General features: G+C 70.2%; 110 protein-coding genes (2 of these 110 running past the window's edge). 70 read left to right on the top strand and 40 right to left on the bottom strand.

Translation table 11 applies throughout. The annotated features are described in order from the left end of the window. The 6 genes from ychF to ACXVUM_RS01345 all read left to right on the top strand — a co-directional run. Positions 1–524 carry the 3' portion of a redox-regulated ATPase YchF gene (gene ychF / locus ACXVUM_RS01370; protein WP_458520095.1) on the top strand. It extends 556 nt beyond the left edge of the window, so 524 of the gene's 1,080 nt are visible here — the last part of the coding sequence; its start codon lies beyond the left edge, outside the window; its stop codon occupies positions 522–524. A 116-nt stretch (positions 525–640) separates the two neighbouring features. After that, positions 641–1,096: a GNAT family N-acetyltransferase gene (locus tag ACXVUM_RS01365; protein ID WP_458520094.1), complete on the top strand. Its 456-nt coding sequence runs from the start codon at positions 641–643 to the stop codon at positions 1,094–1,096. A 13-nt stretch (positions 1,097–1,109) separates the two neighbouring features. After that, positions 1,110–1,808, top strand: coding sequence for a GNAT family N-acetyltransferase (locus ACXVUM_RS01360; protein WP_458520093.1), 699 nt, complete (start codon positions 1,110–1,112; stop codon positions 1,806–1,808). Positions 1,809–1,945: 137 nt separating this feature from the next. Further along, positions 1,946–2,251: an MGMT family protein gene (locus ACXVUM_RS01355; protein WP_458520092.1), complete on the top strand. Its 306-nt coding sequence runs from the start codon at positions 1,946–1,948 to the stop codon at positions 2,249–2,251. Positions 2,252–2,261: 10 nt separating this feature from the next. Continuing rightward, positions 2,262–3,248 carry an LLM class F420-dependent oxidoreductase gene (locus ACXVUM_RS01350; protein WP_458520091.1) on the top strand — a complete coding sequence of 329 codons (987 nt, stop codon included), beginning with the start codon at positions 2,262–2,264 and terminating at the stop codon, positions 3,246–3,248. Then, on the top strand, positions 3,245–3,661 hold the full coding sequence (locus ACXVUM_RS01345) for a DUF6992 family protein (protein ID WP_458520090.1): 417 nt from the start codon (positions 3,245–3,247) through the stop codon (positions 3,659–3,661). Before ACXVUM_RS01350 ends, ACXVUM_RS01345 begins: the two co-directional genes overlap by 4 nt. Here the strand turns inward: ACXVUM_RS01345 and ACXVUM_RS01340 are convergent. Next, positions 3,630–4,631 carry an SDR family NAD(P)-dependent oxidoreductase gene (locus ACXVUM_RS01340; RefSeq protein ID WP_458520089.1) on the bottom strand — a complete coding sequence of 334 codons (1,002 nt, stop codon included), beginning with the start codon at positions 4,629–4,631 and terminating at the stop codon, positions 3,630–3,632. The genes ACXVUM_RS01345 and ACXVUM_RS01340 overlap by 32 nt on opposite strands. 161 nt (positions 4,632–4,792) lie before the next feature. Here ACXVUM_RS01340 and ACXVUM_RS01335 point away from each other — a divergent pair, with 161 nt between their 5' ends. Then, positions 4,793–5,521 carry a hypothetical protein gene (locus ACXVUM_RS01335; RefSeq protein WP_458520088.1) on the top strand — a complete coding sequence of 243 codons (729 nt, stop codon included), beginning with the start codon at positions 4,793–4,795 and terminating at the stop codon, positions 5,519–5,521. Here ACXVUM_RS01335 and ACXVUM_RS01330 read toward each other — a convergent pair. Next, positions 5,518–6,027, bottom strand: coding sequence for a metallophosphoesterase family protein (locus ACXVUM_RS01330; protein ID WP_458522749.1), 510 nt, complete (start codon positions 6,025–6,027; stop codon positions 5,518–5,520). The two genes, ACXVUM_RS01335 and ACXVUM_RS01330, sit on opposite strands and share 4 nt — an antisense overlap. A gap of 5 nt (positions 6,028–6,032) precedes the next feature. After that, entirely contained in the window at positions 6,033–6,932 is a 900-nt protein-coding gene (locus ACXVUM_RS01325; RefSeq protein WP_458520087.1) for a hydroxymethylglutaryl-CoA lyase, read from the bottom strand. A gap of 137 nt (positions 6,933–7,069) precedes the next feature. On the opposite strand from ACXVUM_RS01325, the gene ACXVUM_RS01320 reads away from it, so the two are divergent. From ACXVUM_RS01320 to ACXVUM_RS01300, 5 genes are read left to right on the top strand one after another with little or no spacing between them, the layout of a single operon-like run. Next, positions 7,070–7,756 (top strand): GntR family transcriptional regulator, encoded by a 687-nt coding sequence (locus ACXVUM_RS01320; protein ID WP_458520086.1) that lies wholly within the window; start codon positions 7,070–7,072, stop codon positions 7,754–7,756. Beyond that, positions 7,753–8,961, top strand: a complete 1,209-nt coding sequence (locus tag ACXVUM_RS01315) for a CaiB/BaiF CoA transferase family protein (RefSeq protein WP_458520085.1) — start codon at positions 7,753–7,755, stop codon at positions 8,959–8,961. Before ACXVUM_RS01320 ends, ACXVUM_RS01315 begins: the two co-directional genes overlap by 4 nt. 40 nt (positions 8,962–9,001) lie before the next feature. Then, on the top strand, positions 9,002–11,059 hold the full coding sequence (locus ACXVUM_RS01310) for a hydantoinase/oxoprolinase family protein (RefSeq protein WP_458520084.1): 2,058 nt from the start codon (positions 9,002–9,004) through the stop codon (positions 11,057–11,059). A gap of 24 nt (positions 11,060–11,083) precedes the next feature. Beyond that, a complete protein-coding gene (locus ACXVUM_RS01305) occupies positions 11,084–12,967 on the top strand; it encodes a hydantoinase B/oxoprolinase family protein (RefSeq protein WP_458520083.1) in 1,884 nt (627 codons plus the stop codon). Beyond that, the gene (locus ACXVUM_RS01300) at positions 12,964–13,617 is read left to right on the top strand and encodes an isochorismatase family protein (RefSeq protein WP_458520082.1); all 654 of its coding nucleotides are present in this window, start codon (positions 12,964–12,966) and stop codon (positions 13,615–13,617) included. Before ACXVUM_RS01305 ends, ACXVUM_RS01300 begins: the two co-directional genes overlap by 4 nt. A 4-nt stretch (positions 13,618–13,621) precedes the next feature. Here the strand turns inward: ACXVUM_RS01300 and ACXVUM_RS01295 are convergent, their stop codons facing one another. Together ACXVUM_RS01295 and ACXVUM_RS01290 are read right to left on the bottom strand one after the other, a co-directional pair. Continuing rightward, entirely contained in the window at positions 13,622–14,107 is a 486-nt protein-coding gene (locus ACXVUM_RS01295) for an NUDIX hydrolase (RefSeq protein ID WP_458520081.1), read from the bottom strand. Between the two features lie 25 nt (positions 14,108–14,132). Further along, positions 14,133–14,699, bottom strand: coding sequence for a TetR/AcrR family transcriptional regulator (locus tag ACXVUM_RS01290; protein ID WP_458520080.1), 567 nt, complete (start codon positions 14,697–14,699; stop codon positions 14,133–14,135). 59 nt (positions 14,700–14,758) lie between these two features. Here ACXVUM_RS01290 and ACXVUM_RS01285 point away from each other — a divergent pair, with 59 nt between their 5' ends. Both ACXVUM_RS01285 and ACXVUM_RS01280 read left to right on the top strand, forming a co-directional pair. Beyond that, positions 14,759–15,886 (top strand): FAD-dependent oxidoreductase, encoded by a 1,128-nt coding sequence (locus ACXVUM_RS01285; RefSeq protein ID WP_458520079.1) that lies wholly within the window; start codon positions 14,759–14,761, stop codon positions 15,884–15,886. A 43-nt stretch (positions 15,887–15,929) separates the two neighbouring features. Then, on the top strand, positions 15,930–17,018 hold the full coding sequence (locus ACXVUM_RS01280) for an NADH:flavin oxidoreductase/NADH oxidase (RefSeq protein WP_458520078.1): 1,089 nt from the start codon (positions 15,930–15,932) through the stop codon (positions 17,016–17,018). A 37-nt stretch (positions 17,019–17,055) separates the two neighbouring features. Here ACXVUM_RS01280 and ACXVUM_RS01275 read toward each other — a convergent pair whose 3' ends face one another. Continuing rightward, entirely contained in the window at positions 17,056–19,167 is a 2,112-nt protein-coding gene (locus tag ACXVUM_RS01275; protein WP_458520077.1) for a DEAD/DEAH box helicase, read from the bottom strand. A 96-nt stretch (positions 19,168–19,263) separates the two neighbouring features. Here ACXVUM_RS01275 and ACXVUM_RS01270 point away from each other — a divergent pair, with 96 nt between their 5' ends. Both ACXVUM_RS01270 and ACXVUM_RS01265 read left to right on the top strand, forming a co-directional pair. After that, positions 19,264–20,130, top strand: coding sequence for a C1 family peptidase (locus ACXVUM_RS01270; RefSeq protein WP_458520076.1), 867 nt, complete (start codon positions 19,264–19,266; stop codon positions 20,128–20,130). 62 nt (positions 20,131–20,192) lie between these two features. Continuing rightward, positions 20,193–21,161 carry an ROK family protein gene (locus ACXVUM_RS01265; protein ID WP_458520075.1) on the top strand — a complete coding sequence of 323 codons (969 nt, stop codon included), beginning with the start codon at positions 20,193–20,195 and terminating at the stop codon, positions 21,159–21,161. Positions 21,162–21,252: 91 nt separating this feature from the next. On the opposite strand, the gene ACXVUM_RS01260 is transcribed toward ACXVUM_RS01265, so the two are convergent. After that, positions 21,253–21,456, bottom strand: a complete 204-nt coding sequence (locus ACXVUM_RS01260; RefSeq protein ID WP_299571080.1) for a cold-shock protein — start codon at positions 21,454–21,456, stop codon at positions 21,253–21,255. 308 nt (positions 21,457–21,764) lie between these two features. On the opposite strand from ACXVUM_RS01260, the gene ACXVUM_RS01255 reads away from it, so the two are divergent. Together ACXVUM_RS01255 and ACXVUM_RS01250 are read left to right on the top strand one after the other, a co-directional pair. Continuing rightward, entirely contained in the window at positions 21,765–22,985 is a 1,221-nt protein-coding gene (locus ACXVUM_RS01255; protein ID WP_458522748.1) for an acyl-CoA dehydrogenase family protein, read from the top strand. 31 nt (positions 22,986–23,016) lie between these two features. After that, complete coding sequence (locus ACXVUM_RS01250; RefSeq protein ID WP_458520074.1) at positions 23,017–24,336, top strand: WS/DGAT domain-containing protein; 1,320 nt, start codon at positions 23,017–23,019, stop codon at positions 24,334–24,336. Here the strand turns inward: ACXVUM_RS01250 and ACXVUM_RS01245 are convergent. Genes ACXVUM_RS01245 through ACXVUM_RS01225 form a run of 5 tightly spaced genes read right to left on the bottom strand, consistent with a single transcriptional unit; the run spans position 24,303 to position 28,056 of the window. Then, positions 24,303–25,250, bottom strand: a complete 948-nt coding sequence (locus ACXVUM_RS01245; RefSeq protein ID WP_458520073.1) for a transketolase — start codon at positions 25,248–25,250, stop codon at positions 24,303–24,305. The two genes, ACXVUM_RS01250 and ACXVUM_RS01245, sit on opposite strands and share 34 nt — an antisense overlap. Continuing rightward, positions 25,247–25,951 carry a transketolase gene (locus ACXVUM_RS01240; protein WP_458520072.1) on the bottom strand — a complete coding sequence of 235 codons (705 nt, stop codon included), beginning with the start codon at positions 25,949–25,951 and terminating at the stop codon, positions 25,247–25,249. Before ACXVUM_RS01240 ends, ACXVUM_RS01245 begins: the two co-directional genes overlap by 4 nt. A gap of 50 nt (positions 25,952–26,001) precedes the next feature. Continuing rightward, positions 26,002–26,859 (bottom strand): hypothetical protein, encoded by an 858-nt coding sequence (locus ACXVUM_RS01235; RefSeq protein WP_458520071.1) that lies wholly within the window; start codon positions 26,857–26,859, stop codon positions 26,002–26,004. Positions 26,860–26,914: 55 nt separating this feature from the next. Further along, a complete protein-coding gene (locus ACXVUM_RS01230) occupies positions 26,915–27,478 on the bottom strand; it encodes a hypothetical protein (protein WP_458520070.1) in 564 nt (187 codons plus the stop codon). Next, positions 27,475–28,056 (bottom strand): HhH-GPD-type base excision DNA repair protein, encoded by a 582-nt coding sequence (locus ACXVUM_RS01225; protein WP_458520069.1) that lies wholly within the window; start codon positions 28,054–28,056, stop codon positions 27,475–27,477. The genes ACXVUM_RS01230 and ACXVUM_RS01225 overlap by 4 nt, the downstream gene beginning before the upstream one ends. Positions 28,057–28,139: 83 nt before the next feature. Here ACXVUM_RS01225 and ACXVUM_RS01220 point away from each other — a divergent pair, with 83 nt between their 5' ends. Beyond that, on the top strand, positions 28,140–29,579 hold the full coding sequence (locus ACXVUM_RS01220; RefSeq protein WP_458520068.1) for a sugar porter family MFS transporter: 1,440 nt from the start codon (positions 28,140–28,142) through the stop codon (positions 29,577–29,579). 85 nt (positions 29,580–29,664) lie between these two features. Here the strand turns inward: ACXVUM_RS01220 and ACXVUM_RS01215 are convergent, their stop codons facing one another. Continuing rightward, positions 29,665–30,957: a DUF222 domain-containing protein gene (locus tag ACXVUM_RS01215; RefSeq protein WP_458520067.1), complete on the bottom strand. Its 1,293-nt coding sequence runs from the start codon at positions 30,955–30,957 to the stop codon at positions 29,665–29,667. 151 nt (positions 30,958–31,108) lie between these two features. Here ACXVUM_RS01215 and ACXVUM_RS01210 point away from each other — a divergent pair, with 151 nt between their 5' ends. Genes ACXVUM_RS01210 through ACXVUM_RS01200 form a run of 3 tightly spaced genes read left to right on the top strand, consistent with a single transcriptional unit; the run spans position 31,109 to position 36,188 of the window. Next, positions 31,109–32,533 (top strand): 3' terminal RNA ribose 2'-O-methyltransferase Hen1, encoded by a 1,425-nt coding sequence (locus tag ACXVUM_RS01210; protein ID WP_458520066.1) that lies wholly within the window; start codon positions 31,109–31,111, stop codon positions 32,531–32,533. After that, positions 32,530–35,028 carry a polynucleotide kinase-phosphatase gene (locus ACXVUM_RS01205; protein ID WP_458520065.1) on the top strand — a complete coding sequence of 833 codons (2,499 nt, stop codon included), beginning with the start codon at positions 32,530–32,532 and terminating at the stop codon, positions 35,026–35,028. Before ACXVUM_RS01210 ends, ACXVUM_RS01205 begins: the two co-directional genes overlap by 4 nt. Then, entirely contained in the window at positions 35,025–36,188 is a 1,164-nt protein-coding gene (locus tag ACXVUM_RS01200) for a hypothetical protein (protein WP_458520064.1), read from the top strand. The genes ACXVUM_RS01205 and ACXVUM_RS01200 overlap by 4 nt, the downstream gene beginning before the upstream one ends. Here the strand turns inward: ACXVUM_RS01200 and ACXVUM_RS01195 are convergent. The 3 genes from ACXVUM_RS01195 to ACXVUM_RS01185 all read right to left on the bottom strand — a co-directional run bounded on the left by ACXVUM_RS01195 (position 36,175) and on the right by ACXVUM_RS01185 (position 38,321). Next, positions 36,175–36,933, bottom strand: coding sequence for a hypothetical protein (locus ACXVUM_RS01195; protein ID WP_458520063.1), 759 nt, complete (start codon positions 36,931–36,933; stop codon positions 36,175–36,177). The genes ACXVUM_RS01200 and ACXVUM_RS01195 overlap by 14 nt on opposite strands. Positions 36,934–36,997: 64 nt before the next feature. Beyond that, positions 36,998–37,837 (bottom strand): Rv1157c family protein, encoded by an 840-nt coding sequence (locus tag ACXVUM_RS01190; protein ID WP_458520062.1) that lies wholly within the window; start codon positions 37,835–37,837, stop codon positions 36,998–37,000. A gap of 163 nt (positions 37,838–38,000) precedes the next feature. Next, positions 38,001–38,321 (bottom strand): 4a-hydroxytetrahydrobiopterin dehydratase, encoded by a 321-nt coding sequence (locus ACXVUM_RS01185; RefSeq protein WP_458520061.1) that lies wholly within the window; start codon positions 38,319–38,321, stop codon positions 38,001–38,003. Between the two features lie 37 nt (positions 38,322–38,358). On the opposite strand from ACXVUM_RS01185, the gene ACXVUM_RS01180 reads away from it, so the two are divergent. The 4 genes from ACXVUM_RS01180 to ACXVUM_RS01165 are packed head-to-tail and all read left to right on the top strand — an operon-like array spanning position 38,359 to position 42,533. Next, positions 38,359–39,408: a thiamine ABC transporter substrate-binding protein gene (locus tag ACXVUM_RS01180; RefSeq protein ID WP_458520060.1), complete on the top strand. Its 1,050-nt coding sequence runs from the start codon at positions 38,359–38,361 to the stop codon at positions 39,406–39,408. Positions 39,409–39,415: 7 nt separating this feature from the next. Beyond that, the gene (locus ACXVUM_RS01175) at positions 39,416–39,853 is read left to right on the top strand and encodes a hypothetical protein (protein WP_458520059.1); all 438 of its coding nucleotides are present in this window, start codon (positions 39,416–39,418) and stop codon (positions 39,851–39,853) included. Positions 39,854–39,891: 38 nt separating this feature from the next. Then, positions 39,892–41,511 (top strand): ABC transporter permease, encoded by a 1,620-nt coding sequence (locus ACXVUM_RS01170; RefSeq protein WP_458520058.1) that lies wholly within the window; start codon positions 39,892–39,894, stop codon positions 41,509–41,511. Further along, positions 41,511–42,533 carry an ABC transporter ATP-binding protein gene (locus ACXVUM_RS01165; protein WP_458520057.1) on the top strand — a complete coding sequence of 341 codons (1,023 nt, stop codon included), beginning with the start codon at positions 41,511–41,513 and terminating at the stop codon, positions 42,531–42,533. Before ACXVUM_RS01170 ends, ACXVUM_RS01165 begins: the two co-directional genes overlap by 1 nt. On the opposite strand, the gene ACXVUM_RS01160 is transcribed toward ACXVUM_RS01165, so the two are convergent. After that, the gene (locus ACXVUM_RS01160) at positions 42,530–43,804 is read right to left on the bottom strand and encodes a DUF4185 domain-containing protein (RefSeq protein ID WP_458520056.1); all 1,275 of its coding nucleotides are present in this window, start codon (positions 43,802–43,804) and stop codon (positions 42,530–42,532) included. The two genes, ACXVUM_RS01165 and ACXVUM_RS01160, sit on opposite strands and share 4 nt — an antisense overlap. 294 nt (positions 43,805–44,098) lie before the next feature. Here ACXVUM_RS01160 and typA point away from each other — a divergent pair, with 294 nt between their 5' ends. From typA to ACXVUM_RS01130, 6 genes are read left to right on the top strand one after another with little or no spacing between them, the layout of a single operon-like run. After that, a complete protein-coding gene (gene typA, locus ACXVUM_RS01155) occupies positions 44,099–46,009 on the top strand; it encodes a translational GTPase TypA (RefSeq protein ID WP_458520055.1) in 1,911 nt (636 codons plus the stop codon). 40 nt (positions 46,010–46,049) lie between these two features. Beyond that, positions 46,050–47,978 carry an ABC transporter family substrate-binding protein gene (locus ACXVUM_RS01150; RefSeq protein WP_458520054.1) on the top strand — a complete coding sequence of 643 codons (1,929 nt, stop codon included), beginning with the start codon at positions 46,050–46,052 and terminating at the stop codon, positions 47,976–47,978. Beyond that, positions 47,975–48,916 carry an N-acetyl-1-D-myo-inositol-2-amino-2-deoxy-alpha-D-glucopyranoside deacetylase gene (gene mshB, locus ACXVUM_RS01145; RefSeq protein ID WP_458520053.1) on the top strand — a complete coding sequence of 314 codons (942 nt, stop codon included), beginning with the start codon at positions 47,975–47,977 and terminating at the stop codon, positions 48,914–48,916. Before ACXVUM_RS01150 ends, mshB begins: the two co-directional genes overlap by 4 nt. Beyond that, positions 48,903–49,277: a facilitated glucose transporter gene (locus ACXVUM_RS01140; protein WP_458520052.1), complete on the top strand. Its 375-nt coding sequence runs from the start codon at positions 48,903–48,905 to the stop codon at positions 49,275–49,277. Before mshB ends, ACXVUM_RS01140 begins: the two co-directional genes overlap by 14 nt. Next, positions 49,267–51,879, top strand: a complete 2,613-nt coding sequence (locus ACXVUM_RS01135; RefSeq protein ID WP_458520051.1) for a bifunctional FO biosynthesis protein CofGH — start codon at positions 49,267–49,269, stop codon at positions 51,877–51,879. Before ACXVUM_RS01140 ends, ACXVUM_RS01135 begins: the two co-directional genes overlap by 11 nt. Before the next feature lie 19 nt (positions 51,880–51,898). Then, positions 51,899–52,666 carry a hypothetical protein gene (locus ACXVUM_RS01130; protein ID WP_458520050.1) on the top strand — a complete coding sequence of 256 codons (768 nt, stop codon included), beginning with the start codon at positions 51,899–51,901 and terminating at the stop codon, positions 52,664–52,666. Positions 52,667–52,740: 74 nt separating this feature from the next. Here ACXVUM_RS01130 and ACXVUM_RS01125 read toward each other — a convergent pair whose 3' ends face one another. The 4 genes from ACXVUM_RS01125 to ACXVUM_RS01110 form a co-directional block, all read right to left on the bottom strand. Beyond that, on the bottom strand, positions 52,741–53,190 hold the full coding sequence (locus ACXVUM_RS01125) for a hypothetical protein (protein WP_458520049.1): 450 nt from the start codon (positions 53,188–53,190) through the stop codon (positions 52,741–52,743). A 47-nt stretch (positions 53,191–53,237) separates the two neighbouring features. Further along, the gene (locus tag ACXVUM_RS01120; protein ID WP_458520048.1) at positions 53,238–54,257 is read right to left on the bottom strand and encodes a DUF6745 domain-containing protein; all 1,020 of its coding nucleotides are present in this window, start codon (positions 54,255–54,257) and stop codon (positions 53,238–53,240) included. A gap of 289 nt (positions 54,258–54,546) precedes the next feature. Beyond that, the gene (locus tag ACXVUM_RS01115; RefSeq protein ID WP_458520047.1) at positions 54,547–54,933 is read right to left on the bottom strand and encodes a rhodanese-like domain-containing protein; all 387 of its coding nucleotides are present in this window, start codon (positions 54,931–54,933) and stop codon (positions 54,547–54,549) included. 22 nt (positions 54,934–54,955) lie between these two features. After that, positions 54,956–55,579, bottom strand: coding sequence for a cysteine dioxygenase (locus tag ACXVUM_RS01110; RefSeq protein WP_458520046.1), 624 nt, complete (start codon positions 55,577–55,579; stop codon positions 54,956–54,958). 169 nt (positions 55,580–55,748) lie between these two features. Here ACXVUM_RS01110 and fdxA point away from each other — a divergent pair, with 169 nt between their 5' ends. Together fdxA and dapC are read left to right on the top strand one after the other, a co-directional pair. Next, on the top strand, positions 55,749–56,075 hold the full coding sequence (gene fdxA, locus ACXVUM_RS01105; RefSeq protein WP_253654720.1) for a ferredoxin: 327 nt from the start codon (positions 55,749–55,751) through the stop codon (positions 56,073–56,075). Next, positions 56,072–57,205: a succinyldiaminopimelate transaminase gene (gene dapC / locus ACXVUM_RS01100; RefSeq protein WP_458520045.1), complete on the top strand. Its 1,134-nt coding sequence runs from the start codon at positions 56,072–56,074 to the stop codon at positions 57,203–57,205. The genes fdxA and dapC overlap by 4 nt, the downstream gene beginning before the upstream one ends. Positions 57,206–57,275: 70 nt before the next feature. On the opposite strand, the gene dapD is transcribed toward dapC, so the two are convergent. Then, positions 57,276–58,232, bottom strand: coding sequence for a 2,3,4,5-tetrahydropyridine-2,6-dicarboxylate N-succinyltransferase (dapD, locus tag ACXVUM_RS01095; protein ID WP_458520044.1), 957 nt, complete (start codon positions 58,230–58,232; stop codon positions 57,276–57,278). 101 nt (positions 58,233–58,333) lie between these two features. Between dapD and dapE the strand changes: the two genes are divergently transcribed. From dapE to ACXVUM_RS01045, 10 genes are all read left to right on the top strand, one after another. After that, positions 58,334–59,443 carry a succinyl-diaminopimelate desuccinylase gene (gene dapE / locus ACXVUM_RS01090; protein WP_458520043.1) on the top strand — a complete coding sequence of 370 codons (1,110 nt, stop codon included), beginning with the start codon at positions 58,334–58,336 and terminating at the stop codon, positions 59,441–59,443. Between the two features lie 84 nt (positions 59,444–59,527). After that, positions 59,528–60,343: an LOG family protein gene (locus tag ACXVUM_RS01085; RefSeq protein WP_458522747.1), complete on the top strand. Its 816-nt coding sequence runs from the start codon at positions 59,528–59,530 to the stop codon at positions 60,341–60,343. Continuing rightward, a complete protein-coding gene (locus ACXVUM_RS01080; RefSeq protein WP_458520042.1) occupies positions 60,340–60,876 on the top strand; it encodes an LOG family protein in 537 nt (178 codons plus the stop codon). The genes ACXVUM_RS01085 and ACXVUM_RS01080 overlap by 4 nt, the downstream gene beginning before the upstream one ends. A gap of 93 nt (positions 60,877–60,969) precedes the next feature. After that, on the top strand, positions 60,970–62,712 hold the full coding sequence (locus ACXVUM_RS01075; RefSeq protein WP_458520041.1) for a long-chain-acyl-CoA synthetase: 1,743 nt from the start codon (positions 60,970–60,972) through the stop codon (positions 62,710–62,712). A 91-nt stretch (positions 62,713–62,803) separates the two neighbouring features. Next, entirely contained in the window at positions 62,804–63,616 is an 813-nt protein-coding gene (gene folP, locus ACXVUM_RS01070; RefSeq protein WP_458522746.1) for a dihydropteroate synthase, read from the top strand. After that, a complete protein-coding gene (locus tag ACXVUM_RS01065; RefSeq protein WP_458520040.1) occupies positions 63,613–64,602 on the top strand; it encodes a glucosyl-3-phosphoglycerate synthase in 990 nt (329 codons plus the stop codon). Before folP ends, ACXVUM_RS01065 begins: the two co-directional genes overlap by 4 nt. A 75-nt stretch (positions 64,603–64,677) precedes the next feature. Next, positions 64,678–65,511, top strand: a complete 834-nt coding sequence (locus tag ACXVUM_RS01060; protein ID WP_458520039.1) for an SDR family oxidoreductase — start codon at positions 64,678–64,680, stop codon at positions 65,509–65,511. A 20-nt stretch (positions 65,512–65,531) separates the two neighbouring features. Further along, positions 65,532–65,882 carry a DivIVA domain-containing protein gene (locus ACXVUM_RS01055; RefSeq protein ID WP_458520038.1) on the top strand — a complete coding sequence of 117 codons (351 nt, stop codon included), beginning with the start codon at positions 65,532–65,534 and terminating at the stop codon, positions 65,880–65,882. 51 nt (positions 65,883–65,933) lie between these two features. Continuing rightward, entirely contained in the window at positions 65,934–66,101 is a 168-nt protein-coding gene (locus tag ACXVUM_RS01050; protein ID WP_005171222.1) for a DUF3117 domain-containing protein, read from the top strand. Between the two features lie 32 nt (positions 66,102–66,133). Then, positions 66,134–66,958, top strand: a complete 825-nt coding sequence (locus ACXVUM_RS01045) for a putative RNA methyltransferase (protein WP_458520037.1) — start codon at positions 66,134–66,136, stop codon at positions 66,956–66,958. On the opposite strand, the gene glgA is transcribed toward ACXVUM_RS01045, so the two are convergent. Further along, entirely contained in the window at positions 66,940–68,148 is a 1,209-nt protein-coding gene (gene glgA / locus ACXVUM_RS01040; RefSeq protein ID WP_458520036.1) for a glycogen synthase, read from the bottom strand. The genes ACXVUM_RS01045 and glgA overlap by 19 nt on opposite strands. Positions 68,149–68,197: 49 nt before the next feature. Here glgA and glgC point away from each other — a divergent pair, with 49 nt between their 5' ends. Further along, the gene (gene glgC / locus ACXVUM_RS01035; RefSeq protein WP_458520035.1) at positions 68,198–69,418 is read left to right on the top strand and encodes a glucose-1-phosphate adenylyltransferase; all 1,221 of its coding nucleotides are present in this window, start codon (positions 68,198–68,200) and stop codon (positions 69,416–69,418) included. Positions 69,419–69,539: 121 nt separating this feature from the next. On the opposite strand, the gene ACXVUM_RS01030 is transcribed toward glgC, so the two are convergent. Genes ACXVUM_RS01030 through cofD form a run of 3 tightly spaced genes read right to left on the bottom strand, consistent with a single transcriptional unit; the run spans position 69,540 to position 72,474 of the window. After that, positions 69,540–70,121 carry an NUDIX hydrolase gene (locus ACXVUM_RS01030; RefSeq protein WP_458520034.1) on the bottom strand — a complete coding sequence of 194 codons (582 nt, stop codon included), beginning with the start codon at positions 70,119–70,121 and terminating at the stop codon, positions 69,540–69,542. After that, positions 70,118–71,497, bottom strand: coding sequence for a coenzyme F420-0:L-glutamate ligase (locus ACXVUM_RS01025; RefSeq protein ID WP_458520033.1), 1,380 nt, complete (start codon positions 71,495–71,497; stop codon positions 70,118–70,120). Before ACXVUM_RS01025 ends, ACXVUM_RS01030 begins: the two co-directional genes overlap by 4 nt. Beyond that, positions 71,467–72,474 (bottom strand): 2-phospho-L-lactate transferase, encoded by a 1,008-nt coding sequence (cofD, locus tag ACXVUM_RS01020; protein ID WP_458520032.1) that lies wholly within the window; start codon positions 72,472–72,474, stop codon positions 71,467–71,469. The genes ACXVUM_RS01025 and cofD overlap by 31 nt, the downstream gene beginning before the upstream one ends. A gap of 345 nt (positions 72,475–72,819) precedes the next feature. On the opposite strand from cofD, the gene ACXVUM_RS01015 reads away from it, so the two are divergent. Further along, positions 72,820–73,149, top strand: a complete 330-nt coding sequence (locus tag ACXVUM_RS01015; protein WP_458520031.1) for a WhiB family transcriptional regulator — start codon at positions 72,820–72,822, stop codon at positions 73,147–73,149. A 10-nt stretch (positions 73,150–73,159) separates the two neighbouring features. Here the strand turns inward: ACXVUM_RS01015 and ACXVUM_RS01010 are convergent, their stop codons facing one another. Next, complete coding sequence (locus ACXVUM_RS01010) at positions 73,160–73,687, bottom strand: metallopeptidase family protein (protein WP_458520030.1); 528 nt, start codon at positions 73,685–73,687, stop codon at positions 73,160–73,162. Between the two features lie 77 nt (positions 73,688–73,764). Here ACXVUM_RS01010 and ACXVUM_RS01005 point away from each other — a divergent pair, with 77 nt between their 5' ends. Then, complete coding sequence (locus tag ACXVUM_RS01005; RefSeq protein ID WP_458520029.1) at positions 73,765–74,169, top strand: DUF3499 domain-containing protein; 405 nt, start codon at positions 73,765–73,767, stop codon at positions 74,167–74,169. Here the strand turns inward: ACXVUM_RS01005 and ACXVUM_RS01000 are convergent. Continuing rightward, positions 74,140–75,246, bottom strand: a complete 1,107-nt coding sequence (locus ACXVUM_RS01000; protein WP_458520028.1) for a phosphatase PAP2 family protein — start codon at positions 75,244–75,246, stop codon at positions 74,140–74,142. The two genes, ACXVUM_RS01005 and ACXVUM_RS01000, sit on opposite strands and share 30 nt — an antisense overlap. Positions 75,247–75,344: 98 nt before the next feature. On the opposite strand from ACXVUM_RS01000, the gene ACXVUM_RS00995 reads away from it, so the two are divergent. Genes ACXVUM_RS00995 through manA form a run of 3 tightly spaced genes read left to right on the top strand, consistent with a single transcriptional unit; the run spans position 75,345 to position 79,085 of the window. Further along, positions 75,345–76,742: a phosphomannomutase/phosphoglucomutase gene (locus tag ACXVUM_RS00995; protein ID WP_458520027.1), complete on the top strand. Its 1,398-nt coding sequence runs from the start codon at positions 75,345–75,347 to the stop codon at positions 76,740–76,742. A 19-nt stretch (positions 76,743–76,761) separates the two neighbouring features. Continuing rightward, positions 76,762–77,847 (top strand): hypothetical protein, encoded by a 1,086-nt coding sequence (locus tag ACXVUM_RS00990; protein WP_458520026.1) that lies wholly within the window; start codon positions 76,762–76,764, stop codon positions 77,845–77,847. After that, positions 77,847–79,085 (top strand): mannose-6-phosphate isomerase, class I, encoded by a 1,239-nt coding sequence (gene manA, locus ACXVUM_RS00985; RefSeq protein ID WP_458520025.1) that lies wholly within the window; start codon positions 77,847–77,849, stop codon positions 79,083–79,085. Before ACXVUM_RS00990 ends, manA begins: the two co-directional genes overlap by 1 nt. A 17-nt stretch (positions 79,086–79,102) precedes the next feature. On the opposite strand, the gene ACXVUM_RS00980 is transcribed toward manA, so the two are convergent. Next, positions 79,103–79,747, bottom strand: coding sequence for a TetR/AcrR family transcriptional regulator (locus ACXVUM_RS00980; RefSeq protein ID WP_458520024.1), 645 nt, complete (start codon positions 79,745–79,747; stop codon positions 79,103–79,105). Positions 79,748–79,879: 132 nt separating this feature from the next. Here ACXVUM_RS00980 and ACXVUM_RS00975 point away from each other — a divergent pair, with 132 nt between their 5' ends. The 5 genes from ACXVUM_RS00975 (at position 79,880) to nrdF (ending at position 84,811) form a co-directional block, all read left to right on the top strand. Further along, the gene (locus ACXVUM_RS00975; protein WP_458520023.1) at positions 79,880–80,440 is read left to right on the top strand and encodes an NADPH-dependent FMN reductase; all 561 of its coding nucleotides are present in this window, start codon (positions 79,880–79,882) and stop codon (positions 80,438–80,440) included. Positions 80,441–80,753: 313 nt separating this feature from the next. Then, entirely contained in the window at positions 80,754–80,987 is a 234-nt protein-coding gene (locus tag ACXVUM_RS00970; RefSeq protein WP_458520022.1) for a redoxin NrdH, read from the top strand. A gap of 46 nt (positions 80,988–81,033) precedes the next feature. Further along, positions 81,034–81,510 carry a class Ib ribonucleoside-diphosphate reductase assembly flavoprotein NrdI gene (nrdI, locus tag ACXVUM_RS00965; protein WP_458520021.1) on the top strand — a complete coding sequence of 159 codons (477 nt, stop codon included), beginning with the start codon at positions 81,034–81,036 and terminating at the stop codon, positions 81,508–81,510. A gap of 60 nt (positions 81,511–81,570) precedes the next feature. Beyond that, positions 81,571–83,763: a class 1b ribonucleoside-diphosphate reductase subunit alpha gene (gene nrdE, locus ACXVUM_RS00960; protein WP_458520020.1), complete on the top strand. Its 2,193-nt coding sequence runs from the start codon at positions 81,571–81,573 to the stop codon at positions 83,761–83,763. A gap of 43 nt (positions 83,764–83,806) precedes the next feature. After that, on the top strand, positions 83,807–84,811 hold the full coding sequence (nrdF, locus tag ACXVUM_RS00955; RefSeq protein ID WP_458520019.1) for a class 1b ribonucleoside-diphosphate reductase subunit beta: 1,005 nt from the start codon (positions 83,807–83,809) through the stop codon (positions 84,809–84,811). Positions 84,812–84,883: 72 nt separating this feature from the next. Here the strand turns inward: nrdF and ACXVUM_RS00950 are convergent, their stop codons facing one another. The 3 genes from ACXVUM_RS00950 to ACXVUM_RS00940 form a co-directional block, all read right to left on the bottom strand. After that, positions 84,884–85,270, bottom strand: a complete 387-nt coding sequence (locus tag ACXVUM_RS00950; RefSeq protein ID WP_458520018.1) for a hypothetical protein — start codon at positions 85,268–85,270, stop codon at positions 84,884–84,886. Positions 85,271–85,329: 59 nt separating this feature from the next. Further along, positions 85,330–85,821 carry a beta-class carbonic anhydrase gene (locus tag ACXVUM_RS00945; protein ID WP_458520017.1) on the bottom strand — a complete coding sequence of 164 codons (492 nt, stop codon included), beginning with the start codon at positions 85,819–85,821 and terminating at the stop codon, positions 85,330–85,332. A 1,012-nt stretch (positions 85,822–86,833) separates the two neighbouring features. Next, a complete protein-coding gene (locus ACXVUM_RS00940) occupies positions 86,834–87,811 on the bottom strand; it encodes an ABC transporter substrate-binding protein (RefSeq protein WP_458520016.1) in 978 nt (325 codons plus the stop codon). A gap of 314 nt (positions 87,812–88,125) precedes the next feature. On the opposite strand from ACXVUM_RS00940, the gene ctaD reads away from it, so the two are divergent. The 6 genes from ctaD to ACXVUM_RS00910 are packed head-to-tail and all read left to right on the top strand — an operon-like array spanning position 88,126 to position 94,055. After that, positions 88,126–89,892 carry an aa3-type cytochrome oxidase subunit I gene (ctaD, locus tag ACXVUM_RS00935; RefSeq protein WP_458520015.1) on the top strand — a complete coding sequence of 589 codons (1,767 nt, stop codon included), beginning with the start codon at positions 88,126–88,128 and terminating at the stop codon, positions 89,890–89,892. Position 89,893: 1 nt separating this feature from the next. After that, positions 89,894–91,123: a phosphoserine phosphatase SerB gene (gene serB / locus ACXVUM_RS00930; RefSeq protein ID WP_458520014.1), complete on the top strand. Its 1,230-nt coding sequence runs from the start codon at positions 89,894–89,896 to the stop codon at positions 91,121–91,123. 9 nt (positions 91,124–91,132) lie between these two features. After that, positions 91,133–91,864, top strand: a complete 732-nt coding sequence (locus ACXVUM_RS00925; RefSeq protein WP_458520013.1) for an aminoacyl-tRNA hydrolase — start codon at positions 91,133–91,135, stop codon at positions 91,862–91,864. Next, positions 91,861–92,343, top strand: a complete 483-nt coding sequence (locus ACXVUM_RS00920; protein WP_458520012.1) for a cupin domain-containing protein — start codon at positions 91,861–91,863, stop codon at positions 92,341–92,343. Before ACXVUM_RS00925 ends, ACXVUM_RS00920 begins: the two co-directional genes overlap by 4 nt. A gap of 24 nt (positions 92,344–92,367) precedes the next feature. Beyond that, positions 92,368–93,198 (top strand): ABC transporter ATP-binding protein, encoded by an 831-nt coding sequence (locus tag ACXVUM_RS00915; protein ID WP_458520011.1) that lies wholly within the window; start codon positions 92,368–92,370, stop codon positions 93,196–93,198. Then, positions 93,195–94,055 (top strand): NUDIX hydrolase, encoded by an 861-nt coding sequence (locus ACXVUM_RS00910; RefSeq protein ID WP_458520010.1) that lies wholly within the window; start codon positions 93,195–93,197, stop codon positions 94,053–94,055. Before ACXVUM_RS00915 ends, ACXVUM_RS00910 begins: the two co-directional genes overlap by 4 nt. A gap of 4 nt (positions 94,056–94,059) precedes the next feature. Here the strand turns inward: ACXVUM_RS00910 and ACXVUM_RS00905 are convergent, their stop codons facing one another. From ACXVUM_RS00905 to ACXVUM_RS00895, 3 genes are read right to left on the bottom strand one after another with little or no spacing between them, the layout of a single operon-like run. Further along, positions 94,060–96,111: a M13 family metallopeptidase gene (locus tag ACXVUM_RS00905; protein WP_458520009.1), complete on the bottom strand. Its 2,052-nt coding sequence runs from the start codon at positions 96,109–96,111 to the stop codon at positions 94,060–94,062. Between the two features lie 41 nt (positions 96,112–96,152). Further along, entirely contained in the window at positions 96,153–97,103 is a 951-nt protein-coding gene (gene ligD / locus ACXVUM_RS00900) for a non-homologous end-joining DNA ligase (RefSeq protein WP_458520008.1), read from the bottom strand. A gap of 19 nt (positions 97,104–97,122) precedes the next feature. Beyond that, complete coding sequence (locus tag ACXVUM_RS00895; RefSeq protein ID WP_458520007.1) at positions 97,123–98,010, bottom strand: alpha/beta hydrolase; 888 nt, start codon at positions 98,008–98,010, stop codon at positions 97,123–97,125. Between the two features lie 53 nt (positions 98,011–98,063). Between ACXVUM_RS00895 and ACXVUM_RS00890 the strand changes: the two genes are divergently transcribed. The 4 genes from ACXVUM_RS00890 (at position 98,064) to ACXVUM_RS00875 (ending at position 102,779) form a co-directional block, all read left to right on the top strand. Next, positions 98,064–98,852, top strand: coding sequence for an enoyl-CoA hydratase/isomerase family protein (locus ACXVUM_RS00890; RefSeq protein WP_458520006.1), 789 nt, complete (start codon positions 98,064–98,066; stop codon positions 98,850–98,852). Positions 98,853–98,891: 39 nt separating this feature from the next. Continuing rightward, positions 98,892–99,854, top strand: a complete 963-nt coding sequence (locus tag ACXVUM_RS00885) for a class I SAM-dependent methyltransferase (RefSeq protein ID WP_458520005.1) — start codon at positions 98,892–98,894, stop codon at positions 99,852–99,854. A gap of 9 nt (positions 99,855–99,863) precedes the next feature. Further along, the gene (locus ACXVUM_RS00880; protein WP_458520004.1) at positions 99,864–101,042 is read left to right on the top strand and encodes a THUMP-like domain-containing protein; all 1,179 of its coding nucleotides are present in this window, start codon (positions 99,864–99,866) and stop codon (positions 101,040–101,042) included. A 447-nt stretch (positions 101,043–101,489) separates the two neighbouring features. Then, on the top strand, positions 101,490–102,779 hold the full coding sequence (locus tag ACXVUM_RS00875) for a DUF222 domain-containing protein (protein ID WP_458520003.1): 1,290 nt from the start codon (positions 101,490–101,492) through the stop codon (positions 102,777–102,779). Positions 102,780–102,890: 111 nt separating this feature from the next. On the opposite strand, the gene ACXVUM_RS00870 is transcribed toward ACXVUM_RS00875, so the two are convergent. Further along, complete coding sequence (locus ACXVUM_RS00870; RefSeq protein ID WP_458520002.1) at positions 102,891–104,216, bottom strand: outer membrane protein assembly factor BamB family protein; 1,326 nt, start codon at positions 104,214–104,216, stop codon at positions 102,891–102,893. 129 nt (positions 104,217–104,345) lie between these two features. On the opposite strand from ACXVUM_RS00870, the gene ACXVUM_RS00865 reads away from it, so the two are divergent. Further along, complete coding sequence (locus ACXVUM_RS00865) at positions 104,346–105,095, top strand: acyltransferase (protein WP_458520001.1); 750 nt, start codon at positions 104,346–104,348, stop codon at positions 105,093–105,095. 5 nt (positions 105,096–105,100) lie between these two features. Here the strand turns inward: ACXVUM_RS00865 and ACXVUM_RS00860 are convergent, their stop codons facing one another. Genes ACXVUM_RS00860 through ACXVUM_RS00845 form a run of 4 tightly spaced genes read right to left on the bottom strand, consistent with a single transcriptional unit; the run spans position 105,101 to position 109,799 of the window. After that, entirely contained in the window at positions 105,101–106,186 is a 1,086-nt protein-coding gene (locus ACXVUM_RS00860) for an NAD-dependent epimerase/dehydratase family protein (RefSeq protein WP_458520000.1), read from the bottom strand. Positions 106,187–106,203: 17 nt separating this feature from the next. Further along, the gene (locus ACXVUM_RS00855; RefSeq protein ID WP_458519999.1) at positions 106,204–107,460 is read right to left on the bottom strand and encodes a glycosyltransferase family 4 protein; all 1,257 of its coding nucleotides are present in this window, start codon (positions 107,458–107,460) and stop codon (positions 106,204–106,206) included. After that, positions 107,457–108,995, bottom strand: coding sequence for a 1,4-alpha-glucan branching protein domain-containing protein (locus tag ACXVUM_RS00850; RefSeq protein ID WP_458519998.1), 1,539 nt, complete (start codon positions 108,993–108,995; stop codon positions 107,457–107,459). Before ACXVUM_RS00850 ends, ACXVUM_RS00855 begins: the two co-directional genes overlap by 4 nt. Before the next feature lie 24 nt (positions 108,996–109,019). After that, positions 109,020–109,799, bottom strand: a complete 780-nt coding sequence (locus ACXVUM_RS00845) for a class I SAM-dependent methyltransferase (RefSeq protein ID WP_458519997.1) — start codon at positions 109,797–109,799, stop codon at positions 109,020–109,022. A gap of 219 nt (positions 109,800–110,018) precedes the next feature. On the opposite strand from ACXVUM_RS00845, the gene ACXVUM_RS00840 reads away from it, so the two are divergent. From ACXVUM_RS00840 to ACXVUM_RS00825, 4 genes are all read left to right on the top strand, one after another. Beyond that, positions 110,019–110,804 carry an electron transfer flavoprotein subunit beta/FixA family protein gene (locus ACXVUM_RS00840; RefSeq protein WP_458519996.1) on the top strand — a complete coding sequence of 262 codons (786 nt, stop codon included), beginning with the start codon at positions 110,019–110,021 and terminating at the stop codon, positions 110,802–110,804. Positions 110,805–110,839: 35 nt separating this feature from the next. Next, positions 110,840–111,796, top strand: a complete 957-nt coding sequence (locus ACXVUM_RS00835; protein WP_458519995.1) for an electron transfer flavoprotein subunit alpha/FixB family protein — start codon at positions 110,840–110,842, stop codon at positions 111,794–111,796. 201 nt (positions 111,797–111,997) lie between these two features. Beyond that, positions 111,998–112,846 carry a GNAT family N-acetyltransferase gene (locus ACXVUM_RS00830; RefSeq protein ID WP_458519994.1) on the top strand — a complete coding sequence of 283 codons (849 nt, stop codon included), beginning with the start codon at positions 111,998–112,000 and terminating at the stop codon, positions 112,844–112,846. Continuing rightward, positions 112,843–113,520, top strand: the 5' portion of a protein-coding gene (locus ACXVUM_RS00825) for a lysophospholipid acyltransferase family protein (protein ID WP_458519993.1). The gene runs 219 nt beyond the window's last position; the window shows 678 of its 897 coding nt (coding positions 1–678); the start codon lies at positions 112,843–112,845; its stop codon lies off the right edge, out of view. Before ACXVUM_RS00830 ends, ACXVUM_RS00825 begins: the two co-directional genes overlap by 4 nt.

Below are 113,520 nucleotides of genomic sequence, written 5' to 3'. Positions count from 1 at the left end.
TGACGTCGCTGCGCGAGCTGCACCTGATGACGACGAAGCCGTTCCTCTACGTGTTCAACGCCGACGAATCCGTGCTGACCGACGAGACCCGCAAGGACGAACTGCGCGCTGCGGTCGCTCCCGCCGATGCGGTGTTCCTCGACGCGAAGGTCGAGAGCGAGCTGCTCGAGCTCGACGCCGACGACGCGCAGGAACTCCTCGACTCGATCGGTCAGACCGAACCGGGCCTGCACTCGCTGGCGCGTGCGGGTTTCCACACCCTCGGTCTGCAGACCTACCTCACCGCGGGGCCGAAGGAGTCGCGCGCCTGGACGATCCACACGGGCGACACCGCCCCCAAGGCCGCCGGCGTCATCCACACCGACTTCGAGAAGGGCTTCATCAAGGCCGAGATCGTCTCCTTCGACGACCTCGACGCCGCCGGCTCGATGGCTGCGGCCAAGGCCGCCGGCAAGGTCCGCATGGAGGGCAAGGACTACGTCATGCACGACGGCGACGTCGTCGAGTTCCGGTTCAACGTCTGAGGGCGGGAGAACCGACTCGATGAGCTCGCGCGGTGTCTGAACGCGGTGGCGCAGTTCGGCTCAGGCCTCTCGGGGTCGGTGAGCAGGAGGTCTTGGTCACCGCGACGCTCGGAACGATGAACTGGTGTGGTGCGCGGTTCACGCGCGATGACGTTCGCCGTGAACCGCATCTGTGCCGCTACATCGAGTTCGTCCCGGACCGCGGAGACGTCGGTGTCGTGGCGGCCGCCGCGGACGAGGTCGTCTCTGTCGCGTGGGCCCAGTACTCGCCGGAACCCGGTGGCTACGGGTTCGTGGACGTCCGCACCCCGGAATGCAGCGTGTGGGTGGCGTCCGGTCGGCGTGGTCGCGGCCTCGGTCGCGCAGTCATGTCCCAGCTCCTGGACGTCCTCGCGGACCGCGGTGCCGAGCGCGTCAGCCTCTCGGTGGAAGCGGGGAACACCACCGCGATCGCTCTCTACCGCTCGCTGGGCTTCACCCCGGTCGAGGGCCGCGAGGCCGACGGCGTGATGGTGTGGGAACCGGCGAGCGGAGTGGGGCCCGGAACGCGATCGCCGGGCAGCGCGACATGATGTCGGCGTGGGCATGACAGCGACGAACGAGTTCGGACAACCGATCGGCGACGACGTCCCGGGGTGGCATCCGCCACCGGCGCCGGGCGCGGTTGTCCTGCGCGGATCGCACTGCACGCTCGAACCACTCGACGCGGACCGTCACGCCGACGACTTGTACGCGGCCTACGCCGCGGCAGCGGACGATCGGGACTGGACCTACATCCCGCTGGGCCCGTTTGCGTCGGCGGAGCACTTCCGCGAGTGGGCGACACCGGCCGCTGCGGCACACGACCCGTTCCTGTTCGCGGTGATCGACAACGCCACGCGGCGCCCGGTGGGCACCCTCGCGCTCATGCGGCAGGACCCGGCGAACGGGGTCGTCGAGGTCGGGTACGTCATCTTCTCGCCTGCGTTGCAGCGCACTCGCGCAGCGACCGAGGCGCACTACCTGCTCATGCGTCACGTCTTCGACCTCGGGTACCGCCGCTACGAGTGGAAATGCGACAGCCTCAACGAGCCGTCGCGACGCGCTGCCGCTCGACTCGGTTTCACCTACGAGGGCACCTTCCGGCAGCTCGTCATCTACAAGGGCCGCACCCGAGACACGGCGTGGTTCTCGATCCTCGACAGCGAATGGCCCGGCATCCGAACCGCTTTCGAGACCTGGCTCGATCCGTCCAACTTCGACGACGACGGCCGCCAACGTCGGCCCCTCCGCACGAATCCGTAGCGATCTTTCCCGCTCAGCGGGAACAACTGCTACGGATCCGATCGGGTAGGACGCGCCGGGTGGTGACCACCCTGACAGATGCCCGAATCGGTAGCAGTTCGTGTCGTCAGGCGACACGAAGTGCTACGGATGGTGGCGTGGGTGACGTACAGGAGGAGTTCGCGGCGCTGGTGCTGGACGTCGTGGACGCGATCCCGCCGGGGCGGGTGATGACGTACGGCGACATCGCCGAGTACCTGCAGCGCGGGGGACCGCGAGGGGTCGGGGGAGTGATGGCGCGGGAGGGTGCCGCGGTCACGTGGTGGCGGGTGGTGCGCGCGAACGGCACGCTGCCCGCGCATCTCGTCGTCGATGCGCAGGAGCACTGGCACATCGAGGGCACTCCGCTGCGGCGCGGTGTCGTCGACGTCGAGGCCGCCCGGTGGTGGCCCGACGCGGCCTAGTGTGGGGTGCATGCGCTTCGGACTGTTCGTACCCCAGGGTTGGCGTCTCGATCTCGTCGGCATCGAACCGGCACAGCAGTGGCAGACGATGCTCGACATCGCCACCGCCGCCGACGACGGCCCGTGGGAATCGATCTGGGTGTACGACCACTTCCACACCGTCCCGATCCCGACCGAGGAGGCGACCCACGAGGCGTGGTCGCTGATGGCGGCCTACGCCGCGGCGACGTCGCGGGTGCGGCTCGGCCAGATGTGCACGTGCATGGGCTACCGCAACCCGGCATACCTCGCCAAGCAGGCCGCGACCATCGACATCATCTCCGGCGGCCGTGTCGAGATGGGTATCGGCGCCGGCTGGTACGAGCACGAGTGGAAGGCCTACGGGTACGGGTTCCCCCGCGCCGGCGAGCGCCTCGCCATGCTCGACGAGGGCGTGCAGATCATGTCGCAGATGTGGCGGACCGGGACGGCGACCCTGCAGGGTCGGCACTACCAGGTCGACGGCGCGATATGTCGGCCACTTCCATTGCAGGACAACGGGATCCCGCTGTGGATCGCCGGCGGCGGGGAGAAGAAGACGCTGCGCATCGCAGCGCAGTACGCGTCGTACACCAACTTCGACGGGACCCCCGACGTCTTCGAGCGCAAGTCGCAGATCCTCGCCGAGCACTGTCGCGACGTCGGCACCGACTTCGACGCCATCACCCGATCGGCCAACTACAACGTCGTGATCGCACCGACCGAGGCGGAGGTGCAGCAGAAGCTGGACCGCATCCGCGAGCAGTACCGCCCATTCCTCACCCCGGAGGCCCTCGACGGTGCCGTCGCGTCGTTCGCGAACGGACCGCTCGTCGGCACACCCGAGCAGGTCGTCGAGCGTCTGCGCGCCGCCCAGGAGCAGGGCATGACCTACGCGATCATCTACTTCGTCGAGGCTGCCCACGACCGTTCGGGGATGCAGCTGTTCGCCGACGAGGTCATCCCCGCACTCGCATGACGACCGATCCCGCACCCGCGGTGGCGCGGCGACTCGCCTATCGACTGGCCCTCTGGGGTGGGGCGTCGACGGTGGTCGGCGGGGCGGTCGCGCTGACGGGCACGACATCGCGGACCCGCGCGTTCGGTCAGCAGAACGCGGCGTGGGGGATCATCGACGTCGCGATCGCCGCAGTGGCACACCGTCAGTCGACGCCGCCGACCACGTCGACGCTCCGTCGACTGCTGCTGGTGAACACGGCACTCGACGTCGGCTACGTCACCGGTGGTACCTGGTTCGCCTGGGCCACCCCCGATCTCGGTGGACGTGTCTCCCGCGATCAGGCCCGCGGTCACGGGGCCGCCGTGATCCTGCAGGGCGCCGCGCTGTTCGTCCTCGATCTCACCCACGCCCGAGCGTTGTCGGATCGATAGACGTCGCCTCGCACACCGTGCGCCACAGCGCATCACGTGCTGCCGGGTCGTCACGTCGCCACGACGGGTAATGGGTCGGTCGGGGAGCCCTGTCATTCCAGAAGAGGCCGGTGGACCGGGCGGCCTCGGGAGCGGCACACAGCCACACGATGGTGTCGGCGCCGTCGGTGTCGGTGCGCAGGATGGGCCCCATCACGCGGGCGAAGCCCGGGATCGAGTCGGTGACGCCGGGGGTGTCGGCCCACCCGGGGTGCATGCTGTGCACCACCGGTGACGCGGGACGCCCAGCGGAGGGGGTCCGGCCGCCGCTGATGTGGTCGGCCAGCTGCTCGGCGATCACCACCTGCATGCGTTTGGTCCGCGCGTACGCCGTCAGTCCCGAGTAGTCGCCGTGCTCGTACTCGACGTCGGTCTCCCGCAGCGGCACGGGGTACATCCCACCGCTCGAGACGAACACCACCCGGGAGTCGTCGCCGAGCACCGGGAGCACCCCGACGGTCAGCGCGACCGGCCCCAGGACGTGCGTGGCGAACGCGGCTTCATGCCCCTGGGCGGACAGGGTCCGCTCCGGTGGCATCACGCCTGCGCTGTGGACGACGGCGTGCACCGCTCCGAGCTCGGATGTCACGTCGGCGACGAGACGGGCGACCGCGTCGAGGTCGCTGACGTCGCACGGCCGGACGAGGAGATCGGCGCCGTGTACGCGTTCGCGGACACGGCGGGCGGAGGCCTCGAGACGCTCCGCGCTGCGCCCCACGAGGTGGACCCGGGCGCCGAGCCGGGCGAGCCCGACGGCCGTCGCGGCGCCGAGACCCGAACTGCCGCCCGTCACGATCACATCGACGGGCTCGGTGAACGGTTCGGGATCGGGCGCCCAGAAGCGTCGACGAACGGTGGGACCGATGCGCGACCATCCCGGTACGACAGTGCGATCGAGCAGGGTGTCGACCCCGCGGAGCAGGCGGTTCACTCGCTCGAGGGTAGTCGGACGGGTGTCTGTGAAAGGTCACAAATCGGACGGACGTCTGTGCAGTTCGTCAACACAACTGTTACTGATCCTGAACTCGACGGTGATCTGTCCCGTTAGTTTGCAACCGCAATCGACACCAGCTGGCAACGATCGGACTGAACATGAGACTTCGTAAGCACGTCATCGCCGTGGTCGCCGCAGCGATCTCCGTCGCGGCGATGGGGGTCGCCGTGGCGCCGGCCCAGGCGGACGTGGGCGACGACTACCCGGTGGGTCTCGCCTTCACGGCGGACACGACCACGGTCATCGCCAAGACGGGACAGCCCGTCACCTTCGCCACCACGACGCTGTCGACACGGACCGACCTGACGAACGTGGTGGGCACGCTGAACCTCCCGCAGGCGACTGCCGCCCTCAAGCTGGGGCCGGCGACACTGGCCACCTTCACCATCTCCATCGTGGACCCGTCGAAGGTGACCGGGACGATCACGCAGGGTGGGACGCCGGAGGCGCCGACGCTGGATCTGAAGGTCGCGCAGTCGTTCCGGATCCGGCTGGACAAGGTCGCGCCGCTCGGCATCGGTTCGCTCGGATCCTCGGATCTGACCCTCGTCCCGGCGGGCGGCAACTGCTCGACGACGACCACCACGGCGAACCTGACGGGGTCGATCGACGCGACGCAACTGTTCCAGCAGAACACCGCCGACACCCACGTGAAGGGGACCTACACCATCCCGCCGTTCCAGGGTGACTGCGGACTCTTCGCGCCGATCATCAACGGGCTCATCGCCGGTCCGAACAACACCCTCGACGTGCACCTGACCAAGCCGGTGTTCGACTTCAGCACCACGTCCCGCTCGGCGGCCCTGGCCGCGATCGCGAGGCGCTAACCGCGCGAGGCGGCGGCGAGCCGGTGCAGACGCACCTCGGACAGCTCGCCGTCGCCGACCGTGGCGGTCATGTACGTGCAGTGGGGCTGCCGCCGACGATCGGTCGGTGACCCCGGATTGAGCAGCCGCATCCCCGTGGGACCTGTCGTGTCCCAGGGGATGTGGCTGTGTCCGAAGACCAGGACATCGGTGTCGGGACAGGCCTGCGCCATCCGCTTCTCGCGTCCGGCGGCCGCCCCCGTCTCGTGGACGACGGTGATCCGCACGCCCCCGAGGGTCACATCCGCCCGTTCGGGCAACCGGGCGCGGATGTCGGGACCGTCGTTGTTGCCCCAGCACGCGACGAGCCGCCGCGACCGGCGTTCGAGGTCGTCGACGGTCGCGAGGTCCACCCAGTCGCCGGCATGGATCACGACGTCGGCGTCCGCGACCGCCGTCGCCACCTCGTCCGGAAGACGCTTGGCGCGCTTCGGGATGTGGGTGTCGGCGAGGAGGAGCAGCCGCAGGGACGTCACCCCGGGAACGGCCCGGCCTTGCCGAGCAGTGCCTGCACCGGTGAGTCGAGGCGGTCGCCGATCCAGCCGGCCGCGTCGACGACGGCCGCACCGTCGATCCCGGTCGCCACACCGGACCGCTCGAGCTGATACCGCAGGTCCTCGGTCGCGATGTTGCCGGTCGCGGCGGGCGCGAAGGGGCAGCCTCCGAAGCCGCCGATGCTCGAGTCCAACGCGCACTCGCCGAGGTCGAACGCGGTCAACGCGTTGGCGTAGCCCGAGTTGCGCGTGTTGTGGAAGTGCCAGCGACGGCGCACATCCGGTGCGACACGCTCGAGCCCGGCGTGGATGGCCCGCACCTGACCCGGTACCCCGACGCCGATCGTGTCGGCGACGGCGATCTCGTCCGGACCCGACTGCGCGACCCGGTCGATGATCTCGACGACCGTCTCGGTCGGGACCTCGCCGCTGAAGGGGCACCCGAAGGAGACGGCGAGGGTGGCGGTGGTGAACACGCCCGCGGCGCGCGATCGTTCGGCGATGCGCTCCCATCGGGCGAGGCCCTCGGCGACGTCGCACCCCTGGTTGCGACGGCTGAACTCGTCGGTGCACACCACGACGACGTTCACCTCGTCGACGCCGGCCTCGAGCGCGCGGTCGAGGCCGCGTTCGTTGAGGACCAGGCCGATGTAGCTGACGTCGTCGCGGCGGGGGAGTCCTGCCATGACCTCTTCGGCGCCGGCCATCTGCGGCACCCGCTTCGGGTTCACGAAGCTCACCGTCTCGATCCGGCGCAGCCCCGCGTCGACCGCACGGGTGATGAACTCGACGCGGGTGTCCACGTCCAGGACCTTCTTCTCGTTCTGCAGCCCGTCGCGCGGACCGACCTCCACCACGTGCGTGCCCGAGACCGTCATGGTCGCCATTCAACCACCGCCATCCAGATCATGAGTTGCATACAGAAACGACAAAGACCGTGTGAAATCTCGGTAAAACGCGCCCAGCATCGCGACAGCCGACCTAGATTGCATACAACACAACGACAGGAGTGGGTATGGAGCGAGCGGTCGACCGGGCGTACTCGTCGATCCGCGCGGCCATCCTCGACGGCCGATACAGCCCGGGGGCGCGGCTCGGAGAGGCGGAACTGGCGCAGCTCACCGAGGCCAGTCGCACACCGGTGCGCGAGGCCCTGCGGCAGCTCGAGGTCGAGGGTCTGGTGGAGGTGCTGCCGCACCGCGGGGCGCGCGTGTCGGCGTTCACCGCCGACGACCTCGACGAGATCTACGACCTGCGGATGACGCTGGAAGCGCTCGCCGCAGGCCGGGCGGCGACCCGTATCGCGCCCGACCGTGTCGACCGCATGGCCGAGCTCTGCGACGAGATGGAGGCTGCCGCCGCGGTCGGCCGGCTCGACGCCGTCGCCTCTGCGAACGTCGCCTTCCACGGCATCGTCCGCGAGGCGTCTGCGAGCACGCGACTGACGTCGATGTTGGCCGCCGTCACGCAGCTGCCGCTGATGATGCGCACCTTCCATCGATATGCACCCGACGACCTGCAGCGCAGCGCCGGCCATCACCGGGAGTTGGTGGCCGCCCTGCGAGCTCGCGACGAGGTGTGGGCCGACGCGGTCATGCGCTCGCACGTGCGAGCCGCCAAGTCCGTCCTGCTCGCATCCCTGCGTGCCGACGAATCAGCCGCCGCAACGGCTCTCGACGACGAGATCGGAGTGACCGCATGACCGACACCGCCCGCACGGGTCCTCTCGCCGACCTCCGGGTGGTCGAGATGGGGCAGCTCCTCGCCGGCCCGTTCTGCGGACAACTGCTCGCCGACTTCGGTGCCGAGGTGATCAAGCTCGAGGCGCCGGGCAGCGGGGACCCCATGCGGCAGTGGGGGCGTGAGAAGCCCTACGGCAAGTCCCTGTGGTGGCCCGTGGTCGCCCGGAACAAGAAGTCGGTGACGTGCAACATGCGCACGCCCGACGGCCAGCGTCTGGCCCGCGACATCATCGCGCAGGCCGACATCGTCGTGGAGAACTTCCGTCCCGGCACCCTCGAGCGGTGGGGGCTGGGCTATGGCGTCCTCAGTGCCGAGAACCCCGGGCTCATCATGGCGCGGGTCAGCGGGTACGGGCAGACGGGTCCGTACTCGACGCGCGCCGGATACGGCTCGATCGGCGAGGCCATGGGCGGGATCCGCTACGTGACAGGGGACCCCGGCAACGCGCCGTCCCGGGCGGGGATCTCTCTCGGCGACTCGCTCGCCGCGGTGTTCGCGACCATCGGCGTCCTGTCCGCGCTGCACGGACGCACCGCCACCGGACGGGGGCAGATCGTGGACTCCGCCATCTACGAGGCCGTGCTGGCGATGATGGAGTCGATGATCCCCGAGTGGGGGATCGCCGGATATCAGCGCGAGCGGACCGGATCGGTGCTGCCGAACGTCTCGCCGAGCAACGTCTACCCGACGGCCGGCGGCGAGATGATCCTCATCGCTGCCAACCAGGACACCGTGTTCAAGCGACTCGCGGCTGTCATGGGCCGCGACGACCTCGTCGGCGAGCCACGGTTCGCCGGGCATGCCGCCCGCGGCGAGAACATGGACGAGCTCGACGGGATCATCGCGGCCTGGACCGCAGAGCAGGACACGGAGACCCTCCTCGCGAGGCTGCACGACGGCGGTGTCCCCGCCGGGCGGATCTACACCGCCCGGGACATGTTCGACGACCCGCACTTCGCCGCGCGCGACGCGATCGTGCGGCTCGCCCACCCCGATCTCGGGGAGTTCCCCGTGCACAACGTCTTCCCCAAGCTGAGCGAGACGCCCGGCGCCGTGCGACATCTCGGCCCCGAACTCGGTGAGCACAACGACGAGGTCTACGGCGGGCTGCTCGGACTGTCCGACGCCGACCGCGCCGACCTGCACGACCGCGACATCATCTGACCCCCGACCCCGGACGACCCTGCGACACCCAGGAGGACCCATGCGCTATCGACTCGGAGTGGACGTGGGAGGCACGTTCACCGACGTGCTCCTGCTGGAGGAGACCTCCGGCAGCACCTACCGCGCGAAGACCCCGTCGACGCCTGCCGACCAGTCCGTCGGCGTGCTCAACGGTGTCGGCAAGGTGTGCGCCGACGCCGGGATCGACCCGGGCGAGATCGAACAGGTGCTGCACGGGACGACCGTGGCCACCAACGCGATCCTGCAGGGCCGGGGCGCGAAGGTAGGTCTGGTGACCACCGACGGGTTCCGGCAGGTGCTGCAGATCGCGCGGTCGTTCGTACCCGGCGGCCTCGCGGGCTGGATCATCTGGCCCAAGCCCGAACCCCTGGCCGCGCTGGAGAACACCGTGGAGGTGGTCGGCCGCATCGCCGCCGACGGCAGCGAGGTACGACCCCTCGACGAGGACCAGTGCCGCGCCGCGCTGCGATCGCTCAAGGGTGCCGGGGTGGAGGCCATCACCGTGTCGCTCATCAACTCGTACGCCAACGCCGACCACGAGGAGCAGGTCGGTCGTTGGGTCGCCGAGGAACTGCCCGACATCCCGGTCTCCCTCTCGTCGCACGTCCTGCCCGAGATGCGCGAGTACGAACGCACCCTGACCACCGTCGCCAACAGCTATGTGCAGCCCGAGGTCTCGCGCTACGTCCGCAACCTCGACACCTCACTGCGCGACAGGGGCATCTCCGCGCCGCTGTCGATCCTGCGCAGTGACGGTGGCCTGGTGCAGGCGGACAAGGCCGCCGAGGACCCGGTGTCACTACTGCTCTCCGGCCCGGCCGGCGGTGTCACGGGTGCGGTCTGGTTCGCGCAGCAGGCGGGGTACTCCGACTTCCTCACCTTCGACATGGGTGGCACGTCGACCGACGTCGCCCTGGTGCTGGACGGCAAGCCGCGCATCGGCCGGGAGACGAAGGTCGGCGACCTGTCCGTGCGGGCCACCAGCGTGGACGTCCGCACTGTCGGTGCCGGTGGTGGGTCCGTCGCCCACGTCCCCGAACTCACGAAGGCGCTGCGCGTCGGACCGCAGTCGGCCGGTGCCGATCCCGGCCCCGCGGCCTACGGCAACGGTGGCACCGAGCCGACGGTCACCGACGCCAACGTCGTCCTCGGATACCTGCCGAGTGAGCTCGCCGGCGGCGAGGTGGCCCTCGACGTCGACGCCGCGCGGACTGCGGTGGCCACCATCGCCGACGCGATGGGTCTCGACTCCCCGGAGGCCGCGGCCTCCGGGGTCATCGACATCGTCAACGAGAACATGTTCGGTGCACTGCGACTCGTGAGCGTGCAGCAGGGATTCGATCCGCGAGACTTCGCGCTGGTGTCGTTCGGCGGAGCGGGACCGCTGCATGCCAACGCGCTGGGCCGGCTCACCGGCTCGTGGCCGGTCATCATCCCGCCGTCACCCGGTGTGCTCTGCGCCTACGGGGACGCCACGACGTGCCTGCGAGCGGAGAGCGCCCGGACGATGGTGCGTGCGTTCAGCGACCTCACCAGCGACGAGCTGCGCTCGGTCGTCAGCGATCTCGCCGACTCCGCCGCGGAGCGGCTCGCGGAGGAAGGGGTGGACCGCGCGGACCAGACCGCGACGTACCAGGTCGACCTGCGCTATCACGGCCAGGGATTCGAGATCCCCGTCGATCTGGACCCGGACGTGCTTGCGGGTACCGGGGACCTGCTCGCGGAACTCGGTGCCACCTTCGACGGTGAGCACAAGCGGTTGTTCTCGTTCCTGCTGCCCAATGAGCGCGAGGTGATCAACCTGCGCGTCACGGTCAGCGGGCCTCGGCCGCAGGTGGCCTTCACCGAGTTGGAGCAGGGATCCGAGGACCCCTCGGCCGCGCTGCTGCGCGAGTCGCAGGTGTGGATGGACGGCGGTCACACCGACGCGGGCATCTACGACCGGTCGAAGCTCATGGCGGGCAACGTCGTCCGCGGTCCGGCGATCGTGACCGAGATGGACTCCACGACGCTGGTGCTGTCCGGGCACGCAGCCACCGTCGACCCCAGCGGTTGCCTCGTCATCCGTCCCCTCTGACCCCCTCGGCATCAGGAGAACCTCATGGCCACCATCATCGAGACCACCACCGAGCCCGTCGAGAAGACCACCGTCGACCCGGTCACCCTCGACATCATCGAGAACGCCCTGCGCAACGCGCGCTACGAGATGGACGAGGTGTTGTTCCGCACCGCGCTGTCCCCGGGCATCCGTGAGCAGCACGACGAGTTCCCGCTCATCGCCGATCCCAGCGGCAAGATGGTCGTCGGTCAGTTCGGGTTGTCGGTGCCCGACTTCCTCGACAACTTCCACGGGACGGTCGGCGAGGGTGACATCCTGCTCACCTCCGATCCGTACGCGTGTGGTGCCGCGATCAGTCACGCCAACGACTGGCTGGTCGTGCTGCCGATCTTCCACAGCGGTCGGGTCGTCGGCTGGTCGTCGATGTTCGGCCACATGTCCGACGTCGGCGGCAAGACACCGTCGTCGATGCCGGCCGACGCGCGCACCATCTACGAAGAGGGCGTGGTGATCCCGCCGTTCAAGCTGTACGACCACGGAGAGCTGAACGACACCGCGCTGGACATCATCCTCAATCAGGTACGCATGCCCGACTGGAACCGCGCGGACCTCAACGGGCTGGTCGCGGCGTGCACGACGGCATCGCGGCGCATCGTCGAACTGTGTGACCGCTTCGGTGTCGAGACCTACCTGTCGGCGCTCGACGCCCTGCTCGACCGCAACTACCAGGCCATGAAAGTCCTTCTGTCCACGTTGTTCGTCGACGGCGAGACCATCGAGTTCAGCGACTGGATCTGCGACGACGGGTGCGGTTACGGCCCGTATCAGCTGACCATCAAGCTGACGCGGCACGGCGAGAAGATCCACCTCGACTTCTCCGAGCACGCGCCGCAGGCGGTCGGACCGATCAACTACTTCATCAACGAGAACCTCGTCCGGATGTTCTTCGGCATCTACGTCATCACGATCGCCGACCCCCAGATCCTCTGGAACGACGGGTTCTATCCGCTCATCGACGTGACGATCCCCGACAACTCGTTCTGGAAACCCGCGTATCCCGCCGCTCTCAACGGCCGCAACCACGGCATCGGCCGCGTCTTCGACCTGTTCGGCGGTCTACTCGGGCAGAACAACCCCGAGATCCTCAACGCCGCGGGGTTCTCGTCGTCGCCGCACTTCATGTACTCGGGCCACTACGACGGCGGTCCGCGCGACGGCGAGTGGTTCCAGCTGTACTCCATCGGGTTCGGTGGGATCCCCGGTCGGCCGATCGGCGACGGCCCCGACGGTCACTCGCTGTGGCCGTCGTTCGTCAACATCCCGTGCGAGTACCTCGAGTCGTACTACCCGCTGCGTGTCGAGCGGTGGGAGACCGTGCCCGACACCGGTGGCGCGGGGGTCCACCGAGGTGGAAACGGCGTCGACGTGTCCTACCACTTCGAGCAGCCCGGCACCATCGCCATCCACGACGACCGCTGGCTCACGTATCCGTGGGGAGTCAATGGTGGCAAACCCGGTGCGCGCGGCCGCAAGTGGATCCAGCGGGCCACCGGCGAGGTCGAGATCCTGCCCAGCAAGATCCACGATGCGCCCGTGTTCCCCGGCGACGTCCTGCACTTCGTGACCTGGGGCGGTGGTGGGTGGGGTGATCCCCTCGACCGCGATCCGGAGCTCGTCGCCCTCGAGGTGCGACGAGGTCTCGTCTCCGTCGACGGCGCGGCGGGCGGTTACGGCGTCGTCTGTGACGCCGACGGTGTCGTCGACACCGACGCCACCGAGGCGCGGCGGTCCGAGATCCGTTCCACGCGGGGCGAGCTCACCACCTTCGACATGGGCCCGGAGATGCCGGAGATCCTCGAGCGGTGCGAGGCCGAGACCGGCCTACCGGCGCCGCGACCGCCGGTGGCGGCCCGGTCGGGACGGTGACCCCGCCGTCGGGGCCCATCGACGACTACCGCGCATCGGGATTCGCCGGCTCGGTCGGTGTCGGGGAGTGCCCCGCGGTCCTCGTCATCGACCTCGCCCGCGCCTACACCGAGGACGCCTCGCCGCTGCGTGCGCCGGTCGAGGACGCCGTGGCAGCCTGCGGGCGACTCGTCGACGCGGCCCGTGGCCTGGCGGTGCCGGTGATGTTCACCCGCGTGGAGTACCAGGTGGATCCGGAGACCGACGAGATCGTCGACGGTGGGCTGTTCGTGCGAAAGATCCCGTCGCTGCGCGTGTTCGCGGCCGGGTCGCCTCTGGGCGATCTCGTCGACCACCCTCGACCCGTCCCGGGGGAGACGGTGGTGACGAAGCAGTACGCCAGCGCGTTCAGCGGCACCTCGCTGGCGGCGACGCTGACCGCACGCCGCATCGACACCCTCGTCATCTGCGGTCTGTCGACCAGCGGCTGCGTGCGTGCGACGGCCACCGACGCCATCGCCCACGGGTTCGCGCCGATCGTCGTGGCCGACGCGTGCGGCGACCGCACCCAGGCCGTCCACGAGGCGAACCTGCTGGACCTGCAGGCGAAGTACGCCGACGTCGTCGACCTGGACGCCGCGATCGCGCTCCTCGGTGGCGGTCCGACCTAGCCGGTCACGTACGGAACACCGCGTCGGGACGGTCGTCGACAGCGGCCGCGACCCGGCGGTGCATCTCGTCGGACATGGGCGGCAGGGCGTCGAGTGGGAACCAGCCGCACTCGGTGTTCTCGTCGTCGCCGACCGCGGGCTCGCCGGAGGTCCACCGCATGCGGAACGTCAGGTCGAGGTACTGCGACACGTCACCGTTCGGATAGGTGATCGGCTCGGTGACACCGACGGCGGCGAGCCGTTCGGCCACCGCGACACAGCTCGCCTCCTCGGCCACCTCGCGCTGCGCGGCGATCGCCGGCTCCTCACCGGGGTCGATGATCCCCGTGACCGGTGTCCACGCACCGGTGTCGGAGCGGCGGACCAGCAGGACATCGGTGTCCGGCGCGGCGTCGGGGTCACGCAGGACGACCGCTGTCACCCCGGACAGCCAGAGCGGGGCATGACCGATCTTCTCGCGCAACGCGAGGATGAAGTCGGGAGTGGGCACGCCCCGCACTGTAGGCGGGCGGGCCTCACCCGTCGCGGCCGGTGAGGAGCCACTGCAGGGTGGGCGCGAACCGGTCCACCACCTGCGCGCGGGTCAGCGCGACGACTTCCGGGACGCGGACCAGGTAGCGCAGCGTTGCCAAGCCGATGAGGGTCGACACGATCACCTCGACGTGGGGGGCGTCGTCGCGTGTCGCCCGGGCCGCCTCGATCGCCGGCCGGACCTGATGGTCGAAGGTGGCGCGCATCCGATCGGCGGCGTCGGGGTCGGTGCCTGTGGCGGTGAGCAGCAGGCGCAACGGCTCGCCGGCGTCGGTGTCCCAGCGGTCCAGGAAGGTCTCGACGACGGCGCGTCCCAGGTCGTCCGTGTCGACGTGGGCGAAATCGGGGAGCGCGAGATCGACCTGCACCGCCGCCTCGTACAGACCGCGCTTGCCGCCGAAGTATCGCATGATCAGCGCCGGGTCCACGCCGGCGTCGGTGGCGATCTCACGGACCGTCGTGGCCGCGAACCCGGTGCGGCTGAAGCGGTCACGGGCTGCGGCGACGAGAGCGCCGCGGGTGGCGTCGGCGTCGCGTCGGTGGGGAGCCATGCCGCGAGTCTATGTCAACGACCGTTGACTGCCTGGTCCGGGAGGCATAAAGTCAACGCATGATGACTTCTACGGCACCCCGCACCGCACTCGTCGTCGGGGCCGGGCCCGCCGGTCTGACCGCGGCGATCGCATTGCTACTCCACGGCCTCGACGTGCGAATCGTCGACGCGGCGACGGAAGGTGCGAACACGTCGCGCGCCGCGGTCATCCACCCCCGCACGCTGGAGGTGCTCGAGCCGCTCGGCGTCGTCGAGGCGATCGGCGACCGTGCACTGCGGGTGCCCCGCTTCGACATCCGCGACGCTGACCGCTCGCTGGCCCGGCTGAGCTTCGAGGGACTCCCCACACGCTGGCCGTGGACGTCGATGATCTCGCAGGCGGACACCGAGACGATCCTGCGTGACCGGCTGAGCGGTGTCGGCGTCGCGATCGAGTGGGGGACCGCGGTGACGGGACTGCACCTCGACGACGGACGGGCGACGGTGCGACTCGCGTCCGGGGAGGACGTCACACCGGACATGGTGGTCGGGGCCGACGGGATGCACAGTGCCGTCCGCGATCTCCTCGGGGTCGGGTTCCCGGGCAGCGGATACGACCAGTCGTTCGTCCTCGCCGACGTCGCCATGGACTGGCCGGTGCCGCGTGACACCGTCTCGCTGACCTTCGCCCCCGACGGACTCGCGGTGGTCGCACCCCTGCCCGACGACCGGTTCCGTGTCGTCGCCACCCTCGACGACGCCCCGCGACAACCGAGCGGCGAGGAGATCGAGGAGTTGTTGCGTCGTCGCGGGGGAATGGCGACCGTGTCCGACGTCGCGTGGAGTGGCCGGTTCCACGTCCACCATCGGCTGGCCGAGACCTACCACCGGGGTGCCGTCGCCCTCGTCGGTGATGCGGCACACGTGCATTCACCGGCCGGCGGGCAGGGGATGAACATCGGCGTCCAGGATGCCGTCGTCCTCGCCGAGGTGGCCGCCACCGGAGCGCCGCTCGACACCTACGAGTCGCGGCGACGCCCCGTCGCGCGTCGGGTCCTCGCCCTCACCGACCGCATGACGCGCGCGGCCACCGTGCGCGGGGGCGCCGCCCGCGCCGCGCGCAACACCGTGATCCGTACGGCCCTGACGCTGCCTCCGGTGCGCCGCCGCGCCGCGATGGAGATCGCCGAACTCGCCCACCGCTGACGCCACGGGAATCGGCGGGCACGCGGCTCGGTTGCACCCCGTCGTGAGCACATCGCATCTCTTCACCCCGTTGACCCTGCGCGACGTCACGTTCGACAACCGGGTGTGGATGTCGCCGATGTGCCAGTACAGCTGCTTCGAGCGCGACGGGATGCCCGGCGACTGGCACCTCGCCCACCTCGGGTCGCACGCGATCGGCGGGTTCGGGCTGGTGATGACCGAGGCCGCCGCGGTGACACCCGAGGGGCGGATCAGCCCGGAGGACGCGGGCATGTGGAACGACGAGCAGGCCGGCGCGTGGGCGCGCATCGTCGACTTCGTCCACGCACAGGACTCCCGGGCCGGCGTGCAGCTGGCTCACGCCGGGCGCAAGGCGTCGACGTGGTCGCCGTTCGCGGAGGACGAGGGATCCGTTCCCGAGTCGCAGGGCGGGTGGGAGGCGGTGGCGCCGTCCGCCGTCGCGTTCGAGGGCTACGCGACTCCCCGCGCCCTCGCCGCCGACGAGATCGCCGACGTCGTACAGGCATTCGCCGACGCGGCCCGTCGCGCGGACGAGGCCGGGTTCGACGTCGTCGAGATCCACGCGGCGCACGGGTACCTCCTGCACGAGTTCCTGTCCCCGCTGTCGAACCGTCGCGACGACACCTACGGCGGTGACTTCGAGGGGCGGACACGACTTCTCGTCGAGGTCGCCGAGGCCGTCCGCTCGGCCTGGCCCGCCGGCAAACCTCTGTTCGTGCGCATCTCGTCGACCGACTGGACCGACGGCGGCTGGTCCGGTGACGACTCCGTCGCGCTCGCGCAGCGACTCGCCGACGTCGGCGTCGACCTGGTCGATGCGTCGACGGGTGGCAACGTCCTCGCCGACATCCCCGTCGGCCCCGGCTACCAGGTGCCGTTCGCATCCCAGATCCGGGACAAGGCGTCGGTGGCGACGGCAGCGGTCGGCATGATCACCGACGCCGAGCAGGCGGAGACGATCCTGGGCACCGGACAGGCCGACGCGGTCTTCCTCGCCCGGGCGGCGCTGCGCGACCCGGCGTGGCCGTTGCGCGCCGCCCACACCCTCGGCCTCGACCACCACGAGGCGCCCTACCGCCCCCAGTACCTGCGCGGAGCCTGGCGCGACTGACGGCTACGGCCTGACCCAGCCGGCTCCGCCGGTCGGGTCAGGCGGGGCGGTGGATGAGCAGCGGCAGCACCGGTCCGGCGCCGGCGTCACGCAGGTGCGCGGCGGCCACCGTCACCGGCCACCCGGAGCGGCTGGCGTCGACGACGAGGAGCACCGCCCGGCCGGAGACCTCTGCGGGCGCCGTGCCCATCACGGAGCGCCACCGGGCGGCCTCCTCGGCACCGGACGCCTCGCGGTCGATCGTGACGGCACCGTCGATCGGCTGATCCACACGGTCGAGGGAACCGACCCCGGCGAGGTGATCGGCGACGCGGGCGGCGAGATCGGAACCGGTGAGGGTCAGCGTCACGGCGATCTCCGGGCGCGTCACCCACTCCGACCGCCACCGCGACAACGTTCGAACCGCCGCCGCGCAGACCTCGTCGACGGCGTCGGGCTCTCCGCCACGTGCCGCGTCGAGTGTGTCGACCCATTCCGGGGCGTCGGCGTGGACCAGCACACGCCCGGGTTCGGCGGCCAGATGACCGGGGATGCGGCCCTTGGCGCCGAACACCCCGCCCGGCCACATCTTCCGCGGCGCGAGTTCCTGGGCGTCGGAGCGCAGAGCGCCGGCGATCGATCGCGCGGTCGCGACGTCCGCAGCCTCCGACAGGCCCGGTGACAGCGCGCCGCGACACACCGAGCATCGGCCGCAGTCGCCCGCGTCGGGGTCGTCGAGGGACGCGACGAGCAGCGCCATCAGGCACCGGTCGCCGCGGGTGTAGGCGCGCATGATGTCGGCCTCGCGGCGGCGGGTCGCGATGATGCCGTCGTAGTGTTCGGCGTCGTAGTGCCACTGCCGGTCGGTGGCACGCCAACCGCCGTCGACGCGTTCCACCGCGCCGTCGACGGCGAGCTGCTTGAGCATCAGCTCCACCCGGGTGCGGCGGATGCCGGTGGACGCCTCGATCGCGACCGCCGACGGCGCCTCGCCCGATGCGGCGGAACGCAGCTCGCTGAGGACGGCGTCCATCTGCGCGGGATCGGGGATGGTCGCCGTGGCGAAGTGGTCCCAGATCCCCGCGTCCGACGGTGACGGCAGCAGGACGACGACGGCCTCGTCGATCGCGCGGCCCGCACGACCCACCTGCTGGTAGTACGACACCGGTGACGGCGGCGAACCGACGTGCACCACGAATCCGAGATCGGGTTTGTCGTAGCCCATCCCGAGCGCAGAGGTCGCCACGAGTGCCGTGAGTCTGTTGTCCCGCAACGCGTCTTCCAACTCATGGCGTCGCTCGGTGTCGAGTTGGCCGGTGTAGGCGGCCACCGGGATCGCGTCACCGTGCACGGATCGGATCGCCGCGACGAGCCGGTCGGCGTCGGCGACGGTGAGCACGTAGACGATGCCCGACCCGGGGAGGCGTCCGAGGTTCTCGGCCACCCAGGCGTAGCGCTGCAGTGGGCTCATCGAGGGGCACACGTTGAGGGTCAGCGACCTCCGCGCCAGCGGGCCGCGCAACACCAGGGTGGCGTCACCGAGTTGGCGCGCGACGTCCTCGGTGACGCGGGCGTTGGCGGTGGCGGTGGTGGCCAACACCGGCATGGCCGGGTCGGTCGACGAGAGCACATCGGCCACGCGTCGGTAGTCGGGTCGGAAGTCGTGTCCCCAGTCGGAGATCGAATGCGCCTCGTCGATGACGAGCATCCCCAGGTGGGTGGCGACGGCGTCGAGGACGCGCCGGCCGAAGCCCGGGTTGGCGAGCCGTTCGGGCGAGACCAGCAGTACGTCCAGCGCGCCGTCGCGGAGATCGCCCTCGATGGCCGACCAGTCGTCGACGTTGCTCGAGTTGACCGTCGCCGCGCGCAGACCGGCACGGGCCGCGGCCGCCACCTGGTCGCGCATGAGTGAGAGCAGCGGCGACACGATGAGGGTGGGACCGGCGCCCTCGGCACGCAGGATCGCCGTCGCCGCCCAGTACACCGCCGACTTGCCCCACCCCGTCGCCTGGACGACGAGCACACGGGCGCCCGGGGACACGAGAGCCGCGACCGCTGTGCGCTGGTCGTCCCGGAGTTCCGCACCGGGGCCCGCGAGGGCCTCGACGACCCGTGTCGCGACCGCGGCACGATCGGCGGTCAGATCGGCGGGGGCGTGTTCTGTCTGCATCGAGGATCGACGCTACCGGGCGACACCGACGGCTTCGTGTGTTTCTATTTCGCATAACTAATCACCCGACGGGTGATGTGGACCCGAGGAGAGACCATGAACCGTTGCGTCGTGGGCCGCGCTGTGGCGTCGGCTCTGGTGGTGATCGCCGCGTCGTCGGTGGCGAACAGTGCTGTCGCCGACGCGGCCCCGGCGCGGGCCGACGGACACGGTCTCGGCCTGAACCTGCCGACGGCCCGAGCCGCGGAGAACGTCGACACGTCGTCGGGTGACGCGTTGCCGGCGAGACTGCGTGGGACGACGGCGCTCCCGGCGTCGGCATCGCTGCAGCAGTACGCGCTGCCCCCCGGTGACCAGGGGCAGGTCGGGTCGTGCGTCGCGTGGGCGACCGGGTACACCGGCTACGGCATCCTGATGCGCGAGCAGGGCATCACCGGCAGTCCGATGGCGCCGATGTTCGTCTACTCGCAGATCGCGCGAGGCGACGACGAGGGGACGACCGCCGCGGTCGCGCTGCCGATGGAGGTCTCGCAGGGCATCGACACCCGCGCCGACTACAGCCAGGGCGACTACGACTTCACGACGCAACCCACCGCCGCCGAGCGGACCAACGCCGCCCGCTACACGCTCTCCGGGTCCAGTGACCTCACCGCCCGCGGCGATCTGCGGACCAACGTCGAGAACGCCATCGCCAGCGGCCTGCCGGTCGCCATCGGATTCGCGGTCCGTCCGAACTTCGAGACGCTGACCGCGACCCGGTCGAACTACGTCCCCGACACCGCTCAGCCGTCCATCGGCGGGCACGAGGTGACCATCGTCGGCTACTCCTCGACCGGCGTCACGCTCGAGAACTCCTGGGGCACCTCGTGGGGGAACAACGGGTTCTTCACCGCGCCCTGGTCGTTCGTCACCGGATCCGACGTCGTCGAGGTGCACTCGATGGGCAAACTCGTCACGGCCTGAACGGCCCGTGGGGGCGCGGAACCGATCGGAGATCGCGGCTGCGCCGACTACGCTCGGCGCACATGACAGCTGCACCGATCGCCGGGGACGGGGGAGCGCCTGCGCTCGCCGTCGACATCGGTGGGACGAAAGTGGAGGCGGCACTGATCGATCCCGGCGGGAACGTCGTCCCGGGCACGCGGCGTCGGGCGCCGACCGGCGAGGCGACGTCGGCCGACGCGCTGGACGCGGCCGTCCTCGGCGTGATCGAGGAGGTGCTGACCGGAGCGGATGCGCAGCGGGGAGTGGCCGGGCTGCGCGGGATCGGTGTCGCCTGTGCGGGGCCTGTCGACGACGCGACCGGCCGCGTCGGCCCGATCAACCTGCCCGCCTGGCGTGACCACCCGCTGGCGGCGACCATCCGTGAGGCGCCGGTGGTCGTCGCATCCGGCCTGCCGGTCACCCTGCGACGCGACGGCGTCGCCATCGCGTTGGCCGAACACTGGCTCGGTGCCGGCGTCGGTGTCGACGACATGGTCGCGATGGTGATCTCCACCGGCATCGGCGGTGGAATCGTGCTCGGCGGCCGAGTCGTCGCCGGCAACGCGGGTCACATCGGGCAGATCGAGGTGTCCGGCCACACAGGAGAGTCCAGTCTCGGCAGTCGCACGACCCTCGAGTCGGTGGCCTCCGGGCCGCACACGGTCGCCTGGGCGCGGTCGCAGGGGTGGGCGGGGACCACCGGTGAGGAGCTCGCGGACGCCGTCCGAGCCGGTGACGCCGTCGCGCAGCGGGTGGTGGACCGCCTCGCCGACGTTGTCGCGCAGGGGATCTGCAGCGCCTGTGCGCTGCTCGACGTCGATCTCGTCGTCATCGGCGGGGGATTCGCCAGGGTCGCCGACGATCTCGTGAGGCGCATCGGTGAGCGGGTCGACCGGCACCCCCTGCCCTATGTCGCCGCCACGCGTGTCGTCCCGGCGGCGCTGGGTGACACGGCACCGCTCGTCGGCGCGGCGGCGTTCGTGCATCGCGCGGATCTGCTCCCGAGCTGAGTTCCCCGCGCGCACAGGACTTCCTGCAGAGACGACTCGACCCCGCCGCCGACCGTGAGGTCAGGGGCGGGGTCGAGCGGATCCGGTGAGATCAGACGGCGGAGACGCCGACCGCCTGGGGGCCCTTGGCGCCCTGCTCGGTCTCGAACGTCACGCGATCGTTCTCGTTCAGGCTGCGGTAGCCCGAACCCTGGATCTCGCTGAAGTGGACGAAGACGTCCTTGCCGCCGTCATCCGGGGTGATGAAGCCGAAGCCCTTTTCGGCGTTGAACCACTTCACGGTTCCCTGGCTCATGGTGTTTCTCCTACTGCTGTGTTGCTGATCGGACCGTGCGGTTTGCCCGGCCCAGGGTGGTGCCACTACGGGAGCGAGGGAATTCGAGAAGAATGCCCGACGCGCACGCGTGTGTATTTCTGCGAGCGACGATCGAACACAAAAACTACAACCGGATACGAGTCAACACGGGTGCCCGACCGCTGTCAAGATGGCACGCGCGCCGACAGGGCAGACGACTCGGCGAAATCGTTTGCGCTCAGCGTGATCGCAGAGGTGTCGGTCGATCGTGATCCCGCCGACACTCGGTCCTCGTGAGTACCGACAGCATCACATCCACCACCTCCACCAGCGTCGACGCCCGTTCCGGCGTCGATCTGACCGCACGGTTCGGGCCGATCTTCGACCGGATCGCGGCCGGCGCGGTCGAGCGTGAGGTCGACCGGAGACTGGCTTTCGACGAGGTCCGACTGCTCCGCGACGCGGGCTTCGGTGCACTGCGAGTTCCCGTCGAATTCGGCGGGTTCGGGGTGAGTGTTCGCCAGTTGTTCGCACTTCTCGTCGATCTCGCGGCGGCGGAATCCAATCTGCCGCAGGCGCTGCGGGTGCACTGGAGCTTCGTGGAGGACCAGCGACTGTCGACCGATGTCGCCGAGCGCGAGCGATGGTTGCGCGCGGTGGCGGGCGGGACGCTGGTCGGCAACGCGATCACCGAGCCCGGTGTGGGTGCCGTCGACCGGTATCGGACCACGGTCCGCACACAGGGCGCCGACTACGTGCTCGACGGCACGAAGTACTACAGCACCGGCAGCCTCTATGCCGACCAGATCCTCGTCGCAGCGGATCTCGAGGGGGAGCGGGTGTCGGTCCTCGTCGACGCCGACGCACCCGGTGTCACCCGGCACGACGACTGGGACGGCTTCGGGCAGCGTCTGACCGCCAGCGGCACCATCGAGTTCGTCGGTGTGCGCGTGGCCGCCGACCGTCTCCTCGGGCCCGGCTACGGCGCGCCGGGCCCCACCTACGCGACCTCGTACCTCCAACTGGTTCAGCTGGCCGTGCTCGCGGGCATCGCACGCCGCGCCACGGACGACGTCGCGGCCTGGGTCCGGGAGAGCACCCGCAGCTACAGCCATTCCGTCGCCGACCTGCCGAGGGAGGACCCGCTGGTGCAGCAGGTCATCGGTCGGCTGTCGAGCGCTGCTCACGTCGCCCGGACCACCGTGCTCGCCGTCGCGGACACGCTCGATGCGGCGATCGACGACGCGGCGGCCCGCGGGGAGTTCGACACCGGCCTGCTCGACGCCGCCGAACTGGCCACATCCCACGCGCAGGCCGTGCTGATCCCACTGGTCCTCGACGCCACCGACCAGCTGTTCGAGGTCGGCGGGGCCTCGATCACCTCCGAGCGTCTGCGCCTCGATCGTCACTGGCGCAACGCGCGGACCGTCTCGGTGCACAACCCGCTGATCGTCAAGCTGCAGTCGATCGGTGCCCACGTCCTCAACGGCACCGATCTCCCGTACGCGTGGAGCGCCGGGAAGCGGTGAGCGGACCGGCCGCCCGGTAGCGTCGGGCGGCGTGCACCCGACGTCGTCGATCCGCGGTCGGCTCACGTCGACCGATGCCCAGGCGCTGTGGATGTCCGGCGTCATCCCCAGCGACCAGTTCCTGCTCTACGCGTTCTCCGGTGGCATGGATGCCGTGGGAGTCCTGACGGAGCGAATCATCCAGCGCGCGAACACCATCGCGGATCTCCGCGTGCGTGTCGTGGAAGTGCCCGCCCACCTCGACAGTCCACGGTGGACGGCGACGACGGTGGCGGCGGATGCGGTGCGTGTCCACGCGGTCGACGAGTGGACCGCATGCCTGCGACGTCTCGGCGAGACTATGGCCGACCAGGTCGACGCCCGACACCTGCCGTGGCGGGTGCACCTGTTCACCGGTGTGCGGGATGTGCCCAGTGCAGCCGGGACCTCTGTCGTCGCCGTGCTGCAGATCTCCCACGCGCTGGCCGACGGCACGCTGGCGTCGACGCTCGCGCGTCGACTGTTCGACGACGCGGCGTGCGCGACGAGCGAGGTGCGGCCGCCGGGACCGACGGTGCCGCCGATCGCCGCGGCTGCCGTCGGGGTCGCGCGGATTCCGCTGCAGGCGGCGACACTGCTGGCGCGCGGCACCCGGGCGCATCGCACCCACCGCGATCGTGTGCGGGACGAGGAGTCGGGCCGCCTGCCGCGTCGACGGGAGGGCGTTGCGCGTCTGTCGGTCAACGTCGCGCCGGACACCCGACGTGATCTCCGGGTCGTCGTCACCGACGCCGACACGTTGCGTGACATCGGTCCGACGGTGACCGTCGGGGCGCTCACCGTCATCGGTCGGGCGCTCGCCGAGCATCTCGGGGTCTCGCTCCTGCGGGCCGAGGTGCTCATCGGTGGTGTCGGAGCGCGCCGGTCCCGTAACCACTTCCGTTCCGTCGGTGTCGATCTCGCGGTCGACGAGCCGGACCCCGCGCGGCGTGCGTCGCGCATCGCCGACGACCTCGCCGAGATGATGCGACGTGGCGAGCACCCCGCCGCGCGGGCGGAGTCGGCGGCGATCGCGGCGATGCCGGCCGCGCTCGTCGCCTGGGGTGTCCGGTCGTTCGACGTGACCGCGGTGCCGACCACGGTGAGCGGCAACACGGTGGTGTCGAGCGTGAACCGCGGTGACGACGACCTCGTGTTCGGTGGCGGGCGGGTCGCGCTGACCGCAGGGTTCCCCGCGCTGTCACCGGTGCAGTCGGTGACACACGGGGTCCACGGCATCGGTGGACGGGTCGCGCTGTCGGTGTGTTCCTCGCCGACGGGCCTGCCGGACCCGGACCGCTACGCCGACCGGCTCGCCGCGGCGCTGCGCTGAGCGACGGCGAACTCGGTGATCGCGCGGTGGATCCCGCCGGCGTCGAGGCCGGCGGAGGCGATGTGCTCGTCGGGTGTGCCGTAGCGCCGGTTCTCCTCGCGGTCGAACCCGAGCGCGAGCAGCCGGTGCGGCCGGTCGACCAGCGCCGCACCGACCTCCTGGCTCGACGTGCCCCGAAGATAGGGCTCCAGCAGGACCACGTCGGGCACGGGGCCGACGACGCCGCGCAACCCGGCGGCGTCGAACGGTCGGACGGTGGCGGTGTACACGACGGTCGGGTCGAGATCACTGCTCACGGCAAGGCTTTCGGCAGCCGCGAGGGCCGCGTCGAGGAGCGGGCCGACGACCACCATGACCAGTGCCCCGGATCCCCGACGGGCCACGTGCAGTGCCGGGGTGCCCACGTCGAACGAGCGGGAGTTCTGCTGCGCGGTCACCCGGATGTAGTGCCGCCCGCGCCGTCGATGTGCGGTCCGGAGGAGTTGCTCGACCTCGTCGGCCGTCCCGGGGACGTGCACGGAGAACCCCGGCACGGCTGCCATGAGGGCGATGTCGGCGTCGGTCCGATGGGTGCGTCCCATCGACGCCATGTCCACGGATCCGCCTGTCGAGACCAGCAGCCCGTCGACGTCCTGGTGGCCGAAGCCGAGTTTGACCTGTTCGTAGGCACGTTCGACGAGGAACGGCGCGAACGTGTGGACGATGGGGAACATCCCGGCCAGGGACATGCCCGCCGCGGCGTCGACGAGGAGTTGTTCGCGGATGCCGACGTTCACGACGCGGTCGGGGCGCAGGTCGGCGTCGCGGGCGAACCACTGGCCGGCGATCTCCGCGTAGAGGATCGCCGTCTCGGGGTCCTCGTCGACCAGGGACAGTGCCGTCTCGGCGAATCGGGTGCGCGGGTCGGCGGTCATGCGTCTTTCCTCTCGACCACGGCGGACACGAAGACGGGACGGCCGGGGCGCTCGGTCAGTGCGGTGCGGATGGCGTCGTGGTCGTGCCCGTCGACCTCGCTGACCGCCCAGCCCTCGAGGGCGAACCGCGACGGCAGGCGACCGGGGCGATTGTGTGTGGACGACGCGTTGTCGATCGCCACGACGGTGAGGTTGTCGAGCCCACGGGCTCCCGCGAACGCGATGGCCTCGTCGTTGGATCCCTCGTCGAGTTCGGCGTCACCGACGAGGACGTACACGTGGGCGTGGCTGCCGCGGGATCGCAGGGCCGTGCAGGTGCCCACCGCCATGGGCAGGCCGTGTCCGAGCGACCCGGCACCGATCTCGACCCCGGGGACCAGGGTGCGGTCGGGGTGACCGCCGAGGGGTGAGTCGTAGGACATCCAGTCGTCCAACCATGCGTCCGGGAACCAGCCGTGCGCGGCGAGGACTGCGTAGAACGCCGTGGGGCCGTGACCCTTCGAGAGGTAGAAACGGTCCCGGTCGGGGTCGGCGGGGTGATCGGGGGAGGAGCGCAGGACATCGTGGTGGAGTACCCACACCACGTCGAGCGTGGAGGTGGCTGCGGGTGAGTGCTTCTCGTCGCCGGTCATCCGGGCCATGAGTGCGGGTAGGTCGTCGTAGCCGAACCGGGGTGCGGTGGTTCTGGTCTCGGTGGTCATGTGACCACCCTCTGACTTCGAGTTCACTCGAAGTCAAGGATTGCTACCGTTCAGTCGTGCGCGTGCCCGTTGATCTCGTGCGCTCGGCCGGCGCCGCGGGTGAGCCGCTTCGGCAGGCGCCCGGCGAGTTCACCGAGCGGGGTCACGGCGTCGTTGAGCACGTCGACCGCGTCGCGCAGTTCGTGCACGGTCTCCTGGATGGCGACGATGCTCGGCGCGAGCTGTCCGATGACATCGGTCAGCTCGGAGATGCGTTCGATCGGCCCGCCCGGTGCGATCACCCGCTCCACGGCGCCGTTCTCGCCGACGAGCTGGTCGAGCAGTCCGCCGTCGGCGACGAGGCGGTCGATGATGCCGCCCTCCTCGGTCATCTTGTTGAGCAGTCCGTCCTCGGCGGTGAGCTTGTCGACGATCCCGCCCTCACTGGTGAGGCGTTCGAGGATGCCCTCGTTCTCGGTGAACTGGTCGATGACGCCGCCCTTGCGGCTCAAACGGTCGAGCGGCCCTCCGGCGGCGGTGAGCCGGATGAGGATCCCGTTCTCCTCGGCCATCTGGTCGAGGAGGCCGCCGTCGGCGGTGAGCTTCTCCAGTGAACCGTCGCGGGCGGTGAGCCGGTCGACGACGCCGCCGTCGGCGAGCAGTCGGTCGAGCGGTCCGCCGGGGGCGAGGATGCGACCGAAGGGACGGTCGGGGCCGAGGAGTTCTGCGAGCTGGCCGATCAGCTGCAACGGCGTGCGGGCGGAGAACGACGTGTCGTCCTCGACACCGAGCGCGGAGTTCACCTCGTGCGCGACGTTCTCCATGGTCAGGCGGGCGATGGTGACACCCGATTCCACCGCTGCGAGGGCGACACCCGTCGCGGCGAACCCGATCCGCAGAGGGAGTTCGACGGCGACCTTCACATCCATGGATGACAGCGTAGGCCATCGAGATGTGACGTAGACCGCTCCTCCGGGGCTTCGCTCAGGACGCCGGGCAAGCCTCGACGGGCACCGGGAGGCTCAGCGGCTGTGCCTCCGCGAACGAGAAGGTGACCCGGACGTTCTTGCCCGGACGGACCGACGGGTCGATGCCCGTGAAGGTCGTGACGATGCCCGACGGAGCCCCGGACTGGGTCCGGGTGGACGTCAGTGAGCCCGCGACCGGGATCTCGTGCGGTCCGCCGGGCTCGATGGACACGGTCTGGACGTCGTCCGCGCGAATCTCGGTGAGACGGTCGGCCGAGGTGGTCGATCGGTTCGTGACCACGAACTCGAGCGTCGCGCGGTCACCGGTCTGCGCCGCACAGTCGGAGCCGCGGAACTCCGGGACGATGTAGGCGTCGCTCACCGCGATGTCCCCGCTGTTCCCGTTGGTCCCGCGGTTGCTCGAACCGGTGGCGCTGTCGTCGCCGCACGCCGCGGCGAGGAGCGCCACGGAGACGACTCCCGCCGTGCAGAGCGACCGCGCACCGCGGTGCCGGGTGGCGGGTGCGACGGCGATGGTGGTCGAACGCGAGGACGGTGCGGGGGCGGTCGGTTGCGTCATTCCTGCACGGTAGCTGCCGCCTTCGCGGCGGCCTTCTTCTGTTTCTTGAACTCCCGCACCTTGGTCAACGACTCCTCGTCGACGACGTCGGCGACCGAGCGGAAGCCCTTCTTGCCGTAGTCACCGACCGCGGCCGTCCAGCCGCGGGGCTTCACGTCGAGCTGTTTGGCCAGCAGGGCGGTGAAGATCTTGGCCTTCTGTTCGCCGAAGCCGGGCAGTGCCTGCACGCGGTCGACGAGGTCCTTGCCCGACGTCGCCTCGGTCCAGATGCGCGTGGTGTCGCCGTCGTACTCGGCCACGACCGTCGAGGCGAGCGCCTGCAGCCGCTGGGCCATGGACCGTCCGTACCGGTGGATCGCCGGCGGGGTGGCACAGAGGTCGGCGAAGCGTTCGGGGTCGGCGACCGCGATCTCCGCCGGGTCCAGGGTGCCGAATCTCTCCAGGATCTTGGCGGGTCCGGCGAAGGCGCGCTCCATCGGGAACTGTTGGTCGAGAAGCATGCCCGCGAGAAGCGCGAACGGGTCCGTCGACAACAGTTCGTCGGCGGCGGGGTCCTGGGCAATGCGCAGCGTCACCATGGCGTGATCGTAATGCGGCCCGCGGGGTACTTCGGCCGGAGTAGCGTCGCCACCGCAGCGACGCGATCGAGACGAGGCAGGCGATGAGCACCACGACACGTTCCTCCGGCACCGACCAGCACGTCGCGAAGGTCATCGGTGTGACCGTCGCCGCGGCCGTCGGCGGCTTCCTCTTCGGGTTCGACAGCTCGGTGGTCAACGGCGCCGTCGACTCCATCCAGGGCCACTTCGGTCTCGGTGAGTTCATGAAGGGCTTCGCCGTCGCGGTCGCCCTGCTCGGCTGCGCGTTCGGTGCGTGGTTCGCGGGACGTCTCGCCGACATGTGGGGACGCAAGCGGGTCATGCTGCTCGGGTCGTTCCTGTTCACCATCTCCTCCATCGGGACCGGATTCGCGTGGAGCATCCCGGATCTGATCATCTGGCGGATCCTCGGCGGTCTCGGGATCGGTATCGCGTCCGTCATCGCACCCGCGTACATCGCGGAGATCTCGCCTGCCCGGTTCCGTGGCGCACTCGGGTCGATGCAACAGCTGGCGATCACCATCGGCATCTTCGTCGCGTTGCTCTCGGACGCACTGCTCGCCGACAACGCGGGGACTGCGTCCAGCGACTTCTGGTTCGGCATCGAGGCCTGGCGGTGGATGTTCTTCGTCGGTGTCATCCCGGCGCTGGTCTACGGGTTCCTCGCGCTGCTGATCCCCGAGTCGCCCCGGTATCTCGTCGGCAATCACCTCGACGAGGAGGCCGCTCGCATCCTGCGCGACGTGACCGGTGAGGCCGAACCCCTGAAGAGGGTCAAGGAGATCCGGCTGACGCTGCGTCGCGAGTCGAAGGTGTCGCTCGGCGACATCCGGGGCAACTCCTTCGGCCTGCACCCCCTGGTGTGGGTGGGCATCTGGATCGCGATCCTCCAGCAGTTCGTCGGGATCAACGCGATCTTCTACTACTCGACCACGCTCTGGAAGTCGGTGGGCTTCAGCGAGAGTCAGTCCTTCCAGACCTCGGTCATCACCGGTGTCATCAACGTCGTGATGACGTTCGGTGCGATCCTGTTCGTCGATCGCATCGGTCGGCGACTGCTGCTGAAGATCGGCTCCGTGGGCATGTTCGCGGGCCTGGTGTTGGCTGCCATCGCATTCACCCAGCAGCAGGGCAGCGGCGACGACGTCACCCTGCCGGGGCACTGGGGTGTCATCGCCCTGATCGGCGCCAACCTCTTCGTCGTCGCGTTCGCGGCGACCTGGGGCCCCGTCATGTGGGTGATGCTCGGTGAGATGTTCCCGAACCGCATCCGCGGCGTCGCGCTCGGCGTGTGCACGGCGATGAACTGGATCGCGAACTTCACCATCTCCCTGCTGTTCCCGCAGGTCAGCCAGAGCCTCGGCCTGGCGTACGTCTACGGGTTCTTCGCCTTCTGTGCACTGATCTCGTATTTCTACGTGCAGTTCAAGGTTCCCGAGACCAACGGCATCGAACTCGAGGACATGGGGCGCGAGCCCGAGGCCGAGAAGACCACGGTCTGAACCGATCGCGCCGCGATCACACTGTGGAGTTGTCAAGGTGCTGATGCGGTCCCGCGGGTGGGCGGGTGCTGGGAAGTGTTGTCGGTCAGGCGGCTGTGGCGTCGAGTCGTAGGGTGCGTCGGTTGTAGGCGGGTTGTGGTTCGCGGCGTGGGTCCACCGACGCGGTTGGTCGGATCCAGGGGTGTCGGTCGGAACCCATGACGATCTCCCACCCCTGCTGATGCACCGCGACGTGGCAGGTCCGGCACAGCAGACACCCGTTGTCACACGTCGTCGCCCCACCCTGTGAGTGGAAGATGATGTGGTGGACGTCGGTCCACGACGCGGGATCCCCGCACTTGATGCAGCACTGATCACGCGCCACGATGGCTTTGCGGGTGCGGCCGGTGAACAGTCGCGCCGCGGGTGAGATGTCGACCGGAGCGGCGTCGACATCGACCGCGATGCGGGTGACCGAGGCGTCGCACGCCAGCAGCGACACCGCCTGATCGGACACACTGCCCATCCACTGCAGGTGCGCCGGCCCGGAGGGCGTGATCCCACAACACTCGGTGTCCGTGGCGGGGATGGTCAGCAGGACCTCGGTCTTCGCAGGCGCCACCAGGCCACCATCACCGAGGGCCCGGGATGCCGCTTCGACCACCTGAACGAACGCGTCGGCGCGGCGTTGGGCCGCCGACCTCGGATCCGGCGTCCCGTCCGGGAGTGGCTTCGGGCGGGATGCCTTGTCGATGCAGGAGATCAACCTCTCCCCGGTCACGACATCGAGATCGAAGGACCCGGTGAGCCGTCCGTCGTCGCGTTGGGTCCAGGACACCTCGTTGAGCGTGCTGTCTTCGGCGACCGGGGTCACTGTCTCCTCCCCATCGTCGCCGGGCTCAGGCTGGTGCTCGAGTGCGATCGCTCGTGCCCGGTCGGCTATCTCCACCGGCGACCGCCCTGCGAGGGCGTGCCCGATCAGGAGCGTCTCCGTCTCGACCGCGAGCTCCGACCCGAGTGGCGAGCGGGTCCGGACCGCGACGTGACGTACCCCGCGGGCGATGGCGTCGGCGAACTCCGCCGAGATCGACCCGTCCCGCACATGCCGAGCCAGCACCGGCAGATGCATGATCGCCCGCCCGAGCCGGATCGCCCGCGACGCCACCACCGGAACACACCCGTGGCGGCGCAGCAGTTCGCGCACCGACATCCCGAATCGCTTCGCCGTGCCCCGGCTTTCGATCTCCCCGGTCAGCGCGGCCAGCACACCGTCCGCAGCGTTACGTGCCGCGACCGCCGCACGCACCCCCGCCAGCAGCACGTCATCGTCCGCGGGCATGGTGCAGTCGCGAACGGCATCAGCGAGACGGTCGACCGCCTCCACCACGGAATCGAACATACATTCGACTCTACCGCCTACCGTTCAGACGTCAAGGGCAAATCGGAACAAATGTGCGATTCACTTCGGCGTAGGACCACCGGCCGGCGCGAGGCCTCGACGCGGCGAATATCAGCGGCGCCGGAACCGTACGGTCCTGCAGACTGTCGGGATGCTCATCTCCGTCACGGCGCACCGATCGCCGGCGCTGACGACGCCGTCAGACCTCGGGTTCCTGCTCCACAAGCACCCGGACCGCGCCCAGTCGTTCCCGGTCTACGGCGGGGTCGCGCACGTCTTCTACCCCGAGGTCAGCGACTCCCTCTGCACCGCAACTCTTCTGGTCGAGGTCGATCCCGTCGCACTGGTACGGGGTCGGGGATCGGCTCGCGACGGGTTCGTGCTCGGCCAGTACGTGAACGATCGCCCCTACGTGGCGTCGTCGCTGCTCGCGGTGGCGATGGGGAAGGTCTTCCGCTCTGCGCTCAACGGTCGCTGCGACGCACGTCCGGAACTCGTCGACACGGCACTCGACCTCACGGTGACGATCCCGGTCGTCCCCGGTGACGACGCGACGGTACGGCGGATGTTCGAGCCCGTCGGATGGGCGGTCACCACGTCGTCAATCCCGCTGGACCCCCAGCGACCGGAATGGGGTGAGGCGCCGTCGGTCTCGCTGAACCTGACCGGGAGCATGCGTCTGCGCGAGGCACTGAGCCACCTGTACGTGCTGCTGCCGGCGCTCGACGACACGAAGCACTACTGGGTGGGCGACGCCGAGGTCGACAAGCTGGTCCGGACGGGATCGGGGTGGCTCGCCGCGCACCCGGAGAATCGGTGGATCTCGCACAGGTATCTCGCGCACCAGCGCGATCTGACGGACAGCGCGGTGGCCCGGCTGGTCGAACTCGACGACGGGACGCCCGACGAGGCCACACCGGTCGACCCGCCCGTCGAGGACACCCGTGACACCCGCCCGTTGGTACGACGTCGGCACGACGCGGTGCTGGACGTCGTGGCGGCCGTCGCGCCGTCGTCGGTGGTGGATCTCGGATGCGGGCAGGGAGCGCTCCTGCGACGGTTGTTGCCGATGCAGGGGATCGATCGTGTCATCGGCACCGATGTCTCCGACTCCGCGCTCGCCACCGCGGCGAACCGCTTGCACGTCGATCAGATGACCGAGCGGCAGGCCGACCGGTTGTCGCTGTACCTGTCATCGCTGATGTACGTCGACGAGCGACTCGAGGGGATGGACATGGCGATCCTCATGGAGGTCGTCGAACACATCGACCCGGACCGTCTACCGGAGGCCGTGGCGTCGGTGTTCGGGTCGATGCGACCGCGCCACGTGGTGGTGACGACGCCGAACGTCGAACACAACGTCCGCTACCCGTCGTTGTACCCCAATGGTTTCCGACACGGTGATCACCGGTTCGAGTGGACGCGGGCGGAGTTCGACGAGTGGGTGCGCGCGACCGGGGACCTCTACGGCTACGACGCCGCCATCACCCCGGTCGGCGACGTCGACGAGACCGCCGGGCCGCCCACCCAGATGGCGGTCTTCCACATCCGCGAACGTCAGGAGGTGACACGATGAGCGACCTCGAGATCCCCGAGCTGTGCCTCGTCGTCCTCGTCGGCATCACCGGGTCCGGCAAGTCCACTTTCGCCGCGACGCATTTCCGGCCGACGGAGGTGATCTCCAGCGACACCTGTCGCGCACTGGTCGCCGACGACCCGACCGACCAGGCCGCGACCGCCGACGCATTCGAGGTGCTCGAGTACATCGCGGCGAAGCGGCTCGGGCGCGGACTGCTGACCGTCGTGGACGCGACGAGCGTCCAGGCGTCGGCGCGGAAGTCGCTGGTCGAGCTGGCACGAAGCCACGACGTCCTGCCCGTCGCGGTGGTCCTCGACGTGCCGGTCGCGGTGGCACTGCAGCGCACCGAGTCCCGGACCGACCGGGACCTCTCGCCCCGCGTCGTGACCCGACAGCACGATCAGCTGCGTCGATCCCTCCGCTCCCTGAAGCGGGAGGGTTTCCGGACCGTCCACGTCCTCGACGGCGTCGAGGCGATCGACGACGCGTCCATCACCCGTACCCGTCTGTTCAACGACCGCCGTGACGACCACGGACCGTTCGACATCGTCGGCGACGTGCACGGGTGTCGGGAGGAGCTGGAGGACCTCCTCGTCCGGCTCGGCTACACGATCGTCCGGGACGGATCGGGTCGCGCCGTCGATGCCGTGCACCCGGATTCGCGTCGCGTCCTGTTCGTCGGTGACCTCGTCGATCGCGGTCCCGACTCGGTCGGTGTGCTGCGTCTGGCCATGGGGATGGTCGGCGCCGGCCACGCCCTCTGCGTGACGGGGAACCACGAGGCCAAACTGGTCCGGGCGCTGGGTCGTCGGGACGTGACGAGAAGTCATGGTCTGCAGGAGACCTTGGATCAACTGGCCGTCGAGGGCGACGACGTCACCGAGCAGGTACGGGCCTTCTGCGATGCACTGGTCGCTCACTACGTCCTGGACGACGGTCGCCTCGTGGTCGCCCACGCCGGTCTGCCGGAGAAGTACCACGGACGGGCGTCGGGACGTGTGCGAGCGTTCGCCCTCTACGGCGACACCAGCGGCGAGACCGACGAATTCGGCCTCCCGGTCCGCTACCCGTGGGCGCAGGACTATCGCGGGTCCGCCGTGGTGGTCTACGGCCACACCCCGGTCCCGGAGGTGGAGTGGGTGAACAACACCCTCTGCGTCGACACCGGCTGCGTGTTCGGCGGATCGCTGAGCGCCCTGCGGTATCCGGAACGCGAGGTGGTCGCGGTACCTGCGCGTGCGGTGCACTACGAGCCGGTCCGTCCGGTCGACGCCGCAGTCGACCGGGACCCGGCGCAGCTCACGCTGTCCGACGTCATGGGTGCGCGGGTCGTCGAGACCGAGCACCTCGGCAGGGTGTCGGTACGCGCGGAGCATGCCGCGGGCGCGTTGGAGGTGATGAGCCGTTTCGCGCTCGCGCCGTCGCAGGTGGTCCACCTGCCGCCGACGATGTCGCCGGTCGACTCGTCGACGCGCGACGGGTATCTCGAACATCCCGACGAGGCGTTCGGGCACTACGCGAGAAGTGGTGTGGCGCAGGTCGTCTGCGAGGAGAAGCACATGGGATCGCGTGCGATCCTCCGGCTCGACCGGGACGGCACCGGGGTGGTCCACACCCGCACCGGCCGGGCGTTCTTCACCCCGGATCGCGAGTCCGCGATCCTCCGACGCGCCGCCGACGCCGCCACGGCGGCGGGGCTGTGGTCGGATCTCGGCGCCGATCGGATCATGCTCGACGCCGAGATCCTGCCGTGGGCGGAGAAAGCGGACGCGATGATCCGGTCGCAGTACGCGCGTGTCGGCGCGGCAGCGACGACGGCACTGCCTGCCGCCGTCGAGCAGGTGTCGCGCGCGGCGGGTCGGGGCGTGGAGGTCGCCGACCTGCTGCGGTCCATCTCCGGACGGGTCGAGACCGCGGCCGCGTTCGTCGACGCCTATCGGCGGTACGCGCAACCGTCGGCCGGCCCGCTCGGCGTGCAGGTCGCGCCGTTCCAGGTCCTGGCGTCGGGCTCGCAGACGTTCGAGACCCGGGACCACCTGTGGCATCTCGACGTCGCCGACCGACTGGTGTCCGCGGACGCCGACCTGTTCCGTCCGACACGTCGTCTCGTCGTGGACACCGGCGACGAGACCGCAACGGGGCAGGGCGTCGGCTGGTGGGAGGAGCTGACCGCCAACGGGGGAGAGGGCATGGTGGTCAAGCCGCTCGCGAACCTCACCCGGGGACGGCGAGGACTGGTACAGCCGGGTGTCAAGGTCCGCGGCCGCGAGTACCTGCGCATCATCTACGGACCCGACTACACCGATCCGGACACGCTCGCGCGGCTGCGCACGCGCAACCTCGCGACGAAACGGTCGCTGGCGCTGCGCGAATACGCGCTCGGACTGGAGGCGTTGCGCCGGTTCACGACCGGTGAACCGGTGTGGCGCGTCCATCAAGCCGTGTTCGCCGTCCTCGCCATGGAGTCCGAGCCGGTCGACGCGCGGTTGTGACGGCGACGGCGTCGATCCTCGCGACGACCGTGGTGCTCGGCACGGTCGTCGGGGTCGGCGTCGTCCCACGGCTGCGGCCCGCGCCCCGGCTCGGTGGCCGCCTCCGCCACCCCGGGCTCTGGCTGGGACTCGTCGTCGCGGCGATGGTCGTCAACCAGGTCCTCGTCACGGCGTACGTCCATCAGGAATGGCGCGACGACACGTCGCGGATCACGCGGTATCTGCCGTCCGGATGGTTCGACATGGCCGACCTCGGGCGGGTCTCGGATGTGCTCCCGGCATGGCCGTGGACGGTGTTGCACGTGCAGGCGGCACTGGAACTGCCGTTCGTCGTGCTGGCGCTCCTGGTGGTGGCCCGGTGGTTCGGGCCCGCGGAGTTCGCGCGTCTGACCGCGGCACGCTGGTGGATCTCGGCGTCGTTCACCGCGACGTTCTGTCTGATCGAGTGGGATCTGCGCAACCCGTACACGATGGGGGACATCGTGATCCGGGTGATCGCCGGAGTGGTGCTGCCGCTGCTCCTACCGCTGCTGGGGGCCGGCGACGGCCGTCCACGCGGACTCCTCGTGCTCGCGGTCTCCGTCGGCGCGTTGGGGTGTCTGGTCCTCGCCGGCTACGACGTCCTCACGCTGTACAACCTCGGACACGTGCGGCGGTGGCTCGTCCCGGTGATCGCAGCGGCCGCTGTCCTCGGTGTCGCCCGCCGGTGGGCGGCGCGGTCACCGGCCCGTCCCGGCCCGGTGACCGCCTGTGCGATCGCGAGTCTGGGATGGTTCGTCGTCGTGTTCGCCGTGCCCTCGCTGCCGGTCCGGTACGGGTTCACCTTCGGCACGGCCTGGCTGTCCGCCGCGGCGGGCACAGTGAGTGTCCTGGTCGCGGTCGGGCTGGGGTGGGATCGTCGGCGGTGGCGTGCACTCTGCGGTGCGGCAGCCCTCGGTGGGCTGGGTGCCATCGTCGGTGTGGTGGCGACGTCGACGCTCGTCGAGGCCCGATTGCTCGCCGCCGCCGTCGGATTCGTCGTCGGCGCCGCCGTCGCCTGTGCTCTCGCGGATCGGCGGCGACCGGGAGAACCCCGCACGGACGCCGATTCGCCCGCCGCGAACACGCAGCGGGCGAACCGATCTCGAGGAGGGCGTGGGGTCCCTCTCAGGCGTTGGTGATCCCGACCATCGGAAGGAAGAAGCAGCTGCGGCCGCCGTTGTCCACGGTCCCGAAGACGGCCGAGAGGACGGTGCCCTTGCCGGTCGTCACCGGGGCGAGACGGCTACCCGCGGGCGCGATGGTGTCGACGATGCCCGCCAGGGTCTTGGCGGCCATGTCCTTGATCGGCGACGGCGGGACGTTCGCCAACCACGCGTCGACCAGGGTCTGTCCGGCCTTGCCCATCTGCGCGATGCCGAACTTGCCGGTGGCCGTGTTGAACCACGCGACCTGCATCCCGGTCGCGGTCTGGTCGCTGGTGACGCCCGCGGGGACGAACCCGTAGAGGGTCTGTCCGTCCTTCACCACGTTCGGGTCGATGTTCACCAGGGGGATCGTCGGCAGCGCGAGACCCGGTGCGGCCCAGGGCCCGGCGACGGCGCCACCGGCGGCGGGCAACAGGCCCAACGGGTTCGACGCCGTCGGCGCGGTGCAGTTGAACGCGACCGTCGGGTTGAGGAACGGCTGGATCCCCAGGCTCCGCAGCGTCTTGTTCGCCGTGTCCAGCAGCGACAGGACGTCGGTGCCCGAGGTCGCGCTCAGGGTGGGTGAACCCAGTGCGGCGGCAGCGGCAGCCTCCGGTGTCGGGGTCGGTGCCGCCGAGGCGGGGGCGGCCACCGCGACGCCGCCGGCGGCCAGGGACAGGGCCACGGCGCCGGCCGCCACCGAGCGACGCAGGGACCGGGTGAGGGGTGACGAAGGCATGGGGGTACTCCATATCGGTCGCGAGGGGATGGTGCTGGGTCGTGACCGACAGGTGCCGGTCAGGTCAGATGAAGGCGAGTCCCACCGTGGGGATGATCTGGCATGCCACCGTCTTGCCCTTGGTCTTCGTGGTGACGGTGCCGTAGATGGCGGAGAGCACGCGGCCCTTGCCGGTCTGTGCGATCGCGGTGAACGTCCCGGGGCCGTTCGCGGCGTTGATCCGGTCGTTGCGACCGAGGTTGATCTGGCCGGTCCGACCGTTGTCGATGTTGATCCAGATCGCGGTCAGCGGCGCGCGGGCGTTGTCGAGCGCCGGACCGGTGCCGAGGCTGGTGTAGACGTAGCCGGCCTGGCCCACCTTCGGGCCGGGGGCGGGCGCCTCCTGCGGGCCGGCGGTCACCAGAGCGAACCCGACCGAGTTCCCCCCGGGGATGCAGCCGACGCCGATGGTCGGGTAGAGGAACTGCTGGATACGCGGGGCGTTCGGGCCGGTCGGGATCACCGGGTCGTTGGCCGCGGCCGCGACCTTGGCGACCTGGGCCGGCTTGGCCGACCCGTCGAGGAAGCCGGTCACCTGGTGCCAGATGGAGCTGACCTGAGCCGGCATCCCGGGGGCGTCGGCGATGGCCGTGGCCTGGGAGATCAGATCGGAGTTGATCTTTCCGTCGGGTCCGGGGGTCATCGCGGAGCCGACGATGGCGGGGACGAACGAGCCCAGCGAGTCGAGCGTCGACTTGTCGACCTTCGGCGCGGCCGGCGCGGACAGGGGGAGTGAACCCACCTGCGACGAGGTGCTCGGGGCGGCAGGTGTCGTCGGCGCCGGGGTGGCGAAGGCGACAGCGGGCACCGTCATGGCGGTCAGGACGCCCAATGCGGTCGTCCCCAGCTTCCGGCGGGTTCCCATGGTCAGCGCTCACATCCCATCGCAGTCATATCGGGCCGTCGTGCGGTCGCCCGCGGCCAAGCGGTCAGTCTAGGTCGTCACGGCGTGTCGCTCGCCGCCCAGGGGACAGTAGCGTGGTACCAGAGTGACCAGTGATACGGGTGATGCGATTGTTACGCGCCCGTCATGCCCCGGTTGCCTGTGCGTCGCCCGCGATCTGCTCGTCGATCACCGCGGCGAGGTCGGTGTCCTTCCCGGTCAGTCCGCCCGCGGAGTGGGTGGAGAGGGTGAAGGAGACCGTTCGCCAGCGGATGTCGATGTCGGGGTGGTGGTCGCGATCCTCGGCCGCCTGTGCCACCCGACGAACGATCTCGACCCCCGCCAGGAACGACGACGCGCCGTAGGAACGGCGCATCTCCGTGTCGGTCACGGTCCACTCGGGGAATCGGCTGCGCGCCTGATCCCGCTCGTCGTCGGTCAGCAGTGTGTCGTCGCGTGCGGCCATCACCCCATGCTGGCAGGCCTCTGGTTGGATCGGGTCCGTGAACGGCAGACAGATGCGACGGCCCCGCAGCGCGGTCCGACTCGGTGCGCTGCTCGCGGCGTCGATCGCGGTGATCGCGACCGCGACCGGGTGTTCGGGGTCCGACGACGCCGACCAGGTGACGCTGCTGACGCACGACTCGTTCGCGCTGCCCGAGTCGGTGATCGCCGACTTCACCAAGCAGACGGGTCTGAAGCTGGTCGTCACGAAGTCCGGCGACGCGGGCCAGCTCGCCTCGACGATCTCGCTGACGCCGGGGCGCCCCAAGGCGGACGCCGTCTACGGGATCGACAACACCTTCGCGTCCCGCCCGGTGACGGCCGGCGCGCTCGCCGACTACACGTCGCCGGATCTGCCGTCGTCGGCGCAGGACTACGTCCTCGCCGGTGACGCGGGGAAGCAGCTGACACCGGTCGACCGCGGGGACGTCTGCATCAACGTCGACACCGCCTGGTTCGCGCAACGGGGCATCCCCGCGCCGACGTCGATCGACCAGCTCACCGACGCCCGCTACAAGGGTGACCTCGTGGTGATGGATCCCGCCACCTCCTCACCCGGTCTCGGGTTCCTGCTCGCGACGATCGCCGCCCGCCCGGGGGACTGGCAGGACTACTGGAAGGCGCTGCGCGCCAACGACGTCGCGGTCGTGTCGGGCTGGGACGTGGGGTACAACCAGGACTTCTCCGGCGGCGAGGGCAAGGGGCCCAAGCCGATCGTCGTGTCCTACGCGTCGTCGCCCGCCGAGAACCCCGCCACGAAGGCGCTGCTCGACGGCTGCTTCAAGCAGGTCGAGTACGTCGGCGTCCTCAAGGGGGCCGCGAACACCGAGGGTGCGCACAAGCTCGTCGACTTCATGCTGAGCGACGAGGTGCAGCGCGCACTCCCGGAGTCGATGTACGTGTACCCGGTGCGCGACGGGGTGCCGCTGCCCGAGTCGTGGGCGAAGTACGCGCCGCTGCCCACCGACACCGTCGATCTCGCGCCCGGCGCCATCGCCGAGAACCGGGAGAACTGGCAGCGCGAGTGGCGCACGATCATGGGGCGCTGACCCCGGCGTGCGGCTGTCCGCGGACGACGCCCGCGCCCGGCTCGTCGGTGAGTCCCACGGGGTGTTGTGCACCCTGCACCCGCAGCGTGGTCCCGACCCGGTGCCGGTCGTGTACGCGGTGGTCGCCGAGCACGTCGGCGTTCCCGTCGACACCGTCAAACCCAAGTCCGCCGGACGGCTGGGCAGGGAGGACGACCTCGACGGCGACCCGCGGGCGGCGCTGCTCGTCGAGCACTGGGACCCGGTGGACTGGTCCCGACTGTGGTGGGTGCGTGCCCACCTCGAGCACGTGCCGGACCCACCGACGTCGACGGTGGAGGCGCTGTCGGCACGACTCGAGGCGCAGGTCCCGCAGTACGACGGCCGCCCGTTCCGCCGCGTCCTGGTGTGCCGGATCGTCGCGCTGACCGGCTGGTCCGCGAGCGGGTCGGTCGGGGTCGGTTGACACACTGGTGACAGCAATCCGTCGAAGGGGGTGACGCAGTGCCGGCCGCGTCACGACGCGCGCGACTCGGGGGAGGACTCCTCGCGACGCTGCCCCTGCTGTTCCTCGCGGTGTTCTTCGTGTGGCCGGTCGTCGCGCTCGTGCACCGCGCCGTCACCAGCTCCGACGGAGCCGGACTCGGAGCCCTGCTCGACCGGACCGACGCCTGGGGACTGCTCGGCTTCACCCTCGCCCAGGCGGCCGCCTCGACCGTCCTGACGATCGTCGTCGCCGCACCCCTCGTCTGGCTGGTCACCGTCGCCCCGCGGTGGGCGTCGACGCCGCTGATGGTCGTCGTCACCGTGCCGTTCGTGTTGCCGACCGTCGTCGTCGGCATCGCGTTCCGCGCCCTCCTCTCGCCGGGCGGGCCACTGGGCGGGCTCGGCCTCGACACCTCGGTGATCGCGATCCTCGCCGCGCACGCGTTCCTCAACGTCGCCGTCGTCGTCCGCGTCGTCGGGGCGGCGTGGCGTGCCCTCGACCCTCGTGCCGAGCAGGCGGCGCGCACTCTCGGCGCGAGCGGGCCGCGGGCGTTCCTGACGGTGGTCGCGCCGCGTCTCCTGCTGCCGGCGGTCTCCGCCGCGTCACTGGTGTTCCTGTTCTGCGCCACGAGCTTCGGCGTGGTGGTGATCCTCGGTGGAGGTCGTCTGCAGACCCTGGAGACGGCCGTGTACACCCAGGCCGTCGGCTACTTCGACATCCCCGCCGCGGTCGCGCTCTCGATGCTGCAGATCGTGGTGGTCGTCGTCGCGGTGGTCCTCACCCGGGTGCTCACGCCCACCACGCAGGCCGTCGCCGGTGGGGCCCGGGTGCACCCGACCTGGACCCCGCTCCGCCGGGCCGCGGCGATCGGGGCCGCGGCGTGGGGTCTGCTGGTGCTCGTCGGGCCGCTCGTCGTGGTCGCATTGCGGTCGGTACGTCCGACCTCCGGTGGCACCTGGACTCTCGAGGGGTACCGGGCGCTGGCGGCTCCGGTGAACGGCGAGACACCCCTGGACACCCTGCGCAGCAGCGTGATCAGTGCCGCCTGGGCCACCGTGATCGCCGTCGTCGTCGGTCTGGTGGCGGCCGTCGCGCTGCAGCGGTCGCGGGGCCCCGCTCGCACGGTCGCCTCCGGGCTCACGCTGTTGCCGCTCGGGGTCAGTGCGGTGACGGTGGGGTTCGGCTATCTCATCGTGCTGGCCGCGCTGCCGCCCGACGTCGCGGCGTCGCCGTTTGTGGTCCCCGCGGTGCAGGCCGTCGTCGCGGCACCGGTGGTGGTGCGGATCATCGCGCCCGCCCTCGCCGCCGTGCCCGACACGCTGCGGTACGCCGCCGCCGGTCTGGGTGCGGGACCGTGGCGGGTGTGGCGCACGGTCGACCTGCCCGCGGTGTGGCGATCCCTGGCCGTCGCAGTCGGTTTCGCGTTCGTCATCGCGATCGGCGAGTTCGGCGCGACCGGCTTCGTCGCCCGGCCGGGCACCACGACGCTCCCGGTGCTCATCGGATCGGCGCTGAACCGCCCCGGCGCGCAGTACCTCGCGACGGCGATGGCGGCGTCGATGCTGCTCATCGTCACCACCGCGGTCGTCGTCGTCATCATGGAGTCGCTGCGCGGCGTGGAGGGCAGCGAGTTCTGATGTTGGAGATCAGCGGCTTGCGGGTCCGGTTCGGCAGCACTGTCGTGCTCGACGGGCTCGACCTCACCGTCGGCGCCGAGGGCGCCCCCGTCACGGCCCTCGTCGGCCCGTCGGGATGCGGGAAGTCGACACTGGTGCGGGCCGTCGCCGGGCTCGAGCGGGTCGACGCCGGCGCGGTGCGCGTCGACGGCCGGGACCTGTCCGGCGTCCCGCCCCACCGCCGGGACTTCGGCGTGGTGTTCCAGGACGGTGCGCTGCTGCCGGGGCGGTCGGTCGCCTCCAACGTCGGCTACGGACTGCGGGCCCGGCGGTGGTCCCGTCGTGACGTCGCCGGCCGCGTCGCGGAGATGCTCGAGCTGGTGGGCCTGCCCGATCTCGGTGATCGCCCGGTGTCGCAGCTCTCCGGCGGGCAGGCGCAGCGTGTGGCCCTCGCCCGTGCCCTCGCCCCGCGTCCCCGGCTGCTGTTGCTCGACGAGCCGCTCTCGGCGCTCGACCGTCGTCTGCGCGAGCGGCTCGCGGTCGACATCGCCGACATCCTGCACACCACGGCGACACCCACCGTGCTCGTCACCCACGACCACACGGAGGCGGCGACGATCGCCGACCGTGTCGCGGTGATGGATGCCGGTGTGGTGGCCCAGGAGGGTTCTCCCGACGACGTCTGGCGTCGGCCCGCGAGCGAGGACGTCGCGCGGTTCATCGGCTGTACGACGCTCCTGTCGGCCGAGGTCGTCGACGGCGTCGCGCAGACGCCGCTCGGCCCGGTCGACGTCGGCTGGGCCTCGCCGGCCGATCGGTGCCTGCTCGGTCTGCGCGCCCGATCGGTCGTCAGGGCGCCCGGGGGAGTGTCCGTCCGCGTCGAGGCGGTCGCGGCGCTGCCCGACGACCGGCACCTGCGGGTCCGCACCGCCGACGGCCTGCGGGTCGCCGCGGTGTCGGCCACACGGGTCTCGATCGACGACGAGATCACCGTCGCGCTCGACCCCGATCGCGTCGCGGTCGTCGGGCCGTGGCCCGGCTAACCCAGCGACAGCTGCGACAGGTCCGTGCGCAGCATCATCACGTTGTAGTCGAGCCAGCGCGAGGCGGTGAAGTACAGGTAGCGGCCGTCGCCACCGGAGGTCGGGTAGATGTACGGCGCGTAGACCCCGGCGGACTGTCGTGACGACAGCAGCGTCACCGGCGCACTCCACGGTCCCTGGGGTGCGGTCGCGGTCCGCAGCACCAGCGTGCCGTCGGTCTCACGGCCGTACAGCATGACGTATCGCTGCAGCCGGTCGTTCCAGGCGACGGACATCTCGCCGACCGGTTCGGTGAGGACCTTCTCCGACTTCGTGGTGTCCGGCGACCAGCCCTTGCCGTCCCAGTAGGTGTACTTCGTCAGGTCGAGGATGTCCTGCGGGAGGAAACGGCACAGGAACGCCGCGCCGAAGCGTCCGTTGGGGGTGCCGTACTGGTAGACGTAGCCGTCGCGACCCCGCAGGTAGGCGTTCACCTGGTACTTGCCGTTGCTGTCGTCGATCTGCTCGACGCCGGGCACCGACACGGGGGTGTTGAGCCGGATGGTCCGCGGATCGGTCGACCACGTCTGCCCGTTGTCCCGCGACGAGGCGATGATCGAGTAGTTCGTGACCCAGCGTCCCGGTGCGCCCCACTGCCGCACCGACATGACGTTCATGTACTGCACACCGTCGATGGCGATCGCCGCGGTGGGGATGGTGGTGATCTCGACGCCGCTGACGCCGACCGCGGGCAGCGCGCCCTGGGCGAACCGGGGCGACGCGGCCGACACCGATGCGCCCGAACGGACGTCGCCGGGCACACCGGCCGGGATGTCGACGCCGTTCGACGGGTCCGTGTCGTTCGTCCGCAGGACGACGTTGTGACGCCACTGCTGGGTGGGGGCGTTGCACTCGCCGAAGGTGTCGCCGAACGCCATCAGGGTCTGACCCGATCCGTTGTCCCAGGCGATGCCGAGGTCGGTCCCCGTGATGCCGAACCGGCTGTCGGTGTGGTTCGGCGAGCGGGGGCCGGTGATCCAGCGGACGGTCTGGGTGGGCCCCGCCCCGAGGTCCGGGAGGTCGCCCTGCGCGCTGGACCGGCCGAGCAGGCCGCCGGAACTGCCGAAGGCGCCGGGGAAGGCCCTCCCGACGAGGCTGTCGAGACTGGACCCGAGGATCCCGGAGTTCCCGCACGGGGACGCGCTCGCCGGTGCCGCCGCCGTCACGGCGGCGACGAGACCCGTCGCCAGCGTCAGCACGGTGGTCAGGGTGACGCTGTGGCTGCGCCGCATCCGGGATTCCTCCTGTCCGGGTCCCGGAGCACTGTGTCGGAAGTGACGTGAGTGACTGGTGGGACGAATGATCGAGACGATCATGACCGAGCGATCGGACCTCCGACCGGGCCGACGACGATCGCGGCCGAACGGTCACCGGATCGTTACGAGGCGCTGTGACGGCTGTCTCTCGACCGGACCCGATACCCTTGATCCGGCCACATCGCGGTCGGCCGGATTCGTCGTGCCCGCGTAGTGCCCTGTCGACCTCAGAGAACGCCTCGGAGTGAACCCCTTCGGAGAAGGACTTTTGTGAACGCTGTCCAGAACTTCCGCAACGTCGCGATCGTCGCGCACGTCGACCACGGCAAGACCACCCTTGTCGACGCGATGCTCCGCCAGTCCGGCGTGTTCGCCGAGCGGGAGGAGATGGTCGACCGGGTGATGGACTCCGGTGACCTCGAGCGCGAGAAGGGCATCACGATCCTCGCGAAGAACACCGCGGTGCACCGGATCCAGCCCGACGGCACCGAGGTGATCATCAACGTCATCGACACCCCGGGTCACGCCGACTTCGGCGGCGAGGTGGAGCGCGGTCTGTCGATGGTCGACGGCGTGGTGCTGCTCGTCGACGCCTCCGAGGGCCCGCTGCCCCAGACCCGTTTCGTCCTGCGCAAGGCGCTCGCGGCGTCGTTGCCGGTGATCCTGCTGGTCAACAAGACCGATCGCCCCGACGCCCGCATCGCCGAGGTCGTCGAGGAGAGCCACGACCTCCTGCTCGATCTCGCCTCCGACGTCGACGAGGAGGCCGCCGAGGCCGCCGAGCTCGCCCTGGACCTCCCGGTGCTCTACGCATCGGGTCGTGCCGGTATCGCGAGCACCGTCGCACCGGAGAACGGCAGCGTTCCCGAGGGCGACAACCTCGACCCGTTCTTCGACGTGCTGATGAGCTACGTCCCGCCGCCCAAGGGCGATGTCGAGGCGCCGCTGCAGGCCCACGTCACCAACCTCGACGCGTCGGCCTTCCTCGGCCGGCTCGCACTGGTCCGCATCCACAACGGTCGCCTGAGCAAGGGGCAGACCATCGCGTGGATGCGCGAGGTCGACGGCGAGCCGGTCACCGAGCGCGCCAAGATCACCGAGCTTCTCGCCACCGTGGGCGTCGAACGCACCCCGGCCGAGTCCGCCGTCGCCGGCGACATCGTCGCCGTCGCGGGCATGCCGGAGATCATGATCGGCGACACCCTCGCCGATCCCGAGAACCCGGTCGCGCTGCCTCGCATCACCGTCGACGAGCCCGCCATCTCGGTGACCATCGGGACCAACACCTCGCCGCTGGTCGGCCGCGTCAAGGGACACAAGCTCACCGCCCGCATGGTGAAGTCGCGGCTCGACTCCGAGCTCGTCGGCAATGTGTCGCTGCGCGTGCTGGACATCGGCCGCCCGGACGCGTGGGAGGTGCAGGGCCGCGGCGAGCTGGCACTGGCGATCCTCGTCGAGCAGATGCGCCGTGAGGGCTTCGAGCTCACCGTCGGAAAGCCGCAGGTCGTCACCCGACAGATCGACGGCAAGCTGCACGAGCCGTTCGAGCACCTCACCGTCGACGTCCCCGAGGAGTACCTCGGGGCCGTCACCCAGCTGCTGGCCGCCCGCAAGGGCCGCATGGGCGAGATGACCAACCACGGCACCGGCTGGGTGCGCATGGAGTTCATCGTCCCGTCGCGCGGCCTCATCGGGTTCCGCACCGACTTCCTCACCGAGACGCGCGGCACCGGCATCGCCAACGCGGTGTTCGACGGGTACGCGCCGTGGGCCGGGGAGATCCGGGCCCGCCACACCGGCTCGCTCGTCTCCGACCGGGCCGGGACCGTCACGCCGTTCGCGATGATCCAGCTGGCCGACCGGGGCACGTTCTTCGTCGAGCCCGGCGCCGACACGTACGAGGGCATGGTGGTGGGTATCAACCCGCGCCAGGAGGACCTCGACATCAACGTCACCCGCGAGAAGAAGCTCACCAACATGCGTCAGTCGTCGGCCGACGTGATGGAGACCCTGGCCAAGCCGATGCAGCTCGACCTCGAGGCCGCCATGGAGTTCTGTGCCGGCGACGAGTGCGTCGAGGTGACGCCGGAGGTCGTGCGTGTCCGCAAGGTCGATCTGGACGCGACCACCCGCGGACGCGAACGCGCACGTGCCAAGGCCCGTAACCAGAGCGTGGGCTGATCTCACCCGGCCGATGACGAGGGCGAGCGTGAGGACGCGGATGCGCGGCGGTCTGGGCGTGGCAGCGCTCGGGCTGGTCGCGGTCGTCGTGGCCGGCTGCACGGCGGATCCGCCGCCGCCGGTGCAGGAGTCGGCGGCGCCGGCGACACCCACGCAGACGGCGCAGGGACAGACCATCCAGGTCGCCACCGACAGCATCGGTGTGGGTCTCAACCCGCACCTGCTGGCCGATCAGAGTCCGGTGACCACGGCGGTCGCCGCGGCCACCCTGCCGAGTGCGTTCGTCCCGGTGGCGACGCCCTCGGGGGTGCAGCTGCAGATGAACACGGCGGTGCTGACCGGCGCGGAGGTGACCTCGCGGGCGCCGTTCACCGTCACGTACCGGATCGCCCAGGACGCGCAGTGGTCCGACGGGCTGCCGGTGACCGCCGACGACTTCTCGTACCTGTGGGAGCAGATGTCGCGTCAGCCCGGCACGGTCGCGCCGGCCGGATACCGCCTCGTCGACGACGTCGCCTCGCGGGCCGGTGGCAAGGAGGCCGTCGTCCGGTTCCGCTCGCCCTACCCGGCGTGGCGTGAGCTGTTCTCGGCGATGCTGCCGTCGCACGTACTGCGCGGTGTGCCCGACGGCTTCCAGTCGGGGATGGACTCGGGACTGCCGGTCTCGGCGGGGCGGTACACGATCACGGTGATCGACCCCAGTCGCGACGAGGTCCGCATGCAGCGCAACGACCGCTACTGGCGGACGCCGGCCGTGGTCGACCAGATCGTGCTGCGTCGCGTCGGCACCGCCACCCAACTCGCCGAGTCCGTCCGGTCGGGCGACACCGGTGTCGTCGCGCTCGCCGGCGGCCCCGCCACCGCCGGTGCACTCGACGCGATCCCCGGTGTCGTCGTCGGCCGTACCCCCGTCGGACGCGTCCTCGAACTGACCGCGAACACCCGGACGTCGGTGATGTCCGATCCCGCGGTGCGTCGCGCGATCCTCGGCATCGTCGACCCGCAGGTCGTCACCGACGCCGCCGCGGGCGAGTCGGTGGTGACGCCGGTGGCCAACCCGGTGCTGGCGCCCTCGGACCCGGGGTACTACCCGGTCGACCGCGATCGTCCCGACGCCACGACGATCAGCGGTCTGCTCGCCGGTGCCGGATGGCGTCCGACGCCGTCGGCGGCGGTCACGGCGTCGACGAAGCCGTCGGGTACCGGGACCCCGGGAACCTCGGCGCCGCCCGCCGACGAGGCCGCACCGACGACCACGACACCCACCAGCGCCCCCGACGCGGGGTCCGCGGCGCCGGCCTCACTGCCCGTCGGCGTGGTGCCCCTCCAGCGCGACGGCACCACACTCACGGTGCGGATCGGCGTCGTGGCCGGTGACGTCCGCACCCGCGCGGCCGCGGACACCGTCTCCGACCAGTTGCGATCGGCCGGGATCGCGACCGACGTGTCCGCGCTGTCCGCGCCCGATCTCTACGGCCCCGCGTTGACCGACCCCGACGTGGACCTCGTCGTCGGATGGTCCGACGCCGCCGTCTCACCCGCCACCCGGCTGGCCTCGACCACGTCGTGTGACCCCGCACCCGCGACGTCGACGACACCGTCGAGCAGTGGTGCCGCGGGCGGTCCGAGCGCCACGACACGCGTGCCCACCCCGACGACGGCCGCGCCCACCTCGACGACCACCCGCCCGCAGTCCGACGGCGACGACAACCGCTACCCGAGCAACCTCTCCGGACTGTGCGATCCGACGCTCGCCGGGATCGCGGACCGCGCGCTGACCGCCGCCGACCCGACCGCGGACCTGCGGGCGGCCCAGCAGATCGTCTCCGCCCAGGCCGTCCGCCTGCCGGTCTTCGAGGACTCGATGATCACCGCCATCGGGCCGGGCGTGCGTGAGGTGCCGCTGACGGGACCGGTGGGGACGGGCATCTTCGGCGCCGTCGGATCGTGGGAGGTCGCGCCGCAGTGACCCAGGACGAGTGGGGCACCGCCGCCCGACGCCTGCTGATCGTGCACGCGCACCCCGACGACGAGTCCATCCAGACCGCCGGGGTGATCGCCCGGTATCTCGACGCCGGTGCCGAGGTGACCGTCGTGACCTGCACTCTGGGGGAGGAGGGTGAGGTGATCGGGCAGCGCTGGGCGCAGCTCGTCGCCGACGGCGGGGCCGATCAGCTCGGCGGCTACCGCATCCTCGAACTCACCCGCGCGCTCGAGATCCTCAGTCCGCCCGGGCGGCGTCTCGAGCCGTTCTTCCTCGGCGGGGCAGGACGGTGGCGCGACTCCGGCATGGCCGGGTCCCCGGCGGCCCGCAACCCCCGGGCGTTCACCCGCGCGGGCGACGAACCGGTCGACCTGTTGACGGATCTGATCGTGTCCCGACGTCCCCAGGTGGTCATCGGGTACGACCCCGCCGGCACCTACGGTCATCCCGACCACGTGGGCGTGCACCGGATCACCACCGAGGCCGTCGCAGCCGCGTCCGACCGCGGGTGGTCGGTGGCCAAGCACTACTGGTCGGTCAGCGAACGCAGTGCCGTCACCGAGGGTCTGGCCGACGCCGCGGCCCGGGCGCCGGACGGATGGCGGATGCCCGAAGACGGCGAGTTGCCGAGCTGTCCCGACGACGAGATCACCACCGCCGTCGACATCAGCGCGGTCCGCGAGCGCAAGGTGGACGCCATGGCCGCACACGCCACCCAGATCACCGTCTCCCCGAGCCGCCGCGAGTACGCGCTGTCGAACCAGATCCTCCAGCCGATCCCCGACGAGGAGCACTTCGTCCTCGTCCGCGGCACCGCACACCCCGACGCCGGCGGGCGCGAGCGCGATCTGTTCGCCGGCATCGGGCCCGGGACGTCCGCCCGGTCGACGGCCGACGAGAGTGTCTCCGATGCGCTGGGATGACCGCCTCGTCCTCGCGATGCTCGCCCTCGACGGTCTCGTCGTCGGCGTGCTGTCGGTGGCGTTCCTGAACGTCTACGCCGGCACGGTGCCGGTCCCGGTCACCGCGATCGTCGGCGGGTTGCTGATCGCCTGGTTCGTCCGCGTCGCCACCGAGATCACCGCCGGGGCCGTGCGCTACGCCCCGCTCATCGCCTGGTTGGTGCCGGTGTGTGCCGGTCTGCTCGGCGGCCCGGGCGGGGACGTCCTGCTCTACGCCGACTGGCGGACGCTGCTCCTGGTGGTGTTCGGGGTGGGTGCCCCGGTGGTGACTTCGTGGATCCGACGGGGACCCGCGAGCCCCCGTCGCGGCGATGGCGCATGATCGTGGGGTGACGAGCACCCCCGGCGACACACCCGGCGACCCCGGAGTCGTCCTCCCCACCCCGTCCTTCCCGGCCGCGGCGCATCCCGCCCCGCCGACCCCCGCTGCGATGCGTCGCGCGTTACGACGCGCCCGCGACGGGGCGACCGTCAACGTCGACGAGGCGACCGTTCTGCTCGCCGCGCGCGGCGACGACCTCATCGACCTGTGCGCCTCGGCTGCCCGCGTCCGCGACGCCGGGCTGGCCGCGGAGGACCGCGCCGGCCAGATCACCTACTCCCGCAAGGTCTTCATCCCGGTCACCCGCCTGTGTCGCGACCGGTGTCACTACTGCACCTTCGTGACCGTCCCGGGCAAGCTCGCCCGCGAGGGGCAGGGCGCCTACCTGGAGATCGACGAGATCCTCGACATCGCCCGCCGCGGCGCCGAACTGGGCTGCAAAGAGGCGCTGTTCACCCTCGGCGACCGCCCCGAGGACCGGTGGCCCGAGGCCGCGCAGTGGCTCGACGAACGCGGCTACGACTCCACACTGGACTACGTCCGGGCCGCGTCGATCCGCGTGCTCGAGGAGACCGGACTGCTGCCGCACCTCAACCCCGGTGTCATGAGCTGGGAGGAGATCTCGCGCCTCAAGCCCGTCGCACCCTCGATGGGGATGATGCTCGAGACGTCGTCGCGTCGGCTGTTCACCGATCGCGGCGAGTGCCACTTCGGCAGCCCCGACAAGGACCCCGAGGTCCGGCAGCGCGTCCTCGTGGACGCCGGCCGCCTGTCGGTGCCGTTCACGACCGGCATCCTCGTCGGGATCGGGGAGACGCGACAGGAACGCGCCGAGTCGATCCTCGCCATCCGGTCCGCACACAAGGCCTTCGGCCACGTGCAGGAGGTGATCGTCCAGAACTTCCGCGCCAAGGACGACACCGCCATGAGGGACGCCCCCGACGCCGACATCGACGAGTTCGTCGCGACCGTCGCCGTCACGCGCATCCTGATGGGGCCGTCGATGCGGATCCAGGCACCCCCGAACCTCGTCTCCGCCGCCGAGTGCGCTGCGCTCGTCGCCGCCGGGGTCGACGACTGGGGTGGTGTCTCACCCGTCACCCCCGACCACGTGAACCCCGAGCGGCCCTGGCCGGACCTCGACGCGCTCGCGCAGATCACGGGCGACACGGGTTTCACCCTGACCGAACGGATCGCCGCACAGCCGCGGTACGTCCTCGCCGGACAGCCGTGGATCGACCCGCGGGTCACCGCGCACGTGCGCGCCCTGGCCGACCCCACGACGGGCCTCGCCGCCGACGTCCTCCCGCAGGGACGCCCATGGCAGGAGCCCGACGAGGACTGGCAGTCGTCGGGTCGTGTCGACCTCAACACCGAGATCGACACCGACGGCCGCGCCACCGACACCCGCAGTGACCTGAACAGCGCTTTCGGTGACTGGGACACCGTCCGCGACCAGGTGCTGGCGTTGGCGGGATCGTCGGCGCCGGAACGTCTCGACTCCGACGTCGCGACCGCGTTGCGCAACGCCGAACGCGACCCGGCCGGGTGCAGTGACGCCGACTACCTCGCGCTCGCCACCGCCGACGGGCCCGGACTCGACGCGCTCGCCTCCCTGGCCGACGCGCTGCGCCACGACGCGGTCGGCGACGACGTCACCTACGTCGTCAACCGGAACATCAACTTCACCAACATCTGTTACACCGGCTGTCGCTTCTGCGCGTTCGCGCAGCGCAAGGGCGACGCCGACGCGTTCACCCTGTCGGCGGGCGAGGTCGCCGACCGCGCGTGGGAGGCCCACGTCGCCGGCGCGACCGAGGTCTGCATGCAGGGCGGGATCGACCCCGAGCTGCCCGTCACGGGGTACGCCGACCTCGTCCGCGCGGTGAAGGACCGTGTGCCGTCGATGCACGTGCACGCCTTCTCGCCCATGGAGATCGTCAACGGTGCCTCGCGCGGGGGCGTGGGTGTGCGCGACTGGCTGATCGCCCTGCGTGAGGCCGGCCTCGACACCATCCCGGGTACCGCCGCGGAGATCCTCGACGACGAGGTCCGCTGGGTGCTGACGAAGGGCAAGCTGCCCACGGCGACGTGGATCGACGTCGTCACGACCGCGCACGAGGTGGGCCTGCGGTCGAGTTCGACGATGATGTACGGCCACGTCGACGCACCGCACCACTGGGTCGGCCACATCAACGTGCTGCGCGGGATCCAGGATCGCACCGGCGGTTTCACCGAGTTCGTCCCGCTGCCGTTCGTGCACCAGAGTTCACCGCTCTACCTCGCGGGAGCGTCACGGCCCGGTCCGACGCATCGCGACAACCGTGCCGTCCACGCGCTGGCGCGGGTGATGTTGCACGGCAGGATCCCGCACATCCAGACGAGCTGGGTGAAACTGGGTACCGCCGGGACACAGGTCATGCTCCGCGGTGGTGCCAACGACCTCGGTGGCACGCTGATGGAGGAGACCATCTCGCGGATGGCGGGTTCGCAGCACGGGTCGGAGAAGACCGTCGCGGAGCTGCGCGCGATCGCGACCGAGATCGGCCGTCCTGCACGGGAACGCACCACCGTCCACGCCCGCCGCGAGTCGGCGGCCTGACCGAGAGGGAACACCGCCCGTGGCCCCTGCATCCGTCCAGCAGACCATCTCCGACCGCGACGTCGCGCGAGTCCTGTACGCCGCGACCGGGATCGTCAACCCGGTGCTCGACGTGCTCGAGAACATCGATCTGCTCGGGCTCAAGCGGGCGACCCGCAGCGCCGACCCCTCCTCGGAGGACGACTCGCTGCTCGCGAACGTCGCACACGCGATCGTGTGGGTCACCGACCAGACGGGTGCCCCCGGCACCGCGCGGTGGGAGAGGTGGACGGTCGACCAGCGGACCGCGTGGTGGGTCGACCGCGTCGGTGCGCTCGGCACCGTCGTGGTGGCCTACCCCGGTGTGTTCGGGGTGCTCGCCGACAGGTTGCCGCTGCAGGATCTGATCGGCTTCGCCCACCAGGCGATCATCATCTGCGCCGTCCAGCGCGTCCACGGTGTGCGGGACCGCCACGACCAGACCGACCAGCTCGCGGCGCTGCTGTGCGATCGGGTCGTCGACTCCCGGCGTCTGCTCGCCGCAGAGGACGACGACAGGCTGCCCGCCCGGCACGGTGTGCACATCTCGTCGCCTCTCGACCTGGTCCGGTCGGTGTGGTCGGTGGTCGGGTTGCTGCGGTCGATCACCGATGTGCTCGCACACCGTCCGCAGCCGAAGCAGCCGTGGCGACTGCTCAGCAAGCTGCCCGTCGTGGGGGCCGTCGCCGACTACGTGGGGGAGCGGGCCGCGCTGTCCCGCGCGGCCGACGCCGCGACCGCCAGTCTCCGCGCGCCCGTGCACGTCTGACCCCACCGGCGAGCGGGCACAAACACGCCGCCGAGCGGGCGCAAACACGCCGCCGAGCGGCGTGGTGCGACATCTCAGTCGGCCACCAACTGCGGGCCGAGACCGGTCGCGGGGCCGCGCTCACGCTGGCGCCCGATGACGTAGCGGCCGGGTGCGATGCCGGTCGCCCCGTGCTCGGGGTGGATCAGGTACGCGACGACGTCGGTGTCGAGGATGCCGAGGGCGAGTCCACGCGTGTCACGCACAGGAGTCGACCACATGCAGGTCCCCTCCTCGGACACGAGACTGTGCGGGTTCCCGCCCGCCGCGCTGCGCAACAGCTCGACACCGTCCATCGACACGGGCTGAGAACGCGTCCACGGACCTGTGGTGACCGCGCCGGCGAGGAGTCGATGAGGGACGACGATGAGATCGCCCTGCGCCTGCAGCCCGTCGATCACCGGGATGGAGACCGATCGGTCGAGGTGGTCGAGGACGGCGAGTCCGGACAGGTCGGAGAGTGTGGACAGGGTCATGACATCCATGTGGGGCACCTTGTGTCGTGGGGATGGGAACGGAGTGGGGCGGGAGCTCATGTCCTGCGGAGCAGCTGGGCGTAGTCGGAGCCGCTGATCCCGTAGGTCCAGCCCGCGGCGTCGAGGGCCGACTGCGACCAGTGCGGCACCGGTAGTCCATATCGTCTTCTCCGGCCGTCACGCTCGACGGAACCGTTGACCACCAGCAGGATTCGCTCGGGCCGACCCCAGCCGTCGGGTGCCGCGTAGAGCGACAGCGGATTCCCGGCGTTGCCGGGGTCCTCGGTGCGGTCGATGAGTGCGAGACCTGCGGCGTCGATGTAGTTGTCCCACCCGATGCGTTCGATCGCAGATCGGCGGACCTCGACGTTGCGCTCTCGGGCGATGCGTTCCACATCGGGCTCCTGCATCACCCACGCCGGGACCACGGTTCCGTGGATTGCGAAAACAGCTGCGCCGTCGCGGAACTGCAGGGCAGGTGCGTCGTCGTTGTGCAACCTGCGCCGGCCGTGACGCTGATTCGGGATCGGCTCCATGTGCACCGCCGTCGGTCTCTCCGCCATCACGCAGACGTCGGCGAAGGCCCACCACCACCCGGTGGCGCCGGCGAGTGCGACGAGCAGGTCGAGAACGTCGTCGTCCTCGGGTGCGTATCGGAGGAGCCCCGACCGCCGCCAGAAGTCGTGGTGGGCGACATGGTTGGCCTCGTGCTGCCCGTACCAGGTCACCGCACCGACCGACGGGGGAAGCAGACCACGGATGGCGGCGGCCACGCCATCGCGCACACTCGTCCGCAGCGGCTCCAGGAGATGTTCTCGGACAATCGATCTCGGACTGATGCCGTGATCCGACGGCGCGAACGTCGACGGAGGTCCCTCACCGGGACGTATCTGCCACCAGCCGAGCGTCCGGCGATCTTCCCGGGCGATCCGAGCGCCTATCCGAGCGCGTGACGTGGACAGCAGGTGCGCGATGCGTGCCTGCGTGCTGTCGATGGTCTGCCGGTCGATCGCGAGCGTGCCGTCGGTGAGTCCGTTCGCGGCCATCAGGCGCGTCGCCTCGACCGGTGACGACACCCAGGTGAACTCCGGTGGAGGACACCCGGACAATCGATACAGTTGCGTGACTGCCGACTCCGCGACAGGACGATCGGCCGGGTCGGTGGATGTGGCGCGGGCGAGCCAGGTGTCACGACACACGCCCGGATCGGACTCGGGCGGCAAGCGCTGGGAGGACGGAACTCGATCTGGTCCAGGCGGTCGCTGGACGGGTGCGGCGCTCACGCGACGGTGGCGGGATCCGCCTTTCCTGTGGTCATGCGCTCAAGGGTGACACGTGATGCCGGCGGGCGCAACACCCGGACCCTCAATCCGTTGGCGCGTAGCCGATCTCGCGCAGCGCCTCCTGGCCGCCGACGACATCGGTGGCACGATGTAAACCCAACTGCTGCAACGCGGCTGCGGCCAACGACGACGTGTAACCCTGCTGGCACAGGATGATCCACCGCACGTCGTGATCGACGGCCTCGGGGATCCGGGCGTCGCTCGCCGGGTCGGCTCGCCACTCGAGGACGTTGCGTTCGATGATCAGCGCGCCGGGCACCTCGCCCTCCTCGGCGCGCTGGGCGGCGGGCCGTATGTCGACGAGCACCGCGCCGTTCGCGACCTCGTCGGCGACCGCGTCGGCGGACACCCGCTCGAGCCGCGCGCGGGCGTCGGCGAGGAGGTCGTCGATGGTCCGGGGTGCGTTCATGGGAGATGAGTATCGCCGGTCGTCACTCGGGCTCGTCGGTGAGCTCGGTTCGTACCCGTCGCAGCGACTGCTCCGCGGTCACCTCGTAGTAGGACATCGCGGTCAGCGGCGGCGAGTAGGCGTGCACGCTGAGGGTCGGTTCGTCGGTGACACCTGCGGTCGGGTCCCGCATCACGTCGTGGACCCACCCGAGGGGAAAGGACGCCTGATCGCCGGCGTCGAGGGTCCGCGCGCGCAGTCGGCAACCGGTCCAGCGGTATTCGCTGAGGCGCCCCGAGACCACCGTCAGTGCGCCGAGCGATCCCGCGTGGTCGTGCAGTTCGGTCGACGTACCGGGGGTCCAGCTGATCAGCCAGACGTCGACCTCGTCGTCGGAGTGGATGCGGGTGGACCAGCGCTCGGTGGTGGTCCAGTGAGCCGGCAGGACGGCATCATGGTGGCCGTCGAGAACGTCGGCGGCGACCTGATCGGTGAGGCGCAGCAGGTCGGCCGGGCAGAGGCGGGTGGGAAGTGCTGGGTGCCTGCGCGCGTCGTCGCGGTTCGGCTCGAGGCCGTCGAGACGGCCGGACACGGGGCGGGTGCGGGTGAGCATGGGGTTCTCCGGTCGGTGGCGGGACGAGGTGCGTGACTCGATCAGCCGTGACATCGCCGGGACGCTGGGAGGGAACTCACGGGACACAGGGTCGCCGACGGAGGGCCGCCGGGCGAGGGTTGACGCCACTGTGATCCCAACCTCGACCGGTCGACCCCGGTTGTCCCGCCACGTGGCCGACGCGGATACTTGGGCGGACGCGCGTACTGCGAAGGAGAGTGTGTTGACGTACATCATCGCCGAGCCCTGTGTGGACCTGCTGGATCGGGCCTGCGTGGAGGAGTGCCCGGTGGATTGCATCTACGAGGGCGAGCGGATGCTCTACATCCAGCCCGACGAGTGCGTCGACTGCGGGGCCTGTGAGCCCGTGTGTCCGGTGGAGGCCATCTTCTACGAGGACGACGTCCCGGACGAGTGGGAGCCCTACGTCAAGGCCAACGTCGACTTCTTCGACGACCTCGGCTCGCCGGGCGGCGCCAGCAAGGTCGGGAAGACGGCGAACGACCCTGCGTTCATCAAGGGTCTGCCGCCGATGAACACCGAAGAGTGACCGGCAACACCACGCGGCGGTCGGTGGCGGCGACGCTGCCCGATTTCCCGTGGGACTCCCTCGGCGAGGCGAAGGCGCGTGCCGCGGCTCATCCCGACGGCATGGTCGACCTCTCGGTGGGGACCCCGGTGGACCCCATCGACGACATCATCCGGCGCGGGCTCGACGTCGGCGCCGCGTTGCCCGGCTACCCGGCCACGGCCGGCACGGCCGACCTCCGGGAGTCCGCCGCGGCCGCGCTGACACGGCGACACGGTTGCGTCCCGCTCGACAGCTCGGCGATCCTGCCCGTCATCGGGACCAAGGAGGCCATCGCGTCGATCGTCTCGCTGCTCGGTCTCGGCCCGGGTGACGAGGTCGTCATCCCCGAGGTCGCGTACCCGACGTACGAGGTGGGCGTGCTCCTCGCCGGGGCGACGCCGGTGCGATCCGATGCCCTGTTCGCTCTCGGACCGTCACGGCCCGCGGCGATCTTCCTCAACTCGCCGTCGAACCCGACCGGCACGGTGCTCGGTGTCGAGCATCTCCGCAAGGTGGTGGCGTGGGCGCGCGAGCGCGGATCGGTCGTCATCTCCGACGAGTGCTACCTCGGTCTGGCATGGGAGGCCGAGGCCGTGTCGATCCTCGACCCGCGGGTGTGCGACGGCGACACCACCGGGCTGATCGCTGTGCACTCGCTGTCGAAGGTCTCGAACCTCGCGGGCTATCGCGCCGGGTTCCTCGCCGGCGACGGTGAGCTGATCGGTGAGCTGTTGGCGGTGCGCAAGCACGCGGGTCTCATCGTGCCGTTCCCGGTGCAGACGGCGATGACGGCGGCGCTCACCGACGACGAGCACGTCGCCGAGCAGCGTGAGCGGTACCGCGCCCGTCGGGTCGCGCTCTCGACCGCGGTCCGTCGCGCGGGTTTCCGCATCGACCATTCCGAGGCCGGTCTCTACCTCTGGGCGACCCGCGACGAGCCGTGTCGCGACACCGTCGCGTGGTTGGCCGACCTGGGGATCCTGGCCGCGCCCGGGGAGTTCTACGGGCCTGCGGGTGCGCAGCATGTCCGGATGGCCCTCACCGCCACCGACGAACGCATCGCCGCCGCGGTCGCGCGACTCACCGAGACGGTGGCCGCCGGGTCCTGATCACGGCGACCTCGGTCCGTGCCGAACCGCCGAGCGGGCACACACTGCCCGCCGAGCGGGCAGTCGCGGGTCAGTCGTTGGCGTGCAGGGCCTCGTTGAGAGCGATGCCGTCGCCCTTCCAGGGCACGACCTCGACGGCGCCGCTCACGCTGTTGCGACGGAAGAGCAGGTTGCTGCGACCGGACAGGTCGCGCGCCTTCACGGTGGTGCCGTCGGGACCGGTGACCTTGGTCCCGGCGGTGACGTAGAGACCCGCCTCGACGACGCAGTCGTCGCCGAGCGAGATGCCGCAGCCGGAGTTCGCGCCGAGCAGGCACCGCTTGCCCAGTGAGATGACCGTCGTGCCACCGCCGGACAGCGTCCCCATGATCGACGCGCCGCCGCCCACGTCGGAGCCGTCGTCGACGACGACGCCGGCCGAGATGCGGCCCTCGACCATCGAGTTGCCGAGGGTGCCGGCGTTGAAGTTCACGAAACCCTCGTGCATGACCGTGGTGCCGCTCGCGAGGTGCGCACCGAGGCGCACGCGATCGGCGTCGCCGATGCGGACACCGGACGGGACCACGTAGTCGACCATGCGGGGGAACTTGTCGACGCCGTAGACGGCGACGGGGCCGCGTGCGCGCAGGCGCGCGCGGGTCATCTCGAACCCGTCGACCGCGCAGGGACCGTGACTGGTCCACACGACGTTGCTCAGCAGCCCGAACTGCCCGTCGAGGTTGGCGCCGTGCGGCTGGATCAGCCTGTGCGACAACAGGTGCAGCCGGAGGTAGACGTCATGCGCATCGATCGGGGGTTGCGACAGGTCGGCGATGGTGGTCCGGACCGCGACGAGCGACACGCCGCGCGCCTCGTCGACGGCGACGAGCTCGGCGAGATCGGCCGGGACGTCGTCTCCCGACAGGTGCTCGGTGCCCGACTCGCCACCCGTGCCGAGTTCGGGTGCGGGGAACCAGGTGTCGAGGACCTTGCCGTCGTCGGTGATGGTGGCGATGCCGACCCCGGTCGCAGACGTTGCTTCAGTCACGGCTCGTGACTGTACCGGTGGGGTCGCCCCGTTCGGCACTCCTCGTACCCACGGCGGTGCTCGTCCCACCTCGGACGCGCCGGCGATTAGCCTCGACACCTGTGACCGCCCCGCATCTGGACCTGCATGCCGACCCCGTCGAGTTGACCGCCGCGCTCGTCGACGTGCCGAGCGTGTCCGGCGACGAGGCCGCGCTCGCGGACGCGGTGGAGGCCGCGCTGCGCGCGCAGACGACGGGGTACGAGATCCTCCGGCACGGCAACCGCGTGCTGGCCCGGACCGATCGCGGCCTCCCGGGCCGCGTGATCCTCGCCGGACACCTTGACACGGTCCCCATCGCCGACAACGTCCCGCACCGGCGGACGACCGAGGGTGACGACACGGTCCTGCACGGTTGCGGAACCGTCGACATGAAATCCGGCGACGCGGTGTTCCTCCACCTCGCCGCGACCGTGGCGGACCCCGCCCACGACCTCACCCTCGTCTTCTACGACCTCGAAGAGGTCGAGGCGACGCGCAACGGGCTGGGCGTCATCGAGCGTGAGCTGCCCGACTGGCTCGACGCGGACGTGGCGATCCTCGGTGAACCCACCGGTGGGCAGATCGAGGCCGGGTGTCAGGGGACGCTGCGGGTCCGGCTGTCGGCGACGGGCGTCCGTGCGCACTCGGCCCGATCGTGGATGGGGGAGAACGCGATCCACCATCTCGCGGATGTCCTGCGGACATTGGCGGACTACGAGCCGCGTCGGGTCGACATCGACGGATGTGAGTACCGCGAGGGCCTGTCGGCGGTCGCGATCGCCGGGGGAGTGGCGGGCAACGTCGTCCCCGACGCCGCCTCGATCGACGTCAACTTCCGGTTCGCCCCCGACCGCAGCGGTGAGCAGGCGCTGGAGCACGTTCGCGAGACGTTCGCCGGGCCGCTCGAGGCGGGCGACGTCGACCTCGTCGTCACGGATCTGTCGCCGGGGGCGCTGCCCGGCCTGTCGCACCCGGCGGCGCGCGCACTCGTCGAGGCTGCCGACGGGCGTTTCCGCGCCAAGTTCGGGTGGACCGACGTCTCCCGGTTCGCCGCGCGCGGCGTCCCCGCGGTCAACCTCGGCCCCGGTGATCCGAGCCTGGCGCACCGCCGCGACGAGCGGGTGTCCGCCGCCGAGATCCGCTCGGTCACGGACACGCTGCGGCGCTACCTGACCACGCCGCTGCACTGAGATGCGGCGGCCTCCCGCCCCCGTCCCCGCCTCGACTACGGTCGCGGCGTGTCCTCGGAAGTCGATCAGACCCCACCCGCACCGCTGAGCTACGCCGGCGCGAGCTGCCGTCGACGCAGTCGCACCGAGGTGGCGTCGACCTCCGACCACCGACTCCTCGACACCACCGACCTCGACGCCCGTGCCGACCTCGACGGTCGGATGCGCGCCGACCGCGCCGAGCGCGACCCGTGGCGGGTGCTGCGTATCCAGTCGGAGTTCGTCGCCGGGTTCGACGCGCTGTCCGGTGTGTCGTCGGCGGTGACGGTGTTCGGGTCGGCGCGCACATCCCGCGACGCACCGGAGTACGCGATGGGCGTCGAACTCGGCGCCGCGCTGGCCCGTGCGGGACTGGCCGTGATCACCGGGGGCGGGCCGGGCGCGATGGAGGCGGCCAACCGCGGTGCCGCGGAGGCCGGCGGCACGTCGATCGGCCTGGGCATCGAGCTGCCGTTCGAGCAGTCGATGAACGACTGGGTCGACCTGGGTGTGAACTTCCGCTACTTCTTCGCCCGCAAGACCATGTTCGTCAAGTACGCCCAGGCCTTCGTCTGTCTCCCCGGCGGGTTCGGCACCCTCGACGAGCTCTTCGAGGCGCTCACGCTGGTCCAGACCCGGAAGGTCACCCGGTTCCCGATCGTCCTGCTGGGCACGGCGTACTGGGGTGGTCTCCTGGACTGGATCCGCACGACGCTGCGGCAGGCGGGCACGGTCTCCGAGGCCGACATCGCGCTGCTCACCGCCACCGACAGCGTCGACGAGGCGGTGGAGACGGTCACCCGCGCCATCGCCGACCGGGCCGCCCAGGCCAGTGCCGCGGCGAACGAGGACGCCTCGGCGGGAGAGGATCGATCCGCGTGAGCGCGATCTGCGTCTACTGCGCGTCCGGACCGGTCCCGCAGCGCTACATCGACCTCGCCGGCGAGCTCGGTTCGGCGATCGCGGCGGCGGGACACACCCTGGTCTCCGGCGGGGGCAACATCTCGATGATGGGTGCGGTGGCCCGTGCGGTGCGCGACGGCGGTGGCCGGACCGTCGGTGTCATCCCGCGGGCCTTGGTCGACCGGGAGGTCGCCGACGTCGACGCCGACGAACTCGTCGTCACCGAGACGATGCGCCAGCGCAAGCAACTCATGGACGATCGCGCCGACGGGTTCATCACCCTGCCCGGCGGCGTCGGGACGTTGGAGGAGCTGTTCGAGACCTGGACCGGCGGATACCTCGGGATGCACGACAAGCCGGTCGTCCTGCTCGACACATTCGGCTTCTACCGTCCGCTGATGGGCTGGCTGGAGGGTCTGCAGGCCGAGGGGTTCGTCTCCGCTCGCGCGATGGAGCACTTGCAGGTGACGGATTCTGTGACCCGCGCCATCGCGATGTCTACCAGCCGGTAACCTCTTCGCCAGCAAGTGCCATCGTCGGCGTAGCCAGTGTGGGGAGCAATCCGAGTGACGACCGAAGCCCGTTCGCGTGTCGGAGTTATGGACATGGCCAAGGGGGTGCTCGGCCTCGCGACCGACGCCTCGGTGATGCTTCGGAACGCCCCCGGCTTCCTGATGCGGAAGCCGACGAGCACCGTGACCATCGGCAGTCTCTTCGCCGACCGTGCGAGTGACCACCCCGACCGCCCGTTCCTCCGCTTCGAGGGTCGGTCGTACACCTACGGCGAGTGCAACCGACGGATCAACCGCTGGGCGGCACTGCTCTCCGAGAAGGGCGTGACGGAGGGTGACGTCGTCGGCGTCCTCGCCAAGAACACCCCCGAGACGGTGCTGGCGATGATCGCCGTGGTCAAGCTCGGCGCGATCGCGGGCATGCTCAACTACAACCAGCGCGGCAACGTCATCGACCACAGTCTCGGTGTCCTCGAGGCCGACGTCCTCCTGCTCGACCCCGACGCCCGTGAGGCCCTCGACTCCGCGTCGGAGTCGGCCGTCCCGCGTCAGGTCGTCACCTTCGACGAGATGGAGGAGCAGTCGGCGGGGAAGTCGGAGGCGGAGCCGTCCATCACGGCCACCCTGCCCGCGTCGACCAAGGCGTTCTACATCTTCACCTCGGGCACCACCGGCATGCCCAAGGCCAGCGTCATGTCGCACTTCCGCTGGCTGACGGGACTGTCGGGGATCGGCGGCATGGGTGTCCGCCTGCGTCACGACGACACGATGTACGCCTGCCTGCCGCTCTATCACAACAACGCGTTGACGGTCTCGCTCTCGTCGGTGCTGGGTGCGGGTGCCTGTCTGGCGATCGGTCGCAGCTTCTCGGCCTCCCGGTTCTGGGACGACGTGATCCTCAACCGCGCGACCGCGTTCTGTTACATCGGCGAACTGTGCCGCTACCTTCTCGCCCAGCCGGAGAAGGAGACCGACCGTCAACACTCGGTCCGCGTCGCCGTCGGCAACGGTATGCGCGCGGAGATCTGGGACGAGTTCAAGGCGCGTTTCGGCATCGAGAGGATCGTCGAGTTCTACGCGGCGAGCGAGTCGAACCTGGCGTTCATCAACATCTTCAACCTCAACCGCACCGCCGGGTTCTGCCCGCTCACCTACAAGATCGTCGAGTACGACGGTGAGACCGGGGACGCGCTCCGCGACGACAACGGGCGCGTCAAGGAGGTCGAGAAGGGCAAGGCCGGTCTGCTGATCTCGGAGATCAACGACCGCATCCCCTTCGACGGCTACACCGACCCGAAGGCGACCGAGAAGAAGATCATCACCGACGCCTTCAAGGACGGTGACAGGTGGTTCAACACCGGCGATCTCATGCGCGACCAGGGGTTCTCGCACGTCGCGTTCGTCGACCGGCTCGGTGACACCTTCCGCTGGAAGGGTGAGAACGTCGCGACCACCGAGGTCGAGGGTGCCGTCGACGCCGACTCGCAGATCGGTCAGTCCGTCGTGTTCGGGGTCGAGATCCCCGGGGCCGACGGCAAGGCGGGCATGGCTGCGGTGACACTGAAGTCGGGCGACAAGCTCGACGGGTCGGCACTGGCCGACCACCTCTACTCGTCGCTGCCGAGCTATGCGCTGCCGCTGTTCATCCGCGTGGTCGAGCAGCTGGAGCAGACCTCGACGTTCAAGACGATGAAGGTGGAGCTGCGCGAGCAGGGCTACTCCGAGACCGGCGACGACCCGCTCTACGTCCTCGCCGGCAAGTCCGACGGCTACGTCGAGTTCTACGACTCCTATGTGGACGACGTCGCCGCGGCCAAGGCGCCCCGCAACTCCTAGGGTGCAGCCGGAGTCGATCGGCCCCGCCACACCGCCCGGGTGGTCTCCCACCCTGTGCGGACGTCCGGTCGACCCCGACCGGGCCCTGGTGATGGCCATCGTCAACCGGACCCCGGATTCCTTCTACGACGGCGGTACGGCCTTCACCGACACCGGTGCGATGGACCGCGTCACCCGTGCTGTCGACGAGGGTGCCGACCTCGTCGACATCGGCGGTGTGAAGGCGGGTCCCGGCGCGGAGGTGGATGCGAGCGAGGAGATCCGTCGCGTCGTCCCGTTCGTCGACTGGGTCCGTTCGACGCATCCGGACCTCGTCATCAGCGTCGACACGTGGCGGTCGGAGGTGGCGCGGGAGGCGTGCGCCGCAGGTGCCGACCTGGTCAACGACACATGGGCCGGCGCCGACCCCGATCTCGTCCACACGGCCGCCGACTGCGGCGCCGGGATCGTCTGCTCGCACACCGGCGGCGCGACGCCGAGAACTCGTCCTCACCGTGTCCGCTACACCGACGTCGTCACCCAGGTGCTCGCCGAGCTGACGGCCGCGGCGGACCGAGCGGCTCGCGCAGGAGTGCCCGAGGACGGCATACTGATCGACCCGACGCACGACTTCGGGAAGAACACGCACCACGGATTGGCGCTGTTACGCCGGGTGAACATTCTCGTTAACACCGGCCGACCAGTGCTGATGGCACTGAGCAACAAGGATTTCGTAGGGGAGACTCTGGGCGTGGGCCTGGAAGACAGGCTGGAGGGAACCCTCGCAGCCACCGCGCTCGCCGCCTCGGCGGGAGCACGGGTCTTCCGAGTCCACGAGGTCGCCGCCACCCGGAGAGTGGTCGACATGGTCGCCGCGATAGCGGGTACACGTCCACCGCAACGAACAGTCAGGGGACTCGCATGACCGCACAGAGGACACGTATGTGGCCGGCTCCGGCCGACGTCGACCCCCAGGCGCTCGCCTGGTCGGAGACGCACACCTTCGAACGGCCGGACTTCGACGTCGACGAACTGGTCGCGGCCAAAGGCGACCGCACGGTGTCGGTCGTGCTCCCGGCACTCGACGAGGAGGAGACGGTCGGTGCCGTCGTGGCGTCGATCCGCCCGCTCCTGGGCACCCTGGTCGACGAACTGATCGTCCTGGACTCCGGGTCGACCGACGCCACCGCGGAGCGGGCGACCGCGGCCGGGGCGCGCGTCGTCAGCCGCGAGACCGCGGTCCCCGAGCTGGCGCCGGTCGCCGGCAAGGGGGAGGTGCTGTGGCGCTCGATCGCCGCCACCACCGGCGACCTCATCGCCTTCGTCGACTCCGACCTCGTCGACCCCGATCCCCAGTTCGTTCCGAAGCTGCTCGGGCCGCTGCTGCTCGACGAGTCGGTGCAGCTGGTGAAGGGCTACTACCGACGACCGCTGCGGACCGGTGGTGCGCAGGACCCGAACGGCGGCGGACGGGTCACCGAACTCGTCGCGCGTCCGTTGCTGGCGTCGCTCAAGCCCGAGCTCACCTCCGTGCTGCAGCCGCTCGGCGGCGAGTACGCCGGCACCCGTGAGCTGCTGGCGTCCGTGCCGTTCGCGCCGGGGTACGGCGTGGAGATCGGCCTCCTCATCGACACCTACGACCGCTACGGGATGCCCGGCATCGCCCAGGTCAACCTCGGCGTCCGCACCCATCGCAACCGCCCGCTCATCGAGCTCGGCGTGATGAGCCGTCAGATCGTGGGGACGTTCATGCGTCGCTGCGGCATCACCGACTCGGGTGTGGGGCTGACCCAGTTCACCGCCGAGGCCGACGGCACGTTCACCCCGCACACCACCGAGGTGCACCTCGGTGACCGTCCGCCGATGAACACCCTGCGCCCCGTGGCCACGAGAAGAGTCCGCGCGTCCTGACACACCCGGTGTGGTTCCATCGGTAGAACACGTTCCAGTTCTGGCTCGTGTTCCACCATCGATGGGAGTGCGGGCATGACGGTCGGGTCGGTCGAGGACAAGTCGATTCTGGTCACCGGCGGTGGCAGTGGCATCGGCCGTGGTATCGCCGAGACACTCGCGTGGGGCGGGGCCACGGTCACCATCCTCGGACGCAATCGTGAGCGACTCGACGCGACCGTCGCGGAGATCTCGGGTGCCCCGGGGGCGGTACACGCCGTCGGGGCCGACATCACCGACGAGGAGCAGGTCGCCGGCGCCGTCGCCGAGGTGGTCGAGCGTGCGGGTCGACTCGACGGGGTGGTGGCCTGCGCGGGTGGGAGCGAGACCATCGGGCCGGTCACCCAGATCGACAGCGCCGCATGGCGGAACACCGTCGATCTCAACGTCAACGGCACGATGTACACGATCAAGCACGCCGCCCGCGAACTCGTGCGCGCCGGCGGCGGATCGATCGTGGCCATCTCGTCGATCGCGTCGTCGAACACCCATCGGTGGTTCGGGGCGTACGGCGTGACGAAGTCCGCCGTCGACCACCTGGTGCGTCTGGCCGCCGACGAGCTCGGCGCGAGCAACGTCCGCGTCAACGGCATCCGCCCCGGCCTGACCCGGACCGAACTGGTCGCCGTCGTCCTCGAGTCACCCGACCTCTCCGCCGATTACGCCGCCTCCACGCCCCTGCCCCGGGTCGGCGAGGTCGACGACATCGCGGCGCTCGCGGCGTTCCTGCTCGGGGACGCCTCCACCTGGATCACCGGGCAGGTCATCAACGTCGACGGCGGACAGATGCTGCGCCGCGGACCCGACTACTCGTCGATGCTCGAGCCGCTGTTCGGCGAGGACGGCCTGCGCGGGGTCGTCGCCGGGTAGCACCCGCTACGGTCGGTGGCGTGCAGACCCTGTTGCTCTACCTGCTCGTCATGGTGCTGGTGGTGGCGGTCGTGTTCGCGGTCGTCTGGTTCGTGTTCGGACGCGGTGAAGACCTTCCCGCCCTCGACCCCGACACGACGCTGACCCGCCTGCCACGTGCCGGGATCGCCGGATCCGACGTCCGCGATCTCCGCTTCGCGCTCGTGTTCCGCGGCTACAAGCAGTCCGAGGTGGACTGGGCGCTGGAGAAGCTCGCGCGCGAGATCGACGAGCTGCGAGGCGTCGTCCTCGACCTCCAGGGGCGCGAGGCGAACGACTTCTCACGCACCGAAGCAGACGCGCCGGGGGACGACCGCGGTCCGGCCGCATAAGATCGAACTCTGACGCCGACGGACGGCGTGTTCTCGGAGGGAGCTTGTGACATGGCGGCGATGAAGCCACGGACCGGCGACGGTCCCCTTGAAGCAGCCAAGGAAGGGCGAGGAATCGTCGTACGCATCCCCATCGAGGGCGGCGGCCGCCTGGTCGTCGAACTCACCGCCGACGAAGCCGCGGCCCTGGGCGAAGAACTGCGTGGCGTCGCCGGCTGAGGGCGGCCCCGTCCGCGGTCGGTGACACCGCGGTGTTGGCCTCGGTCGTCGATCTCCTCGACTGCCCGGTGTGCACCGCGGACGTCGACGTCGACGAGCGAACCGTCATCTGCGATCGCGGGCACACCTTCGACATCGCGCGACAGGGTTACGTCTCGCTGCTGAACGGATCCACGCACGGACTCCGGTCCGACACCCCCGAGATGATCGCCGCGCGCGATCGTGTCCAGGGTGCCGGGCACTTCGACCCCGTCACCGACGCTCTCCTGGACGCGTCGATCGGGTCGACCGTCCTCGACGTGGGTGCGGGCACCGGTCATCACCTCGCGCGGGTCGTCGCCGACGACCCGCGACGACGCGGGGTGGGACTCGACCTGTCCAAGCCGGGTGCGCGTGCGATCGCCCGACGATCCGACCGCGTGGGTGCCGTCGTGGCCGACGCGTGGACGCGCCTCCCGGTCCGCTCCGGCGTCGTCGACACAGTCCTGTCGGTGTTCTCGCCGCGCAACGTCGCCGAGTTCGCCCGCGTCCTCGACCCCGGCGGCCGCGTCGTGATCGTCGCGCCGACGCCGCGGCATCTCGGGGAGATCGTGGCGCCGATGGGCATGATCGGTGTCGACCCGACGAAGTCGGACCGCATCGGCGCGACGATGGGTTCCGCGTTCACCCGTGTCGACCGTGTGCTCGTCGAGTACACCGTCGACGCCGACCGGGCCCTCGTCGCCGATCTGGTCGCGATGGGGCCCTCGGCGCACCATCACGCGCCGTCGGAGATCACCGACCGTGCGGCGACACTGGCCGCGTCGTCGGCGGTGACGTTCTCGACGACGGTGTCGGTCTACGAGGTGAGCGCCTGACGGTAGACCGCGACGGTCTGTTCGGCGATCGAGTCCCACGAGAACTCGGCGATCGCGCGCTCGCGGCCCGCGGCACCCATCTCCGATGCCCGCGCCCCGTCGCGCGCCACCGTGTTGACCGCGGTCGCGAGCCCGGACTCGAAGGCGCGTGCGTCGGTGGCGTCGTACGGGACGAGCAGGCCCGTCACCTGGTCACGGACGACCTCGGGGATGCCGCCGACGTCGGACGCGACGACGGCCGTCCCGCACGCCATCGCCTCGAGGTTGACGATCCCGAGCGGTTCGTAGATCGACGGGCAGACGAAGACGGTTGCCGCGCTGAGGATCTCGGCGACCTTGGCGGTGGGAAGCATCTCCTGGACCCAGTGCACCCCGGCGCGCTTCTCGGACAGCTCCGCCACGGCTGCGGCCACCTCCGCGCCGATCTCGGGGGTGTCCGGCGCGCCTGCGCAGAGGATCAGCTGGACGTCCGGGTCGAAATCGTGCGCCGCCGCGACGAGATGCGCGACGCCCTTCTGGCGTGTGATGCGCCCGACGAACACGGCGATCGGGCGATCCGGGTCGACGCCGAGCGATCGCAGCACCGAATCCTCCGCCCACGCGTCGGCCACGGGCGCCCACGAGGTGGTGTCGATCCCGTTGCGCACCACGTGCACCCGTTCGGGGTCCAGGCGCGGGTACGCGTCGCAGACGTCGACGCGCATGCCGGCCGACACGGCGATCACCGCGTCGGCGTACTCGACGGCGTTGCGTTCGGCCCAGCTCGACAGTCGGTACCCGCCACCGAGTTGCTCGGCTTTCCACGGCCGTCGGGGCTCGAGCGAGTGTGCGGTCAGGACATGCGGGACACCGTAGAGCTGTGCCGCGAGGTGGCCCGCCAGGCCGGTGTACCAGGTGTGCGAGTGCATCACGTCCGCACCCTGGGCGCCGGCGACCATCCGCAGATCCGCCGACATCGTCGTCAACGCGGCGTTCGCGCCGGTCAGACCGGGATCGGAGGTGTAGACGTGCGCGGTGTCGCGGGGCGCCCCCATGCAGTGGACGTCGACGGTGGCGAGGGCGCGCAGGTGCCGGACGAGTTCGGTGACGTGCACCCCGGCGCCGCCGTAGACCTCGGGCGGGTACTCACGCGTCATCATCGCCACTCGCATGACAGTCGACGCTAGTGCGTGGGTGGCGGTCTCCGCCACGGACACCGAGGTGTGGCCGGGACCACCGATGACCGATAGGTTGGGAGGTGTGAGATCACAGCCGCATGTGCTCGGGATCGTCCTGGCGGGCGGGGAGGGCAAGCGCCTCTATCCGCTCACCATGGACCGTGCCAAGCCCGCGGTCCCGTTCGGCGGCGCCTACCGCCTCATCGATTTCGTCCTGAGCAACCTGGTCAACGCGGGATACCAACGGCTGTGTGTGCTCACGCAGTACAAGTCGCACTCGCTGGACCGCCACATCTCGCAGACGTGGCGACTGTCGGGCTTCAACGGCGAGTACATCACCCCCGTGCCGGCGCAGCAGCGCCTCGGACCGCGCTGGTACACCGGCAGCGCCGACGCCATCTTCCAGTCCCTCAACCTCGTCTACGACGAGGAGCCCGACTACATCGTCGTGTTCGGTGCCGACCACGTCTATCGCATGGACCCCGAGCAGATGGTCGCCGCGCACATCGAGTCCGGGGCGGCGGCCACGGTGGCCGGCATCCGCGTCCCGCGGTCGGAGGCGTTCGCGTTCGGCTGCATCGACTCCGACGAGTCCGGGCGCATCACGCAATTCCTCGAGAAGCCGAAGGACCCGCCGGGCACCCCCGACGACCCGAACGCGACGTTCGCGTCGATGGGCAACTACGTGTTCACCACGCAGGCCCTCGTCGACGCGATCCGCGCCGACTCCGAGGACAGCGACTCCGACCACGACATGGGCGGAGACATCATCCCGGGCTTCGTGAACCGGGGCGAGGCGTACGTCTACGACTTCGCCGACAACGAGGTCCCCGGCGCCACGGAACGCGACAAGGGGTACTGGCGCGACGTCGGGACGCTCGACGCGTTCTACGACGCGCACATGGACCTCGTGTCGGTACACCCGGTGTTCAACCTCTACAACCGGCGGTGGCCGATCCGCGGTGCGGCCGAGAACCTCGCGCCCGCGAAGTTCGTCCACGGTGGCCTGGCCCAGGAGTCGGTCGTCGGCGCGGGGTCGATCATCTCGGCGGCGACCGTGCGCAACTCGGTGCTCAGTTCGAACGTCATCATCGACGACGGCGCCACGGTGGAGGGCAGCGTGCTGATGCCCGGCGTCCGGGTGGGCCGCGGCGCCGTCGTCCGCAAGGCCATCCTCGACAAGAACGTCGTCGTCGGACCCGGCGAGATCGTCGGCGTCGAGCCCGATCGCGACCGCGAGAAGTACGCGATCAGCGCCGGGGGAGTCGTCGCGGTCGGCAAGGGCCAGCGCATCGGCTCCTGACCGTCTGTTGGGCGGTAGGAGCCGTCTGTTGGGCGGTAGGAGCACCGCGATTCTCGGTGGCCCGCTCCAAGTGCCCAACGAACGGCTCCAAGTGCCCAACAGACGGGTGGCCTGGTCGGAGCTAGGCGACGAGGGCGGCGTGCACGCGCCGGGCTGCCTCGACGAGTTCGGTCATCTCGCCGGTGCGCGCCGACGCGGGCAGATCATCGACCGGCCACCACCGCAGGTCGACGGATTCGTCGCTGCGGACCACCGGGGGCGGGGAACCGTCCGCGGTGGGCGGTGCGACGCCGAGGAAGCGGACGTCGAGGTGCCGCGTCGGGATCCCGAGTGAGCACGTGATCGGATGGGTGTGCAGCGCAACGGGTTCCGGGTGCACTTCGATCTCACCGATGCCGGATTCCTCGACGGCCTCGCGCAGCGCGGCATCACGCAGCAGGTCGTCGTCGGGTTCGCAGTGGCCACCGAGCTGGATCCACGCGCCGACCCGCGGGTGGAGGGTCAGCAGCGCGTGGGTACCCGTGTGGTCGAGGACGAGGGTGGACGCGGTGACGTGTCCGGGCTCGCACGCCCGCAGACACGCGTCGTCGCGGGCGGCGAGGAACGCGAGCATCGTGTGGCGGATCGCGTCCTGACCGGCGTCGGGCGCGGCGAACGCCGTGAGGACGTCGACGGTGGATGCGTGCAGTGAGGCGGCGGTCACCGGTCGTGCACCAACCCGTCGGTGTCGGCCGGCGGCCGTACGTCCATCTCGGTCGCCGGATGGCCGATCGCAATGGCCCCGAGCGGCTCCCAGTCGGTCGGGACGTCGAGAAGTCCGGGCACGAGGTCCCCGGCGAAGATCGTCGAGCCGACCCAGCAACTCCCGATGCCGCGGACCGACAGCGCGACCAGCAGCGCCTGTACGGCGGCACCCACGGCCACCGTGAACATGGTGTGCTCCGCAGCCGTCCGTGCCTCGTCGGGGTAGTCGTGAGCGCCGTCCATGACCAGCATCGGCACCACGAGTTCCGGTGCGTCGTAGAGGATTCGACCGCGGTCGAGACGTTTGCGGATGGATTCCGGAGTCTTCCCGTCGGCCGCGAGATCCCGCTCCCAGCGTGCGGCCATCGCGTCCAACAGCTTCCGACGACGCGCGGCGTCGCGGACCCACACGAACCGGACCGGATGGGTGTGATGCGGCGCGGGCGCCGTCAGTGCCTCGGCGAAGGCTGCGCGCATGTCGGCCTCGTCGACGACGGTCTCGGCGAAGGCCCGCACCGACGCGCGGGTCAGGAGTGCCTGCCGACGTCCCTGCGCGACGGCCTCGTCGGCGCCGAGCCAGAACAGGTCCTCCTCGCCCGGGCGGACCAGATCGCGTGCGGTCGAACCGTCGTCGTGCGGTGTCAGGCCACGGATCACGGCGACCGGCGTCTCCCCGAGCTTGCCCTTCACGAGATCTGCCGCCGCCGCGATCTCGTCGGCGACGGCGATGTCGGTGACGACGAGGTCGTTGCCCCAGCGGTCGCGGGTGCCCTCGTAGGGATGGGTGACCGCGATCCCGGCGGACCCGATCGCGGCGTCGGTCTGGCCGGTCCGCCACGCGCGGCCCATCGTGTCGGTGACGACCACCGCGACGTCGACGCCGAGGGTGTCGCGGAGCCCGTCGCGCAACCGACGTGCGCTGGCGTCGGGATCGACGGGGAGCAGCACGAGTTCGTCGGTGCCGACGTTCGACCCGTCGACACCCGAGGCCGCCTGCACGATGCCGAGGGCGTTCTCCGTGATCAACGTGCGGTTCTTGCGTGCCAGCACCCGAACCGACTCGCGCTCGACGAGACTGCGGCGCAGAGCGTCTCGTTCGTCGGGATCCGACGGTGCGGTGACGGTGCGCCCCTCCACCTTGGAGACGATCTTGGAGGTCACGACGAGTACGTCGCGATCGCGCAGATCCGGTGCGGCCGCGGCGATCGCGGCGGCGATGTCGTCACCCTCGGTGAAACGGGGGAGACCCCGGATCGCCCACATGACCACGTCACCGTCGGCGGCGTGATCGCGCGCGTCGTCGGTCACGTCGGGTCGACGCCGACGAGGCGGCATGCCGCGTGCACCATCTCGGCCGTCGTGGCCGGGTCGGTCATGACGAGCGGCACGCTCGCGGTGGCGACGCCCGGGATGTCCGCGGTGTCGTCGGGCGCGACGAGCCACCCGTCGAGGATCCCCGTCCCCGAGCGTGCGCCGTAGTGGGCACCGATCGCCTCGGCACTGGTCTCGACGCCGATCACCGACAGGCACTCGTCGGCCATGCCGCGCAACGGCGCGCCCCCGATGACCGGGGAGATGCCCACCACCGGTGCGCTGGTGGTGCGGAGCGCGGCCCGGACGCCGGGGACGCTGATGATCGCGCCGATGCTGACGACCGGGTTGCTCGGCGCGAGCAGGACGATGTCCGCGTCGGCGATCGCGGCGGCGACCCCGGGGGCGGGCGTGGCCTCTTCCGATCCGACCTGCGCGAAGCCGTGGGTCGGGATCTTCGCGCGGTACCGGACCCACCACTCCTGGAAGTGGATCGCGACCTTCGCCCCGTCCTCGGCGCGGGTCACTACGACGTGGGTCTCGTGGCGGTCGTCGGTGGCCGGCAGCAGCCGGACGCCGGGTTGCCATCGCTTGCACAGCGCGGCGGTGACGTCGGACAACCTGTACCCGGCGTCGAGCATCTGGGTGCGGATGAGGTGCGTGGCGAGATCGCGGTCGCCGAGCCCGAACCAGTCGGGGTCGGCGCCGTACGCGGCGAGCTCGTCCTTCGCATGCCACGACTCGTCACGCCGACCCCATCCGCGGTCGGTGTCGATGCCGTCGCCGAGGGTGTACATGCAGGTGTCGAGATCGGGGCAGATCCGCACGCCGTGCATCCAGGCGTCGTCGCCGACGTTGACGATGGCGGTGACACTCGGATCCGGTTGCGGCGCATCGGGTTCGGCGTCAGGAACCGGGAACGCCGTCGGGCCGAGCAGGTGGCGCACACCCTGCAGGAACCGGGCACCACCGACGCCGCCCACGAGGACCGTTGCCTTCACGTCGACCCACTGTAGTCACCCGCCGCCGAAGCGACGTCCGCCGCGGCTGCGGGGTGTGCGACACGCCACTGTCGAGGGTTCATGCCGAACGTGTGCGCCTGGTGGTATCGGCAATGTGGCCGTTCCGCTTGACCGCGCGGCGAACGAACGTGTCTAATCACACCAGTGTCATTAGCGATTTGTGATCGAGATGCGTTCCGCCGCATTGTTTTCGATCACATGTTCGAACGGCACGTCGAACACGGAACGCGGATTGAGCCGACTGCCCGCCCCGGGACGGTCATTGCACGCCAGACGATCTCCCGCACGGGGGACCACACATCGGAACCATGAGGAGGCCCGGCGATGTCGTTCGAACACATGTTGGGTGACGGATTCCCGTCGCGCACGCCGGCACCGAACACCCCCCACCTGACCCTGGTCACCGACGACTTCGACGCACTCTTCGACAACGAGGAGGAGCAGTGGCAGGAGCGCGCACTGTGCGCGCAGACCGACCCCGAGGCGTTCTTCCCGGAGAAGGGCGGCTCGACCCGCGAGGCGAAGCGCATCTGCTCCGGCTGCGAGGTGAAGGCCGAATGCCTCGAGTACGCACTGCACAAGGACGAGCGCTTCGGCATCTGGGGCGGCCTGTCCGAGCGCGAACGTCGTCGCCTCAAGCGCGGCATCATCTGATCCGGTCCGCCTAGCGCGGATCGGGGTCGATGGTGTCCTCGTCGACACCGAGGTGTGTCGCGATCTGATGCACCAGCACCTCGTGGACGAGGTCGACGAGGTCGTCCCCCGTCTCGGCCCTGCTCTCCAACGGCTTGCGGAACACCACGATCCGCGCCTTCGACGGCTTCCCCTGCGCATCGATGCCGGCCGGCAGCAGTCGCGCCAGGGGGATCGCCCCGTCCGCGGTCACCTCGTCGGGCCACTGCACGGTCTCGGGATCGTGCGGGAGCATCCGCGGGATCTCGTCCACCGCGAGGTCGAGGTCGCCCAGTTGGTCGTGCCACCGGGCATCGATCTCGGCGAAGGCCTCCAACACCACGAGATCGAACGACTCCGAGCGGGTGTTCGCCGCCGGCAGGTCCGGCGGGAGCAGGCGAGACCGCAACCCGCGTCCACGTCGGTCCCGGACACGCCGCCGACGCCCCGACCGGGACTCGCCGGTCCGGGAGGTCCCGACGTCGGGGCGCGTCGCGGACGCACGCGGGGGACGAGGCATGGCGCGAGTGTAGACACGGGCGACGGGCGCGGTGTGTCGCCGTCGTCGCCGTCGTGTCGCCGGGATAACCTCGCGGGGTGAGACGTCCCCGTCACTGCAGCAGACCCGGCTGCGCTGCGCCCGCGGTCGCCACGTTGACGTTCGTCTACTCCGAGTCCGTCGCGGTGGTCGGTCCACTCGCCACCGCCGACGAGCCGCACTCGTGGGATCTGTGCGACGAGCACGCCGGCCGGATCACCGTCCCCCGCGGCTGGGAGATGATGCGCAGCGCAGGCGGCTACCCGGCACCCGTCGGCGACGAGGACGACCTGACCGCGCTCGCGGAGGCGGTCCGCGAAGGCGTCGTGCGCGACTCGGGTCGCGCCACGGCCCGCTCGGCCGCCGTCGACCACGCGCCGTTCACCGCTCCGCCCGCCGTCGGCACCCGTCCCCGCCCGGGACGGCGCGGTCACCTACGCGTTCTGCCCGACCCCGTCGACTGACCTCTCGGGTGCCGTCGACACGGCAGGGCGTGTCCGCGTCCCACGTCGGGCCCAGCGCCGTTCGAGACTGCCCACGACGACCATCACGAACGCGGCCAGCAGCCAGCCCAGGATCAGGTCGAAGACATAGTGCTCGGCGGAGTAGACGAGGGTGAAGGCCATCGCCGCGGCGTAGGCGACCCATGCGGTGCGGGTCCGCCACGACCCGGCGCTCCAGGTGGCCATCGCGAGCAGCGCGGTGAGGCCGGCGTGCAGCGACGGGATGGCGGCCACCTGATTCGACCGCTTCTGGCCGACCTCGACGACGTCGCGGACCGGGCCGATGTGCAGCGCCTCCCAGCCGCGGCTCGAGATCCGTTCGACCCACGGGTGCGCACCGTCGTGCACCGGGTCGACGGTGCCGAGGAGCCCGCCGTCGGGGACACCCGCCGGCGAGGTGGTGATGCAGTGGGGGAACGCGGGGCCGTCGGCCACCTCCGCGGTGGTGCACTGGGCAGCCGCCCACGGGGGTGCGGCCGGGACGAGGATGTAGCCGACCAGTCCGAGCGTGAACAGCACGACGAAGCGGATCACGAAGGCGCGCCAGCGGTCCCGGTCGCGGAGCCACAGGTACCCGGCGAGTGCGTAGGGCACGAAGAAGTAGGACATGTACACCGCGCTGGTGATCACCTCCCACCACTGCGGCTGCAGGTGTTTGAGGTGCTCCTGCAGCCACACGGTCGGGACGACACCGAACAGGAACCGGTCGACGTCGACGGCGAGCAACCACTGCGTCGGCATCCCGAGGAACGCCGCGACCGACCGCGTGTGCTCGTAGGCGAACAGCACGAGCGCGAACGGGAGCCAGTCGCGGAGCACCAGCAGCGGGTTGCGCCGGCCGATGGAGGCCGCCACCAACCCGGTGACGACGATGGCGATCACGGGCCCGAGGTCGAAGGTGAGGACTCGGGTCACCGCCAGCACGGCGACCGTCACCGCCCATGTCGTCACCGCCGCCCAGCGCAGGACCGTCAGACGCGGCGAGGGTGGGGCGGGGGTGAGGGCCGCCTCGTGATCGGGGGCCTGGAGGCCGGTCATCGCAGACCTCCACCGACTAGGCTTGGTCCGATCCCGACGACTTCGTCGTCGATGCCGCGTGTCGGCGCACCGAGCGCCCGGAGTCGAGGAGAACCACCGTGTCCGACCCGAAGGGCGAGTCCGCCGCCGCGCGTACCGCGGAGTCGATCGCCGCGATCGTGAAGGCCTACGACGTGCGCGGGCTCGTCGGCGAGCAGATCGACGCCGCGTTCGTCGCCGACGTGGGCCGGTCGTTCGCCGCCCTGATGCGGGGTGAGGGCGCTGCCACGGTCGTCGTCGGACACGACATGCGCGCCTCGTCGCCGGAGCTGGCGCGCGCGTTCGCCGACGGTGTCTGCGATCAGGGGCTCGACGTCGTGCTCATCGGGTTGGCGTCGACCGATCAGCTCTATTTCGCCTCCGGCAGCCTCGACGTCCCGGGCGCGATGTTCACGGCCAGCCACAACCCGGCCGCCTACAACGGCATCAAGTTGTGCCGCCGTGGCGCGAAGCCGGTCGGGCAGCAGACGGGTCTGGCGACGATCTCCGACGAGCTGCTGCACGGGACGCCCGCCTTCGACGGACCCCGGGGGTCGGTCGGCGAGCGGGACGTGCTCGACGACTACGCGGCGTACCTGCACGGGTTGGTGGACCTCTCTGGCAGCCGACCGCTGACGATCGCCGTGGACGCGGGGAACGGGATGGGCGGGCACACAGTGCCCGCGGTCCTCGATTCGAACCCTGCGTTCACCCTGCGTTCACTCTACTTCGAACTGGACGGCACCTTCCCCAACCACGAGGCCAACCCGCTGGACCCGGCGAACCTCGTGGACCTGCAGGCGTTCGTGCGCGAGACCGGCGCCGACATCGGGCTCGCCTTCGACGGTGACGCCGACCGGTGCTTCGTCGTCGACGAGCGCGGTGAGCCGGTCTCGCCGTCGGCCGTCACCGGTCTCGTCGCCGACCGTGAGCTGGCGAAACACCCCGGGTCCGCGATCATCCACAACCTGATCACCTCGCGTGCCGTGCCGGAACTGGTGTCCGAGAAGGGCGGCACGCCGGTGCGCACCCGTGTCGGTCACTCGTTCATCAAGCAGCAGATGGCCGAGACCGGCGCCGTCTTCGGCGGTGAGCACTCGGCGCACTACTACTTCCGCGACTTCTGGGGTGCCGACTCGGGCATGTTGGCGGCGATGCACGTCCTCGCCGCGCTCGGCGAGTCCGACGTCCCGGCGTCGACGCTGCTGGCGGGGTACGAGCGATATGTCGCGTCGGGGGAGATCAACTCGACGGTGGCCGACGCCACCACGGCCACCGAGCAGGTCATCGCGTCGTTCGCCGATCAGACCGCGTCGATCGATCGGCTCGACGGCGTCACGGTCGATCTCACCGACGGATCCTGGTTCAACCTGCGTGCCTCGAACACCGAGCCGCTGCTGCGACTCAACGCCGAGGCCGCCTCGTCCGAGCGCGTCGACGAGATCGTCGCGTCCGTCCTGGACATCGTCCGCTCGTGACCTCGTTACGCTGGCCATGATGCTCACCGGCGCACCTGATCTCGACGACGTCCAACGACTGCAGGACGCCGACGTCGACGGCTGGTTGCGTGCGGGTGCCCTCGCCGGTGCGCAGGTCAGGGCCGTCGCCTCCGCCGTCGAGGAGGGTGTCCTCGAACCGCTGTCGCGGGTGCGTCCGCGTGCCGTCGTCGTGGTCGTCGGGCGCGGCACCGCCCGTGACGCCGCCGATCTCGTCGTCGCGACCACCGCCGCCAACACCGACGTGCCGATCGTGGTGGTCCCCGCGATCCCCGGATGGGTCGGACCGCTCGACGTGGTCGTCGTGTGCGGCGACGACGCCGGTGACCGTTCTCTCGCCGATGCCGCCGCCCGCGCGGTGCGTCGGCACGCCGAACTCGTCCTCGACGTACCCGTCGAGGGGCCGATCCGGGAGGCCGCGGGCGGTTCCGGTCTGGACCTGTCGCCTCGCGTCCCCACCCCGGACCCGTTCCGGTTCTGCGGGCACGTCGCCGCGCTGTCGGCGGTGATCGCAGCGCTCGGTGACGTCCGCACGGACGGCCCCCGTTTCGACGCCGCCGCCCTCGCCGACACCCTCGACGAGGAGGCGTCGGCCGCACATCCCGCCAACGAGTCGTTCCACAACGCCGCGAAGGCGTTGGCGGCGCGCGTCGAGGGTCGGCAGGCGGTCTGGGCGGGTGACACCGCTGCCACCCGGGTGCTCGCCGCCCATGCCGCGCGCACGATGTACGTGGTCGCCGGTCTGGCGGGGACGGCGTCGTCGGTCTCCGACGCGGTGGTCGTGGGTGCACGGGCCGCCGCGACGCCGCCAGACGTCGATCCGATCTTCCACGACCCCGACTTCGACCCGCCGCTGGGCGGGGCACCTGCGCGGGTGTTCGCCTTCGCGACACCCATCTCCGAATGGTCGGTCCGACAGCGTGTCTCGGGTCTCACCGAGGTCGACGTCCTCACGGCCGCGGAGACCGGCGCCCCGGTGGCGCAGGCACCCGTCGCCGACTCGCCCGCCGACGTCGAGCCGATCGCGGTGCTCGCGCTACGACTCGAGATGGCGGCGGTCTACCTGCGCCTGATCGGCAGCACCTGATGTGGACCCTGGACGGGGTGGTCCGTCCCTATGCCTGGGGGTCCCGGACCGCGCTCGCCGCGCTGCGCGGGATGCCCACCCCGTCACCGCATCCCGAGGCGGAGCTGTGGTTCGGTGCGCACCCCGCGGCGCCCGCCCACTGCGTCGACGGTGACGGCGACCCGCGAGACCTGCTGACCGTCATCGACGCCGACCCGGCAGGCCAACTCGGGGCGGACTGCGCGACCCGCTTCGACGGCCGTCTGCCGTTCCTGCTCAAGGTGCTCGCCGCCGAGGAGCCGTTGTCGTTGCAGGCGCACCCGACGAAGGAGCAGGCGCGCGCCGGTTTCGCCCGCGAGAACGCCGCCGGGATCCCGGTCGACGCACCGGACCGCAACTATCGCGACGACAACCACAAGCCGGAGCTGGTCGTCGCGCTCAGCGAGTTCGACGCGCTCGCCGGCTTCCGTGACCCCGCGGTCACGGTCGACCTCTTGCGCGACCTGCAGGTGCCCGAACTCGACTCCTATCTGGGACTGCTGGCCGGACAACCTGATTCGCACGGACTGCGGGCGCTGTTCACGACGTGGCTCACCCTTCCCGATTCGATCCTGCACACGGTGATCCCCGCCGTCCTCGACGGGGCGATCGCGTACCTGAACTCCGGCGAGCGGCGGTTCGCACAGGAACTGCAGACCGTTCTCGAGCTCGGCGAGGCGTATCCGATGGACCCGGGCGTGCTCACCGTCCTGCTGCTGAACCGGCTGCGTCTGTCACCCGGTGAGGGCTTGTTCCTCGGCGCCGGGAACCTGCACGCGTACCTGCGGGGAACGGCGGTGGAGGTGATGGCCAACTCCGACAACGTGTTACGTGGTGGTCTGACCCCGAAGCACATGGACGTCCCCGAGCTGTTGGCCGTCCTCGACTTCTCCCCGTCCGCCGTCGCCGACCTGTTGCCCACCGCGCACATGGTCGGGCCGGAGCGGGTGTACTCCACCCCGGCGTCGGAGTTCCGCCTCTCGCGTGTCGAGCTCGACGGCACCGGGATGCGCCGGTCGTCGTCGGTGTCGCTGGACGCCCCGGGGCCTCAGCTGCTCACCGTGATCAGCGGGACCATCGAGGTGCGTGGTCACGGGACCGAGTACCTGTCGGTGACCCCGGGTCGCTCCGTCTGGCTCGCCGACTCCGATCCCGACGTCGTCGTCCGCGCCGCATCGAGCAGCGCGGTGTTCTTCCGGGCGATCGTCCCGGCCGGCTGAGGGTCCGGTCGGTCGGATCAGGGACGCAGCGACCGGATCAGTTCCTCGAAGCTGTCACCGAGCTGCTCGAGCGACATCCCCTCCCGTCGCAGCAGGAAGCCGACGACCGCGGGCTCGAGCGGCGCCATGACGGCCTCCCGGATCGCGATCGCAGGTGCGGGGAAACCGAGTTCGACGAGGAGCGCCTGCACGTGGATCGCCGAGACGCGTCGCGCAGGGTGGTCGAGGCGCAGCGCACCGGCCGCCTCGTCGGCCTCGGTGAGGATGTCGAGGTGGGCGCAGACCATGGCCAGGCGCGCGCGACCGTAGGCGACGAGCCGCTCGCGGGCGGGCGCTCCGGGCCCCAGCGGGGGCGGTCCCGCGAGGAATGCGCGCTGCATCTCGGTCTCGGAGTGGTCCAGCAGGGATCGCATGAGGCCCGCGCGGGTGCCGAACCGCCGGAACACCGTGCCCTTGCCGACCCCGGCTGCTCGGGCGACCTCGTCCATCGTGACCGCGGCGGCCCCGTGCGCCTCGACGAGCCGCTGTGCGGCGTCGAGCAGCATCGACCGGTTGCGTACCGCGTCCGCCCGGACGGACTCCACCCCGTCGACGACCGGCAGGTCGGCGGTCGGGCGTCGCACGGTCAGGGCGTCGCCGGGGAGCGGGAGATCTGTGGACACGAGGCGAGCGTAGCGCGAGGTGACGCGGGGTCCGGGCACCCCGCGGAATGAATTCGGACCCGGGTCCGTTTAGATCTCCGGTGGGTGCCGTGTCAGACGGCGTCCGTAGTACTGCAGAGGTGAGGGGAAGTCATGACGTCGACACAGCAGCGGACCGCGGAGATCGCGGTGATCGTCGGGAGCCTTCGATCGGGCTCGGTGAACCGTCAGGTGGCGCAGGTCGCGGCGGACGTCGCCCCGGAGGGCGCGACGGTACGCATCGTCGAGGACCTGTCGTCGGTGCCGTTCTACGACGAGGACGTCGACGCGGAACCGCTGGATCCGGCGGCGGCGCGCCTGCGGGCGGCCGTGGACTCCGCGGATGCGGTCCTCATCGTCACGCCGGAGTACAACGGCACGATGCCGGCGGTCGTCAAGAACGCCATCGACTGGACGTCGCGGCCGTTCGGCGCCGGGGCCCTCCGGGGCAAGCCCGTCGCGGTGATCGGCGCGTCGGCCGGCCGGTACGGCGGCAAGTGGGCGATCGCCGACACGCAGCGTTCGGTCGGTGTCGCGGGCGGAGTGGTCGTGGAGGAGGCGGCGGTGCCCATCGCGGCCGCGACCCTCGGCGATGCACCCGTCGCGGAGGTGGCGGAGGTGACCGCGCGGGTCCGGGACGCCGTCGTGGCTCTCGCCGACGCGGTCGCCGTCTGATCGAGCCACATCTGGTCGATCCCTCCCCGCCGACGTCGCCCGTCGGGAATCCCACGGTTGTGATCCCTCACGGGCCAACGGCCGGACATGTGACGTGCGACACGCCGAGAGACACGCGACGCGGCGGCCCGCGACCTGGGACTTTCACGAATGTCATTCGCAAGCTGTTGTGTCGGCAGCAGATGTGAGACACTAGGTGTAGTGATCGGGACGCCCGAGAGGCCCCCGAACGCGACACCCAGAACCACATCGGCGACCTGTTCCGCAGGCCCATCCCGGCGTCCCGCTCTCGCGTACATCCAGAGGAGTTCCCATGGCGATCACCGTCTACACCAAGCCGGCCTGCGTCCAGTGCAACGCCACCTACAAGGCGCTGGACAAGCAGGGTCTGGAGTACGACGTCGTCGACATCACCGAGGACTCCGACGCGCGCGACTACGTCATGGCGCTGGGTTACCTGCAGGCCCCCGTCGTGGTGGTCGGTGACGATCACTGGTCCGGGTTCCGTCCCGACCGCATCAAGGCGCTCGCCACCGCGGCCGCCTGACCGTCGTCCGTCCGAACACCAGCCAGCCACGCCAGGGAGGTCCACCGTGACCGAGACCCCGTCGTCGGCGCCGCTGATCGTCTACTTCTCGTCGGTGTCGGAGAACACCCACCGGTTCGTCGAGAAGACAGGCCTGCGGGCGGTCCGTGTCCCGCTCCACCACCCCGAGGCGTTCGTCGTCGACGAGCCCTACGTCCTGGTCCTGCCCACCTACGGCGGGGGCAAGGCGACAGGGGAGCGGTCGGGATACGTGCCGAAGCAGGTCATCACGTTCCTCAACGACCCGGGCAACCGGTCGCTGATCCGCGGCGTCGTGGCCGCGGGCAACACCAACTTCGGTGAGGAGTTCTGCCTCGCCGGGGACATCGTCTCCCGCAAGTGCCGCGTCCCCTACCTCTACCGCCTCGAGTTGATGGGCACCGCCCACGACGTCGAGCGGGTCCGCGCCGGGCTCACCGAGTTCGGTCACAGCGCGGCCTTCGTCGACCCTGATCACGTCGATCTGGTGCCGGCCGGCGCCTGAGCGCCCACCGTCTTCACACCCCCCACATCCCTCACCGCATCGTCGAGCAGGAGTTCTCTCGTGACCCCCACCGCTGCCACCGTGTCCGACACCGCGACCGCCACCTCCGGCACGCACCCGGGGCCCGCCGGTCACGATCCCGGCGAGCTCGACTTCCACTCGCTCAACGCGATGCTGAACCTGTACGACGCGGACGGGCGGATCCAGTTCGAGAAGGACCGCGAGGCCGCGAACCAGTACTTCCTGCAGCACGTCAACCAGAACACGGTCTTCTTCCACGATCTCGACGAGAAGCTCGACTACCTCGTCGAGGAGAACTACTACGAGGCCGAGGTCCTCGATCGGTACGACCGTGAGTTCGTGAAGGACCTCTTCGGATACGCCTACAAGAAGAAGTTCCGCTTCCCGACCTTCCTCGGGGCGTTCAAGTACTACACCTCGTACACGCTGAAGACGTTCGACGGCAAGCGGTACCTCGAGCGCTTCGAGGACCGCGTCTGCATGGTGGCCCTCACCCTCGCCGACGGCGACACGTCCCTCGCCCGGGAACTGGTGGAGGAGATCATCTCCGGGCGTTTCCAGCCGGCCACCCCGACGTTCCTCAACTCCGGCAAGAAGCAGCGCGGCGAGCCGGTCTCGTGCTTCCTGCTGCGCATCGAGGACAACATGGAGTCGATCGGTCGGTCGATCAACTCGGCGCTGCAGCTGTCCAAGCGCGGCGGCGGGGTCGCGTTGCTGCTGTCCAACATCCGTGAGCACGGCGCCCCGATCAAGAAGATCGAGAACCAGAGCTCGGGTGTCATCCCGATCATGAAGCTGCTGGAGGACTCGTTCTCCTACGCCAACCAGCTCGGCGCACGTCAGGGTGCCGGCGCGGTGTACCTGCACGCGCACCACCCGGACATCTACCGGTTCCTCGACACCAAGCGCGAGAACGCGGACGAGAAGATCCGCATCAAGACGCTGTCGCTCGGTGTGGTCATCCCCGACATCACCTTCGAGCTGGCCAAGCGCAACGACGACATGTACCTGTTCAGCCCGTACGACGTCGAGCGCGTCTACGGTGTGCCGTTCGCCGACATCGACGTGACCGACAAGTACCACGAGATGGTCGAGGACAAGCGGATCCGCAAGACCAAGATCAAGGCGCGTGAGTTCTTCCAGACCCTCGCCGAGCTACAGTTCGAGTCGGGCTACCCGTACATCATGTTCGAGGACACGGTGAACCGTGCGAACCCGGTCGACGGCAAGATCACGCACTCCAACCTGTGCTCGGAGATCCTGCAGGTCTCGACGCCGTCGACCTTCAACGACGACCTGTCCTATTCCCATGTGGGCAAGGACATCTCGTGCAACCTGGGTTCGCTGAACATCGCGAAGACGATGGACTCGCCGGACTTCGGCCAGACCATCTCGACGGCCATCCGCGGCCTCACCGCGGTGAGCGACCAGACGGCGATCACCTCGGTGCCGTCGATCGAGGAGGGCAACAACAGCTCTCATGCGATCGGCCTCGGTCAGATGAACCTGCACGGCTACCTCGCCCGGGAGCGGATCTTCTACGGCAGCGAGGAGGGCATCGACTTCACGAACATCTACTTCTACACGGTGCTGTTCCATGCGCTGCGCGCGTCGAACGCGATCGCCCGTGAGCGTGGGCGCGCGTTCGGCGGGTTCGAGAGGTCGAAGTACGCCAGCGGTGAGTTCTTCGACAAGTACACCGAGAAGGCGTGGGAGCCGGCGACCCAGCGTGTCCGGGATCTGTTCGGGCAGGCCGGGATCCACATCCCGACCCAGGACGACTGGCGTGAGCTGAAGACCGCGGTGCAGCGTGACGGCATCTACAACCAGAACCTGCAGGCGGTGCCGCCGACCGGCTCGATCAGCTACATCAACCACTCGACCAGCTCGATCCACCCGGTGGCCGCGAAGATCGAGATCCGCAAGGAAGGCAAGATCGGTCGCGTCTACTACCCGGCGCCGTACATGACGAACGAGAACCTGGAGTACTACCAGGACGCGTACGAGATCGGCTACGAGAAGATCATCGACACCTACGCCGCGGCCACGCAGCACGTCGATCAGGGTTTGAGCCTGACCCTGTTCTTCAAGGACACCGCGACCACCCGCGACGTGAACCGGGCGCAGATCTACGCCTGGCGCAAGGGGATCAAGACGCTGTACTACATCCGTCTGCGTCAGCTGGCCCTCGAGGGCACCGAGGTGGAGGGTTGCGTCTCGTGCATGCTCTGACACCCGTCCGACCGACCACCACCCACACCCCGAGCGAGGCACGATGACGTCCACCCAGAGCCATTCGCCCGCCGACGGCGCTCCCATCAAGCTGGTCAGCCGTGTCTCGGCGATCAACTGGAACCGCGTTCCCGACGAGAAGGACGCCGAGGTCTGGGATCGCCTGACCGGCAACTTCTGGTTGCCCGAGAAGGTGCCGGTGTCCAACGACATCCCGTCGTGGAACACGCTGACCGAACTCGAGAAGCAGCTCACCATGCGGGTGTTCACCGGCCTGACGCTGCTCGACACCATCCAGGGCACGGTCGGCGCGGTGTCGCTGATCCCGGATGCGACGACCCCGCACGAGGAGGCGGTGCTCACCAACATCGCGTTCATGGAGTCGGTGCACGCCAAGAGCTACAGCTCCATCTTCTCGACGCTGTGTTCCACCAAGGACATCGACGAGGCGTTCCGCTGGTCGGAGGAGAACGAGTACCTCCAGACCAAGGCGCGCATCGTCATGGACTACTACCGCGGCGACGACCCGCTGAAGCGGAAGGTCGCCTCGACACTGCTCGAGTCGTTCCTCTTCTACTCGGGCTTCTACCTGCCGATGTACTGGTCGAGTCGCGCGAAGCTCACGAACACCGCTGACCTGATCCGGCTGATCATCCGCGACGAGGCCGTCCACGGGTACTACATCGGCTACAAGTATCAGCGGGCGTTGGAGGTGTGCAGCCCCGAGCGCCGGCAGGAGCTCAAGGACTACACCTTCGAGCTGCTGTTCGAGCTGTACGACAACGAGACCGACTACACCGCAGGGCTGTACGACGAGGTCGGCTTGAGCGAGGACGTGAAGACGTTCCTGCGGTACAACGCCAACAAGGCGCTGATGAACCTCGGCTACGAGGCGATGTTCCCGCGCGACGAGACGCTGGTGAACCCGGCCATCCTGTCCGCGCTGTCGCCCAACGCCGACGAGAACCACGACTTCTTCTCCGGGTCGGGCTCCTCGTACGTCATCGGCAAGGCCGTCAACACCGAGGACGAGGACTGGGACTTCTAGTCCCCCTGCATCACACGACGCACCGCCCCGACCGATCGGTCGGGGCGATGCGTCGTCTCGGGTCGTCGAGTGTCAGCGGAGCCTGGTCATGCGCAGCGTGCTGTTGAACGCGCTCGTCGTGGTGCCTGTGGTGGAGACGTCGTATCCGGTCGGTGTCCTCACGAAGGTGACACGCCCGGAGTCTTTCTTGCCGAATGCTTGGTACGGCAGATAACCCCCGGTCGGGGTCGAGACGAGCGGTCCGTAGCCGAACCCGGGAGCCCTGATGGCGCGAACCTCGTCGATGTACTGCTTCATGGTCAAGGTTCTGCAGACATAGGTCCCGGGGATGTTCACGGCGACCGGGCACAGTCGGTAGAGCCCGGGGTCGACGGAGGCGCTCGCACCTGAGGCGGTGACCGTCAATCCGGCGGAGACCGCCGCGCCGAGCACCGCGAGGGTCATGATCTGTCGTTTCATGACGGGGACTGTAGCGGAACTAAATGTACGCACGTACGTCGCATCTGGCGGCGGACGGCTCATCGGGTGACCTCGTTCAGTTTCCCGGTGGCGACGTCGAAGACGAATCCGCGCAGCGAGGTCGTCTTCGAGACGAAGGGGCTGCTCTCGATGCGGGCGAGCGACTGCCTCACGTCCTCGTCGAGGTCGGGGAAAGCTTCGGCCGACCACGCAGGCTTCACGCCGATCTCGTCCTGGATGCCGCGCTTGAACTCGTCGTCGGTGAAGGTGAGCATCCCGCAGTCGGTGTGGTGGATGAGGATGATCTCCGTGGTGCCGAGCAGGCGCTGGCTGATGGCGAGCGACCGGATCTCGTCGTCGGTGACGACGCCGCCCGCGTTCCGGATGACATGCGCCTCGCCCTCGTTCAGCCCCAGGATGCGGTAGACGTCCAGGCGCGCGTCCATGCAGGCGACGACGGCGAGGTGCTTGCTCGGCGGGAGCGGGAGGGGACCCGAGAACGTCGCGGCGTAGTCGGCGTTGTTCTCGAGCAGGTCATCGGTGACGGTCATGCGCACATCGTCATCCGCGCACGCATCGCCACAGACGGTTGCGCGCACCCGGGGTTTTTCGGTCGACGGTCGCTTCACGGGCACAGACGCTCCACCTGTTCGAGGACGCTCCGTTTGCAAACGGAGCGTCCTCGAACATGTGGAGCGGGAACCCTGGAACCGGAGCGGGAACCCTGCAACCGGAGCGGGAACCCTGCAACCGGAGCGGGAACCCTGCAACCGGAGCGGGAACCCTGCAACCGGAGCGGGAACCCTGCAACCGGAGCGGGAACCCTGCAACCGGAGCGGGAACCCTGCAACCGGAGCGGGAACCCTGCAACCGGAGCGGGAACCCTGCAACCGGAGCGGGAACCCTGCAACCGGAGCGGGAACCCTGCAACCGGAGCGGGAACCCTGCAACCGGAGCGGGAACCCTGCAACCGGAGCGGGAACCCTGCAACCGGAGCGGGAACCCTGCAACCGGAGCGGGAACCCTGCAACCGGAGCGGGAACCCTGCAACCGGAGCGGGAACCCTGCAACCGGAGCGGGAACCCTGCAACCGGAGCGGGAACCCTGCAACCGGAGCGGGAACCCTGCAACCGGAGCGGGAACCCTGCAACCGGAGCGGGAACCCTGCAACCGGAGCGGGAACCCTGCAACCGGAGCGGGAACCCTGCAACCGGAGCGGGAACCCTGCAACCGGAGCGGGAACCCTGCAACCGGAGCGGGAACCCTGCAACCGGAGCGGGAACCCTGCAACCGGAGCGGGAACCCTGCAACCGGAGCGGGAACCCTGCAACCGGAGCGGGAACCCTGCAACCGGAGCGGGAACCCTGCAACCGGAGCGGGAACCCTGCAACCGGAGCGGGAACCCTGCAACCGGAGCGGGAACCCTGCAACCGGAGCGGGAACCCTGCAACCGGAGCGGGAACCCTGCAACCGGAGCGGGAACCCTGCAACCGGAGCGGGAACCCTGCAACCGGAGCGGGAACCCTGCAACCGGAGCGGGAACCCTGGAAGTGGGGCGGGAACTCAGCCGGAAAAGCCGTTCAGCGACTTCTGGATGTCGTCCAGGACGACCGGCGCCGCCGCGAGGCCGCGCTCGCCGTACCAGATGGAGTCGTCGACGACGAAGACGCGCCGGGCGGTCGCCGCACCCAGGTCCAGCCACGCATCGCTGCGGAGCACCGACTTCGCGTGCTCCTCACCCTGCCCGGGCGTGAAGCTGACATAGATGAGGTCGGCGTCGGCGTCGTCGAAGTTCTTCTCCGTGACCGTCACCGGGCCGGGGGAGCGCTGCGACTGCGGGCGCTGGACACCCATCGCGGCGAGGATCGACCCGGCGAACGAGGCGGTCCCCGCGATCTGCTCGCTGTCGGCGCCGAACCGCACGAGACCGACCTGGCTGTGACTCGCGTCGACGCGCTGTCCGACGCGCTTGGCCTGTTGGGCGAACACCTCGAGGCGACGCGTCCCCTCCTCGCCCCGACCGAGTGCGTCCGCCACGGCCTGGAACTGGTCCTGCCAGGTCGCCGACTCGTCCACGACCACCGACCGCGTGTCGTAGGGGGCGTTCTGGGCGGTGGACCGGCCGAGGACGACGTCCGCGCGGGCCCCTGCGGCGCGCTGCGCGTCCGGGCGCGAACCGATGGTCGGCAGCGACGTCACCGTCGGACCGAGATAGGTGGGGATGCCACCCGGATCGGCGGCGACCGCGACGACCTTCGACTGGATGCCCAGCGCGCACACCGCGTCGAGCAGGGCGGGGTCGGCGACGGCGATCCGCGCCACGTCCGACTGGCCGGCGTCCGGCGTGGAGGGGGTGCCGCAGGCGCGATCGAAGGCGCGCTCAGGCGTGACGATGTCGAACCCGCCGATCGCGGTGGTCGTCGTGGTCACCGATCCGGGGCCGGGAGGGGACTGGCTGTCCGCGTCACCGCACGCCGAGAGACCCAGGACACCGGCGGTCACGACGCAGGCCACGGCCACCGCTCGCACGGGTCCGCGCACCCTCGTCACCACCGTTCTCCGACCACCTCGCGTGCGCCCGGACGGCCTCGCGATCGGGCATCAACCTAGCACCGCGCCATGTGTCGGAAAGCTCTGCCGCGGCGCGTCGTCGGGCTCGGACGGCGTGCACGCTCGGCACGGAGAGGCATCGCTCCACGCGGACGCGAGATGTTCCTACGACGAGTCGTAGGACCCGCTCGGCTCCAGGGGCTGCGAGGGTTTACGATCGGTTCAGTACGTTCGGCGTCGGGAGGACCGGTGCCCGCGTTCATCGTCGCCACAGCCGGTCACCGGCTGTGCAGGCAGGAGGACTAGTGACCGCCCTAGACCAGCCCACGCAGGTCGCCCCGGTTCGCCCCTACCCCGACCGCACGGGCGTCAAGGGGTCGTTCATCTACAAGATGATCACGACGACGGACCACAAGATGCTCGGCATCATGTACCTGGTCACGTGCTTCGCGTTCTTCCTCGTCGGTGGCCTGATGGCGCTGCTGATGCGCGGTGAGCTCGCGCATCCGGGCATGCAGTTCCTGTCGAACGAGCAGTACAACCAGCTGTTCACCATGCACGGAACGGTGATGCTGCTGCTGTACGCGACGCCCATCGTCATCGGCTTCGCGAACGTGGTCCTGCCGCTGCAGATCGGCGCCCCCGACGTCGCGTTCCCGCGCCTCAACGCCTTCAGCTACTGGCTGTTCCTCTTCGGTGGCCTCATCGTCGTTGCCGGCTTCATCACCCCCGGTGGTGCCGCCGACTTCGGGTGGACCGCCTACACCCCGCTGACCGACGCGATCCACTCGCCCGGCGCCGGCGCCGACATGTGGATCATGGGGCTCGCCGTCGGTGGTCTCGGCACCATCCTCGGCGCGGTCAACATGATCACCACCGTCGTCTGCCTGCGCGCGCCCGGCATGACGATGTTCCGCATGCCGATCTTCACCTGGAACATCCTGGTGACCAGCGTCATCATTCTCGTCGCCTTCCCCCTGTTGACCGCGGCCCTGATGGGCCTCGAGGTCGACCGCCAGTTCGGCGCACATCTCTACGACCCCGCCAACGGTGGCGTCATCCTGTGGCAGCACCTGTTCTGGTTCTTCGGGCATCCCGAGGTCTACATCATCGCGCTGCCGTTCTTCGGCATCGTGTCGGAGATCTTCCCGGTGTTCTCGCGCAAGCCGATCTTCGGTTACTCGACGCTGATCTACGCCACCCTGGCGATCGCGGCCCTGTCGGTCGCGGTGTGGGCCCACCACATGTACGCCACGGGTGCCGTGCTGCTGCCGTTCTTCGCCTTCATGACATTCGTGATCGCGGTGCCCACCGGTGTGAAGTTCTTCAACTGGATAGGCACGATGTGGAAGGGCCACCTGACGTTCGAGACACCGATGCTGTTCTCGGTGGGCTTCCTCGTGACGTTCCTCTTCGGTGGCCTCACCGGCGTCCTGCTCGCGAGCCCGCCGCTGGACTTCCACCTGTCCGACAGCTACTTCGTCGTGGCGCACTTCCACTACGTCCTCTTCGGCACCATCGTGTTCGCCACCTACGCGGGCATCTACTTCTGGTTCCCGAAGATGACCGGCCGGATGATGGACGAGAAGCTGGGCAAGATCCACTTCTGGCTGACGTTCATCGGCTTCCACCTCACGTTCCTGGTGCAGCACTGGCTGGGCAACGAGGGCATGCCGCGCCGCTACGCCGACTACCTGCCGTCCGACGGGTTCACCACGCTGAACGTGATCTCGACCGTCGGTGCGTTCGTCCTCGGTGCCTCGACGCTGCCGTTCCTCTGGAACGTCTTCAAGAGCTACCGGTACGGCGAGGTCGTCACGGTCGACGACCCGTGGGGCTTCGGCAACTCGCTCGAGTGGGCGACCAGCTGCCCGCCGCCGCGGCACAACTTCACCGAGCTGCCCCGCATCCGGTCCGAGCGTCCGGCCTTCGAGTTGCACTATCCGCACATGATCGAGCGGATGCACCGCGAGGCGCACGTCGGCCAGGCGTCGAAGCACCTGGAAGAGGCCAAGCGCGATCCGGTGACCGTCGGCTCCCACGAGTCGTCGACGGATCCCGATCCGAACTGACGTGACACCGGGAGGTTCCGGCACCACGGTGCTGGTGACCGTCACCGGTCCCGACCGTCCCGGCGTCACGTCCGTCCTCCTGGGCGCACTCGCCCGGCACGATGTCCACCTGCTCGACGTCGAGCAGGTGGTCATCCGGTCGAGACTGACGCTCGGCGTGCTCGTCGAGAGCCTCGGGGATCCGGAGACGCTGCAGGAGACCGTCGAGCAGGCGATGAGCTCGATCGGCATGGACGTCGCGGTCGACGTCGGCGCCCACCCAGGCGTGCGGACGGTGTCGTCGCACGCGGTGGTCATCCTCGGGAGCCCGGTCACGGCACGCGCGTTCCGCGCCGTCGCCGCCGAGCTCGCCGGCCAGGGCGGCAACATCGACTCGATCCGCGGCATCGCCGACTACCCGCTCACCGGGCTCGAGTTGATGGTCAGTGCCGACCGCGACGACGTCGCCTCGGATGCGGCTCTGCGCAAGGGTCTGGCCGGCGTCGCCACCCGCTACGGGATCGACGTGGCGGTGGAACGCGGTGGTCTCGCCCGGCGGGCCAAGCGGCTCATCGTGTTCGACGTCGACTCCACCCTCATCCAGGGCGAGGTCATCGAGATGCTCGCCGCGAAGGCCGGTCGTGAGGCCGAGGTCGCGGCGGTGACCGAGGCGGCCATGCGCGGCGAGATCGACTTCGCCGAGTCGCTGCACAAGCGCGTGGAGGCCCTCGCCGGCCTCGACGCCTCCGTGCTCGAGGAGGTCGCGGAGTCCATCGAGTTCACCCCCGGTGCCCGTACGACCATCCGCACGCTCCGCCGGCTCGGGTACCACTGCGGCGTGGTGTCGGGAGGTTTCCTCGACGTCATCGAGCCGCTGGCCCACGACCTCGAGCTCGACTTCGTCCGGGCCAACACCCTCGAGATCGTCGACGGGAAACTCACCGGACGCGTCCTGGGCGAGGTGATCGACCGTCCGGGGAAGGCCGCGGCGCTGAGGGCGTTCGCCGATCAGGTCGGCGTCCCGCTCGAGCAGACCGTCGCCGTCGGCGACGGGGCCAACGACATCGACATGCTGACCGCGGCGGGCCTGGGCATCGCCTTCAACGCGAAGCCCGCGCTGCAGGAGGTCGCCGACGCGGCGTTGTCGCACCCATTCCTCGACGCCGTGCTGTTCATCCTCGGCGTCACGCGCGACGAGATCGAGGCCGCCGACGCCATCGACGGGATCGCCCGTCGCGTCCCCCTCGGCTGAGTCGCCCCTATGGGTTTCGACGAGCGACTCGCCGTGCTCACCGACCGTCTCGGCGACGCCCCCGACCCCGAGGACCCGGCCCAGGTCCTCGCGATGCCCGTCGTCGTGCGGATCGAGAAGCGGGACCCACCCGACCGTCGCGCCACGCTCGTGGCCGCCGCCCGCGCCGCTGTCCTGCTCTGCCTCGACGACCGGGCGGACGCCGACGGCCCCTGGGGCCCGGCTGTGCAGGCGTGGTGCGACGCGCGAATCCGCAAGATAAGCCGGCGGGCGCGCGGCTCCCACTGGACCGCGGCACAGGAGGTCGACGGCGTGACCGTCGAGCAGGACGGCGCGGCGGCGCGGGCGATCGTGCCCGGCCCGGTCGGGTCGGTGGACCGACGGATCGACCGGCTGCAGATCGGCGGAACCGACCTCGACGGCCCCCTCGATCCGACATCGGATGCGCCGGTGACCATCTGGGTGAACCCCGACCTCGACATGACCCTCGGCAAGCTTGCCGCCCAGGTCGGGCACGGGTCGATGCTCGCCGTCCGGCTCTTCGACGTCGCGGGTGCCCGGTCGTGGTGGGAGGCAGGCTGCCCCCTGGCGGTGGCCGCGTCGACCCCCGAGCGCTGGGCCGACCTGCTGTCGCGGGACGGGGCCGACGCCGTCGCCGTCCGCGACGCCGGGTTCACCGAGGTGGCCCCTGGCTCGGTGACCGTCGTCGCCGAACGCACCGAGAGAGGAGACGCACGATGAGCCCCACCGTGCCCGGGTGGGCCGCCGGCCTCGACCTCGCGCCGCACCCGGAGGGCGGCTGGTACAGCGAGACGTGGCGATCGGGACTCACGCTCCCGCACACGGTCCTGCCGACGGCGCACACGGGCGATCGCAGTGCCGGCACCGCCATCCTGTTCCTCCTGCGCGACGGCGCCGAATCCGCCTGGCACACCGTGGTGGGCGCTGAGATCTGGATGCACCACCGAGGCTCACCGATCGAACTCGTCCTGGGCGGAACCGGATCGGCACCGGGTGCGGAGACGACGATTGTCCTCGGCCCGGATCTCGCCGGCGGCCAGCGCCCGCAGCACGTCGTCTCGCCGGGAGAGTGGCAGCGGGCCCGGCCCGTCGCAGGACATCCCGACGGCGCCGGCCTGGTCAGCTGCGTCGTCGTCCCCGGCTTCGACTTCGCCGACTTCGCGCTCGCCGACGACCCCGCCCCTTCCGGCGGCGCATAGGCCCGGTGGGGCACGATGGGTGACGTGGCCGACATCGATCCCGATCTCCTGATCGACTTCACCGACGTCACCCTCGTGCGCGGGGGGAAGACTCTCGTCGGTCCCGTCACCTGGCAGGTCGAGCTCGACGAACGCTGGGTGGTCATCGGACCCAACGGGGCGGGCAAGACCTCGCTGATGCGGATCGCCGCCGCCGAGACCCACCCGACCTCGGGGACGGCCGTCCTGCTCGGATCGCGGCTCGGCGAGACCGACGTCCGCGAACTGTCGACTCGTATCGGTGTCGCGTCGTCGATGCTCGCCTCCCGCATCCCCGATCACGAGCTCGTCACCGATCTCGTGATCTCCGCGGGCTACTCGGTGCTCGGCCGCTGGCGCGAGGCCTACGAGGAGGTCGACCGCGCGCAGGCCGTCGAGACGCTGGAGTCGATGGGTGCCGAACACCTCGCCGACCGCACCTTCGGCACCCTGTCGGAGGGGGAGCGCAAGCGGGTCGTCATCGCTCGGGCACTCATGACCGACCCGGAACTGCTGCTGCTCGACGAGCCCGCGGCCGGACTCGACCTCGGTGGTCGTGAGGAACTCGTCGCACGCCTCGGTGCACTCGCCATGGACCCCGACGCCCCGGCGATGGTCGTCATCACCCACCACGTCGAGGAGATCCCCGAGGGCTTCACGCACGCACTGCTGCTGTCGGAGGGCGGGGTGGTCGCGCAGGGCCTGCTCGAGGACGTGATGACCGAGGACAACCTGACCGCGACGTTCCACCAGCGGATCGCCCTCGACCACGTCGACGGGCGGTACTTCGCGCGGCGTGCACGCCGCGCCGGTTCACATCGGCGGGCCCGGCCGTGAGCGCCCCCGGCGGGCACAGCCTCCCGGAGTCCTTTCGCCCCGTCGACGACCCCGAGTCCGTCCCGATCCGCGATGCGGCGACCGTCGCGCTGATCCGGGACGCCGCGGTCGATGAGCCCGGTATCGAGGTCTTCCTCATCCGCCGCGTCACGACGATGGCGTTCGCCGGTGGGATGACGGTGTTCCCCGGCGGCGGTGTCGACCCCCGGGACGCCGAGGACGGGCCCCGTCCCGACGACTGGGTGGGGCCCGGACCACACTGGTGGGCAGAACAGTTCGACGCGGCGAGCACGCCCGACGACGCCGCTGTCGTGCTGGCGTCGTCGCTGGTGCGGGCGGCCGTGCGCGAGACGTTCGAGGAGTGCGGGGTGTTGCTGGCGGGGCAGTCCGAGCGCGATGTCGTCGCCGATGCCGGTTCCCACCATGACGCCCGCCGGGCGCTGGAGTCGAAGGAGCAGTCGCTGTCGGCGTTCCTCGACGAGGCGGGTCTGGTGCTCCGGGCCGACCTGCTGGCGCCGCTCGCCCGGTGGATCACCCCCCTCGGGGAGCGCCGTCGTTACGACACGCGGTTCTTCCTGGCGCAGCTGCCCGCCGGTCAGACAGCCGACGACCGCACCTCGGAGGCGGCGTCGGCGGGATGGTGTCGCGTCGCGGACATCATGGCGTCGTGGCGATCGGGTGAGGTGTTCCTGTTGCCGCCCACCTGGTCTCAGCTCGAGTACCTCGCCGGATTCGCCACCGTCGCCGACGCGATGGCCGCGCCGCGCGAGATCGTCCCCGTCACACCGACCTTGATCTCCGACGGCTCGGCCCTACGCATCGAGTTCGACGGATCGGCGCGCTACACCGGTTCCTGAGCGGTCACCAGATGGTGACGCGCCGGGCCGGTTCGAGATACATCGGGTCCGACGGGCCGATGCGGAACGTGTCGTAGAAGCCGTCGATGTTCCGGACGACCTGATTGCACCGGAACTCCGGTGGCGAGTGCGGATCGGTCGCCACACGCTCCTCGGCGGCGGCCTGTCGGTACTTGCCGCGCCAGATCCGCGCCCACGAGAGGTAGACGTCGCGGTCACGGGCCTCGGTTCCCGCCTTCTCCGCCGCGATGCGGTAGGCGGACAACGCGATCGACAGCCCGCCGAGGTCGGCGAGGTTCTCGCCGACGGTGAGCGCGCCGTTGACGTGCTTGTCGGCGGGCAGGCCCTTCGGCACCAGGGCGTCGTACTGGGCGACGAGCGCCTCGGACCGCTTGGTGAACTCGGCCCGGTCGGAGGGCGTCCACCAGTCGCGGAGGTTGCCGTCTGCGTCGTACTGCGACCCCTGGTCGTCGAAGCCGTGGCCGATCTCGTGTCCGATGACCGCTCCGATTCCGCCGTAGTTCACCTGAGGCTCAGCGTCGGGGGAGAAGAACGGGTACTGCAGGATCGCCGCGGGGAAGACGATCTCGTTGAACGTCGGGTCGTAGTAGGCGTTCACGGTCTGCGGGGTCATCTGCCACTCGGTCTTGTCGACCTTCGTGCCGAGCTTGGCGAACTCCCGCCTCGCGGCGAACATCTGGCCGTTGCGCACCGACTCGACCACGTCGTCGGCGCGGATGGTCAGGCCGGAGTAGTCCTTCCAGGTGTCGGGGTAGCCGATCTTCACCGTCAGCGTGTCGAGCTTGGTGTTCGCCTCTTTGCGGGTGGCGTCGCTGAACCAGGTGATGGAGGCGAAACTCCGGCGGTAGGCCTCGACGAGGTTCCCGACGAGCTCGCGCGCGTCGTCCTTGGCGGAGCCCGCGAAGTGCTTCGCCACGTACTTCTTCCCCAACGCCTCGCCGAGCATCGAGTCGACCAGGGCGACACCGGACTTCCAGCGGTCCGGTTCCTTCTCGACACCGTTGAGGGTCCGGGAGAAGAAGTCGAAGCTCGCCGAGCGGAACGGCGTCGACAGGTAGCGGGCGTAGCTGCGCAGCACGCCCAGCCGCATGTAGTCGCGCAGGGTGTCGATGGGGGTGTCGGCCCAGACCTTCGCGGCGGTCGCGATGGCCGTCGGCCCCGCGACGACGACCCGCGACAGTTTGTCGTCACCGAGGCCGAGACCCGACCGCCACGCGGTCCAGTCGATCCCCGGAGCCTGCGCGGTGAACTCCGCCCATGTCCGGGGGTTGTAGGTCTTCGTCGCGTCCCGACTCTCGACGGTGCTGAGATGGCCTGCGGCGACCGCGGTCTCGACGGTCATCGCGCGCTGCGCCCGCTCCTTCGGATCGCTCAACCCGGCCAGTCGAGCCAATGTCGTGAGGTGCTCGACATACTTCGCGCGGTCCTCGGCGTAGGAGGCCTCGCGGTAGTACGACTCGTCGGACAGACCGATGCCCGACTGCACGATGTTCGCGACGTAGCGCGTGGAGTCGGCCTGGTCGGGGGCGATGTACAGGTCGACGATGCCGGTCGAACCCGTCGTCGACAGCGCGGCCAGCCCTCTCGTGAGGGTGCTCTTGTCGGGTGCGGCGTCGATCGCGTCGAGCAGCGGACGCACCGGGGTGGCGCCCGCGGCGTCGATGCGGGAGGTGTCCATGAACCCCCGGTAGAGGTCGCGGATCTTCGCGTCCTCGCCCGTGGCGTCGTCGCCGATGGCCTCGACGATGGTGCGCAGCTGTTTCTCGGCGGTGTCGCCGAGCTCGTCGAACGTGCTGTAACCGGCTTTGTCCGCGGGGATCTGATAACTGATCAGCCACCCACCGTTGACGTGGCGGTACAGATCAGCACCGGCCGGCACCGTGTCGTCGAGTCCGGAGAGGTCCGGTGTCAGTGCAGGTTTGCGCGCGTCGTCGGCGCCACAGGCCGCGAGCACGCCGACGAGGGCGACGCCGCCCATCCCGGCCAGGAATGCGCGCCTGCCCAGGTTCGGGAGTTCGGTGGCGTGCGTGGTCATGGCAGTCCCCTCTGCTCGTCGGGCCCGGGTCGGGTCGCTGGTCAGTCGTCGTTCGCCTCGAGGCCGTCGCGGTCGGCCCAGGCCAGGAGATCGTCGAGTCGGTGGGCGACGTCGTCGATCTCGGCGTGCAGGTCGCCGAGACGGGCGAACCGTTCCGGCACGGTGGCGATGGTCATGTCCCCGGGGGTGACGTCGTCGAGCTCGTCCCAGGAGATCGGGGTCGAGACGGTGCCCTCGGGGTTGCCGCGCACCGAGTAGGCCGCGGCGATCGTGTGGTCGCGCGCGTTCTGGTTGTAGTCGACGAAGACGACGTCGGTCTCACGGTCCTTGCGCCACCAGGTGGTGGTCGCCTCCCCGGCGGCCCGTCGTTCCACCTCGCGGGCGAACGCGAGCGCGGCACGGCGGACGTCGGCGAATCCCCACCGGGGTTCGATCCGCACGTAGATGTGCAGCCCCGATCCGCCGGACGTCTTGGGGAACCCGCGGATCCCGAGCTCGTCGAGGACCTCCTGCGCCACCCGGGCGACCCGCTGGACCCGGTCGAACGGGCAGTCGGGCATCGGGTCGAGGTCGATCCGCCACTCGTCGGGCCGCTCGGTGTCGTCGCGACGGGAGTTCCAGGGGTGGAACTCGACGGTCGACATCTGCACCGCCCAGATGACGCTCGCGAGCTCGGTCACGCACACCTCGTCGGCGGTGCGGTCGTAGCGGGGGAAGTGGATGCGCACGGTCTCGAGCCAGTCGGGTGCGCCGGCGGGGATCCGCTTCTGGTGCACCTTCTGACCGGCGACGCCCTTCGGGAATCGATGCAACATGCACGGACGGTCACGCAGGGAGCGCACGATGCCGTCGCCGACGGAGATGTAGTACATCGCCAGGTCGAGCTTGGTCTCGCCGCGGGCGGGGAAGTAGACACGCTGCGGACTGGAGATGCGCAGTGTGCGCTCGCCGACGGTGAGCTCGACCGGCTCGCCCGCGGACTCCGTCGCCATGCCGTTCGACCCTAGGGCATCAGCGCGCGTCGAGCGCTCGTTCGACGGCCCGCACGCGCGTCGCCAGGAACGCGCGGACCACCGGTGTGCGGGGGGCGACGGAGTCGAAGCCGTGGAACGCGCCGGGGATCACCTCGACGTCGCAGTCGACTCCCTGCTCACGAAGGCGTCGCGCATAGTCGAGGTCCTCGTCGTAGAACAGGTCGGTCGACCCGACGCCGATCCACGTACGGGGAAGACCGGTCAGGTCGGTGCGGCGAGCCGGGACCGCGATCGAGCGATCCGCACCCGCGAGGTATGCCTCCCACGCGAACGCGTTGCTGCGCGCGCTCCAGAGGCGGTGTGCCCGCGCCGGGGACGAGGCCGTGCGGGTGCGATCGTCGAGCATCGGGTAGGTGAGCAGTTGCAGTGCGGGACGGGGTTCACCCTCGTCACGCAGACGCAGGGCGAGCGCAGCGGTGAGGCCACCGCCGGCACTGGCTCCGGCGATGACCGTCGCCGACGGGTCGACCTCCGGTCGGGAGCGCAGCCAGCGCAGCGCGGTGTGCGCGTCGTCGAGCGCTGCGGGGTAGGGATGTTCCGGCGCGAACCGATAGGACACCGCCGCCACGATCATTCCCACCCGCTCGGCGAACGCCGCGCACAGCGCGTCGTCCTGGGCGGGAGATCCGATGAGATATCCGCCTCCGTGGATCCACAGCATCGCCGCGCCGTCGTCGCGGGGACTCCTGGGCATGTGCAGCCGCACCGACACCCCGTCCCCGACCGGCACGACGGTGACGCCCCGTCTCCCCGGGATCAGTCGGGCACCGACGCGCAGCAGCGGCAGTGTCGTCCGCCGGACCGGTGATCGGGGGAGCAGTCGAGAGGCGGTCCGCAGGTCCGGGTGCACGTCGTGGGGGGCCATGCCGATCGATGGTGGCAGGTACCGCCCCCGCGGCAGGCGGTAACGTGCGCAGCATGCCTGAATTCGTCCGTCTCGAGCGCAGCGACGACCACCCCGGGGTCGGGACCATCCGACTCGACCGTCCACCGATGAACGCGCTGAACCGCCAGGTCCAGGACGAGCTCGTCGCGGCCGCGGAGGAGGCGTCCCTCGACGACTCGGTGAAGGCTGTCGTCGTCTACGGCGGGCCCAAGGTGTTGGCTGCCGGTGCCGACATCAAGGAGATGAACGCGATGACGTTCGCCGAGATGAGCAAGGTCGCCGGACGTCTGCAAGCCGGCCTCGGCGCGATCGCGACCATCCCGAAGCCGACCGTCGCCGCGGTCACCGGATACGCGCTGGGCGGCGGTCTGGAGGTCGCGCTCGGCGCCGATCGCCGCATCGCCGGCGACAACGCGAAGCTCGGTGTGCCCGAGGTGCTGCTCGGTGTCATACCCGGCGGCGGCGGGACGCAGCGTCTCGCGCGGCTGATCGGACCGTCGCGGGCCAAGGACATGGTCTTCACCGGGCGGTTCGTCGGTGCCGAGGAGGCGCTGCGGATCGGTCTCGTCGACGAGGTCGTCGCGCCCGACGAGGTGTACGCCGCCGCCGTGCGGTGGGCCTCGCAGTTCACCACGGCCGCGTCGGTCGCGCTGGCGGCCGCGAAGGCCTCCATCGACCAGGGCCTCGACACCGACCTCGCGACCGGCCTCAAGATCGAGGCGACGCAGTTCGCCGCGTTGTTCGCCACCGAGGACCGTGCGATCGGCATGAAGTCGTTCGTGGAGAACGGTCCCGGCAAGGCCGAGTTCCTCGGCAAGTAGCCGTCCACCCCGACTGCCCGTCCTGTCGAAGGAGTCCCCGTGACCTCAGCGCCGTCCGACCCCGCGCCGAACCCCCACGCCACCGCCGCTGAGGTGGACGCGGCCCTCGCCGACACCAAGCTCGCCCAGGTGCTGTACCACGACTGGGAGGCCGAGACCTACGACGAGAAGTGGTCGATCTCGTACGACGAGCGCTGCATCGACTATGCGCGCGGTCGTTTCGACGCCGTCGCGGCCGACGAGACCCTGCCCTACGGCCGCGCACTCGAACTCGGGTGCGGCACCGGATTCTTCCTGCTGAATCTCATGCAGTCGGGGGTCGCGTCCTCGGGCTCGGTGACCGACCTGTCGCCCGGCATGGTGAAGGTCGCGCTGCGCAACGCCGAGAACCTGGGTCTCGACGTGGACGGACGTGTCGCCGACGCCGAGACCATCCCGTACGAGGACGACACCTTCGACCTCGTGGTGGGTCACGCGGTGCTGCACCACATCCCGGACGTCGAGCAGGCGTTGCGTGAGGTGCTGCGCGTGCTCAAACCGGGTGGTCGCTTCGTGTTCGCCGGTGAGCCGTCGACGATCGGTGACTTCTACGCGCGGTGGCTCTCACGCGGGACCTGGGCTCTGACCACCACGGTGACGAAGTGGGCTCCGTTGCGTGGATGGCGTCGCCCGCAGGCCGAACTCGACGAGTCGTCGCGCGCCGCAGCGCTCGAGGCCGTCGTCGACATCCACACGTTCGACCCGCGGGATCTCGAACGCCTCGCGCGATCGGCCGGCGCTGTCGATGTCGACACCGCGACCGAGGAGTTCACCGCCGCCATGCTCGGCTGGCCCGTGCGCACCTTCGAGGCCGCAGTGCCGCCGGAGAAATTGGGCTGGGGCTGGGCACGTTTCGCGTTCGGCGGCTGGAAGCGTCTCACCTGGTTGGACGAGAACGTCATGCGGAAGATCGTGCCCCCGCAGTTCTTCTACAACGTCGTCGTCACCGGTCGCAAGGCCTGATCGCTTCCGGTGGAGGTCGACGACGTCGCCTGGCTCGCTTCACGATTCGGCGAGAAGGCGTTGTCGACGGCGTCGGATCTGGCACTCCGCCCCGACACGTTGATCGCCGATCTCGCGGCGTTGCGCGCCCGCTATCCGGGGCGCGACGCAGCGCTCGTCGAGGTGGTCCGCGGCCGCCGACGGGCTCGGGGGCGATTGCGTGGTGCGGATGAGTTGCTGCTCGACGACGCCTCCGCGCAGCAGGCCACCGCGTCGCGCGTGGCGGCTCACCGGGCGCGTCGGATCGCGCAGCACACCCCGGGCGCGGTGGTCCACGATGTCACCTGCTCCATCGGGGCAGAACTGCTCGAGCTGACAGCGATCCCGGACCTCGGCGGTGTCATCGGCAGCGATCTCGACGCCGGCCGTGCGGCGATGGCGGCGCACAACGTCCCGGGAGCGATGGTGGCCGTCGCCGACGCCCTCACGCCGACCAGTTCCGCCGACGTCGTCATCGCCGATCCCGCCCGGCGGGATGCGGCCGGGACACGCACCTTCCGGCTGGAGGATCTTCGGCCAGGGTTGTTCGAGCTGCTGTCGGTCTACGCGGGCCGCACGCTCGTCGTGAAATGCGCTCCCGGACTGGACCATCGGATGTTGCGCGATCGCTTCGGGTTCACCGGCGAGACGGAGGTGGTGTCCGTCGACGGAGGGGTGCGGGAGGTCTCGCTCTGGTGCGGCGAGGACGACAGGGCCACCCGCCGTGCCACCGTGATGCGCACCGGGGGAACGGGATTCGAGATCACCGACGAGGAGTCGGACGACGTCGGTGTGGGGCCCGTCGGCCGGTGGATCATCGACCCGGACGGCGCGGTGGTGCGTGCCGGGCTGGTCCGCCACTACGCAGCGCGGCACGGACTGTGGCAACTCGACAACCGCATCGCCCATCTGACCGGCGACGCGGTGCCGGTGGGGGAGCGCGGATGGCCTGTCCTGGAGCAGGTCCCGTTCGCCGAGAAGTCGCTGCGCCGACGGCTGGCGGAGTTGGACTGCGGAGTTCTCGAGATCATGGTGCGTGGCGTCGACGTCGACCCCGACCGTCTGCGGACACGGCTACGGCTACGAGGCAGTCGCTCGCTGGCGCTTGTCGTCACCCGCGTCGGAACCCGCGCGACGGTCTTCATCTGCGGGCCGGGGGAGCGGCACTGACGGCACCTGTGTTCTCAGCGTGGACATCCTGACCATCGCAGATGAACCGCTGGTCGCGGTGCCTCATGATGGGGGTGTGGACGCCTCTGAGCTCGATCGTGCCGAGAAGGAGCTGGGTTCCCTCCTGCGCAAGTGTGAGGCCGCGCTGCGTGGCACCTCCCTCAGCCCCTCCCGGAAAACGCTGATGACCAACAGGGTTGCGGCGCTGCGTGTGGCCGTTGCGGTGGTTGCCCAGGAGAAGAGCCGACACGCCGCGAGTGCTCGGACTTCGCCACCGGGGTGTCGCTGACGAGACACCGTCGCCAGAACGGCCTGGTTCGCCTGCGCCATCGAGTGCGCGTGTTCGCCGAGAGCTGGGTTGTACACAGTTCGCGCTGATCCCACAGGTTCTCGACTGATCGGCTCGATCCCGGAGCGTTGTCGGTGGGCGCCAATACAATCGCACACATGTTCGATGAAGTTGTCGAGGCGGCTGATCGCCTTGCTGATGCCGTCCGCGACTGCACCATGCCCGCCGACGATGACGCGCTGCTGGCTGGGCTGCGTGCGGCGGTCGCGGCACGCAACGCTGCGGACGGTGTGCTGGCCGCGCTGACCGGGGAGCTCGAAAGCCGGGGCACGGCGAAGCGGTTCGGGATGTCGGTGCGCGAACTGCTGCGCCGCCACGGGTGCGTTCCGGTGGTGGCGTCGCGGGCGATCCGGCTCGGGCGGGCGATCATGCATCTGCCGGTGGTGGCGCGGCATGTGCGGGACGGGTCGATTTCGGCGGAGTACGCCGACGCCATCGCCCGCGGGGTACGCCACGTGGCGGTCCGGACCCGCTCACCACTCGGGTCGGAGCTCGCGGTCGAGACCGAGACGCTCCTGATCGGGCACGCCCTCGCAGGACGGTCACCGGCCGAGATCGACGACCGGGCTCGGTCCATCGCACTCGAGCACCAGCCGGTGGTGGAGGAGGCCGGCGAGCCGGTGACCCCGGTCGTCGAGGACAGCACGCTCAACGAGGTGTCCTGGACCCAACGCGACGACGGACGACTGGCCGGGTCGTTCGATCTGGATGTCGTGACCGGGGAGCGGTTGATCTCGTGTGTCGACACCGCATCCCGCCCGAAACCACTCCCGGACGGGACGCCGGATCCACGATCAGCGGCCCAACGCCGCGCCGACGCCTTCACCCAGGTTCTCGAAGCCGCCTCCCGCGCCCTCGGTGATGGCGGGTTCGTCGCGCCGGCGCGTACGGAGATCCTGCTGACGGTGCCCGCAACCGCCGAAGAGTGCTGTGGGGTGACGCCCGCGGGCCCGGCTCATCTGCAGTGGATGGGCTCGGTGACCGATCAGGCGGTGTCGCTGCTGGCGTGCGACGCCTCGGTGACCCGCATCGCGGTCGATGTCGACGCCGCACCGGTCGACATCTCCCCGTCGGCGCGGCTGTTCACCGGCCGCACGCGCAAGGCGATCGTCGCCCGCGACGAGTGCTGCATCAAGTGCGGTGATCCGGCGTCGTGGACCGACGTCCACCACATCGTCTTCCACTCCCAGGGTGGGCCGACCACCTGTGACAACGGGTGTCTGCTGTGCCGGACCTGCCACGTCGCGGTGCATCAGCAGGGGTGGGAGATAGTCATGGGTTCCGACCGACACCCCTGGATCCGACCACCCGCCACCATCGACCCCGCACGACAACTGCACCCCGCCTACAACCGCCGCGCCCTACGACTCGACGCCACAGCCGCCTGACCAACAGCATCGCCGCCTGACCGACAGCACTCCCCAGCACCCGCCCACCCCGCGGGACCGCATCAGCACCTTGACAACTCCACAGTGTGAGCCGCGGCCCGGCGTCGGCTGTCAGTCCTTCGGCTTGTCGAAGAAGTAGACCTCGCCGAGATTGGTGGCCGTGGCGATGGCGCCGGACGCCGAGACGGCGACGCCGGTGGCGAAGCCGAGCGCGCCCGGCATCGGGAGGGTGCGCATGGTCTTGCCGTCGCTGGCGGACACCTCGACCAGCGAGAGTTCCTGGTCCTTCCCACTGCGGACGACGGTCCATGCGGTACCGGTCTTCGTCAGCGCGGAGAGGCTGACGGTCTGCAGGTCGTTGCGCTGCCACAGGGGCTCGGCGTGGTCGCCGCGGTCCCGGATCGCGCGCAGCGGCGCGCCGATGACGCCGGTCGGGATGATGACGCCGTCGGGGGAGACGGTCATCGTGCCGAACCCGTACCCGCCGACGAAGTAGCTCCACCGCGTCTTGCCGGTCGCCGCATCGAGCGCATAGATGCTGCCGAGACGATCGAAGACGTAGAGCGTCTTCTTGTCCGCGGACAGTGTCGGTGTGCCGATCACCCCGCTCGGGATCTGGGCGGTCCAGGCGTCGCGCAGGGTGACCGACCCGTTGAGCTCGTCGTAGCGCAGCGCACGGACCTCGGATGCGATCGACTTCTCCGGCCAGAACTCCAGGTAGAAGCGTTTCGCATCGGTGTCGACGGCGGGGCTCGACTGGATGGCGCAGTTCGGGCCCCCGGTGATGCAGTCACCGAGCCCGAAGGTGGGCTGGGAGGCGTCCACGTCCGACCGCAACGACACCCCGGGTGCCGCCGGCTGCCCGGTCTGGGAGTTGATCAGCACCACCTGACCGAGGTCGGTGACCAGCAGGACCACACCCGGCCCGGCGAACTTGAGCGACACCGGCACACCGACGGTCGGGAACCGCCACCGGATCGAGCCACCGCCGGTGTAGGCGACCAGATTGCCGGCCTCGCCCACATAGGCGTTGTCGTACTGGTCGACGAGGATCGCGTTCAGCTCGACCCCCGCGGCCATCCGTCGGCACCAGTTCTTGCGGCCGGCGCGGGAGTCGAAGACGAAGGTGTTGCATCCGGACTCGGTCCGCGACGTCACCTGCACGTTGGACCTGCCGGAGATGGTGAGCGGCGCCGACACCGGGCCACCCGTCGGACGCGTCCAGGACAGGGCGAGGTCGTCCGGTACATCCGCGTAGGCGAAGTTCGCGTTGCCGGCGTCGCCGCCGTAGCTGGCCCATCCGGCGCTCGGGATGGACCGGACGTCCTGCTCGCCGTCGGCGCAGGCCGCGACCAGTGTGACGGCTGCCAGCAGGAGGACGATCCACCGTGCGGCGACCCCGCCCCGCGCACGTGTGGGCACCGAACTGTCCCGCATCGTTCTCCCGTCCTCACCTGACCAGTCGGGGTCCGCCGAGGTGTCGACAGCCCGATCGCATCGGTGAGCCTATCGCGGGGCCCGCGGCGCCCCGGGACCCCGCGCACGCGGCCGCTAGGGTGTCTGCCCATGACGACGATGTGGAACGCGTCGCTGCGGTCGCGACGACGCGCGGGCCGACGTCGCGACCCCGAGCAGGTCCGGTTCCTCACCGTGGCGTCGCTGCGGTGGGTGATCGAGCACCACGCCTACACACCCTGGTATCTGGTCCGCTACTTCCGCCTGTGGCGGTTCCGGGTCGCCAACCCGCACATCGTCCTGCGGGGAATGGTGTTCCTCGGGCGCGACGTGGAGATCCACGCGACGCCGGAGCTGTCCCGGATGGAGATCGGGCGCTGGGTCCACATCGGCGACGGCAACTCGATCCGCTGCCACGAGGGATCGCTGCGCATCGGTGACAAGACGGTCTTCGGCGCGAACAACGTCGTGAACGCCTACCTCGACATCGAGATCGGTGCGTCGACGCTGATCGCCGACTGGTGCTACATCTGCGACTTCGACCACCGCACCGAGGACATCACGCTGCCGATCAAGGACCAGGGGATCGTCAAGGGACCGGTCCGCATCGGACCGGACACGTGGATCGCGGCCAAGGTCTCGGTGCTGCGCAACACCATCGTCGGCCGCGGCTGCGTCCTCGGCTCCCATGCCGTGGTGCGTGGCGAGATCCCGGACTACGCGATCGCCGTCGGGGCACCTGCCCGCGTGGTGCGCAACCGTGCCGACGACTGGGCGGCGACGGCCGCGCAACGGGCCGAACACGCACGGGCACTCGCCGACATCGCCCGCAAGAAGGCGGGTGCGGCCGAGGACCGCTGACCGGGTCAGCGGAGCAGCTTGACCTGGCCGGCGTCCAGCATCGCCGCGAACATCTCCTCCAGCGACTCCCGCATCGGGCGGTAGGAGATCCTCAGTGCCTCACGGCTCTTCGAGTTGTCCAGATGCAACGGACCGCCCGAACAGCGACGGACGAACCGGCGGTCGCGCCCGACCAGCGGGGCCACCGCGACGAGCAGCGGGATCGGGAGCGGGAACCGGGGTAGCGGGCGCTTCATCCCGAACCGCGGCACCAGTGCCTTGCCCATCTCGAGCAGGTCGGTGTCGGCGGCCGAGAGGATGTGACGGCCCTGCGCGTCCTTCGTGAACGCGGCGGTCACATGGGCCTGTGCCACCTCGCGGACGTCGACGACACCGATCTTGATGCGCGGCGCACCCAGGGCCATCATCCCGTTGCCCAGCTGGGTGACGATCGCGAAGCTCTCCGATGTCGGTGCAGGTCCCAGCGGGGGACCGATGACCAGCGACGGGTTGACGACGACCAGGTCCCACCGCGACTGCGCCTCGGCGATCTCCCAGGCCTTCTTCTCCGCCAACGTCTTCGACAGGTTGTAGGGCTCGTAGTCCAGTGTCGCGGAGGTGTTCCAGTCGTCCTCGGTGAGGGTGCCGCCGGCGTCCGCGCAGTCGACGGTGTCGGTGTAGATCGCGGCGACCGAGCTCGTGAGCACCACCCGTCGCACCGACTCCGTGCGGTCGGCGGACTCGAGGACGGTGCGGGTGCCCTCTACGGCGGGATCCACCAGCTCGCGCTGCGGGTCGCTGACGTCGGAGGTGAACGGCGACGCCGTGTGGAAGACGATGCCGCAGCCTGCCATCGCCTCGTCGTAGGAGCCGTCGGTCAGCAGATCGGCGGCGAAGAACTCGATGGTCCCCGGTGCGGCGTCGGCGAGCGCGCGGAGATGCGCGGTCTTGCGTCGGTCGTCGGGGTTGCGCACCGCCGCGTGCACCGTCACCCCGGCGTCGAGGAGGTCCTTGACCACCCATCCGGCGACGTAGCCGGTCGCCCCGGTGACGAGCACCGGTGTCGTGGTGTCGACGGACAGGCTGCTGAGGTACTGCGCTGGGCTGGACACGGCGTCAGGGTAACGCCTCAGGGCGCGCCGACGTCCCGGTCGGGCAGCGGTCTCGTGACGATCTCCGGACGGCCGATCGGATGACGCACACGCCGCTTGACCGACAGGTAGACCTCTGCGGTCCGACCGGCGACCAGCCGCCACCCGAAGTCGGCGGTGAGCCGTTCGCGTGCCGCGTCCGCCCGCCGCTGCGCTGCGGCGGGATCGAGGAGGACGGCACGCACGGCCGCGGCCAACCCGGTCACGTCACCCGGCGCGAACGCCATCCCGGTCACCCCGTCGGTCACCGCCTCACCGAGCCCGCCTGCGGTCGACGTCACCAGAGGCGCCCCGACGGCCGCCGCCTCCAACGCGACGATCCCGAACGGCTCGTAGCGACTCGGCAGCACGATGGCGTCGCACCGCTGGAGAGCCGCGAGCAGTCCGGCGTGGTCGGCTGTGCCTCGGAACCGCACCGCACGCAGCACCCGGTGGCGCCGCGCGAGGTCGCGCAGCCACGTCTCCTGGGTGCCGTCGCCGAGGACGTCGACGGTGGTCCCGGGATGCGTACGCCGGAGCCGAGGGAGCGCGGCGATCAGGTCCTGCACACCCTTCTCGTACTCCAGCCGTCCCGCGAACAGCAGTCGTGGCGGACCGTCATGGGGTCGGCGAGGCGCGAACGGCCACGTGCTGACGTCGATCCCGTTGTGGATCGTGTGGATCTCGGCCAGGTCGGGGCCGAACAACCGCACGACCTCGTCGCGCATCGACGCCGAGCAGGTGACGATCGCGTCGGCCTCGGATGCCAACCACCACTCGACGGAGTGGACCTGGCGGTTGATGGTGCCGGCGACCCACCCGCTGTGGCGGCCGGCCTCCGTCGCGTGGATGGTCGCCACCAGTGGCACGTCGAAGACCTGGGCGAGCGCGATCGAGGCATGCGCGACCAGCCAGTCGTGCGCATGGACCACCTCGGGCACCCACCGGCTGCCGTCCGCGTCGGTCACCCCCAGGCCGGCCCGGATCAGGCTGTGGCCCATCGCAAGTGTCCAGGCCATCATGTCGCGGGCGAACTCGAAGTCGGGTGGGTCCTCGGCCACCGCGACCACCCGGACGCCCTCGACGACGGTGTCGGTCGTCGGGTGGGACAGGGCGTCGGTCCCGAAGGGTCGCCGCGAGAGCACGACCACGTCGTGGCCGGCGGCCGCGAGCTCGACGCTCAGGTGGTGCACGTGCCGCCCCAGCCCCCCGACGACGACGGGTGGGTACTCCCACGAGACCAGCAGGATCCTCATGGGGCCGTCCCGACGAGACGGCGGGCGTCGAGCGCCCCGAACGGGTGGTCGGCCCGGCGCCAGGCAGCCGCGAGGCGTGCCGCGGTGTCCTCCCGGCCGCGGTCGGCGGCGTCGACGATCTCGCGCGCGGCGTGGGCGTGGGTGAACGCCCGGTCGCGGGCGTAGTCGGCCGCGGTGTCCTTCGACACCATGAACGCCCAGTCCGATGCGACGGTCAGGATCGTCTCCCGCACGATCTGGTCGGCGACGGGATCGCGCAGCGCTGTTCCCTGGTCGAGTCGCTTGGTGACGGTGTCGAGCGCTGCCGCGGTCACCTCGCGCTGGACGGCCACCAGGTCGGACACCGCGGGCCCGTCCCAGACCCGCCAGTCCTTGCCCGACCCCCAGCTCGACGGACCGAGATCCACCGGGGCACCGACGAACCCGTCGCCGATGGCGGTCTGCAGACTGCTGACGTCGACCCCGGCGTCGGGTAGCGCACGCAGCACCGCCTCGAGCCACTGGGGCCCCTCGTGCCACCAGTGGCCGAAGAGCTCGGTGTCGAACGCCGCTACGACCAGCGCCGGCCGGCCGACCCGTTCCGACTCGGCGGCGAGACGGTCGCGGACGTGCCCGACGAAGTCCGTCACGTGGGCGTCCACGGCCCGCCGTGCGCGATCGGGGTCGTAGGGGGCCTTGCGCTCCGCCGGCACCGATCGGCCCGTGACGCGCGACGCCTTGAACCCGAAGCGGTGATCCCAGGTGTGGAAGTCCCGATAGGCCGCGTGGCCGGGATACCCCGACCTGGGCGACCACACCCGGTAGCTGATCTCGAGGTCGCGTCCGACCGCGACGACGTCGGTGGACCCCACCGGACGGGCCAGTGCGGTGTCGCCCCGCAGCGCCGGGCCGTCGACGAGGAAGTGGGTCACCCCGGCGGCGGAGTAGTCCTGCTCCATGCCCGGCGCGTACGCGCACTCCGGCGCCCAGATTCCGCGGGGGCGCCGGCCGACGCGGGCGCGGGTGTCGGCGAGACCTTCGTCGAGCGAGAAGCGTCGTAGCCGCGGGTCCATCGTGGGCGCGAAACCGTGCGCCAGCGGGCCCGACAACAGTTCCAGCACCCCCGCGTCGACGAGGTCCCGCAGTGCACCGGACGCGCCGTGGCGCCAGCGGGTCTCGAAGTCGGCGAGAGCGGACTCGGCGGCACGGTGCTCCCGGTGGCCCAGGTCACCGGCGCCGGTGTCGCCGAGGACGGCACCGGCGATGCCTGCCTCGTGCGCACGGGTGCGCCAGGACCCCAGCCAGGCGTGCATCGCCTCACCGCAGTACGGGTCGTCGAGTTGGGCGGCGAGAACGGGCGTCACGCCGAGGGACAGCACGTCCCGGTGGCCGTCGTCGGCCAGTCGGCGCAACGCCGCGAACAGCGGTTGATACGACGCCGCCCACGACTGGTGCAGCCACTCCTCGCCGACCGGCCAGGCGCCGTGGTGGGCCAGCCACGGCAGGTGCGAGTGCAACACCACCGCGAAGCGTCCCGGGACACGCGTCGCCGTCATGGGTCGGGGGTCATGGGTCGGGGGTCATGCGGAGGCGACGGCCAACAGGTCCAGGCCGGCGTCGATGCCCCGTCCGCCCTCGGGGTCGTCGGCGTGGATCTCGAAGTCGTCGGTCCGGATGCTCGCCACGTCGGCGGCGAGCGCGGTCGGCCACGGCTCGCCGGCCAGCGCCCGATCGATCTGGGCGTCGACGAACGAACCGTTCCACCGCTTGTCCAGGGCCCGCAGCGCCGACCCGTGGTGCACCCCGAGCATCTGCTCGACGGTGAACCCGCCGCCCACGAGCAGCTCGGTGAGCTCCGCGGCCGACAGCTCGCGGGTGTGGAAGGGGTTCAGCGGTGTGTCGCGGCCGGGGGAGAAGGTGAGGCGGTTGGGCGTGCTCATGAAGAGGCGTCCGCCGGGCCGCAGCACACGCCGACACTCGGCGACGAACCGCTCCTGGTCCCACAGGTGCTCGATGACCTGGAAGTTCACGACGACGTCGACGTCGTCGTCGGGCAGGGGGAGATCCACCAGGTTCGCCTGGTGGACGGTGAGCCGGGGATAGAGGGCCCGGGAGTGGGCGACGGCGGTCTCGTCGTAGTCGACGCAGACGACGTCGGCACCGGCGCCGGCCAGCATGTCGGCGCCGTATCCCTCGCCGGACCCGGCCTCGAGGACCCGTCTGCCCCGACAGGCGTCGACGATGTGGGCGTAGGCGACCTCGTGCCGCCGGAACCAGTAGTTCTCCTCGGCGATCCCCGGCGCGGTCCGCTCGCCGGTGAGCACCAGCGTCGGCTCGGGGGCGTCGGTTGCGTTGGTCATCTGCGGGAGCCTAACGGTCACGTCGCCGTCACCCTCCCGCGATCGATGTGACCGATGTCTCCGGTCGGCGGAGGCGTCTCGCGACCACGGCCGCCACCTGCATGGACGTGGTGTGGGACCGCCGAGGGCAGTGGCTAGACTGGTGGGTGGATGCTTTACCTTACCGGGCAGTAAGTTTACGGTGAGTTCACAACCGCTGAGTGGAGGTCGAAGAGGACCATGACGAACACCGTCGTACTGATCAAGCAGGTTCCGGACACCTGGTCCGAGCGCAAGCTGTCCGATGGCGACTACACGTTGGACCGCGAGGCGGCCGACGCCGTCCTCGACGAGATCAACGAGCGCGCCGTCGAGGAGGCCCTGCAGATCAAGGAGGCCTCGGGCGGCGAGGTCACCATCCTGTCGGCGGGCCCCGAGCGCACCACGGACGCGATCCGCAAGGCGCTGTCGATGGGTGCCGACAAGGCGATCCACATCAAGGACGACCTGATGCACGGCTCCGACGCCGTCCAGACGGCCTACGTCCTCGCCCGCGCGCTGGGCACCGTCGAAGGTGTCGAGCTGGTCATCGCCGGCAACGAGGCCACCGACGGTCGCGGCGGTGCCATCCCGTCGATGATCGCCGAGTACCTCGAGCTGCCCCACCTGACGCACATGCGCAAGCTGACCGTCGACGGGGACACCCTCTCGGGCGAGCGCGAGACCGACGAGGGCATAACGCACCTCGAGGCGTCGCTGCCCGCGATCGTGAGCGTCACCGAGAAGATCAACGAGCCGCGCTTCCCCTCCTTCAAGGGCATCATGGCCGCGAAGAAGAAGGAAGTGCAGGTCGTCTCACTCGCCGACATCGGCGTCGAGCCCTCCGATGTGGGTCTGGAGAACGCGGGGTCGACGGTCACGTCCAACACCCCGAAGCCGCCGAAGAGCGCGGGCGAGCGCGTCACCGACGAGGGTGACGGTGGCGTCAAGCTCGCCGAGTACCTCGTCGGCCAGAAGATCATCTGAGACCGCCCGACCCTGACATCGAGGAGCAACACACCATGGCAGAAGTACTGGTTCTCGCCGAGCTCGACGCGGAGGGCGGCCTGAAGAAGGTCACCGGCGAGCTCATCACCGCAGCACGGGCACTCGGCAGCCCGTCGGTCGTCGTGGCCGGCAAGCCGGGCACGGCCGACGGCGTCGTCGCCGGCCTCACGGAGGCCGGCGCGGAGAAGATCTACGTCGCCGAGTCCGACGACGTCGAGGGCTACCTGATCAGCCCCAAGGTCGACGTCCTCGCCGCAGTCGCCGAGCAGGCGTCGCCCGCCGCGGTCATCGTGGCTGCGACCGCCGACGGCAAGGAGATCTCCGGTCGCCTGGCCGTGCGCCTGGGATCGGGGATCCTCTACGACGTCATCGACATCAAGGACGACAAGACCGGCGTGCACTCGATCTTCGGTGGCGCGTTCACCGTCGAGGCGCAGCCCAAGGGCGACATCCCGATCTACTCGATCCGTCCCGGCGGCGTGGAGGCCCAGCCTCAGGCCGGCGCCGGCGAGCGCGTCGACGTGGAGGTCCCCGCCCCGGCCGCGAACGCCGTCAAGATCACCAAGGTGGAGCCCATCGTCGGTGGCGACCGTCCCGAGCTGACGGAGGCGTCGATCGTCGTCTCCGGTGGCCGCGGCGTCGGCAGCGCGGACAAGTTCTCCGTGGTCGAGGAACTCGCCGACTCGCTCGGTGCCGCCGTCGGTGCCTCGCGTGCCGCCGTCGACTCGGGGTACTACCCGGGCCAGTTCCAGGTCGGTCAGACCGGCAAGACCGTCTCGCCGCAGCTGTACGTGGCGCTCGGCATCTCCGGTGCCATCCAGCACCGCGCCGGCATGCAGACCTCGAAGACCATCGTGGCCGTCAACAAGGACGAAGAGGCCCCGATCTTCGAGATCGCCGACTACGGCATCGTGGGCGACCTGTTCGACGTCGCGCCGCAACTGACCGAAGAGGTCAAGAAGCGCAAGTGACGCAGTAGGGCGTGATCGCCCGAAACCGCTCCACCGTGGCCCCCGGAACTGATGTTCCGGGGGCCACGGCGCGTTCGGAGGGCGCCGGTAACGTGCCGGTGGGTGCGGCGTAACCCGGACATCCGGGAGTTCACCACCCTTCCACCGACATGACACGCCGGTGCAGCGCGGGTGTCCGATCCGCCGGAGACCCTGTGGCCCATGGCGACGACACTGCTCGACGGCACCTCCACCACAGCGCCCGTGCGCCGCTCCCGCGTGCTGCTGCGCGGACCCCGCTACACGCTGCACCTGACGACGCGGCCCGCCGACATCGAGGCGGCGCAGCGACTTCGACACGACGTGTTCTCGACCGAGCCGGGGTTCTCCTCGGCCATGGCAGACGCAGTGGACGGGCGTGACGCCGACCGCTGGGACGACTTCTGCGACCACCTGCTGGTCCGGGACGGCACCGACGGGTCGGTGGTCGGCTGTTACCGGATGCTGACGCCCGCGGCCGCGATCGCCGCCGGCGGTCTCTACAGCGCCGGCGAGTTCGACCTCGGCGAACTCGCCCCGATCGCGGCGGAGACGGTCGAGATGGGTCGTGCCTGCGTCGCGCAGGCGCATCGGACCGGGTCGGTGCTGGCGCTGATGTGGTCCGGCATCCTCCGTCACGTCGAGGAGACCGGACACCGCTATGTCGCGGGATGCACGTCGGTCCCTCTCGACCTCGGTGACGGCACCGAGACGGGCGCGGTGGTCCGCGCGGTACGCGACCTCGCCCGCGACCGACACCGCGCGCCGTGGCAGGTGTTCCCGCACCGACCGGTGATCGTCGACGGCCGACGCCTCGACGACATCGATCCGCCCACCCGGTTCTCCCTGCCACCTCTGATGGCGGGATACCTGAGGATCGGCGCCCGGATCTGCGGCGAGCCCGCCCACGACCCGGACTTCGGTGTCGGGGACTTCGTGACGGTCATCGACCGCCGAACCGCCGACACCCGATACCTCGACCGCCTCCGAGCGCTCGCCGACCGCTGCGACGTCGAGGCGGCGACCCGATGACCACACACGCCTGGTTCCCCACGAGCCCCTGCGACGCGAGCTGCGTCCGCGCTGCCGGGCAGCCGGTCGGACGGACCCGGGCGGTGCTGCGGATCGTCCGCCTGGCCGCCACCGCCGTCGTCGCGGCGGCGGGCGGTGCTCTCGTGGCACCCCTGCCCCGCCCGGTGCGACGTCGGTTCGTGCGGCGGGCCGCGCGCTCGCTGCTGGCGGCGCTGGGCATCGCGGTCGAGGTCGACGACCGTCGGCCCCACGTCGGCCGCGGTGTCGGGCTCGTCGTCGCCAACCACACCTCGTTCCTCGACATCGTCGCGATCGCCGGAGTGGTGCCCGCGCGGTTCGTCGCCAAGTCGGAGATCCTGAGCTGGCCGCTCGTCGGTGGTCTGGCGCGCCGACTGGGTGTCATCGGTGTCGACCGGGCGTCGTTGCGGTCGCTGCCCGCGACGATCGAGGCGATGACCGGTGGTCTGTTCGCCGACGACGCCGTCGGTGTGTTCCCCGAGGGGACCACCTGGTGCGGTCACGCGGGTGGGCGTTTCCGTCCCGCCTGCTTCCAGTCCGCGGTCGACGCCCGGATGCCCGTCCTCCCCGTCCACGTCGGTTTCCGTGACGCCGACGGGCACGTCGCGACGGCCCCGGCGTTCATCGGTGACGACGACATCCTGGACACACTGCGT

This window comes from Williamsia sp. SKLECPSW1 (genome assembly GCF_054332755.1).
The sequence above is the reverse complement of the archived record's forward strand: the minus strand, read 5'-3'. Positions and strand labels throughout refer to the sequence as shown.

What these genes read in the sequence shown, in the direction of transcription:
- ACXVUM_RS01365 (WP_458520094.1), top strand. Translation starts at nt 641, where the DNA reads ATGAACTGGTGTGGTGCGCGGTTCACGCGCGATGACGTTCGCCGTGAA.
- ACXVUM_RS01360 (WP_458520093.1), top strand. Translation starts at nt 1,110, where the DNA reads ATGACAGCGACGAACGAGTTCGGACAACCGATCGGCGACGACGTCCCG.
- ACXVUM_RS01350 (WP_458520091.1), top strand. Translation starts at nt 2,262, where the DNA reads ATGCGCTTCGGACTGTTCGTACCCCAGGGTTGGCGTCTCGATCTCGTC.
- ACXVUM_RS01345 (WP_458520090.1), top strand. Translation starts at nt 3,245, where the DNA reads ATGACGACCGATCCCGCACCCGCGGTGGCGCGGCGACTCGCCTATCGA.
- ACXVUM_RS01335 (WP_458520088.1), top strand. Translation starts at nt 4,793, where the DNA reads ATGAGACTTCGTAAGCACGTCATCGCCGTGGTCGCCGCAGCGATCTCC.
- ACXVUM_RS01325 (WP_458520087.1), bottom strand. Translation starts at nt 6,932, where the DNA reads ATGACGGTCTCGGGCACGCACGTGGTGGAGGTCGGTCCGCGCGACGGG.
- ACXVUM_RS01320 (WP_458520086.1), top strand. Translation starts at nt 7,070, where the DNA reads ATGGAGCGAGCGGTCGACCGGGCGTACTCGTCGATCCGCGCGGCCATC.
- ACXVUM_RS01315 (WP_458520085.1), top strand. Translation starts at nt 7,753, where the DNA reads ATGACCGACACCGCCCGCACGGGTCCTCTCGCCGACCTCCGGGTGGTC.
- ACXVUM_RS01310 (WP_458520084.1), top strand. Translation starts at nt 9,002, where the DNA reads ATGCGCTATCGACTCGGAGTGGACGTGGGAGGCACGTTCACCGACGTG.
- ACXVUM_RS01305 (WP_458520083.1), top strand. Translation starts at nt 11,084, where the DNA reads ATGGCCACCATCATCGAGACCACCACCGAGCCCGTCGAGAAGACCACC.
- ACXVUM_RS01290 (WP_458520080.1), bottom strand. Translation starts at nt 14,699, where the DNA reads ATGGCTCCCCACCGACGCGACGCCGACGCCACCCGCGGCGCTCTCGTC.
- ACXVUM_RS01285 (WP_458520079.1), top strand. Translation starts at nt 14,759, where the DNA reads ATGATGACTTCTACGGCACCCCGCACCGCACTCGTCGTCGGGGCCGGG.
- ACXVUM_RS01275 (WP_458520077.1), bottom strand. Translation starts at nt 19,167, where the DNA reads ATGCAGACAGAACACGCCCCCGCCGATCTGACCGCCGATCGTGCCGCG.
- ACXVUM_RS01270 (WP_458520076.1), top strand. Translation starts at nt 19,264, where the DNA reads ATGAACCGTTGCGTCGTGGGCCGCGCTGTGGCGTCGGCTCTGGTGGTG.
- ACXVUM_RS01265 (WP_458520075.1), top strand. Translation starts at nt 20,193, where the DNA reads ATGACAGCTGCACCGATCGCCGGGGACGGGGGAGCGCCTGCGCTCGCC.
- ACXVUM_RS01260 (WP_299571080.1), bottom strand. Translation starts at nt 21,456, where the DNA reads ATGAGCCAGGGAACCGTGAAGTGGTTCAACGCCGAAAAGGGCTTCGGC.
- ACXVUM_RS01245 (WP_458520073.1), bottom strand. Translation starts at nt 25,250, where the DNA reads ATGACCGCCGACCCGCGCACCCGATTCGCCGAGACGGCACTGTCCCTG.
- ACXVUM_RS01240 (WP_458520072.1), bottom strand. Translation starts at nt 25,951, where the DNA reads ATGACCACCGAGACCAGAACCACCGCACCCCGGTTCGGCTACGACGAC.
- ACXVUM_RS01235 (WP_458520071.1), bottom strand. Translation starts at nt 26,859, where the DNA reads ATGGATGTGAAGGTCGCCGTCGAACTCCCTCTGCGGATCGGGTTCGCC.
- ACXVUM_RS01230 (WP_458520070.1), bottom strand. Translation starts at nt 27,478, where the DNA reads ATGACGCAACCGACCGCCCCCGCACCGTCCTCGCGTTCGACCACCATC.
- ACXVUM_RS01225 (WP_458520069.1), bottom strand. Translation starts at nt 28,056, where the DNA reads ATGGTGACGCTGCGCATTGCCCAGGACCCCGCCGCCGACGAACTGTTG.
- ACXVUM_RS01220 (WP_458520068.1), top strand. Translation starts at nt 28,140, where the DNA reads ATGAGCACCACGACACGTTCCTCCGGCACCGACCAGCACGTCGCGAAG.
- ACXVUM_RS01215 (WP_458520067.1), bottom strand. Translation starts at nt 30,957, where the DNA reads ATGTTCGATTCCGTGGTGGAGGCGGTCGACCGTCTCGCTGATGCCGTT.
- ACXVUM_RS01210 (WP_458520066.1), top strand. Translation starts at nt 31,109, where the DNA reads ATGCTCATCTCCGTCACGGCGCACCGATCGCCGGCGCTGACGACGCCG.
- ACXVUM_RS01205 (WP_458520065.1), top strand. Translation starts at nt 32,530, where the DNA reads ATGAGCGACCTCGAGATCCCCGAGCTGTGCCTCGTCGTCCTCGTCGGC.
- ACXVUM_RS01195 (WP_458520063.1), bottom strand. Translation starts at nt 36,933, where the DNA reads ATGCCTTCGTCACCCCTCACCCGGTCCCTGCGTCGCTCGGTGGCGGCC.
- ACXVUM_RS01190 (WP_458520062.1), bottom strand. Translation starts at nt 37,837, where the DNA reads ATGGGAACCCGCCGGAAGCTGGGGACGACCGCATTGGGCGTCCTGACC.
- ACXVUM_RS01185 (WP_458520061.1), bottom strand. Translation starts at nt 38,321, where the DNA reads ATGGCCGCACGCGACGACACACTGCTGACCGACGACGAGCGGGATCAG.
- ACXVUM_RS01165 (WP_458520057.1), top strand. Translation starts at nt 41,511, where the DNA reads ATGTTGGAGATCAGCGGCTTGCGGGTCCGGTTCGGCAGCACTGTCGTG.
- ACXVUM_RS01160 (WP_458520056.1), bottom strand. Translation starts at nt 43,804, where the DNA reads ATGCGGCGCAGCCACAGCGTCACCCTGACCACCGTGCTGACGCTGGCG.
- ACXVUM_RS01150 (WP_458520054.1), top strand. Translation starts at nt 46,050, where the DNA reads ATGCGCGGCGGTCTGGGCGTGGCAGCGCTCGGGCTGGTCGCGGTCGTC.
- ACXVUM_RS01140 (WP_458520052.1), top strand. Translation starts at nt 48,903, where the DNA reads ATGCGCTGGGATGACCGCCTCGTCCTCGCGATGCTCGCCCTCGACGGT.
- ACXVUM_RS01135 (WP_458520051.1), top strand. Translation starts at nt 49,267, where the DNA reads ATGGCGCATGATCGTGGGGTGACGAGCACCCCCGGCGACACACCCGGC.
- ACXVUM_RS01125 (WP_458520049.1), bottom strand. Translation starts at nt 53,190, where the DNA reads ATGGATGTCATGACCCTGTCCACACTCTCCGACCTGTCCGGACTCGCC.
- ACXVUM_RS01115 (WP_458520047.1), bottom strand. Translation starts at nt 54,933, where the DNA reads ATGAACGCACCCCGGACCATCGACGACCTCCTCGCCGACGCCCGCGCG.
- ACXVUM_RS01110 (WP_458520046.1), bottom strand. Translation starts at nt 55,579, where the DNA reads ATGTCACGGCTGATCGAGTCACGCACCTCGTCCCGCCACCGACCGGAG.
- ACXVUM_RS01075 (WP_458520041.1), top strand. Translation starts at nt 60,970, where the DNA reads ATGGCCAAGGGGGTGCTCGGCCTCGCGACCGACGCCTCGGTGATGCTT.
- folP (WP_458522746.1), top strand. Translation starts at nt 62,804, where the DNA reads ATGGCCATCGTCAACCGGACCCCGGATTCCTTCTACGACGGCGGTACG.
- ACXVUM_RS01065 (WP_458520040.1), top strand. Translation starts at nt 63,613, where the DNA reads ATGACCGCACAGAGGACACGTATGTGGCCGGCTCCGGCCGACGTCGAC.
- ACXVUM_RS01060 (WP_458520039.1), top strand. Translation starts at nt 64,678, where the DNA reads ATGACGGTCGGGTCGGTCGAGGACAAGTCGATTCTGGTCACCGGCGGT.
- ACXVUM_RS01050 (WP_005171222.1), top strand. Translation starts at nt 65,934, where the DNA reads ATGGCGGCGATGAAGCCACGGACCGGCGACGGTCCCCTTGAAGCAGCC.
- ACXVUM_RS01025 (WP_458520033.1), bottom strand. Translation starts at nt 71,497, where the DNA reads ATGCCGCCTCGTCGGCGTCGACCCGACGTGACCGACGACGCGCGCGAT.
- ACXVUM_RS01015 (WP_458520031.1), top strand. Translation starts at nt 72,820, where the DNA reads ATGTCGTTCGAACACATGTTGGGTGACGGATTCCCGTCGCGCACGCCG.
- ACXVUM_RS01010 (WP_458520030.1), bottom strand. Translation starts at nt 73,687, where the DNA reads ATGCCTCGTCCCCCGCGTGCGTCCGCGACGCGCCCCGACGTCGGGACC.
- ACXVUM_RS01000 (WP_458520028.1), bottom strand. Translation starts at nt 75,246, where the DNA reads ATGACCGGCCTCCAGGCCCCCGATCACGAGGCGGCCCTCACCCCCGCC.
- ACXVUM_RS00990 (WP_458520026.1), top strand. Translation starts at nt 76,762, where the DNA reads ATGCTCACCGGCGCACCTGATCTCGACGACGTCCAACGACTGCAGGAC.
- manA (WP_458520025.1), top strand. Translation starts at nt 77,847, where the DNA reads ATGTGGACCCTGGACGGGGTGGTCCGTCCCTATGCCTGGGGGTCCCGG.
- ACXVUM_RS00975 (WP_458520023.1), top strand. Translation starts at nt 79,880, where the DNA reads ATGACGTCGACACAGCAGCGGACCGCGGAGATCGCGGTGATCGTCGGG.
- ACXVUM_RS00970 (WP_458520022.1), top strand. Translation starts at nt 80,754, where the DNA reads ATGGCGATCACCGTCTACACCAAGCCGGCCTGCGTCCAGTGCAACGCC.
- nrdF (WP_458520019.1), top strand. Translation starts at nt 83,807, where the DNA reads ATGACGTCCACCCAGAGCCATTCGCCCGCCGACGGCGCTCCCATCAAG.
- ACXVUM_RS00950 (WP_458520018.1), bottom strand. Translation starts at nt 85,270, where the DNA reads ATGAAACGACAGATCATGACCCTCGCGGTGCTCGGCGCGGCGGTCTCC.
- ACXVUM_RS00945 (WP_458520017.1), bottom strand. Translation starts at nt 85,821, where the DNA reads ATGACCGTCACCGATGACCTGCTCGAGAACAACGCCGACTACGCCGCG.
- ACXVUM_RS00925 (WP_458520013.1), top strand. Translation starts at nt 91,133, where the DNA reads ATGGGTTTCGACGAGCGACTCGCCGTGCTCACCGACCGTCTCGGCGAC.
- ACXVUM_RS00920 (WP_458520012.1), top strand. Translation starts at nt 91,861, where the DNA reads ATGAGCCCCACCGTGCCCGGGTGGGCCGCCGGCCTCGACCTCGCGCCG.
- ACXVUM_RS00905 (WP_458520009.1), bottom strand. Translation starts at nt 96,111, where the DNA reads ATGACCACGCACGCCACCGAACTCCCGAACCTGGGCAGGCGCGCATTC.
- ligD (WP_458520008.1), bottom strand. Translation starts at nt 97,103, where the DNA reads ATGGCGACGGAGTCCGCGGGCGAGCCGGTCGAGCTCACCGTCGGCGAG.
- ACXVUM_RS00895 (WP_458520007.1), bottom strand. Translation starts at nt 98,010, where the DNA reads ATGGCCCCCCACGACGTGCACCCGGACCTGCGGACCGCCTCTCGACTG.
- ACXVUM_RS00890 (WP_458520006.1), top strand. Translation starts at nt 98,064, where the DNA reads ATGCCTGAATTCGTCCGTCTCGAGCGCAGCGACGACCACCCCGGGGTC.
- ACXVUM_RS00875 (WP_458520003.1), top strand. Translation starts at nt 101,490, where the DNA reads ATGTTCGATGAAGTTGTCGAGGCGGCTGATCGCCTTGCTGATGCCGTC.
- ACXVUM_RS00870 (WP_458520002.1), bottom strand. Translation starts at nt 104,216, where the DNA reads ATGCGGGACAGTTCGGTGCCCACACGTGCGCGGGGCGGGGTCGCCGCA.
- ACXVUM_RS00865 (WP_458520001.1), top strand. Translation starts at nt 104,346, where the DNA reads ATGACGACGATGTGGAACGCGTCGCTGCGGTCGCGACGACGCGCGGGC.
- ACXVUM_RS00855 (WP_458519999.1), bottom strand. Translation starts at nt 107,460, where the DNA reads ATGAGGATCCTGCTGGTCTCGTGGGAGTACCCACCCGTCGTCGTCGGG.
- ACXVUM_RS00850 (WP_458519998.1), bottom strand. Translation starts at nt 108,995, where the DNA reads ATGACGGCGACGCGTGTCCCGGGACGCTTCGCGGTGGTGTTGCACTCG.
- ACXVUM_RS00845 (WP_458519997.1), bottom strand. Translation starts at nt 109,799, where the DNA reads ATGACCAACGCAACCGACGCCCCCGAGCCGACGCTGGTGCTCACCGGC.
- ACXVUM_RS00840 (WP_458519996.1), top strand. Translation starts at nt 110,019, where the DNA reads ATGACGAACACCGTCGTACTGATCAAGCAGGTTCCGGACACCTGGTCC.
- ACXVUM_RS00835 (WP_458519995.1), top strand. Translation starts at nt 110,840, where the DNA reads ATGGCAGAAGTACTGGTTCTCGCCGAGCTCGACGCGGAGGGCGGCCTG.
- ACXVUM_RS00830 (WP_458519994.1), top strand. Translation starts at nt 111,998, where the DNA reads ATGGCGACGACACTGCTCGACGGCACCTCCACCACAGCGCCCGTGCGC.